Genomic DNA, 88,505 nt, shown 5'->3' on the forward strand with positions numbered 1-88,505 from the left:
GAGCAGCTTGTTGCGCTCATGCCGCGTCTCCCGCAGACTGACGAGCCGCTCCTGGAAGGCCGTGTCCTCGTACGGAACGAAATACCCGAGGACGTGAATATCCTGGCCGCGCCCCACCGAGCTCACTTCCACGCCAGGGATGACCTCGATGCCGAGTGACGCTGCAGCCGCCAATGCAGCCGGCACACCTGCCACCGTATCGTGGTCTGTGATCGCTACGGCAGCTAGTCCCGCTTCCTTGGCGAGGCGTACGTTTTCTGCCGGCTCGCAGGTCCCATCGGATGCTTTCGTATGGGTATGCAAATCTGCACGCTGATTCATGGCCTAACCCACTCCTTCTTTTCTTTTTCTCTACGTCTGAATTTTGAATGCCCTACATAGGATGATACCAAACCAGATTTCTCAAGGGTTGAGCCGAGGAGGATGTCCATGCGGTTAAAAAACAAAACCCTGACCGGTGTCGTGCAGCCGCTCTCCTACGTAGACAAGATGCTAAGACTGCAGGGCTTTCAACGTTCAGGAGGGGATGCGACCCCCACTTATGATGTCGTCATGTATGACTCCGCAAGCAGCAGTACGTACTTTTTGCGTATCCCTACGAATTACGCCCATTCTACCACTGGAAAAGGCGAGCTCACCGTCAAGCTGGGGCATCCCTATCTGGAAGCAAAGTTTTACATGAACACCGCTTCCGAAGAAGTCTTTTTCATTCCCAAAGCCGTCCGCGAAGCAGCCGAGCACAAGCTGGCCGAAATCGCTGACTACCTCTCTGCACCATCCGCTCCATCCTGAACTGCGAATTCACTTTTCCTCCACAGCCATCTATTCTGTTCAAATCGATAAGCGACTCTCTCCTGCTTGTGCAATCCGATGAGATAACCCATGAACGCCGTCCGAAACAGGACATAACTGGAGGCGTTCTCTATGGAAATATGCAAGCGCTCACATAGTCGAGCCAATGTTTCTTCCAAGGTACTCTCTTCCTGCAATAAGTCCTCGATCTGTTCATAAATATGCTGATGCAGATCGATGTTCTTATTCATTGCTCCTTGAGGGGAGGTGGTGTAAGGTCCGTGTCCAGGGATGTAGCCTTTGTAGCTGGACGCCAGTAGTTTCGACAGGCTGTTGATGGTTTCATGAGCATCTACGAGAAACGGTAATTTGTGCTTATCCAATATGTCTTCGCCCAAATAGCTGTCGGCGGCAAAGCAGATGTCGTCACATACGACGCCCACCTGCTGCCAGCTGTGTCCCGGCAGAGAAAGGATGGAAAACGGCACGCCATCAATCTCGATATCATCCTCCAGCGGAAGGAGATGGTCGACCCGAGAAGCATTGGCAAGCAAAAACTTGTTTCGTAAATCTGAAGGAGGCTCAGCACCCATATTGAGGTAGATTGGCTCTAGGATCGGATTACGGATAATCGCTTCTTCCAAAGGTGGCGCGTACACCATTGCCTGCGGCCAACATCCGAGCAGGTAAGCATTGCCACCAAAGTGGTCGGCATGAGCGTGTGTTTGAATAATGGCACACAAGGGCTGGGCGATGGCGTCCAGCCCTTTTTTCAACTTCTTCGCTGTTTGCGTATCGAGGCCGGAATCGATCAAAATGGCTCCCGTGCTCCCGATCACCAGCCCCACATTCACGTGACCGGGAAAATATCCGACCCGCTCCGTAATCATTTGAAATGCATTGGCAGACAAGACAGGTCCCTCATTTCATTCTTTTCCTATTTATTTTCTCCATAAATTCCCGCTTCCCTTCCCCCTCTCTTGCTCCGTCAAGCGAAACTGCTTTTTGGACATGACGATTCGTCGCGTAAACTGGACTGAACGCGACGCGCTCGATGGCGTGGGGTGTGCTTATTTTCCCCAAGATGGTATAGGGCGGCTTTGGACGTCCGAGGCCGCTAAACATATGCGTGGTTGCCGCGACCGCAATAATGGTGAGCAGCGAGAAGACCGTCCGCTCTCCCCCGATTGCTTGGAGCGAACAGGCGACGATCAAGCCGTCAATCAATAGAATCAGCAAAGCGACTCGCAGGTTGAATCGGCGAGCAAGGAATTGGGCCAAGAGATCTGTCCCTCCCGTATTCGTCTCGTAGGCGAGCATGAGCCCGATGCCCATCCCGATCAAAACACCGCCGGTAATGGAGGATGTGGCAGTCGACCAGTGGTTCCAGTCCCGCATCAGCGAAAAGACATCTATAAAAAAGGAAGAGATGAGCATCCCGTGAAAGCTGTGAAAAAATAGCCTCCGATCGAGAAAAAACACCACGATGTAGACGGGAATGCTGACGAGCATCATCACGAGCCCCGGAGGCCATTTCATGTAATAGGTGGCGAGGAGACCGATTCCGATCATACCTCCATCCATCAGCTGATGAGGGACCAGGAATAGATTGACCCCTACTGCCACCAGCATGCTGCCAATCAGTAAGGCGGCTAGTTTTGTCAGCCAGTACATGCCACTCCCCTCCCTTCGGACCATGCTCGTTTATGTTTATGAATCAGATCAGACGGGTATGTCCACCCAGCTCCTCGAATGCGCTGGGCGAGGTCGGAACGTTTTGACTGTTCGGTTGACCTATTGGTATACTATCCTGTAACAAGGAAGATACGAATGTTTGTATGGCTTTCATCGTACATTGGAAGTACCATTCTCATTCAGACGGAGGTGAATTCTCCTCCTTTCGCACAGCGGGAGGCAGGAGGTGTGCTTGGAGAGTCCGATAGGGGAGCTTACGCTGAATCTGCTGCTCGTGCTGTTTTTGGTCTTTTTAAACGGTTTCTTCGTCGCAGCAGAATTCTCGTTAGTCAAAGTCCGCCAAACCCGTTTGACCCAGCTCGTCAGCGAGGGCAATCTGAAAAGCGCCCGCTACGCGCAAAAGGTCACCCAGCAGCTGGACGCCTATCTGTCCGCCTGCCAGCTTGGAATTACGCTGGCATCGCTCGGACTAGGCTGGGTTGGCGAGCCTGCAATCGCCCATTATGTCGAACCCATGATGGCATTTTTCCATTTACCTCACTATTTGGAGGGCCCGATCTCTCTGGCCATCGCCTTTGCGATCATCACGTTCCTCCACATTGTCTTGGGAGAGCTGGCACCCAAGTCGCTGGCCATTCAAAAAGCGGAAGCAACCTCACTATGGACTGCTGGTCCGCTGATGTTTTTTTACAAACTCAGCTACCCGCTCATCTGGCTGCTCAATGGCGCTGCCAATCTCTTCATTCGACGCCTCGGCATCGAGCCCGCCTCGGAAAACGAGTCTGCTCACACGGAAGAAGAGATTCGCCTGCTCGTCACGCAGAGCCACAAGAGCGGCCACATTGATCAGACAGAGCTCGCTCTGGTCGACAACGTATTCGAGTTTTCAGAACGACTTGCCCGTGAAATCATGATTCCACGTATCGATATGATTTGTCTGTACGACGACAACACCTTTGAGGAAAATTTGGTAATCATGAGAGATTCTCGCCATTCCCGCTTTCCAGTCGCGCACGAGGATAAAGACCGGTTGATCGGATTTGTCCATACCACAGACTTTTACCTCTCCGCACTGACTACTGGCAGAGCAGAACTGAAAGACTTTTTGCGCCCGCTGCTGACTGTGCCGGAGTCCATGGAAATCAGCCATGTACTGCGGCTGATGCAGAAGCGGCGTTCCCAACTGGCCATCGTGATCGATGAATACGGGGGAACGGCTGGCATACTGACGATGGAAGACATCCTCGAAGAAATCGTGGGAGACATCAAAGACGAATTTGATGAAAACGAACGACCTGAGATCGAGGAAAGTGCGGGCAACGCGCTCTCTGTTTCCGGAAAAACGCTTTTGACAGAGCTGAACGACTACATTACGATTGAAGTGGTGTCGGATGAAGTCGACACCATCGCTGGCTGGCTCTACAGCCAATTAAACGAGGAAGTCGGGAATGGAAAAGCCGTCATGTATCAGGGCTATCTGTTCACCATCAGCGAGCTGGAGAATCACCGCATCACCCGGGTAGGAATCTCCTACGTGGGCGAAGAGGATCCTGCCTCCCTACCCGAAGATACCGTGCTCTTGCACGCCCAATCCTAACGACACAACAAGTTGGCAAGTGTCCCCTGCGGCCAGGGGGCACTTCTTCTTTCATTCTTACTATCAACCTGAGGTGTCCTGATGAAACATGCCTTTCTCGACAACAAGCCCATCCTGCTGCAACCCGAGACCTACAATCGCATACCGTTTTGGCGAATGGCAGCAAGGCAGGATCAGGTACGCTGTCCAGCCTGCGCATCGCCCTTGCGCCTGATTGCCGGGATCTCCTTTGAACCGTATTTCGCCCATCCAGAGGGAGTAGCTTGTCCGGCGACCGAGCAAGAGGACTCTCTCCCTCCTGAATGGCAGCAAGCTCAGGAAGAAGCGGCGGCAGCGGTGGCTCTCGTTTTGGAGGACAAGCCTACCGCTGAAGACGCGGAAGAAACCGAGATGATCGGTTCCTTTCGTCTGCCTAAAAAACGGTCTATCGGAAGCAATGCTGCAGTACCGCCGCCTGCTCCGAAACCACCCATCTTCCGGAAAAGGCTGACGCCCAAAAAGAGCATTCAGCACCTCGCTGAACAAAAGCGCAATGAAGTCCTGCACCCCGGACAACAGCTCGCCGTCCACACAACAGACGGTCCTCTGCTGATCCTGGCTGGCGCTGGCAGCGGCAAGACGCGCGTGATGACCGCGCGAACCGCTCACTTGATTCAGGATCTCGGCGTGGAGCCGAAAAAGATCATGGTCGTCACCTTTACGACCAAGGCAGCGGAGGAAATTCGCCAGCGCATTGCCCGGCAGCTGCTGCCCAGCCAAGCGCGTGAGCTCGTGGCCGGCACCTTTCACAGCATTTTTTATCGCATGCTCTTGCATCACCAGCCTGCTCAGTGGGACCAACAGCGCCTTCTCAAAAAAGAATGGCAAAAGTGGCGTCTTCTGCGGGAAACAGGCGCTCTGCTCGGCCATGACGATCTGCTCTCCCTGAAAGAGAACGAAGCGCTGGATGCATTCGGCGTCGTCAGCCGCTGGAAAAACGAATACATCCTCCCGCATGATGCCGCGTATCGTGAGCCTGTGAGCGATACCGAACGCCAGGCACAGCAGCTGTACCCGCTCTACGAACAAGCCAAGAAAAAGCATAATTGGTTCGACTTTGACGACATGCTGATCGGCTGCTATGAAATGCTGCGTGATGATCCAAGCCTTCTGGGTCGCTATCAGGAGCGAATCACCCACGTGATGATCGACGAGTTTCAGGATATCAACCGGATTCAATACGAGACAGTCAAGCTGCTCGCTTCTCCCCAGAACAATCTGTGTGTCATCGGTGACGACGATCAGTCGATCTACGGATTTCGCGGCAGTGATCCACAGTACATACTGGGCTTTACCAAAGATTTTCCCAATGCCCAAACGATTACGCTGGAGGTCAATTATCGCTCCCACTCCTCGATCGTCAGTCTTGGCTATTCATTGATCGGCCACAACCGGGAACGCTGGGAAAAAGAATGCCGATCCTTTCACCGGGAAGAAGGCGACACGTACTTGTTCGAAGCGGAGGACGAGGAAGAACAAGCCTCGCGCATCGTCGATGAAATCATGCACCGCCGCGAGCAGGGCGCCGTGCTGGGGGAGTGCGCGATCCTGTATCGCACAAATGAATCGGCGCGGCCTATCCTGGAGCGTCTGAGCGAAGCAGGCATTCCCTTTCACTACACGCAGGAGGAAGACTCCTTTTATCAGCGGCAAACGGTACGCTGGACCCTTGCCTATCTGCGCCTTGCGTTGAATCCGGATGATACCGATTCACTCAAGGAAATCTTGCCCACTCTCTACATTTCTCATGAGATGTGGAACGCCTTGCGCAGCCAAGCGATTTTAGAGGATCTGCCCATCCTGCACGTCCTGCCGCAAATGACGCAGCTCAAGCCCTATCAGCGCAAGCATTTGCAGGCAGTGAAGGACATCCTCGCTTCCTGCCGCGAATGCTCGCCAGCCCAGGCATTGGAGCTGATTTTTGAGGACGGCAAGCTCCGTGAGTATTTAAAAAAGCGGGCAAAGAATCGCGAGGACGGAAAAGATCGCTGGAGCGACGAGCTGCAGCAGATCCTGGCTGCCGCGAAAAGGCATGTGACGGTTACCGACTTCCTCCAGTACATCGAGCAGATGGCAGTACGCGAAAAAGAGTGGCGCACACAGCGGCCACTCCCGGATGAAGCTGTTCATGTTTTAAGCATCCATCGGGCAAAAGGCTTGGAATATGACCACGTCTTTTTGCCGGATTTGGTCGAAGGCGCTCTGCCTCATGAATACACGCTGGACGAGCTGCGAAAAGGGGGCAGTGCCGCTCTCGAAGAAGAACGCAGACTCCTATACGTCGCGATTACCCGGGCCCGCCATAGCTTGTGCATCGGAATTCCCCGCGAGCGTTTCGGCAGAAAGACCAGGGTCTCCCGCTTCGTCGCCGAAATGGGCAGGTAGGTACTGGAAGCCGCCACCCATATAAATCAAAAATTCTTCCATATTCGTAATCAATGGAAACATAAGAAACAGGCTCCCTTCCACACATTTAGGTACAGTGTGCGCGAAAGGCGAGCCTGTTATGCATGTATGAAGGATTAACCGCCCATGATGCTGTAGCCTGCATCCACATGCAGAATTTCACCCGTAATTCCACGGGACAGGTGGCTGAACAGGAACAGTGCCGTATCCCCCACTTCGGATTGATCGATGGTACGGCGCAACGGTGCTTTTTCTTCAATCTCTTTCAGAACAGCGTTAAAATTCCGAATTCCTTTTGCGGCGAGTGTCCGTATCGGTCCTGCTGAGATGGCGTTGACCCGGATATTCTCTTTGCCCAGATCGTTTGCCAGATAGCGTACAGATGCATCCAGTGCAGCTTTCGCTACGCCCATGACGTTGTAATTGGGAACCGCGCGCTCACCGCCCAGATACGTCATCGTTACGATGCTGCCACCCTCTGTCATCAGCGGACGTGCGGCTCTGGCCACGGCTACCAGCGAGTAAGCACTGATGTCCTGCGCCAATGCGTACCCATCCCGGGACGTATTGACGTACTCCCCTTCCAATTCCTCGGTCTTGGCAAAAGCGATGCAGTGAGCCAGTCCATGGATGACGCCGACCTGTTCCCGAATCACGGCAAATGCCGCTTCCACCTCTTCATCTTTCGTGACGTCACAATTGACCAGGAGAGATTCCTTGCCCAGCTTTGCAGACAGCTCGGCGACGTTTTCACGCAGACGCTCTCCCTGGTAGGTAAAGATCAGATTGGCACCTGCCTTGTGAAGTGATTGGGCGATTCCCCAAGCAATGCTGCGATGGTTAGCCACTCCCATGATTACGATGTTTTTGCCTTCCAGCAATGGATTCATAGCATGCATCGGCCCCTTTCCAACATATCCCACATTATAACCGATCTTGTCCTCGGTTACGAGAGAATGAAAAGGGGTTTTTCCGACGCTCTATTCGCCGCCGAGGAAGGATTGTGTCGAAGCCTTCCACCACAACTCCTCCATCGGGTTGAGAGACGTCCCTGTTTCCGGGAATTCAGCCTGACCTTGTACGGATTCTTCCAAATGCTCTTGTCCTTGTGTGTGCTCCATGGTGTCCACGCGCCTTTCTTTGCTTACTCTTTACTCTTGTGGTGTCATCTTGTCTTAGACTGGCAAAAGAAAAGGCAGTTTATGCATGGGAATGAGTGCTGGACAAATAGGCATTCAGCAGCATGTACACCAGGATTGCCCCAAAGAAGTACGCACCGAGCTGCGAGCGTCTCGCATGCTGAATGTACGGGACGAGATGGCTGGCGGACACATACAGAAAAATACCCGTCGTCATCGCGAGCATCACGGGCGACCAAGAAGGCGGGAACATTCGCTCGACTGCCCCCATGCTGCATGCCCCGACAATCGTGGCGATTCCCAGTGACGTAGCGCCCCAGAACGCTTTTCGCCGGGAACGAGTGGCTGCGAGGAGCAAAGAGGCGACTGTCACGCCATCCGGAATCTTGTGGAGCAGCATGGCAAGCAAAACCGACAAGCCTACTTCGGTATCCATGCGAAGGCTTGCAGTCAGGGATACCCCTTCGACAAAGGCGTGCAGCAAAAATCCTGTCAGGACACCGATCACACCTGTCGAACCCAGCTCCCCTCCCGCTTTTCCGATCATCTCAATGGCAAACAGAACCGCGAACCCTACGAGGACAAATGGCATCATCCTATGGTTTTCCTCAGCCAGAACATGCGGCATCAAATCCAGCAGCGTAATCGCCAAAAGCAGTCCTGCCCCCGCGCTGATCATGGCAAACAAGGCTTCCTCCGACCAAGCGCGCAAGCACAGCAGCAGTCCGCCAACGCTGCTGGCTGCCGCGGCGGAAAGCAAGATAATCCAAAAGACTGGAGACATCAAGCGGTCCTCTCCTCATCATGAGTGGATAGGTCCCTTCCATTGTACGCGCCTGTCCCGGTCATTATGAGTGCCTTCCCCGATTTGACAAAATACGCGAAACTGTCCAAAACAGACGAATTCTCACTAGTTTTTAGAACCTTTGTCGATTCTCTCTTTCCCGGTAAAAAATGGTGCTATAATGACTCCACCGGGAATACCGAGGGGAAAAAAGGAGTGATTCGGGATGGATGTACAAGTTTGGATGGCTTCGAAAGAGGTAGCTGATCGCCTTGACGTGCATGTTCGTACTTTGCGCAACTGGCTGGACTTGTTCGTACCCGCAAATGAACGACTGAAAAATCCGCAGGGTCACTATTTGATCAGTGAAAATGGCTTTACCGTATTGAAAGAAGTGAAGGAACGGAAAGATAGCGGGAACAGCTCCCTGCGCGAAATTCAGCGGCAGCTCATCGATGAGGGTCGCATTCCCGAAGAAATGCTCCTGTCGGACGAGCTATCCTCCGTCGAGGAGACGGCCGTAACCCTTGCCTCCGCAAACAAGCTGGATCCTGGAGTGCGCGAAATGGAACGCAGCGTGCAAGATGCCCTCGTTCAGTTTCAAAATGAGCTAACTCAACTGACCAGTCTAGGTAACATGCAATCGACCATTCTGCAAAAGATTACGGACATAGAAGAGATGCAGGAATCCCTGCGTCTGGAAATTCGTCGGGTCACCTTTGAAATGGATCTGATGCAGCAGCGCCTGACTCGTCGCAAGGAACGGTACGCTCGCCACGAGCCGCGCTGGTCCCTGAATCCGTTCCGCTGGTTTACCCGCTCCGATCGTGCAGCCGAACATTAATAGGATAAGCAGTAGTCTCGCTCCTTTTCTTATGCTATATTGGTGCTAACAGAATTACCAGAAAATCAGGACGATTTACATTTCAACGAGAAAAGGACTGGGACTTTCGTCGTGAGAAAATTGCATATTTCCTCGGTTAAGCCGGGCGATGTCATTGCGAAAAGTGTTTTCCTCGAAAACGGGAATGTTCTACTGGGCATGGGTGTAGAACTGTCTTCGCGATATATCGATCGGCTTGTTCAATTGGGTATCGACACCCTGTACATTCAAGACAAGCATACCGAGGATATCATCCCGGAAGACGTGATTCGCGATGAGACTCGAAAGGACGCCGTAGATGCGGTCTACAAGACCATGACGACCTTGATGGACCAACCACAGGTCAAGCGGCGCACTTCCCTGCCTGACTTTGGATCAACCTTTCAAAAGGTATTCCGGGAGATCATCACCGATTTGAGCAGACGGAGGGATGTGCTCGTAAACCTCTCCAATCTGCATGTGCTGGATGGATATTTTTTTCACCACGCTGTGAATGTAGCGGTATTGGCCGGAGTCGTCGGGCTCGCCAAAGGGTACAACCAGCAGCAGCTGATGGAGCTCGGGATCGGCGCTCTCCTGTTTGACATCGGGATGACTCAAGTGCCCAAAGAGCTGTGGAATCGCAAAACGGAGCTAAGCGAAGAGGAGCGCAAGCGAGTTCAGTATCACACGGAGGACGGCTTCAACATTTTACGCAGTCAGCACAACATCTCGGTCGTCTCCGCTCACTGCGCCCTGCAGCACCATGAACGCTATGATGGCTCCGGCTATCCCCGTCAGCTCACAGACAAGAACATCCACGAGTACGCGCGCATCGTAGCGATTGCTGATGTCTACGACGCACTGGTCTCACCCCGTCCTTTTCGCAGCAGCTATTCGCCAAGCGATGCGACCGAGTATTTGTTTGCTACTGGCAATTCCTTCTTTGATCTGGACCTCCTAAAGGTGTTTTTGCAGCATGTGGCAATCTATCCCGTGGCCTCTACCGTTCAGCTCAGCACGGGACATGTGGGAGTCGTGTCCAACGTAAATTCATTGGCGGTCAACCGACCGACTGTACGGATCCTGCAGGAGCCTGATGGATCGGCCGTCGCCTCTCCTTATGAAATAAACTTGTACGAAAAAGAATGGATGAGCATCACCATCGTGAAAACATTGTAATACGATAAACAAAAGAAGCTGGGGCGAGGGGGACTGACCCCGTAATGTGAGACAAATCAAAACACCTTCAAGAGAAAACAACCATGTCGTAAGATATGGGGACAACCTTGGAGGTGTTTTTGCGTTGGCAACAAGAGTTAGTTATCCCGTAGAAATTAAAATGAAAGCAATTGAAATGCGTCTTGCAGGCGTCACCAAAAAGCAGATCATGCAAGAACTAAATATAAAAAATAAGACCCAAATTCAACAGTGGATGCGCTGGTATCGTAGTGGAGACGTTCATCGTCTTCAGCAACCTGTAGGAAAGCAATACAGTTTTGGAAGAGGGCCGATGTACGATTCTGAACTGGAACAGGTCAAAGCAGAGAATCGTTTTCTAAAACAACAACTGGACGTTCTAAAAAAGTTAGAGGAGTGGGAAAGGAGGTGTCACCAGAAGTAATCGTTCCTTGGATGGAGTCCATTCGTGGGCAAGTAAGTGTGAGCCAAGCTTGCGCGTGGCTTGGTATCCCTCGTTCTACCTACTACCGTTGGAAAGCTGCATACGGGAAAAGAAACGAGGATCTCGTTGTGGGAAAGATTCGGCAATTATGTATTCAACATAAGTTCCGTTATGGGTATAGAAAGATTACAGCTCTGATGCGAGCTGAGATGTCTATTAATCATAAACGAGTACAACGTATCATGCAGCGTGAACAACTACAATGCCGAGTGAAGGTGAAGAAACGCAAGACAACAGGTCAACCTTCTTATGTAGCAGATCATCTCCTGCTGCGACAATTTCAAGCAAGTGCCCCAATGCAGAAATTAGTGACCGACATTACTTATTTACCTTACGGAAGTAAACTTTTATATTTATCGAGCATCATGGACTTGTACAACGGTGAGATTGTGGCATACAGTATTTCTGACAAGCAAGACACATCGTTAGTCCTCGATACGCTATATCAACTGCCAGACCAACCTGGAATGATGCTTCATAGCGATCAGGGCAGCGTGTATACGTCTCAGGCGTATCAAGCAGCAGTAAAGGGAAAAGGCATTACCATGAGCATGTCCCGTAAGGGTACGCCCGCTGATAATGCCCCCATCGAGTCGTTTCATTCCACACTAAAGTCTGAAACGTTCTATCTCGATAATTTTATCTGTACGACGACGGCCATCGTTGTACAGATTGTCCAAAACTACATTCATTACTATAACTCAATTCGCATTCAAACGAAACTAAACAACCAGTCACCGATTCAATTTCGGCAACTGGCTACTTAAATGGCTAAGGTGTTTTGATCCCTGTCCTACGGACGGGGGTCAGTCCCAGCGGCGTCCCAGCTTTTCCTGCTCCTTTATCGCATCCTTACTCCGCATGAGCTTGATCGTGACGGCTGCGCTGCCAATAGCCGAGCACGAGCACGAGCGCCACGAGGATAAGCTTGATCACCGTTTCAAGACCTGCCCACTTCAAGAGCCAGTCCGCGATTACCTCTTCATTGGTGATCATATTCGCCGCTGCCCATGCCAGGACAGCAGAGCCCAGATAGACGAGCCAGGTATACCGCTCCATCGCTTTGAGGATCAGCTGGCTCCCAAAAACCATGAGCGGGATACTGATGATGAGACCGAGCACGATCAGCACGATATTGCCGTTCGCTGCCCCTGCGATGGCGAGGACATTGTCCAGCCCCATCATGACGTCCGCCACCACGATCGTTTTGACAGCTTGCACCATGTCATCACTGGATTCGATCTGATTGTCTTCATCCTCTTCCTTCAACAGTTTGTAGCTGATCCAGAGCAATACGAGGCCGCCCACCAGATACAAATACGGGATCTTTAGCAGGTAAACAGCCAGCACGGTCGCGATCACGCGCACAATGACGGCGAGAAAGGTTCCCCAGAGGATCGCTTTTTTCCGCTGTGCAAAAGCCAGCTTCCGGCAGGCGATCGCAATCACTACCGCATTGTCGCCGCTGAGCACGATATTGATCGTAATGATGACCAGCAAGGATGAGAAGAACGCTGAATCGAACATGGAAATCTCCTCCAAAACAAACCCTTCCGCCCCTGCCAAAGGCTTGTTGTCCTTCTCGTAATTCAGTATGATGGTAAGGAGGAGGGTTGTCGAAATGTCGAAACAATTCGTTACCGAGGCGATCATGTTGGCAATCTACGGGGAACTGATGTCCCCATCGCAACCGGTAGAATATCTGATACCCGCATCGACAATCTATGAATTGGACGAGTTCATCCAAAGCCCAGAACCTATCATGCCCTACTCTGGCGACGATCAATACGTGCGCAAGATCATGCAGGAAATGAGTCAGTTCTTCCAGGATCCGTTTAATCGCAAGCGGCTGGAAAAAGGTCTGATCGCACCGTGGTCCAAAGTGCCGTTTACCTTTCCGAATGGCGTTACCTTGACCATCATCAAGGTGGAGGACAACGCTATGTGGGGAGAAATATTCGATCCAGTCGAGACACAGCTGCTGCTCACATCCATGCGATTTGAGGTCCCGCTGATCACAGACCAGCCGGATTATCAGGATCGGATTTTGGAATATATCGTGCCCGTTCAATTTTATGATGTGGATGACTTCGAATTTGCGTTGGAACAAGGGATATCCCTGAGCGAACTGCAGGATCCGTAAAGGACTCCCAAGCAGACTGACACGCTGCGGCTTGTCAGTCTTTTTTGTTCTTTTCTAGTATGGCTTTTTCGTTGAAAACAATCGTGAGGGGAAAATTTCTCACGGGAGAGGTTTGTCCATGGTACAATATGGGTACATGTACTCTATCGAAGCTAGTTTGGGGAGGAACCCATTCATGGAACTGACGAAGCGAAATCACGGGACGGATTGGGAAGCAGAGGGTGCCACTTCGCAATCGATCCTGTTTAAAATGGGAAATGAGTACTACGGGCTCTCCATTTCCTTGGTCCGAGAAATTATCAAGCCACTGCCTGTCACCCGATTCCCGAAATCCCCTCCCTATGTGGAAGGAGTCGTCGATTTGCGCGGGCGCATCCTGCCTATTATCAATCTTCGCAGCATGTTCGGTCTTGAGCCGGTCGCAGAAACAGATGACACGCGGTTCGTTGATCTGCAGCTGGAAGGGCTGAATGTCGGAATCATCGTGGATGCCGTATCGGAAGTCATGAGCATTCCACAGAACCTGATTGAGGCAGCCCCACCAATCATTGCTGGTGTGGAAGGAAAGTACCTGCAGGGGATTGCACGCTTGAATGACAAGCTGATCATGCTGCTGGATGTCGATGAAATTTTCGGGCAATGGAAAAAGAAATAAACGCAGCAAAAACCCAGTACCGATTTGGTCACTGGGTTTTCGTTTTTCTGGGTCGGACATAGGCCGCTGGCAAATCGACCACAATACTGGGCAGGGCAATTACCATTCCCTTTTCAGAAACCCTCTCCCCTTTTCAGCCGTACTATCTAATACGAATGGGGTGTGATCGTTATGGAACATCATCAACGACTGAATCAGGCAAAGTGGATCCCTGCCGCTTTTCTAGCCGGAAAGTACCAAGCCATCTATGAGGCTTGCAGCGGCTCTTTCCGCGAGCAATTAAGCCTGGAGGAGTTCGGTACGTTTTCCGCAGAATTTCATCAAGGAGTAACGGGATACCAGCCCCATCCTGCCTCCATCGTCCCCTGGAACAATACGCTTCGGTTTGTCTGGTTGGATGAAAGTGGACAGAATGGGCTTTCGACGGCCATCGATCGTGACGGGACCATTTTGGGTTTGCGTCTCGCTCATTTGTCTTCCTTTCCCAAGACGGATGAAACTTTCACCAAAGGAACGTATCACTTGCCTTTTCGAGGAGAATGGTTTACCTATTGGGGCGGTACAAACGAGCTGGTCAATTATCACTACGCCTACCCGAGCCAGCGCTATGCGTTTGATTTTCTGGTCATGCGAAACGGGCGGACCTACAGCGGTGACCCCAAGCGCAACGACAGCTACTACGCCTTTGGAATGCCGATCCTCGCTCCCGCTTCCGGGACGGTACTCAAGGTGTCCGGATCCATTTGGGACAATGAACCGGGTAGCTACAATGAAGAGTATGCCGCCGGCAATTTCGTGGAGATCGATCACGGCAATGGGGAATACAGCCTGCTGGCCCACTTGAAGCACGGATCGGTCACGGTGAAGCCAGGCGTGCATGTCGAGCGGGGACAAGTCATCGGTCAATGCGGCAACTCCGGCAATTCCAGGGAGCCTCATCTGCACATGCAGGTATCGGATTCCTCGGATCTTCTGGGGGCGCACTCGATTCGCATCCGCTTTGCAGATCAGGCTCAGATCGTGCAAGGCGATTTTGTCCGCGGGGCTGGAACCTAAACAACGCACACAAAAAAGAGGACGGATATGGGATGAATCCACATAGCCTCCTCTTTTTTCTACTCTCTTCCGCCGCTTGCCAAATAGGCGTAGTTCACCCATACCATTTCCTCAATGCCCAAGATTTCCTTGAACAGATCAACCGAATCGTACAAGAGCGAGGCCCCTGTCTCTTCGTCCACATCGGTCAACAGCTGCAGGTCAAACAGCGAGCGCAGCTGCTGCACTTGCTTTGGACCTGCAATCCGGTTAAAAGACTGGGGCTTGATCCTGGTGATTCCTTTTCCTACCTCTCGCCGATACAGCTCCGAACGCACGACCCGATCCAAAATGTCCTCATATTTTTGCCGTATCTCTTCACTTTCCCCGATTCCTTCCTGCAGGTCGATCTCTGGATAAAGCCGGCTAAATTCCTCTTCCGCCATCTCGACGTCCAGCGAGTAGCTGATCGTCCCTGAAGACACCTCATAGCCAGCATCAAACAACCGAAAGCCCCATCCGTTATCCTCGGCGTCGTGAAACCAGAGCAGCGGCACAAATTGCTTGGACAGCTGCAGCAGAAATTGCAGGGTTTTCGATGTTTCGATCCACTCATCCTGCAAGAAAAAAGCGTTCCAGTCGCCGTTTACGTTCCTGTGGAAGTGCGGCTGTGATGACTTGGACAAGGCAATCAGTACTTTCGGTTCGTATTTGCGTGGATAAAGAATGCCGGTCGTGAACTCACCCATCCGTTTTCCACCGCTTTCTGGAAGGTCTCCCTGTATTCCTCTTTCCAGTCTATTCAAGCACCGCTTGTTTTTTGCTGTGTTCTTTATCAAACGTGCTTGTGTGGATGATGGAATGGACAGCGCCCTCCGGCTTCAGCTCCGATCGATACAGATGGACGTGCTTTGCCTGCCACTGAGGCGGCTCGATCGCTAGGTAGCGTTCGTTCCAATCCAGCAGAGGCAGCCCTCCCGCTTGGCTGTGAGGGCCGCGCGCGAGCGTTATATGAGGCCGGTATTGCTTTCGGTCGTACGCGAGACCGTCATGCAAGTCGAAGCGTTTGCCGAGTAATAGATGAAGCTGCTTGAGCGGATTGACTTGGCCTCGCAGTCCGAGCCAAAGCACGCGCGGGCGCTGTGCGTGGGGAAACGCGCCAAAGCTCCCGACCCGCAAGGAAAACGGCTTGATGATCGCACTGACGATATCCATGTCTTCGCAAATGGCAGGGACCAGCGAATCCTGCACTTCCCCCAGAAAATGCAAGGTCAGATGAAGATTATGTAAAGGTTGCCAACGATCCGCGCTCACGTCCTGCTTTAGTCTTTGCTGGACATCGGCCATGTAAGTAGCAGCGTTTTGTGGAATGTCCAAAGCTACGAATAATCTCATGTCCGAACACATCTCCCTTCCATCATGGAACTGTCGGGCCGACCTGAAATAAAAAAAGCCCTCCTCAACGGAGAGCCTTCCCTTCTTACTCGGTTCTTACGCAGCCAGCATCTTACCCGTTACGATGCCCAGAACACTTCGCACAAAGTCACTCAATCTCCCGGAGCCAGGCTGATAGGAAAAGCGGATGGTCAGTTCGATGTGACCGATATGTCCTGCGGGCGGAATGTTCCAAAACAAATCAACTTCTCCATAGAGAATTTCTTCGATGCGTTGCTTTTTGGCCTCGATATCCATGTTCGGATCGTGGGAAAGGGAAAATTTCATCATGATGGATAAGGAATCCTTGGCAGAAAAGGTTTCATTTCGCATTTGCAGCTTGCCGTGAATCGCTACGACTCCCGATTCTCCCCAAAGCCTATACTCCAGTAACGCCTGAAATTGCGGTTGCACTTGCAGCTCCAGGGCAGGCAATCCGCCCTCTATGGTCAGTGCATGACTCTCGGCCAGTTGCTCGATCTCCCCTTGAAAACGGTGAGCGCAATCGGAAACGTATTGTAGTACATCTGGTTGAACAGCGTACATCGTTGTCACCTCTCCCCAGCAGATTGTCTGTCCTACCTACTTCGGAATCTTCCTTGTCGTATCCTTTGTTGAAAAATGACTTATTTACCCATATTTCATCGAAGTGAAAAAAATTCCTATGAAAATTCGTTTTCACAAGGTTGCAACATTTAACAGTAGGGGTTGATATCACCTGAAAACGCTTCCTGATGCAGCTCGGACAAGTGCTGCTGCATTCGTTCATCCAGCTCCAAGTGATAGAGACGTCCTTTTTCATATCGCAAAAAGGGATAGGCGCCAATCTGCACGGGACTCACATCTGCGGTGTGCAGGAACGAAGGCAAAGTCATCAGAAAGCGGGTAAACGGATTTGCCTCGTCCTCCGACATATGAATCACTTCGAACAGGTGAGAGAATAGCGGCGTCACCACCAGCGACAGACGCTCTCCCTGCTCGGCAGCCCATACCGTGAAGGTCGAATCCCTCACTTCGCTTCGGGAATGGCGCTTCATGACCCAGACTGCTTGCTGCACCGTCCGCATGAGCAGATGCTGGGCTTCCTCCTCGCCCATCGACTCCAGCATGCGACGATAGTCAAGAACATAAGCGATCCCCTCCTCCATCAGGACGGGCTTGGGTAGCGAGAGGGCACTGATCGTCTCCGTCTCCTCTTCCCTCACTTCTGACTCAAGAGGCAGTTCTCCCTGGGTTCCATCGAACAGAGCTTGGATCATCCCATTGGCCCGTTCGATTTCTTCCTTTGAAAACGTGATAGACTCGCTGAAGATATGCGTGAGGCTTCCTTCTTCATAGGCCAAGTAATGCAGGGGGGTACTTGCTTGCCGCAGCATGCTTTGTGCCATCCCCCGCTCTTGTGCTTCTCTGATGTCAAAGCTGAGCGGAAATCCTAACGGCTGCAGCGGATCCGATAACGTCCAGATCACGGCGAGCAGCTTGTTCTGGTACGTCTTGAATTCAATCGAGACTGCATCGCGTGTCTGCTCAGTGAAGGCATCCACCGATTCAAACACGAGGAACAGCTCTGCCACGCCTTGCGCATTCAAGCGGGCGAAATAAGGAAGGCCCTCTTCTCCCGCCAGCTTGTACAGATCATGAAACCGTACGGGGTCGAGGCACTCCCCTTGCGTGCTTTCGTCAGGTGATGCCAGAGTCAAATCAGGATCGATCTGTGGCTCGTACGCTTCCGCCATCTGTTCATCCCTCACGTTTCCTGGATGATTTTACAAAGGACCATTCCTCCATTTGCCCCAGAAGAGTGCGGTCCGTCGCATCAATATGCACGGGGGTGATCGCCATATAGCCGTTTTTCAACAGATCGTAATCGAGTGGTTCCGAGAGCGGCAAGCCTTCCGGATATTCACGCATGAGGAGATAGCCGCCTCCTTCTGGGCTGTATTTATCGATGTAATGGTCCAGGGAAAGCGATGCAGGCGCAACGCCTTTCACCTCGTCCAACGGCAGGTGCGGGATGTTCACGTTCCAGAATACCTGCTGCGGGAGCTGGCCGCTTTTTGCCTTCTCCGTAAATTCTTTGACTAACGGCTGGATCATTTCGACCACCTCGCCGTAATTCTCCTGATCAAACCAGTTATCGTAGGAAAGGGCAATCCCAGGAACGCCGAGAATGACCGCCTCGCGTGCTCCGCTGCAGGTGCCCGAATAATAAATGTCACGTCCCAGATTCGTGCCCACATTGATGCCGGAAAAGACGATATCCGGCTTTTGACCCTCTTCAAAGAGCAAGTGGTACGCCGCCTTCACGCAGTCAGCGGGATTCCCATTGATGGCCCAAGCCTTGACAGGAAGACCGTAGAAATCGTGTTTTTGCGGTTCCAATGCGCTGCGAAAGGTAACCCCGTGCCCGACTCCACTCTTTTCCTCTTGGGGCGCTACGACGTAAATCTCCGCATCCTCCAGATGGAGCAGCGCTTCTGTCAGCCGTTTAATCCCCAACGCATCGATACCGTCGTCATTCGTAATCAAGATTCGCAGCATATCGTGTCCTCCTCATTTGCTAGCATTCTCCTTATTGTACCAAAAAAGGCGAAAGGACCCCAATGTGAATGGGGTCCTTTCTAATCTGCCACGATATCATTCCAGCGCTCGCGCCATCGGATACCGTCGATGATCCACTCTTCCACCTGTGCCTGTTTCTCCTCCGAAATTCCCATCAAGCAGGCGATGCGGGCAATTTCCTGCGATTCCTTGGGAGACAGCTTGCGATCGATCAATGCCATATGGTACAGCTTTCGCATCATGATCAGCTTTTCCGTCTGTGTCATGTCGATCATGTCCTCGACAATGACCTCAGGTCGCTTCGGGTAGTCCATGTCGTCCATCAGGATTTGCCGTTCCTTCAAGGTAAAATGCTCGGAATTCACCATTTCATGAATCCGGTTCACTTCCTTGTTTCCAATATATCCGTCGGCATGTCCGACACATATCATCAATCGAATGGAAGCAAACAAAATATGTTTGTCCTTCTCTGTTTTGGTGAACAACGTACTTCCTCCTCTACCATTTCCTGAACGGGCAAGAAACGCTTCTCTATGAATGCTTGCTCAAGAATGAGCGATCTCGTTTGAACGGATCAATATTCTTTTACATGAAAAATCTCTTTACCTAATTATACGTTGAAAAAGGAAAGCGGTTTCACACTAAAATGTGACAAATTTTCAGCTATGCCCGGACAAACACCCGAGAAAAGTCAACCCACCCGTACGCATCAAGGGAAATGCCGGATAAATGAGGATGGGCTTCGATCTCGATTCGGTTGGAGTACAGAGGGACAAAGGTGCGTCGCTCTTGCAGGCAGGCTAGTATATGGGTCATTGCTTTCTCTCGATCTTTCGGGGCATTCGCCTCTAGCAAGCTGTTCAAATGCTTCTCCACCTCTTTTAATCCCCTCTCATCCAGATGATGCCGGATGCTCAATGCTTCCGCGCAGACAAATTCCTGCAGGGACAATTCCAAGCGCTCATCCACATTCGCACTGTCCACGATCATATCTGCCGCTTGAAGCAGATCCGGCTGCGCCAGCTCTTCCGGCTCGGCATAGACGATTTCCACGGCAATTCCGCAACGGGCGCAGCTCTTTTGAATCCAATGCGCATCTTCCTTATGATCCTCGTCGGGATACGTATACAGCAGCAGCTTTTCCCCTGCATAGCCACTGGAGGTGACCGCTGGCAGAGAGAGCTGCGCCTCTTGCTCAGGCAAAAACGGAACGACCTCGCCCCACGCACAGGCAGGCTGTCTCGGTCCCTTCAGATCCGCGCGCAGCCTCTCACCCGAAAGGATGGATGCGACGGTCGAGCGAAAGGATGGATCCTGCAAGGGCCCTGGCTTGGACCCATTCAGACTGACGTACTGAAAGCTTTGTTCACGACGGAAAAACCCTCTTCTTTCCCGGCCATTTGCGGCTGGTCCCATTCCTGCTCCGGTTACGGACTGCAGCAGCTTCACCTGGTCTGCCTCCGCTTCTTCCTCCCGCATCTCCGGCACACACCACAGCTCGACCCGATCGAGATACGGGCGACCGGCAAAATAGGGCTGAAACGCTTCGAGAACCACCATCGATTCATCATTGCGAGAAAGCTTGAATGGTCCGGTTCCCACCGGCCATTTGGCGAAGTCTTCCCCCATCTCCTCCACATAGTCTCTCGGGACGATGGAAGCGTACTCCTTGCTCAAGGCATGAAGGAACAAGCGGTTAGACGTTTGCAAGGCAATCCGAACAATGTGCTCATCGACAGACTGAACGGATAGGATGGAACGAGCCAGCCAGCGGTGTCTCGAGGGGCTTGCCATCAAGCGGCGCAAGGAATAGCACACATCTTCCGCCGTCAACTGATGTCCGTGATGAAACAGGACACCCTTCCGCAGATACAGGGTCCACTCTTTCCCTTGCTCGTCTGACTCCCAGTAAAACGCAAGCTGGCCGACGATCGTTCTCGTGGCGGGATCAAATCGAACGAGCGTATCAAAAAGCTGCTTGACCAAATGCGTTTGCGAACGCAGCAGCACGCGAATCGGATCGAGGCTTTGAAAGGGATGATCCACAAAAAAACGGAGCGTATCCACTCTCTTCTCATTTCCTTTTTCCCGGGAAACCCTCAAGCCAAACTGACTGCTCATCCAGCGCGAATAGTTCGCTTCCAGCTGCGGCCACGTGAGCTGATAGTGACTGATCAATTGCCTGGAGGCCTGGACGTCTCCTTTTTGTACGAGTTCCTTGGCAACCGTAAAAACCAGCTCCGAAGGATCGAGGAGGCATGTGAGCACAGAACGATTTCCTCTGCCCCGCCCCGGCTTCCAGCGCAGCCAGCTCTGATTTTGCATCTTCTTCAGCGTCAACGTCGCGTTGCGATGCGTGCAATACAAAAGCTCGGCGACTTCTGCCAGTGATATATCAACGGGTGCCCCCTGCGTCATGTCCTGGCACCCCGTATATAAACGCACGTATTGTTCTACCAGCTGCAAAGAAACCACCACCGATTCATCAATCAAAAACATGAAATTCCTGTAGGCATAATCGTACGCTTTTTCTTACCGTCCTGCCAGCGTAAAATTTGACGAAACAACATTCAACCACTCCAAACAGAAAGGAAGCCACCCATGAATCTCATGCCTCATTCCCTTTCCCGACTCGTTGCCGCGTATCCGCCCATCCTGTGGGTCAGGCTGTTCGGCGAAACGCTGACCTCTACATCCAGCGCGATGATTGCTCCGTTTTTAGTCCTGTATCTGAGCGAGCACATTGGCAGCTCCATTACCTGGACCATGCTGATCATCGGACTTGCACCCTTTTCGGAAATTTTGCTGACGCTGTTTGCCGGGGGTGTGACGGATCGATTTCCGCGCAAGACTGTCATGCTCGTCTCTTTGCTCATGCAAGGATTGGCGATGCTCGCAATGGCCTGGGCTGACACCATGGCAGCCTTTGCCCTGCTGTACATGCTGAGCGGGGCAGGTCGATCCCTATTCATCCCTGCCAGTCGTGCCCACCTCGCAGATTCCATCACGGACGGTCAAATGGCGGGCGCATTTGCCCTCCTCAACACCGCGGGAAGCATCGGAGCCGCATTGGGCCCTCTGGCAGGCGTGCTCATTTACCAGTACGATCCGGCACTGGCCTTTCTCTTCACTGCCATCTCCCTGCTTTTGTATGCCGCAGCGGTCTGGTGGAAAGTCCCGCATGCCTCAAGTGCCACTTCCTTGGAGAGCAGCACAGCAGAAACGTATGCAAAAGGCTCCCTTCAGACCTACCGTCCCGCTCTCGCCATCATGCTTCTATCGCTGCCGATCAGTCTGTTTTACGCGCAGACCGAAACGAACCTGCAGCTGCATTTCAAGCAGCAGATTCCTGATTACCTGCAAGCTTTGGCGACACTCGTCTCGATAAAAGGCATCATGCTCATCATCCTGGAATTCTGGCTGGTCAAGTGGACGCAAAAGCTTCCTGCACGCCTGCTCATCAGCGGCTCGTACGGCTGCTTTCTGATCGTTGCGCTCGGGTTTGCCTTTCTCGATTCTCTCCCCGCTCTGATTGCCCTGCAGCTCGTTTGGGTCATTGGTGAAAGCATCGGCATCACACAGCTGTTGACGTTCGTCACCAGGATCGCACCCCCTGCGATGCGCGGACGCTATTTTGCCATCACGGGTACTCACTGGGACATCTCTCGGACGTGCGGGCCATACCTCGGAAGTCTGCTCTTGATTCATTTCGGAGGAGCCACGTTGTTCGCGCTCGTCGCAGGTATTCTGCTCGTTGGCGGCATAGCCATGTACGCTTACCTCTCGAGAAAAGAAAAAGCCTTCCCAGTGGTTCAGGAAGGCTGAATCATTTGCGACTAGGTCAACAAGAAACGGTCTTCGTTAAAGCTTTCTCCACCGCGGGCCGTTTCAAAGGCTCGCAGCAGATCCTGAGGTTTCATCGTGCGTTTCTTTTCGTCCGGAATGTCGAGGATGATGCCACCGTCATGCAGCATCAGCAAACGGTTTCCCATGTTCAATGCCTGCTCCATGTTGTGGGTGACCATGATCGTCGTCAGCGTATGACGCTCCACGATCTTTTCCGTCAGCTCGACAATCAGCTGCGCCCGCTTGGGGTCCAGTGCCGCCGTATGCTCGTCGAGGAGCAGGATCTTCGGCTCGGTAAAGGTCGCCATCAGGAGGCTGAGTGCTTGCCTTTGTCCTCCGGAGAGAAAGCCGACTTTTGTTTTCAGGCGATTTTCGAGCCCTTGGTCCAGCTGCTTCAACTGCTCGCGGAACAGCTCCCGTTTGTGGCTGTTCACTCCAAAGGACAGCTTTCGGCGCTGTCCTCGCGCGAGTGCGATCGCGAGGTTTTCCTCGATCGTCATGTTCGGCGCAGTACCGGCCATCGGGTCCTGGAACACGCGGCCGATCAGAGAGGCACGCTGATGCTCTCCCATGCGGGTCACATCTTTCCCGTCGATCGTGATGCTGCCCTCATCCGGCAGCAGACCTCCGGAAATGATGTTCATCATCGTAGACTTCCCGGCACCGTTACTCCCGATGACCGTGATGAATTCTCCCGGCTTCACATGCAGATTGACATCGCGCAGGGCAATCTTTTCGTTGACCGTCCCAGCATTAAAAACTTTATTTACACCTGAAATCTTAAGCATCGCTGCTTCCCCCCTTCACCGAGCGTACCGCCTGTTTCTTCCAAATTCCCTTGGCGATCGTCGGAACAGTCAGGGCGATAATCACGATCAAGGCTGTGATCAGCTTCATGTCGGACGGGTTGAGACCCGCCTGCAGAGCCAAAGCGATGACGAGACGATAAACAATCGATCCGAGAACGACAGCCAGTGTCACCCGGAAAATGGAGGAGCTTCCGAACAATACTTCCCCGACAATAACAGAAGCAAGACCAATGACAATCATCCCGATCCCCATGCCGACGTCGGCGAAGCCCTGATACTGGGCTACCCAAGCTCCAGAGACTGCGACCAGTCCGTTGGAGAGTGCCAAGCCTACGATCGTAGTCGTGTCTGTATTGACACCAAAGCTGCGGATCATTTTCGGGTTGTCCCCGGTCGCACGCAGATCCAATCCGATGTCGGTATGCAGGAACCAGTCCATCACCAGCTTCAAAACCAGGACGCCTACCAGAAACACGATTGCTACACCCGTCAAAATCGTGACTCCGCCAACAGCAAGGTTCGGAACACTCAGATCCTTGACGTAGGTGAACAGCGTATCCTCCCGCAAGAGAGGCAGGTTGGCTTTGCCCATGATGCGCAGATTAATCGAATACAGGGCGATCATGGTCAAGATCCCTGCCAAAAGGGCGTTGACTTTCCCTTTGGTATGCAGGATACCGGTAAAAGCCCCTGCTGCGCCGCCGACCACAAAGGCCAGCAGTGTAGCCAGATAAGGATTGGTTCCGTCGATGATAAACTTCGCCGCAATCGCACCGCCCAGGGCGAAGCTACCGTCTACGGTCAGATCAGGTACGTTCAGAATGCGAAAGGTCAGATAGACGCCCAGGGCCAATATTCCGAAAAGCAAGCCCTGTTCGATTGCTCCCATTATTGCCAGATTCATAGAAGAAGTCCTCCTGTTACTGCGTGTATTACTCTACCACTTCTCCTGCGCGGTCGAGCATCGCTTGCGGAATGGTCACTCCCATTTTTTCCGCAGCTTTCTTGTTCAATACCAGCTTCATATCGGCTTGCACTTCCACAGCCATGTCGCCTGGTTTCGCTTCGCCTTTCAAGATTTTCACAGCCATATCCGCTGTTTGGGCACCCAATTTGGAGTAATCAATCCCGTAAGTGGCAATCGCACCGCTCTTCACGGAGTTTTCTTCACCCGCGATGACAGGAAGCTTTTGAGACTCTGCTACACCCAGTACCGCTGCGATCGAAGAAACGACCAGGTTGTCAGTTGGGATGTAGTAGGCATCCACTTTCCCTACCATGGATTCAGCCGCTTGCTTCACTTCTGTAGCGCTGGTGATCGCCGCTTCCTGGATCGTCAGACCGAGTTTGTCTGCTACAGCCTTGGCTGCATCCACCTGTACCTTGGAATTTACTTCTCCAGAGCTGTAAATGATTCCTACCGATTTGGCATCGGCTTTCAATTCTTTGATCAGCTTCAGCTGTTCTTCCACTGGATTCATGTCAGAGGTTCCCGTTACGTTGCCTTCAGGTTTTTCCATCGCTTTTACCAGTCCAGCTTCCACTGGATCCGTTACCGCTGTGAACAATACCGGAATCTCTTTGCTTGTTTGCGCTGCCGCTTGGGCCGATGGTGTCGCAATTGCCAGCACCAGGTCTACCTTGTCCGCTTCAAACTTTTGAGCGATGGAAATCGCGGTATCCATGCTGCCTTGCGCAGATTTCACGTCAATTTTCACTTGCTTGTCTTGCTCATATCCTTTTTTTGCCAGCTCGGCGATAAAGCCTTCACGCGCTGCGTCTAAAGCAGGGTGCTCGACGAATTGGGAGATCCCGATGGTCAGTTGCTTGTCAGCTGCTGGTGCTGGCGCATTGTTGGATGCTGGCGCCGGGCTTTGGTTGTTAGCCGGAGTGGCGCTTTGCTGTCCACACGCGGTGACGGACAAAAGCAGCAAAGGAAATAAAATACTCTGAATCATTTTCATAGGTCTCTTTTGTTTGAACATTTTGATCAATAACCCCCCAAAAATTTTTTCTCAATTTTAACACGCGTAAAACATTTTTAAAAGAAGAAAAAAGAGAGCTTGGAGCTCTCTTTTTACTTGATGATTTCTTTCGCCTGCTGTTTGAGCTCATCGGATACTTGGAGTCCAAACTTCTGGGCTGCCGTTTCATTGATGTATAGTTCGGCTTGTTTGGAAATCTCTACAGGCGTATCGGCTACCGCTTGTCCTTTCAGAACCCGCGCTGCCATCTCACCGGTCTGTTTACCCATGCCGTAATAATCAATTCCATAGGTGGCTACCGCGCCGCGTTTTACGGTGTCCGTATCAGAAGCAAAGACTGGAATCTTGCTCTGCTCGGCTGCACCCAAAACAGCTTCAAACGCAGAAACGACGGTGTTGTCGATCGGAATGAACAAGGCTTCGGACTTCGCTGTCAGTCCGCTTGCCGCCAGTTGTACTTCTGACAGCTGCGAAATGCCTGCTTTGACGATTTCGATGCCTTCTTTGCTGGCAGCTGCCTCGAGATCCTTCACTTGCACTTCAGAGTTCACCTCAGAAGTCGTGTAGATCACTCCCAGCTTTTTCAAGTTGGGCAGGAACTTTTTGATCAGCTGCAGTTGTTGTTCCATGGATACTTTATCTGAGGTACCGGTCACATTGCCGTCTGGCTTCTCCAAACTGCTGACCAGCTGTGCCGACAGCGGATCTGTTACGGCACTGAATACGACAGGCTTGTCAGTAATGGCTTTTGCTGCTGCTTGTGCGGATGGAGTGGCGATGGCCACGACCAAATCCTTTTTGTCACCAGCGTATTTTTGCGCAATGGAAACGGTGTTGTTCATGTCTCCGTGGGCATTTTGGAAATCCACTTCCAGATTCTTTCCTTCTTCAAAGCCAGAACCTTTCAATCCATCCAAAATCCCTTGGTGAATGGCATCCAATGCCGGATGCTCCACGAATTGCGTCAAACCCAATTTTACCGTTTGCTGCCCTTCACTTGGCTTTGCTGCGGTTGGCTGGGTTGTTCCACCTGTTTGATTGCCGCATGCTGCCAAAGAAAATGCCAGCAACGCGGTCAGTCCCATACTGACTGCTCGTCTCATCTCAACTTCCTCCTCTAGGCTCTGCTTCGCTACTTTCTACTTACGACTATACTACTAGCTAACTTGGAAACTCTGACTCATTATACTACGCAGAAAAGATTTTTTCATCAATATTTTTAAAAGCATTCCCAAGAAATTAATGCCGATCTTTCTTCCCTTTTTAGTCCAAATTACTCGATTAACTTATTGATATATACCTTTCGTGTATATTGATATGCAAATAAAAGCAGGGATGGATCCGCTCAGGAATCCACCACTGCTTCCTCGACAGGCAGCTTTTTCACAATGACGCGCGTGATCCGATAATGATCCACTTCTTCAACAAAGAATTGGTAATTTCCCTTCTTCACCATATCCCCTACCCGCGGCGAGTGATCAAATTGCATGTAAATCCAGCCTGCGAGCGTGTCTACCTCGTTCGACTCCAGATCGATGTCCAGATAATCGCTCACTTCTTCCAACAGCATGCGTCCATCAAGGGAGAGGATGTTGTCTTTTCGTTCCACCTCTGGCCGCTCGTCATCGAATTCATCCTGGATGTCTCCCACGATTTCTTCCATGATGTCCTCGAGCGTCACCAACCCGGCGGTACCTCCATACTCGTCGATGATGATCGCCAGCTGGCCACGCTGCTTTTGGAGCATCGTGAGCAGACGGCTTATGGATATCGTCTCGGGAACGGTCAGCACCGAACGCATCAGTGACTGCAGATCGCGCTGCTCTCCTTCCAAAAGACCGGTCAGCATGTCTTTGATGTGCAAGCTCCCTACCACATGATCTTTGTCCCCGTCGACGACCGGATAACGGGTAAAGCGTCCATTTTGCACCAGCCTCACGTTTTCCTCGAAAGGATCACGAATATTGAGCACGACCATGTCTGTCCGGGGCACCATGATTTCGCGTGCCATCGTTTCGGAGAAGTCGAAGATATTATCTACCAGCATCATTTCCGTATTGTCGATCAATCCGCTTTTGTGGCTCTCATTCACCAGGATGCGGATTTCCTCCTCGGTATGCGCCTCCTGGTGCGGCTCCATCGAGATATGAAACAACGCGAGAAATCGGGAAGCGGACCAGTTCAAGAGCGCGATGAACGGATACATGATTTTGTGGAACCACATGATCGGCTTCGCCACGGCCAGCACGATCGTTTCTGTCTTTTGAATGGCCAATGTCTTCGGGGCAAGCTCCCCTAGCACGATATGCAAAAAGGTAATGACAGAGAACGCAATAATAAAGGAAATGCTGCTGGTCAGTGTCTCGTTTAGTCCGAAGTAGCGAAAAACAGGGTGCAGCAATTGGGCGACAGCGGGCTCTCCCAACCACCCGAGTCCGAGCGAAGCGAGAGTGATCCCCAGCTGACAGGCAGAGAGATACGCATCCAGATTGTGCAGCACCTTTTCTACATTTACCGCATTGCCATTCCCTTCTGCGACCAGCTGCGATATCCGCGATTCCCTCACCTTGACGACGGCGAATTCGGTCGCCACAAAAAAGCCATTGAGGAGCACGAGGATGATGACCATCCCCAAGTTAAACCAGGTCGAAAGCATCTCATCGCCCTCCCTTCCGTCCTTCCTTTGGGATATTGTTTCCCACCCTGGGACAAATGTTACCTCTTCGTTTTTCTTTCTTTTCCCGATTGTGATACCATGGTTCTGAATGAATATGCAGCTTGCTAGTGAGGTGGCATCACTTGTCTTACCGTCCAGATTTGCCCATGATCGTGCAAAGTGACCGAACGATTCTGCTGGAGACGCAGCATCCATTATTTGCTGAGGCGAGACAAGCCCTCCACGGCTTCGCCGAACTGATCAAAAGTCCGGAATACATGCACACGTATCGGATTACTCCCCTGTCTCTGTGGAATGCCGCTGCAAGCGGACTGACGCACGAGCAGGTATCCGGCGCGCTTGGCACGTATAGTAAATACGGAGTTCCTCCCACAATCGTCAAAGAAATCGAGGAAACGATGTGCCGTTATGGTCGCATCCGTCTGGAAAAGTCAGTGGACGACATGATTCTGAAAAGCGAAGATCCTCTCTTGCTAGCAGAGCTTCTGGCGTATAAATCGATTACCCAATTAATAGAAGAATCACGCGGCGACGGGTATGTCATCAAGCCATACGCTCGCGGGTTGATCAAGCAAGAGCTCATTCACCTCGGCTATCCCGTGCAAGACCTTGCGGGCTACAGCACGGGTGAAAGCTGCCCGATACAATGGAGAGCCATCACATCGAGCGGACGTTCTTTTTCCCTTCGCCCCTATCAGGAGGAAGCGGTACACACGTTTCACTCTGGAGGAGCGGCGACAGGCGGGAGCGGAACCTTGGTGCTGCCGTGCGGAGCAGGGAAAACCGTGATTGGCCTCGGTGCCATCTGTCAATTGCAGACAGCTACCCTGATTTTGACAACAAACACCACATCGGTTCGCCAGTGGATAGCAGAGCTCCTCGACAAAACGGATTTGGATCCTTCGCAGATCGGGGAATACACGGGTGATCGCAAGGAAGTCAAGCCGATCACAGTCGCTACTTATCAAATATTGACCTACCGTCCCAGCGCCGAGGATGAATTTCCTCACATGAAACTCTTTTCAGAGCGCGACTGGGGGCTTATTATTTACGATGAGGTTCATTTGCTGCCAGCGCCGGTTTTTCGGGTCACATCCGGCATTCAGGCCACGCGGCGGCTGGGTTTGACGGCTACGCTTGTTCGTGAGGACGGGCGTGAGGAAGACGTCTTTACCCTGATTGGTCCTAAAAAATATGAAGTTCCTTGGAAAATGATGGAGGAACAGGGATGGATTGCCGAGGCCCGCTGCAAGGAAATCCGCCTGCCGTTTGAATCCAAATGGCGGGAAGCATACGCGCGTGCCAGCGCTCGGCAAAAATTTCGCATCGCTGCCGAGAACCCGAGAAAGCTGGAAGTCGTCCGTTACCTGCTCGAACAGCACCCTAATGACCAGGTGCTGATCATCGGGCAATACGTCGATCAGCTGGATCACATGGCAAATGCCCTTCAGCTTCCTCTGATTACGGGGAAAGTGCCAGAGAGCGAAAGGGAGTTGCTGTACCAGCAATTTAAACAGGGGAAAATCAAGCGCCTCATCGTTTCAAAGGTCGCCAACTTCGCAGTAGACTTGCCAGACGCAAACGTCGCGATCCAAATATCCGGAACGTTCGGCTCCAGACAAGAAGAAGCGCAGCGACTCGGGCGAATTCTGCGCCCAAAGACCGATGAAAACAAGGCGCACTTTTATACGCTTGTGACACGAGATACCCGAGAGCAGGAATTTTCACTCCATCGTCAGCTTTTTCTCGTGGAACAAGGCTATCCATACGATATTATAGAAATGGAAACGCTGGTTTGAAACGTTTTAAAAATACCAGCGTCTCATAGAGGGAAGGGAGGCCGGAGATTCAATGCAATCCGACGCCGAAATCATTCAGCGGATTCTTCAGGGCGACATCGAAGGGTATCGCGACCTCATCCAACGATACCAGCATATGATCTACGTATTCATCTACAAGATGGTGAACAATCGCTCCGATGCGGAGGATCTCACTCAGGAAGTATTTGTTAAAGCGTATGAAAAACTGTCTACCTTTCGCGGGGACAGTCAATTTTCCTCGTGGCTGCACACGCTTGCCCGCAACAAGAGCATCGATTTCTTGCGTCGCCGGAAGTTTCATGATTCGGATGAGCAATTGGCCTATGTGCCATCAAATACACGAGAAGAATCTCCTCAAGAATCGCTCATGAACAAGGAGCAGCGCCGTGAAATCGAAGAGGCATTCGCTTTACTGTCAGATACTTATCGAGAAGTAATCGTGCTACGCTGCACGCATGAATATCCGTTTGAAAAAATTGCGTCACTCCTCGGCATTGCCGAGTCGACTGCCCGCGTCCGATATCTGCGCGCTCGCCAGGAACTAGCAAAATTGTTAACCCGCAAGGAAGGGGGGCTCGTACATGAACTGCCAGGCATTTAGAAAAGCATGGTTAGAAGACACGGATAGTGATGTGATTTCTCATATAGAAACATGTGAGGACTGCATCATATGGATTGAAGAACAGATGACAACTGACGAGGAGGTGCAGTTCTTGAAGGAGGTTCCTTTACCATCGGTGAACCTGGAAGAGAGAATCATGCAGGCCATCTACCAGGACGCCGGAAAAGGCACGCCCCCTCATGCCGCTACTGAATCGCTACAACCGCCGACACCGCTCGCAAGCAGCAAGCGTCGAACCAAAGGCTTCCCTTCACTCGCCTGGGTCAGCGCAGCAGCAGTCTTGCTCATCGTGGGTCTGGCAGGATACCAGCAGCTGCAATCCAATGATTCGCAGATGGCCTCCATGCCGCAAAGCGCGACAAGCGGCTCTCCAAATCAAGGAATTGCGTACAACGCGGAAAGCCAGCCGGAAGCTCCCAAATCGGAAGCCCCGGTGCAAGACTCTCTCGCGACAAGCGATGCTGCTCCGGCTGCAGCGGGCACTTTGGCAAAACAGCAGGCTCCTGCCGCCCAAACGCCGAAGGCAGCGGATACTCCATCGGTTATGTCCGAATCTGCTATAGCCATGAATAAGCAGGCAAAAACAATCAGTCCCCAGTCGCGGGCTGCCACAGAATCACAACCAACCGCTCGCAGCAGCGTTGTGACTCCACCCGTTACTGAGCCTGCCAAGAAAGAAACGACGATCGCCCTTGCTGATCAAGAAAAGGCCAGAAAAAGCGCAGCGAAAGCAACGGAGGAGACCGATCAATCCGTCGCAGCATCTGGCGAGCCCGTTTATTCGCTGACTGCCCAATCCGTCCCTGAAGCAGACGAGAATGCATCTGCCAAAGCCGTGGTGGGGCCGCCAGCACCATCCGTTCAAAAAGCAGCGATCACACTTTCTACCTTCTCTGACATTGAGACAGCTGTACAAGCATCTGACTTGCCTGTTCCCGTGCTGGCATCTTCGGCAAACGGATTCGCGGTCTCGGATATTTCCGTACAGTACGAATCCGAGACAAGTCAAAAGGCTACACGACTCACTGCTGATTACAAGCGCAACAAGAGCTGGATTAAAATTGATGTCGTCCGTAACACGCACGGCAAACGCAGCCTCTCCATTCCGGGTACGTTTACCGCTACCGAGTTGTTTACGGTCGGCCAAGAGCAAGCGATCGGCGTATCGTTTGATCAGCAAGGCGCAAAGCCATCCACCGTGCAGCACGCTGTTCACTTTAATGCGCAAGCAAAAAATCAGTCCTTGTACGTCGTCATGTCTGCCAATGGCATCAGTCTGGATGAATTAATCGAAACTGCAAAACAATTGACTTGGGAATAACAGCAGGACACGTGAGCTTGAATAGCCACGTGTCCTTTTTTCTATGGGATGCTATTTCACTTCGATCGCACCGCAGCCACCGATGATGGGAATCTCTTTGGCAACGTCTCTTTCCGTTGTGGTCAGCTCGATTCGAATACCACTGGGCTCATAGCAGAACAAAGCAACATATCCCCCTTCTTGCCCTTTGACACCGATCCCTCCAAACTGCAGACGAATGTTACGCTGCTTCATGCGTTCTTCGATTTGGCGCAGGACGGCAATGGATTTCACAGACAGGGCCAGGTGATGCAGACCGGCTACGTTCACCGCAGCCCCCTGATCGGCTGTCTGCCACAGTGTAATCATCGTCGCACCGTCTGACACATAGGCATGGTGTCCAGCCTCATACTGCAAGACTTCGAATTCTAAAACGTCCGTGAAAAATTCCTTGCTCTCCTCCAAATTCGTCACGCTCAAACCCACATGTGAAACCCCATTCGTCATCGCCATCGTTTCCCTCTCCCTTTCTTTTTTCACATGCCCACCAATTTCGGAATGCGCGCAGAGCAATTGCGATACACTTCCTCGACCGTTACTCTGACCACTTGAATGCTGCCCGGAAACCACTCGCACAGGCTAGGATCGTCCAGCACTTCTGCCTTGCCATTGATGCGGAGCCGCTGCTGATGAGAGAAATCAATGAACAGCATGCCGATCCTGGGATTTTCCAAGATGTTGCCCAAGCTTTGAAAAGCACCATTCCCCGGATAGTCCGGGAAGAGCAGCGTCTCATCGTCCAGTGCCTTTACCGCTGGCACTCCGCCCCGAAAGCTGCAATCGCAGTTCCCGTTTCGGTCCGCTGTTGCGATGAAAAAGAACTCCATCGCTTCCACGTATCTGCGAAGGAGCGGCGTCAATTTTTGCCCTACACGTATTCCCCCTGTCTGAAATTTGTCCCTCAGCCTTTGCTCACCACTTGGTTCCATCGCTAACCACCCCTTCATAACCACCAAAACAACTTTTAAACAGTTATAGAATACTCAATCTCCCAAACCTTGTAAATGCTTTTTTAGCGGTTATAATAAAATAGAGGTGAATGACGTTGAATCACACACGAAATACATTGGGTGGAGCTATTTGGATCAATCTGGTCAACACGATCAATAAGCGCCGCATAGATATGCTGGATGACCCTGAGAAAGTCATGCTCTGGCTGCAGGAAAATCATTTGCTGCGCGATAGTGATCGGAGCGAGCTGGAAAACGCGGAGCGCTATCACCACATCATTTCCGTGCTTCGTTCGCTCCGAGACGTTTGTTTTGCGGTTCTCTCCGAAATAGAGCGGGACGGCATCTCCTCCATTGTCATCCGGCACATGCAAGCCTTGACAGAACAAATGAACGTACGGCTTACCCTGCTGTCTTCAGAGGGACGTCTGGAGTTGGTAAACGAAGGTGTCCGCACCGACGATCACATCTCGTATCACGTCTTGGCATCGATGGTGCACACGCTGCAAACGGTATCCAAGGAACGGATTCGGACTTGCGAGCATGAAGACTGCATTTTGCACTTCATCGATACCTCCAAATCCGGAAAACGGCGTTGGTGCAGCATGGAGACATGCGGAAACCGCCACAAGGCAGCCGAGTTCTACGCGAGGAAGAAACAAAAGGAATAAAGGGAGTCTGGTCCGTTCATACCATTTCCTTTTTTATCCATTTTTGGTATGATGAGAAAAGCTTCATGCCGGCTGGTAAAGGAGGTGCGTTTTGTGACCGGATTGTCCAAAATATTTTGGGGACTGTTACTGGTCTTTGTGGATATACGTTTGAATCAATTTGATATCATACCGGATTTGATCGGGTATATCATCGCGTACGCAGGATTCTCCCAACTGTCCTCCAGTCATTCGCATTTCGCCAATGCGAAGTTCGCGACCATCCCGCTGCTCTTGTTTTCGATTCTCGAGCTGTTCCAATTCCCTGCGTCGTATCAGGTATCCACGACGGGAGCTGCATCCATGAGCGGTCCGATCATCCTCGTCTCGCTGCTCTCTACCGTATTGAGTTTGTACATGATCTATCATCTATGCAAAGGCCTCGGTTATGTGGCTCGAGAGGCAGGCGCGCCTGAGCTTGCGGAAAAGTCGGAAAATAGATGGAAATACTACCTATGGCTGACTCTCTCCATGTTCGCAATGCCTTTGTTCGCTGTCATCGGGTCGCCCGTCATTCTGTTCTTGATCATTCCGTTTGTCATCATGGGCCTTCTCGTTTATGCCATGCTCCTGATGCTCATCCGCGAGGTCGATCAAATCTGGCGTTCCACTTCTCTTTATGAATAACGAGTCTTCCCCACATTAAAACCCGCTCTTGCCTCTACTAGAAGCAAGAGCGGGTTTCTTTCTATCGACTCATGAAGTCACATCTCGTCTGATGAACACGGTATACGCCACAATCAGCGCGGCGATCGCCCAGATTGTCAACACCGCCAAAGAAAACGGCAAGGTCATTCCTTTGATGGGCGGCAGCGTCCCATTCAAATAATCCGTCAGCTGCAGATTCACCACAAACAAATACTTGGACGATTCCCATGAAGAGGCCATTTGTGTCAAAATCGTACCGCTGATCAAGGCGGCCATCATGATCCCCATTCCCGCAGCGGCGCTTCGCACGAGCACGGAGACCATAAAAGTCACTGTCCCCACTACGACGCACACAAACCAGCCTAACCCGTACTGCAAAAGCAAAAACTGCCACTGGGGAATCATGAAGGCACCAGAAGTCTCCAGCTCCCCTCCCGTCACCTCGAAGCCCGTCAGGATCGGCAGCGTCCACCCTGAATAACCAAAGACGACACCCGACATCACATATGCCAGCAGAAGCGTCGTCAGCACCGTGAGTGAAGTAAACAGCAGCAGCGTGAGGTACTTGCTGGTCAACACCTTCCACCTTCGCACCGGCCTCGTCAGCAGGAGCTTGATCGTCCCTTCACTAAACTCGGCGGATACCAGATCGACCGCCAATACAACGATGATCATGGGCAGAAACATCGACACAGCCTGATCCATAAAACCGCGGGCAAAGGTAGGTCCTCCCGGTGCCATCGGATTGATGTCGTGGTCGAGGTAGTACTGCTGCTGCTGAATCCGTACCTTGATGAAATCACGCCACTCATCGGGCAAACGGCTGGATGCAAGCCTGTTTTGCATGTCCACGATCTGTTGTGTCAGCAGGGGCCGCCAATCGGTAGTCCCCATGCGTTCCTGGGCGGTTAGGACGGAACGGTATTGCGCGTAGGTAAAAATCGGAATCAGGATCGCCAAAATCAGCACCACGACGAGAAAGCGGCGCCTGCGAAGCAGCTTCATCGTCTCATTTTGTACCAGTCCCAGCATGCTCACTTCGATTGCCGCCTCCTTCGGTCAACGTAAGGAACAGGTCCTCCAGCGTAACCGTCTTTGTAGCGATCCCTATGACGGGGATTCCCGCTCGCACCATCGCCTGATTCACTTCGCTGACTCTCTCCACGTCCATGCGGCACTTCAGACGATCTTCACCTGCTTCCCATACCTCTTTTACGGCCGGATGCCCTCTTAATACTTCAATGGTTTTGGGTAAGGACGCCGCTTGTACCGTCCAATCCACTTGATCGGCGAATTGCTCCATCAGTTCCTTGACCAGTCCGACTGAAATCACCTTTCCCTGGCTGATGATCGCCACTCGATCACACATCATTTCAATCTCACTCAGCAGGTGGCTGGAGATGAAAACAGCAAGCCCCTCTTCCTCCGCAAGTCTCCGGATAAACTGGCGCATCTCCCGAATTCCTGCCGGGTCCAGCCCATTCGTCGGTTCATCCAGGATGAGGATTTTGGGTCGGTGCAAAAGTGCCTGGGCGATCCCGAGCCGTTGCCGCATCCCGAGCGAGTACGTCTTGACCTTGTCATCGATCGCACGCTCCAGATCGACAAAGCGCACGATTTCCTCAATTCTCTCAGGGGAGATGCCGCCGCTCATGCGGGCAAATTGCTCCAGATTCTCCCGGCCTGTCATGAATTTGTACAGCTCCGGGTTTTCTACGATGCAGCCAACCTGAGCGATGGCCTGCGGAAACTCTTCCTGCAGGGAAATTCCTCCTATTCGGATCTCTCCCCCATCTGCCGCAGCCAGTCCGACGAGCATGCGGATCGTCGTGGTCTTCCCCGCACCGTTTGGCCCGAGAAAGCCAAAAACCTCGCCTGAAAAGACATCGAAGGTGATATCGTGAATGATCGGTTTTTTGCCGATCTTTTTATGCAATCCTTTTACAGAAAGTACTTCAGCCAAATGTGCACCCTCCTGTTCCATTGCCGCTCCATTGCCTGTCGGAAGCGATCTGATTATGGTACACTGTCAAAAGATGTCCAACCACATTATACCACGATCTTCCACCAACACTTAAATAGGAGGAGTATCCGATGCGCACATCCGGAAGACTGCTCTGGCGAATGGCAGGTCTCTTGTCCTTTGCTTCCTTTTTGCTGTTTGCGACTGGATTTGTTCTTGCCCTCGATCCTCAGCAGTTGGCTCCCGCCCGAGCCACAGCACCATCTCAGACACCGCAGAAAACATCACCCCTGCCAGCTGAAGGAGTGCACAAAATCGTCGCCCTGGGTGACTCTCTCACTCGCGGAGCAGGCGACGCCAACGGTCAGGGCTATGCAGGCCTCGTCCGTCAGGCACTGGAGAAAAAGCTCGGAACGTCCATCACGTTCTCCAATCTCGCCATCAACGGACAGGAATCCACCGATCTGGTCAAGCAGCTGTCACAAGAGCAAGTCAAATCGCTGCTAGGTGAAGCCAACCTCGTCTTGTTCACCATCGGCGGGAATGACATGTTCCGGCAAACGGGTGGTCTCTATACCATTGACAAAGAAAAATTGGCCGCGGCTACCAAGCAGCTCACGACCAATTATGAAGAAGTGATCAAACAAATTCGCACAGTCAATCCCAAAGCGACGATCGTCTACACGACGCTGTACAATCCGTTTGGCGACACGGAAGCCTCGGTCGATACCATCAAACCTGTGATCGACTGGAACTACACCGCATCCCAGATCGCCGCGAAATACTCGAATGTGATCGTCGTTCCTACCTACGATTTGTTTGTCGGCAAAGAGAAATCGTATCTGTACACGGATCATTTCCACCCGAACACCGCAGGTTACGAGCGAATGGCGGCACGTGTGGTGCAGGCGTTAGAGTGAGTTGGTCCGCGCGTAGTTAATCGACTTGCCAGTGCTTGTGATATAGGCACGCTGGCCGGCCCACTGAAAGACGTTGCTGACCATCGAAAAGGCTGCAACGACGAGGAACAAGGTCGTTCCCCCGTAAGCTGCGAGCAAAACGCCACCCATCCATGGTCCGATAAACTGTCCCACGCTGCTGAAGCTTTTCGCTCCATAGTAGCTGCCTCGCATTCCTTCCGGCGCCATCCGGTCAATCAGTACATCCCCGGAGGTAAAGGTGAGAATTTCGCCAAACGTGAAAAAGACCATGGCGATGATGAAGATGACCCACGAATTGGCGAAGGCGTAGCCGATATCGCCGATCGCGTACATGACGTTCCCCACAACGATGGCTGTGAGGGGCGTCTTTTTTTCTGCCCAGGTCGTGAGCGGAAGCTGCATGACTACGACGACGATGGCATTGATGCTCATCAGGATCGCAAACAATTCTGTCCCGTTTGCTACGGCCATCTCCGCGAATTTAGCCAGCGTCGATGACATCTGTGAGTAGCCGATCGCTCCCAGCATCCCGGCGATCATATAGAAGCGGAACGCCTTGTCGTTCACCACGACACTGAAAGCACGTCTAAACGTGATGACTTCTTTCTTTTGCCCCTCGATTTTCTTGATGCCAAACTTGTTCAAGAGCCCCTGCAAGCTGATCACGTATATCAGGTAGATGATGGCGGTAATCAGGAAAGGCAGGGCGACCGATGTCTTGGCGAGCACTGCTCCAGCGATCGGCCCGACCGCTACCCCAACGTTGATCGCAGTGTAGCGAAGACTGAACACGCGAAATCGTTTTTCGGGCTCTGTCACATCCGCCATCAAGGCCTGAGACACCGGCTCGTAGAAGGATCGACAGAGACCGCCTACGATATTGAGCAGCAAAAGCACCATCGGATTCTTGCTGAGCGCAAATCCCAGAAATACGAACGTCCAGACGTAAAGGGCACCCAGCATCACTCGCCTGCGCCCGATTCGATCGGAAAGTGTCCCTGCAATAAATCCTCCCACCGTCCCTGCCAGCGGGCCAGCTCCAATCAGCAGCCCGATCGTCGCCAGATCCATATCCGTATTGTTGGATAAGTACAAAAACAAAAATGGCATGCTCATGGAGCTGGCAGCCCTCACAAACACGGTCCCGATCACCAGTGACCAAACGATCGGATGAAACTCCTTTAACATCGTCGTGACCCTACCCATATTCTCTCTCTCCTCGGCAACTGTTCTGCTCTCTGTGTCTTCCCGAACAGACGCTCTGTGATGTACTCATTGTAGAGAGGAGGAAGGGGTTCGTCAATGAGCATTCAAAATTTTTGGATTATGAAAATTTTCTATGAGGCTTACCAATATTTCGATAATAGCCAATCAAAATAAAAAAAACCGGGCATTCACCCGGCTCTCTTTACAGCTCAATCTCGATATGATCGATGATTTCGCCTTTCTCATTCCATTTTACGACGCGATAGACGGCGTCATGGTAAAACGTAAACCATGCTCCTTGCTCGATCCCGCTCTTGATCCACTGTTCCTTGGCGAAGATGGATGTCATCGGATAATCGTCGTACGCCATCACCCACAGAGGGTTATGGTGAGAATGCGTGGGCATGATGTCGGCGAGATGCAGCACCAGCTCGCCTTCGCTCTCCATCCGCACAATCGCATGTCCCAGGCTATGTCCGCCCGTATGGTGGAGCGTAATCCCTGGCAGCACCTCGTACTGCTCTCCATAGGTCTGTACAAGCTGCTCGATTGGCCGCCAGTTATCCTCCCAGTATGTATTGCGTGAGCGAATGTTGGGCTCCTTCATTTCCGCCCATTCCTGCTCCTGCACGTAAATCACAGCGCGAGGGAAAGTGGGAACGAGCTGCCCATCCTGAACACTCACCAGACCGTTGCAATGGTCGTAGTGCATATGTGTCATCACGACGATATCGATATCTGCCGGGGTCAGCCCCTTTGCAGCTAATGCTTCAATCACTTGCGACTCTTCCTCGAGTCCAAAATTGCGCTTTTGCTTGTCCGTCAGGCGGCCGTTGCCCATCCCCGCCTCGATCAGGATTCGCTTCCCATACGCTTCTACGAGAATGGGGTCCGCTCTCAGCGGAATTTGATTGAGTTCATTGGACGGATATTTTTTGCTCCACAAAGGTTTAGGTACTACACCAAACATCGCACCCCCGTCGAGCTTTGTGAGACCGCCTTTTAACCAAGTAAGCTGAAATGCACCTACACTCCATTCATTCAACTTCATATCCACGCCTCCTACATCTATGCCATCATTATGCCGCGATGAGGCAAAGCAAAAAAGCACTCCGCTCAGAGTGCCTTACTGCTTCACTGCCACACTTACGGTTCGCGTCGCCGGAGCTATTTCCAAAAGGACCTCACTAGAGACTGCTTGCACAGTTACATCGGATTCCGAGCGTCTATGGTGGAGAACAAGTTGGGCTACTTTTTCATTTTCGCGATATACGCTGATCAATGTCTGCAGGGGGTTTGCACTACCGCCTGCGATCATCTTAAAGCCCGGGGCAATGGTAAACGTCCAGCCTTCCACCTCCATTATCGGTGAGAGCGAGTATAAGAAGTGACGTTTTCCAAGCAATATGCCGTTATGATTCATCAAGGCGAGTGCCCCCAATCAAATGAATTTGAACAATATGCTATTATTTTGCAAGAATTTAAGTACGTTGAAAAGTCTTTCGACAAAACTTCTTATAAGGTGACATCTCATTCCATCATACACTACACCGCGTATTTTCGGAATAAAAAAACTTCTGCCACGCGAAAGAATCAGATGGCTCTGCCGACAAGGGCCCCTTCGTAGATCGCCCGCTTGGCATCCAATTCCCCCGCCTCCTTGGCTCCACCGATCACATGGACAGGCAGGCGGCCCTGCAAGGCATGGAACAGACTGTCATTGGGGGTCGCTCCGGCTGCGATGATGACGGTATCCGCCTGTACCAGCTGCTCCTGCTCCTGATTGCGAATGATGACGCCCTCTGCAGTAATTTCCTTGTAGTCGATCTGCGTCACCATTTCCACACCGTGACGCTTCAGATTGGCCAGCACTGCCCAGCGTGTCGTCTTCCCGAGCCCTGTCCCTACATGCTTCCCGCGCCTCAGCATGAACACTTTTCTGCCGCTATGCGATAGCTGGTGCATCGCTTTGGCATCGAGTATCCGATACTCCAGCAAATACTGGGCTGATTGTGGCGAGATGGGTTGATCCTGCACCAGCAGATGAGACAGGTCGCAGGCGATTCCTCCAGCACCCACGATTGCCACGCGGCGTCCGACCTTTGCCTTTTTTTCAAAGACGCGGTCATAGCTCACGACATGCGGCAGATCGACTCCCGGAATATCCGGTCTACGAGGATTGACTCCTGTCGCGACAACCACTTCCTCAAATCCTTCTTCAATCAATGAATCTGCAGTTGCTGCCATCTCCAGTCTGACTTGGACCCCCATTTGATTCAGCTGGGTCTTGTAGTAGCGCAGCGTTTCATTAAATTCCTCTTTGCCCGGCACTTGCCTTGCGTAGTTGAGCTGGCCACCGATCTGGTTTTGCTTTTCGAAAATGACGACCTGATGACCCCGCTCCGCCAGAACGCGTGCCGCTTCCAGTCCGGCTGGTCCCGCACCGACGACCGCCACTCTCTTGCTTACCATTGCAGGCTCCAGCGCCCATTCTTTTTCACGGCCTACGACTGGATTGACCATGCAGGATGCGACCTTGCCATCAAAGATGTGGTCCAGGCAAGCCTGATTGCACGCGATACAGGTGTTTACCTCATCGAACTGACCTGCTCTGCTTTTACGGACGATCTGCGAATCTGCAAGGAATGGACGCGCCATCGACACCATGTCACTGCGCCCCTCGGCGATGATCGCTTCTGCCTGACGAAGATCGTTGATCCGATTGCTGGCAATCACCGGTATCCTGACCGCCTCTTTGATCTGCTGCGCTACCCACACGTACGCACCTCGGGGCACCATCATGGCAATCGTAGGCACTTTCGACTCATGCCAGCCGATCCCCACATTGAGAGCGCTTACACCTGCTTGCTCCAGCATCCGCGCGAATTGCAGCGTCTCCTCCATTGTCGTGCTATCCGGCATCAGATCAAGCCCTGACATGCGGAAGATGACAGGGAAATCTGGCCCCACTGCCGTAATCACTCGCTTCGCCACTTCGATCCCAAAACGTGCCCGCCGAGCAAAATCCCCGCCCCAGTCATCCTCGCGTTTGTTGGTGACCGGAGACAAAAATTGATTGATCAGGTACCCCTCTGATCCCATGATTTCAACTGCGTCAAAGCCTGCCCGTATGGCTCGTGATGCTCCATCTGCGAAATCCTGAATGGTCCTTTCGATTTCCGCAGGATTCATTTCGCGCGGTTTATGGCGATTAATCGGTGCTTGCAGGGCAGATGGTGCTACCGACTCGACTCCTGTAGCCTCTTGGTGGGCATAGCGACCGGCATGAAATAGTTGCAGAGCAATCTTTCCCCCCGCTTCGTGAACAGCTGCTGTGATGAGGCGAAGGGGCTCCACATGCTCATCCAGATACACGTTGCAGTACGCATCCCCCATACCGCCTTCCCGACAGACTGCAGCCCCTCCTGTGACGATCAGACCGACCTCTCCACTGGCCCGTTCCGCATAAAAGGCAGCCAATCGTTCGACTCCATCCTCCAGCTTCTCAAAGCCAACGTGCATCGATCCCATCAGGACCCGGTTGGGCAGCATCATCGGCCCGATTTGAATGGGTTCCCATACTTTCGATACTTCCATCCTCTGTTTCCTCCTTGCCTATTTGCGAGTGAACATTCATTCATTTTTCATTGCTTCTCTTTTCTTCTTCGTTCCTTCAAATTCCTCCCTTTGTTTGAAACATTGCGAAAACGGCTTGTTCTCATGCATCCTTTATGAAAAAAAAGCTCGGGAGGCTATCCCCAAGCTCTTTAAACAAGGATGTTCCAATTTCTCATGCGTCCAATCGAACCAATTTCCCCAGGTCAGCAGCAAAACGTTCCAGCGTATCCGCGAATGCCTCTGCCTCCTCTTTGGTCCCCGGCTCCTGCACCACAAAGTGATAATCGAGCACCTGCACTTCCTGGGCAGGCTTATCGGGTTCGATATATCTGCGTTTTTCCGTGAGCGAGATCTCCGGGATCAGCATTCTCGCATGCTCCCACAGCTGGCTCACATGCGCAGCTGTCCTCGCTCCTGCATATTCGACCTCTACTTCCACTTCGCAGCTGTTTTCTTCCGCCAGCTCAAAGAGATGTATCGTGGCTACGGGCTTGCCCTCTTCTTCCGCTCCCGCAAAGGTGAGAATGATTTCCCGAATTTCTTCTTCCTCCACGAGGGATTGATCCGAGCGCAGGATCACATCGATTAAGGTTCCATGTTGGGATAATTGCTCATTTAGTTGTTCCACCATAAATTGCAGCACGTTGTTCGGCTCCTCCTGTTACTTGGTTGCTCTCTTAGCAGTATACCATGCGGGGGAAAGCCACGAAAAACCCCTTCACGAGGAAGGGGTGGGCGTGTTGTTCATATTTTTTTGATTCATAAATTCAGATAGCCACGCTCTGCGAACTTCCTTGTTTGGACAATACCCTAAAATATAACTTTCTCCGCGCATGTATTTTTCCTTGATCCACTCTTTATGCTTACGGAAAAAGGCGTGTTGGAAATCAATCGGCATCTGCTGATATTCTTCCAGTGCTGAGGGGTTCTGGAGGAAAAAATCTTCGTCATACACAAACTCTTCATTTTGTTGGCGGCTGATCAGGTACACGAAGGCAATCACCAGGAACAGATTCACCAAGAAAATTGTCATCCAAAATCCCTCCAGTCGAGTGCTATAATTATCAGATTAATCTGTCTTATCAGCATATTATTATTGTACCATGTTTTTGGTGTTTTCTAAACCTTTCCTTTTACTATTTTATATAAAAACTTTTTTCGGATAAGTATAGCTGACCAATATAAGATGAAAAAGACACCCGCTTTATCGAAAACGGGTGTCTATCCTTGTCAAGAACTGCTATTCGAATTGTTTGTGTTTGCATCCTGGACTGGAGGCTGGACAATGTCTGGCGGAGGTGTCGTCCCTGCATCAGTCGCGGGTGGTGTGGTTCCTGACGGTACGGTTGTCTCAGGGGGTGTCGTTTGTCCTGGCTGCCCTGGACTGACTACATCAGGCGGAGGTGCATCGCCACCATTTGTCACAGGCGCTTCTGCCACTTCCTCTTGTTCTTTCGGCTCATCAGCCTGAGGCTTCTGCTTGGTCACCGACTGTGCCGCAGACTGTGTGGTTTTCTTTTTCGTCGTTGTCTTGGTGCTGCTGGAAGCCGCTACTGCCGATTCGCTGGACCCCAAAATCGGAGAATTGTTCAGCTGGGCGACCACATTGTCTTTGACGCCCATTTCCGCTTGCAGTGACTCACGCACCACTTCCAGCTTTTCTTTCTCCAAAAACGTGTAGCCGCCTTGCCAGTAGGCACCGTTATCCAGAGCATTGACCATCGATGCACTAAAGCCTTTGAAGTCAAAAGCAAGTCCTTTGATTTGGTCTTTGGACAGGTCCGTATGTATGTTTTTCGCTCCAACATCCATGATGTTAAAGACTTTCGTCAAACCTTCCAGCGAGCCCGCTTTATCTACGACCGCTTTGATGACCTCTTGCTGACGGCGATTGCGGTCAAAGTCACTGGAGTAATATTTGGTTCCGCGGTTGTCATGACGATGGCGGACATACCCCAAGGCTTGTTCTCCATTGAGGGTCTGCAAACCCGGGCTCAAGTTGATGTGCGTATCGTCTGTGGGATCATCGTAGACCAGCTTGCGGTCCACATTCACTTCTACACCGCCCAGCTCGTCGATCACGGCTTTGAATCCATCAAAATCGACAGCTACATAATGCTCAATGGGAATACCCAAAATTTCATTGATGGTCTTCTTGGTCAGTGAAATACCGTCTTCCGTAGGCGTCTGGTTGTTGCGCTCTGCCTGACGACGCTCCGCTTCACCATTGGCATATACGGAATTGATTTTGTGATAGTCGCGGTAGCCTGGGATCTTCACTCGCGTATCCCGGGGAATCGACACCATCGTCACTTTTTTCGTGGATGGGTTGGCTACTGCAACGATCATCACATCGGTGTTCATCGAGCCCGTCTCTGGACGGCTGTCTGATCCGAGGATAATAAATGACATCGGCTTGTCATTGTGATATTCAGGATCTGCATTTTGGGAAATATTCGAAACAAAATTGTCTTTGGGCTGTGTCACCGTATTTAGAGTGTCGTCAATTTTCCAATAAATCGCTCCCGCCACACCCCCGACCAGGATCAGGGCAAATAAGCTCAGGAACACCACGATTCTGCGAAGCCTGCGACTACGTCCCGTCTGCTTCTTGCGGGGAGCGGAGGCGCGTTGTCTCGTAACCTTCTCAGGCATATGTATCAGTCTCCTTGTTCGCGCACGCTTTTTGAAATGGTAAAAAGGAGGCACGATTTTGAACAGTGCCACCAGGCTTGATGCACTAATATTTTCTTCAGATGGTAATACTCTGATTACGGTATTGTAACATACCATTGTCTGCATTTGTAGAAAAATGTTACCTGCACGTAAAAACCCCTATCTTTTTGTCGACAGGGGTCTTCTGTGTGCATGCTATTGCAAACCGCGCGGCGCCTGGCTGAATCCCTGGACAGGACCCTCGGGACGCTTTTGGGTGGAGCGGTGAGAATCTCCTCCCTGACGAACGTGGCTCTCTTGTTTTCCGTTTACATCATTTGACTTCTTTTCCACGGGTGCACTCCTCCTTGTATGTGAAGCTACCCGGTAGTGTTCGTCAAGGCACCCGCTCTCATACCATTAATGCATCTCCCGCGGTGTATTGGTGACCTGCTTGGAAGCGAATACCTCTTTTCTCAACAGGAACTCGTTTATGTCGTACATGCCTTTTTTCTGTACGCTCATTTCCGCCAGAGCAATCCCGTAAGCAGCCTGCTCTTGCAGGAGAGATGTCTTGTCTTGGGCAAAGATGACGCCGGCAGCGAACGCGTCTCCGGACGTCTCTCGAATCGGGAATGGAGGGGCGGGCAGCCACAGCTCTCCTGATTCATTGCACAAGCAAATGCCAGCTTCACCGCAGACCACCATGACCTGGGTAATGCCTCCCGCAACGAAAGACTGGGCACATTTCTCCACGTCTTGATAGGAGTGAAGTGTTTGGCCGCTCATTGCCTCCATCTCGTCGATGCTCCCGACCAGCGCAAATACTCCCTCCAGCTTGCCCCGCCATTTTTTCGCCTTTTTGACGGAAACCGGGTCAGCGATCACTTTTTTCCCTTCGCGCTTTGCTTCGATCAATATCGCTTCCATCACAGGCACGGGAAGGTTGGCATCCAGAAATAGGCCTGTCGCCTCCGGGATCCGTTTGCAGACGTCACGGACCATCGAGTCGGTCCACGCCTCATTGATGGCCATATCCGATACAGCCGTGTACAATTCACCATCCGTATCACGAACAGCCAGATAGCGCCCAGTCGAATTGCCTGGCACTCTCTTCATCCCGTGAGTCGCAACACCGCTGTCTGCAGTCACCTGCCTCAGCCATTCGCCATCCGGATCTTCTCCCACCAACGCGTATAAATGGACCTCTTCTCCCAGCCATCCCAGATATTCCGCCACGTTGCGCGCCACCCCACCTGCCGCTTGATGGACGATACCCGGGTTACTTGTCCCAGGGAGCAATCTGGCTGACGTGACCCCCTGAACATCCACATTGGCGCCACCCACGCATAGCCAGTACTGTTTGATCCCCTCCAGCATACAAGCACCCCTCCCTGACGATTGCACACGGTTATGTTCTTTACTCTCTTTCTCTCTTTTTCGACAACAGCCAAACAATTCCTACTCATTTGCGAAGATCCTTCGTCATTTCTTGTTTATTCCCTACCTCCATATGGCAGTGTTACAGGGATGACGTATTGCGATTTCCGTGCTAAAGTGAGTACGAAACTGTTAACTAGGAAACAGTCCGATCTTTTTAAAGAAGAAAAACGATGTACGTTTTTCGCACAAAAGTAATGGAGATGAACCATATGAGCGCCACATCTACCCCCATTCATGCTTCACCTGGAGCGACGGCAGCTCCTACCGTGTATCGAATGCTGTTTGCAATCAGTGTCGTTCATTTACTGAATGACAGCTTGCAATCCGTGATACCGGCACTCCTGCCAATCCTGGAAAAGAACCTCGCTCTCAGCTTTACGCAAGTCGGCCTTATTTTGTTGGTCATGAATCTAACCTCCTCTGTCCTGCAGCCCGTCGTCGGTTACTTTTCCGATCGAAAATCACGACCATTCCTGCCGCCCATCGCTTTACTGGTATCGGGACTTGGCATGCTTGCCCTCGCGTTCGCCGGTAATTACATGCTTGTGTTGCTCGCCGTCGCCTGCGTCGGGATCGGGTCCGCTGTCTTCCATCCAGAAGCTTCCCGTTTCGCTCATCAGGCTTCCGGTGTTCGCAGAGGCTTGGGTCAGTCAATCTTTCAGGTAGGGGGAAATGCAGGTCAGGCGCTTGCACCTCTGATGACCATTTTGATTTTTGCCAGTCTGGGTCAAAATGGAGCCAAATGGTTTCTCCTTCCTGCAGTCATCGCCAGTGGCGTACTGCTTTACGTCGCACTCTGGTACCGCGGTCAGCAGCGATTGAAAAAGGCCGCATCCGCTGCCGTCTCCTATACGCACCGCAAACAACGAATGATCGCACTTGGTCTGCTCGTCCTCATCGTCAGCGTCCGTTCTTGGATGAATGCCGGTTTCCAAAGCTTTTATCAGTTTTATCTGATGTACGTCAAAGGAGTCGAATACTCCCATGCCCAAATAGTCGTCTTTGGATTTTTGATGGCAGGTGCGATCGGAACGTTTTTGGGAGGACCGCTATCTGACCGGTTCGGGAAACGCAACCTCCTGATCATCTCGACCCTTGGTGCCGTTCCATTGACGATTCTGACGCCGTATGTATCTGGGATCTGGGTTTATCCGGTTCTGTTCTTAAGCGGTTTGATCATGCTCTCCAGCTTTTCCGTTACCGTCGTGTACGCGCAGGAATTGCTGCCAGGTCGCATCGGGACTGTGTCCGGTCTCATTACGGGTCTCGCATTCGGCATGGGCGGCATGGGCAGCCTCGTGTTCGGTTCTCTCGCGGACATGTTCGATTTGACCTTTGTCATCACCCTCTGCTCCCTGCTGCCTCTCGTGGGGATCCTCGGGTTCTTCCTGCCCAAGGATGAAACCGTACGCGAATGGGCTCGCACTTAGCACCATCCACACAAGCAACAAAGGGGCCATCCCACAAAAGGGTGCCCCTTTTTCTTTTTGACGAAAAAAGGGTGTCCCTCCCGCAGCTTGCGCTACAGGGGACACCCTTTCTCATTTACACCAGAACGCTAGTCGGTATGCCCAACAGGAGGGCTACGACGGGCGGATACAGCTCAGGAGTGCCAAAGACCTTCCAGCTGCCGTCTTCTGTCTGTCCGAACAGCCCTGCGATCATCCAATCCGGAGCCAGTGCCTGTCCGGTATCTGCCGAAAGCGATAGTTTGATCGTTTCTCCATTGGAACGCTTGGCAATCCACCCGTTCTTGTCTGGCTCGAGGAGCATGAGAGTCTCTTCTGCCAGCTGGGTGAGGCCATTCGTGTTTCCAAACAAATTTTGGTTCGCTTCCTTTTCCAGCACCCCGTGCAAACGGTAGGCTTCGGGAAGCGTCTCCTTCAGCTCGGCAAACAGCGGCTGCGTCTCGGAATGAAGACCCGCTACCCCCTGCTTGTCCAGCCATTTGAAGAACGCGGTCAAAACAGACAGCAGATTCGCCGCCAACGTCTTGGTCGTGGCATCCGCACGAACGAAAATATCATGGACCAGGAAGTATACGAGATCTTCCTTGCGCATTTGGTCCCACGTAAAGGTCGGGCCAAACGCTCCGCGCACAAAGGAGCGGAAGTTGTTCATGACCTCATCGTACTTTTTGACAGTGGCTTCAGACTTGCCATCTGTCATCTCCTGCACAAAACGGTTCATGTCTGCCAGTCGTTCCGGATGGACGGTATACACACTCTCCGGCAATCCTTCAATCAACGGGCGACGCAGCAAATTGTTCACATGCAGGTCTTTATTTTCGAGTGCCAAACGAGGACGGAGCATATCCATGCGAATGAATCGCGCCAGACCTTGGCCCAGTTTGTTGTCCTGTTCCATTTGTTCCATGAGGCTTTGCAGCTTGTGGTGCAGCTCTTCATTGTCCGATGCCGCAACCAGGATCGGAGCGAGATCGTCCAAAGCTTCATGTGGAGTGACCAGCCATTTTTCAGCAAAGTACGTTTGAACCGCCCATTGCAGCACTTTTGGTGGCAATGTCGGCTGACTGGTGATAAACAGCGTACCTTTGGAGAGCTTGGAGCCCGTCGAGGTCAAGACGTTGATTTCTTCTTCTCCCGCACTTGGGTGAAGCTGCAGCAGATCCGCTACTTCATCCAGCTGAGGCGCGTAGCCTTCCAGCATAACCTTATCATCCTGGATGAGGACTTCTGCCTGCACCTCGTACAATTCGAGCAGAGCACCCTTTAATGCCGGGAACAAATGCTCTTCCTTGCGCGTCGCATACACCCAGATCTCGCCAGCTGCATCTTTTCGCTTCAGCTCAAAGGAACGAGTCGCTTCCATATCCTTGATCAGCTGATCGCGGCTTGCAAGGGAATAGCTGCGGCGGAGCAAAGCTTCCGCTGCTTTGACTTGGTCTGCCCCTTCATCGCCAAACTGGACGATAAAACGGTACAAGTCTGTCGTGTACACACGTTTTGCCGTATCGTTTGCCGCCTCTTGCACCTCTGGATGATCGTGGAGCCATTCCAGCATAGGCTGCTTGACATGTGGCTGCAGAATAATGCTGCCCGAAAACAGCATATCGCGAAGACCCAGGTTCAACAAACGACCTACGATGACCTGGCCAGGCTGCACCTGCAGATTGTTGGATCGCAGCAAGTAATGTGTTTCAAGGCTGATCGGCTGTTGCACGGTCAGTACATCACGATCCACTTCCATGACTTCGTACACGTTCAAGTGAAGATGTGCAAAGGCACGACGAAGATCTGGCTCCATTCTGCGGCCATGCTGCTTCACATAGTTCTCCAAGAGCGTACTGCCGCCTGTTCTCACATCCAGCACACACCAGTTGAAGAAGTGAGCAGCCCATTCCGGACGCATCACACTTTCTTCTGGGAGGCCAACCTCGTCGGCAAAGCGGCTGCGTGCTTCCGTGATTACCTCGCTCGTCACATTTGCACCCACAAAGTGGTTCAAACGTTCAACCCAGCCAGCGTATTCCTTCTGCAGCTTTTGCTCGTGGCGGCTGCGCAGCTCCGTGATCGGAGTGACTACACCGCAGCATTTTTTGTATTTTTTCCCGCTCCCGCAGGGGCACAATTCGTTTCTTCCAACAGACATAGAGGGTTTGGATCTCCTTTCCATCCCACGCGGCATGCGCGGGGAATCCTGCACAATCCCCCTATTTTACCGCATTATTCTTCAAGTGTTCAAGTGTTCTCGTTTTGATTCATGTACGATACCCACATCGCCGTTGTTTTCCCACTGGTTGATAAACTGCTCCAGACGGTTCATCAGCCGGACGATGCGCTGCTTCTCGCCCATGCATGCAGATATAGCAGAGAGCTGATTGGTGGTAAAAAGCCGGACCACTTCCTGCTCCATTTCCTGAAGCCGAATCCGATAACCCGCGATGACTTCGCGCAGCAAGGCAAACCTCTGCTCCAACCGGATCGTAGCCTCAAGCTTACTCATTGTTGTTCACTGGTAGCCAGCACCTGTTGGATGCCGAGTACGATCTGCTCATGCTTATGTTTCTCTTTCATCAGAACTTCTATAGCTTGCATATTGCTTTGTTGAAAATGGCTCACCACTTCCTGAGACATTTCATTTTGGCGAGTTTCCAGACGTTCGATGGCTTGCTGCAACAGCTCCTGAACCTCTTGCAAAACCTGGATATCAGTGACGTTACTCATTGTCTTTTCCTCCTTAGGGTTAAATGATTCATGATGTTCTTCCAAAAGCTGCACGGTTTGTCCCGATTCGGTCAGATCTTCTGCTGTTTCTTCCTCGGTCTTCGCTATCGTTTCGGAAGCGGCGGTGACGGCAATTTCCATTTCCGCCGACTCTTCTTCATTTGGCTCTTCACTGCGAACAATGATGTAAAGGCGTTCTCCGTCAATCCGGAATCGATCATCCAGAACGGGGAGGAAGGCTGCATCGGCAGCAATCCCTACTTCCTGCTCCAAAAAGTGGACCAAGGAGCGCGAAGTCACCTGCGTGATGCCATTGTCACGGCAAAACTCGAATACTTGATCGTTGCCAAGCGTCCATTCAGCCAGGAACCAGCGCGGATCGCCTTGATACTGCACAAAGCGCGGATCCTTATCCAATTGCAAGAGCCGTTGGATTTGATTCCAGCCAAATTGCGTTTGACGACGAAGCTCTGCCACGATCTGGTCCATTTTCTTAGGTGTGAGGGTGTCTCGCAAAAAACGGTACGCCAGATCGAACAACTGGTGCGGTTGGTAGGTCAGTTCCACAATCGCGTCAGAGCTCCCAACCCGAACGGGTGACTGCTCCAGCTCCAGCACTTTATCGAGAAGTGCGGCACTGTCTAGATTCAAAAAAGCATTCAGCTCGCTTACTTCCATCCGGGAGCAGATCTCTGTTCGGGGGAGGGAGCGCTCACCGGACCGAAATACCTTTTTTACAATGCTTGGTAGGGTATAGGTTGGCCGTTTCATGAACTTTCTCCTTCTCGTGACCGGCATTGTTTGCCAATCAAATGGGAATCAAAGAGTTATTCTACAAAAAGAAAAAAAATCCTACCTCGCTCAAAGTGTTTCTCTATTCCGATAATTGTTGGCCGAAAAGACGCAAGAAAAGCCTGGCACAAATCGCCAGACTTCCCCCATTACTCCCTCCACTCCAGCCAATTGTCGACTACTTCTCCCGTTTCGGCATCGATGGCACGCGAAAGACTGCTTTCTCGGGCCATATAAACCAGCTGTGGGTTGTCTGCAGTCTGGTTGCCCGCTCGCGGATACCAGTAGTACAGCCGCAGATTGGCATTCTTCAGGAACGCTTCTTTCGCTTTCTTTTCCCCGATGAGTCCCTGCTTGCTCGGATTGCTTGGCGGACTGTACGATTCTGACACGCGCGCCAGTACGACCTTGCCCTTTTTGGCGTCTACCTCAATCGTATACAGCGGCTTTTTCCCAGGAACACCATCCGTCAGCGGGTAAAACTCGTAGCGATGCGAATACCGGAGGCGTCCCGGTGTCTGATCCACCCAATCCGGCAATTTGTCGGCCAGACTGGTCGTTTTCAATTCAAACGACTGCTCCTTTGCCAGCAAATACTTCTCTACAAAGTCCTGGGCCAATTTCTTGCCCTCGTTTGCTGTGAGCACAGCTGCGAGCTCGGACTCCGCCTGGCCGTCCACTGAAACCTCAATCGGTGTACGCGACTTGCGGTCCAGCGTGATTTTTGCGCTTTCATTCACAACTGCCTTCCATTTGTACACATCCACGTTGCTCTTTTTATCGTTTTCCGTCACGAAATCGTATGTCAGTTTGCTGACTGGCAGCTGGAATCCTTCACCCAGCATTTTTTCCATGTTCTTTCGGTCTTTAAAGGCCTCTTTCGTCGCGGTCCCTTTGAGCTTGACCTCTTCCGTATCGTCGACCTCGATGTCTGGTACGGCTTGACCTGTGATGCCGTCGATAATCGGTTCATTTTCGGGAACGTATGCGAGCTTCCCGCTGTCAGGATCGAACACCAGCTTCATGGAAAGGGCTTCTCCCCACGATTGCTGCGCCTGATTGGCGGCAACAGCTTTCTTTGGATCTGCTATTTCTGTGATGAGTGGCAGCTTTTGTTTTTTCTGAGTGAATTTCACGATCTGTCCGTCAGCGTCAACCATGACCTCGCCCATCTTTTTTCTCACAGGGACATCATTTTGTGTCTGATAAAACGGGACGACCATCAAATTTTTTGTCCCGCTCCCCCTTTGTGTGGACAGCATTCCCGCAGAAGACACGACGATATTTTCGCCCACCTGCTCGCGAATGAAGCTCACGGCTTTTTGATACGGGACCTCTTTGTCAAAATGTTTCGTCTCGTCACGGTCTGGGTCCGACAAGCTAAGGCTCAGAATGTTCCCATTCTCATCCACTGCGAGAGAAAGAGAGATCCCTGCAGTGATTTTGCTCTTTTTGTCCGAGAGTATGAGCCTGTATTCAGAGCCCTCTTTGACAAAGGAGTCGGTATGCAGATTCCCAAGAGCGGGAACATAGTCCTCTTTCAGATCCTTGAGCACCTGTACCAGGTCTGCCGGCAATGGTATGACTTCTGCCTCACCCTTGTCGATCGCATAGGCGTACGATGCAGGTGATGCCCATACGACTGGCGTCGCCAGCAAACTGGCGGCTACCACGAGAAAGGCTGTCTTGTTCCATTTCTTCATGTGTACTCCTCCCTTTTCCTGTACCTCCTCCTAAAGACGGTTACATTTGGCAAAACGTTTCCTTCGAACGAAAAAAAGTCGCCTGCATGATCACAAGCGACTATATCTTTCGGCTTAATAGCCGCGCCATACTTTTCTTCTGAGCACTCCTGCATAGGACCATTCTTCCTCGCCAGCATCAGCCAATGTCTGCCCCAAGGCGTTCATCTTGCTGTCGATCTGGTCGAGGTAATGGAAGAGGACCGCTGTAGGCGTCTTGCCAGATACGGCACTTCCCCATCCATTCTCCACTTCACCATGGTGACTGAGGATACAGTGCTTCAAGTGCAGGACCTCGGCATCACCCAAAGGAATGTCGAGCTTTCGGCATATCCCGCTCACGATCTCAGCCCCCATGACCAAGTGTCCAATCAATTGCCCTGGCGTTGTGTAATCGGGCGCGATCGGATCGGACAGCTCGTACAGCTTTCCGATGTCGTGCATGATGCAGGTGGCATACAGCACATCCCTGTCCACCTGCGGATAGAGCGGCAAAAGCCTCTCCGCTGCAGTCAAAAGCGAGACGATGTGCTCGAGCAGTCCGTGGTAGTAGTTGTGATGCATGCGAACGCCTGCAGGATAGTGGCGCAATCGCTCACTGATCTCTTCATCGGACAATGCGTCCTTGATGATAGCCTGCAGCGTTTTGCACTGCAAACTTTCCACGGTCATCATCAGCTTTTCCCACAGCTCGTTCACAGGTACAGGTGAAATCGGAATCAGCGACTCCATGACCACCTCATCCGAAGGGGACGCGGGTCTGATTCGCTGGATCACCAGCTGCTTCTTCCCTCGATAATTCTGTACGGTAGCATCGATTTTGACGACGGATTTGACCGCGATCCCTTCCTTCAGCTCGCTGCTTACATCCCACAGCTTGGCCATGATCGTGCCGGACCGATCGCCGAGCTCCAGATTGAGATATTCGCTCTGGTTGCTCGCCACTCCGCTTTCCTTTGATTTCACGAGGCAAAACGCGATAACCCGCTCTCCCTCCAGATACTCCATCAGGTATTTCATCTGTTCTCCCATCCCAGCCTATTTTTTTCGGAACAACGTCTCTTCCAGTTTTTTCACAATCTTTTTGCCGACCAGGTCGTCCGCCGATTTGATCACCTTGGTAATCACGCCGAGCAGGTCTTCTTGCCCATTCCAGTGCTCGCGGACGATCGTTTCATCCACATCGACCAGAATGCGCCGCAGCGCGTACACAGCCAAAATGACATCATCGAGCAATCCAAATCCGCCTACGAGGACTTCCGGAATAAAATCGAGCGGGGCAATGAAATAGGCGACAGCCACCCCTGCAATCGCTTTGGACGGAACACTCACACGCTTGTCCAGCATCAGGCGAGCCAGCAGGACGAACAAGTCCGGAGCGAGCAAAATGTAGCTGGCAACCGTATCGTTTACCCCTTTTTCTTTGATAAAGCTCTCGATTTTTTCACGCAGCTTATCGTAGAAGCGCTGATGCTTTTCAGGCAGTACGACAGGTATCAATTCTTCTGTCTGTCTCAGCGCAGGCAGATTGGCAGATGTATGCTCATGGTTATCGTCTTGTTTGCGATCCTCTTCGTTCATTGCGATTCCTCCCTTTTCGGTTTTCTCACCGCGTTTTTCTTGTGACGGACGTACGACCATACGGCGATCACTGCCAGAACAGCAAGGAAAAAGATAGCGAGATTGCGGGAGACCAAATCAAACACATCATCCCAGCGCTCACCAAGCTGCCAGCCAAGCGTCACGAACAATAGACTCCAAAAAAGACCTCCGAAGTACGTGTACAGCATAAATGTAGGGAACGGCAATCGCGTGATTCCGGCAAAATAGGCAGTAAACTGTCGGACTCCCGGAATGAAATAGCCCACTGGCAGCGCCCACTTCCCTACTCGATTAAACCAATCCTCCGTTTTTTTATAGACGGTATACCCTAGCCCTAATCGCTTGCCGTAGCGCTCGATAAAAGAAAATCCGAGCGTTCTGCCAATCCAGTACGCGGCTGTCATGGCCAAGATCGATCCGAAAAAGCAGACGAGCAAGGTAGGCCAATATTCCAGTTTACCCGTAGAGACGAGAAAGCCGGAAAAAACGAGCAAGGTTTCTTCAGGGAGCGGCATTCCCAGAATCCCCAGAAAAAACAAAGCAAAAAGTGCCCCATATCCGTACTGCGAAATGTATCCGCCAAAAGATCCCATCATTTCTTCCAATCACTTCACCACTTTTCCGGCATGTCCGCCTTACACCCATTATGCCAAAAGATTACACCATTCTCAAATCCGCCCGGTTGACTTTATCCCGTTCTCAGTGTACGTTTACCTAGTTCACTAAATTTGTTGGATGGCCATCACGGCCGCGCCTTTTTCGTTAAGTCTGAATAAACTTTTCGGAGATAAATATCGATATCATGGACACGAGCCGTGGCTTTCCGAAAGCCGATTCGCTATAATGAAAGTAGATAAGATAAATAGAAACGGGATAAACGAGGGACAGGCCGGATGTGGAAAAAAATCTACCGCAAGTTAAAGTACGAGTATTACAAGCTGGTTCGAATGAAGGGTGCTCCTTCTTTTGTCGCGCGTGGTTTTTCTGTTGGTATATTCGTTGAGTTCATTACCTTGCCTACTTTCGGTTTGGCGTTCCTATTGCTGTTTCCTCTGATTAAAATTTTTCGAGCGAGTTTACCCGCTGGATTGATCGCTTTTGTAATCGGCAAGCTAGTGCTTCCCATTTTCATGGTGATCAACTACAAGATTGGGTATGCGATCGTGGGTAAACCTATCAATGAGCATTTTGTCACTGGGCATATGCCTCCGTGGGAAAAATGGCTCCTGTGGATGAAAGACAAGGGACTAGCTTACTTTACAGGCAGTGCCGTCGTAGGTTTTATTGTCGCAATCGCCAGCTATTTTCTCGTATACGCAGCCTTGCAGCTGTATCGTCGCAAAAAAATGCGCCGCTCCATCGCACAAGGCCGTTCCACCTCCTGAAAAGGGTGCGAGGCTCCGCCAAGCTTTTGCACCCAAAGGGTACAGGTCTCGCCTTCTCACTATTGTTCGAGGTCTCGCTATGTTGCACTTATACTGGATAAGAATCTTATAAATTCTTATCTGTATAAAAAAGACCGGTTCTGACTGCTTTACATGTCAGACCGGTCTTTTCATTTTGTCATCCTACCATTATGCGAAGTAGCCTTTATCCCGAAGTTGCTCCATGATTTCGGCAACGGTAATGTCTTGCTTCAAGAGCTCCAGGGTTACTTCCACTTGCTCTGGGGACAGGCCGTTCGCACCCAGGCTTTCGCTGACCAACACGTAGTTCGGGCGACGGAAGTACGTTTGCAACGTACGCTTCACACGTCCTTCCAGACTTGTTCTCAGCATCAATTCTGTCGTCGACATCTGTTCCACCTCTTTCTCAGAAAGATCTGTGCATAACCTCTATTATCGTACATTATTGCCCAATAATCAAGGATTGGCTACCTTGCTCATCCATTAAATTTCCGGCATGAGGCTGCGTTTGTGCTCGGAAATGCGGTGCAGGTACTCGATGCGCTCTTTTGCCTCTGGCCGTGTCTCACCTGTAATCAGCAATCGGTCCAGGTCTTCGTAGGTAAAGCCCATTTCCTGTTCATCCGTTTGCCCTTCCCACAGATCAGCAGATGGTGCCTTGGTGATAATGGAAGTGGGAACTCCCAGCTCCGCTGCCAGAATTCGCACCTCGTGCTTGGTCAGACTGGCGACCGGATTGATGTCCGCCAAGCCATCGCCGCCTTTTGTCATGTATCCGACATAGACTTCGCTGCGGTTGCATGTATCGACTACGAGATAGCCTTTTTGGTTGGCGATTGCGTAGAGCACCGTCATGCGCAAGCGAGCCTTTGTATTCCCTTTCGTTTTGGCGTCCAGCGGCAGCACGCCTTCGATCGCCGGAACAATCGCATCGAAAGCCGCTCCCACATCGACCGTCACCAGATTCAGCCCGATCGCATCCGCCAATCGCTGTGCATCTTCTGCATGCACGTCCTGGGAGTACGCAGGCAGCCAAACCCCGATCACTCGTTCTTTGCCCAGTGCCCGTACGCAGAGCGCGGCTGTCACCGCACTGTCGATCCCACCGGAAATCCCTACGACCGCTCCGCCCAACCCCGGTCCGTCAATCTGTTCACGAATAAAGGCAACGCGTTTTTCCGCGTCATCTTTTACATGTATCTGGTAGTTCGCCAGATGTTCCTGAAACTTGTCCATGCTTCCTACCCCCCGGGTTGAATATTTCTTCCTCATCCTACCACGCAGTTTTCACGGTGGCAATTAGCCGAAAATCGGTCTACACTATATAATGTACCGAGTAGATGAGAAAACTTGTCTCCCCCAGCTACCGGGTGGAGGCTTCCATTGCAAGATGCATATCGGAATTCTCGTTCATTCTGATCTGTGAGACCATAGCGAGGACAAGGAGAGAGTCGATGATTATCCTCAAGACACCAGAAGAGATCGAAATGATGCGCAAGGCCGGAGCTATTTTGGCCGCTTGTCATCGAGAAATCAAAAAAATGATTCGTCCAGGCGTTTCTACCTGGGACGTTGATCAATTTGTGGAAGAGTTTTTGGCCAAACATGGTGCAACCCCAGAGCAAAAAGGTTATTCCGGGTATCCGTATGCGACCTGCGGCTCCGTGAACGATGTCATTTGCCACGGTTTTCCCAAGAAAGAGCCGCTGCGCGAGGGTGATATCGTCACGATCGACATGGTCGTGCGAAAAGACGGCTGGCTAGCGGATTCCGCATGGTCATACGAAGTGGGCAAGGTTTCCCCCGAAGCCAAGCGGCTCCTGGAAGTCACCGAAAAGTCGCTGTACTTAGGGATCGAGCAGGCTGTAGTGGGCAATCGGATCGGGGACATTTCCCACGCCATCCAGACCTATGCGCAAGCGAATGGCTACTCCGTCGTGCGCGACTTTACCGGACATGGAATCGGAGTGGATATGCACGAAGAGCCGTACGTTCCCCACTTCGGCCCTCCAGGACGCGGTCAGCGTCTGAAAGAAGGCATGGTCATCACCATCGAGCCTATGCTCAACATCGGCACATACCATGCGAGGATCGACGAGGATGGGTGGACAGCGCGCACCCGTGACGGTAAGCTTTCCGCACAGTATGAGCACACCATCGCGATTACCGCGGATGGACCTGTCATTTTGACCAAACAATAATGCAAGCGACGAAAAAGCCCACGATAGGGCTTTTTCTTTTTGTCCGTTTCATCCGCAGGCGCCGAATGTGCTGGATTGAACATCGGAATCTTGACACCTGCTTGGTGGATTCGTATGATGCAAATACTTGTTACTGCCTAGTAACAAACCTTCAAAGGAGGTTTTCCATACATGTCTGAATCCGTAAATGATCGTCAAGCAACGAAGCGATTGGGCGATATTCCCTTGTCCGTCCTCGATTTATCGCCGATTGTCGAGGGAGGAAGCGCTACCCAGTCCTTCAAGAATAGCCTTGATCTTGCCAAGCAAGTGGAAAAGTGGGGGTATCACCGTTTTTGGCTGGCCGAGCATCACTCCATGCCGAGTGTCGCCAGTTCCGCCACCTCTGTCTTGATCGGTCACATCGCCGGCGGGACGTCCACGATTCGGGTAGGCTCAGGCGGCATCATGCTGCCCAATCACGCTCCTTTGGTCATTGCAGAGCAATTTGGCACGCTGGAATCACTCTATCCGGGACGCATCGATCTCGGTCTGGGACGAGCGCCAGGGGCAGACCAGCGTACAGCACGCGCTTTGCGCCGCGATCTGCGAATCGGCGGGGAAGACTTTCCAGAGCTTTTGCAAGAGCTGCGGGAGTATCTGAACCCGAGCCTCGCAGATTCTCCTGTCGGAGTAAAGGCGATTCCGGGTGAAGGTCTGAACATCCCGATCTGGCTGCTCGGCTCCAGCGATTTCAGCGCTCGTCTGGCAGGCATGCTTGGATTGCCATTTGCTTTTGCCGGCCATTTCTCACCGAACTACACCTTGCCTGCCCTGCAGACGTACCGTCATAGCTTCCGTCCATCCGAGGTGCTGGATGAGCCGTACGCGATGGTAGGCGTCAATGTCATGGCTGCGGATACGGACGAGAGAGCGGAGCGCCTCGCTACCTCTCATTATCAAGCATTTTTGAATATCATTCGCGGCGATCTGAAGCCGATCCAGCCGCCTGTCGACAGCATGGATGACCTGTGGAGCGAGTTTGAAAAGCTGTCCGTTCAATCCCAGCTGCGCTCTTCCATTATCGGAAGCCCAGCGACAGTCAAACGGGAGCTGCAGGAGCTGCTGAATTCTACGCAAGCAGATGAGCTGATGATCACCACTTCCATGTTTGATCACGCAGACCGTCTTCACTCCTATGAAATTGTCGCAGATGTCTGGAGATCATAACGGGATGACAGCTGGCAAGCGTACGAGGATCCCCCGCGCAGAGGCTCAGGAAATCATTCTGAACGCAGCCGAAGAGCTCTTTTATCAGGAAGGGATTCATGCAGTCAGTGTGGACGCAGTGGTCGAGAGGGCCGGCATCAACAAAATGAGCGTATACCGCCAATTCTCCTCCAAGACCGACCTGATCCTCGCCTACATCACCCGAAAGCAGCAGGCTTTTTGGTCGGAGTGGACGGCCAGTATATCCAAGCATCCGGATCAGCCTCGGGAGCAGTTCATTCAGTTCTTTCGGGATTTGGCTGCGAAGGCGTCGTGTACGGATTTTCGCGGCTGCTGCTTTATCAACGTGGCGGTTGAATTCGCCGATACCTCCCATCCTGTGCGGGAGCTCGTCACCGCTCATCAAAAGCGGGTGCACGACACGTTCCTGGAGATGGCGACCTCACTGAGGGCTGAGCATCCCCATGAGCTCGCCTACACGCTCCGCCTTTTGATGGAGGGGACCTATGCGGATAGTCAGACTTATGGGACAGACAGCGCAGCCATCCAGATGCTTCCCGTCATCGTGGAAAAAGTGATAGACGCCGCCGTCTCCTCGTCATTGCAGCTTTAAACAAAAAAGTGGCTCGCCGCATTCAACATGCAGCAGCCACTTTTTTACATCGAACTTCCCGCTTCGCGTTTGTCATAGCGGGTGACTTAGCCTTTTACGCTTGTTGCCAATGTCTTGTTGTTGGTCATTGCTTCGAGATCTTGAATATCTTTTTCCAGATCGCGAATGTCTTCCTCGATCAGCTTCTTCAGATGTTGCTTTTCACGAAGAACTTTTCGAGTCTGCTCCAAACGCTGGTTCAAATCGAACACGCCGAGATACACTGCCTTTCCCTCCCTATGTACATTTTCCACCTTACATGTTATGCGGAAGGAACCAATTGTTTCCATGACCCCAGTAGGGAGACAGGCCTTTTTTTCACGACGAGGACTTTTGCCATAAGTCCGCTTTGAAATGAGAAAAAGACTCCCCCATCAGAGGAAGTCCCGCAGCCGTGTTTAGATGTTTTTGTACTTGCCCAGTTCGGCACGCAGACGTTGTACCTCTTGTACCAGTGCCCGTTTTTCCAGACGGTCAATCTCGGAATCGAGGTCGTTCATGCGGGCTTGGGAATATCCCTGGGCATATGGCCGCTCGTACACATCAAATCCATCCCCCGCGTAAGAGAAGCGAGGCTCTTTTGGCATGATCATCGCCAGCAGCAAATAAATCAGAATCGGAATCCCTGTACACACTGTCAAAATGACGACCCCGACACGTACCAGCGTCGAATCGATATTCAGAAATTGAGCAATCCCTCCGCAAATCCCAAACAGCCTTTTATCTTGCCCGGAACGGTATAAACGTCTTTCCATGTCGCATTCCTTCCTCTCTACTTGTATCCGCTTGCTTTGTATCTACAGGATACCCCACGGCCGCTTTCGGCAAAATGGCCCACAGAGGGATTTGTCCTCCGACCTCGGACGGAGATCGGTCAAGCTCTGCATGAAATAGCCCCATCACGTCTACGCTACAGGGGAGGTGATCTGTCATGCCGCTCATTTGGCTAGTGGCTGTCTGCATGCTAGCGGGCTGCTCTGCAAATCCGACGAAAGATCGCAGCTTCATCCAGAGTGATCGCCATTATTACTATCAGCAAAACATCGTTCACCCACAGGGGATGGAGCCCAATGTCACTCCCTACGGACCTCCTGTGAACGCCAGCACCTCCGGAGAATACGACCGCTGGATCAGACCCGATTCGGTGTCACAGTACCCGGGGCTCGTGCCAAAGTGATGGACGGCAGGACATGCCAAAAGACCGCCTCGATTCGTCGGGCGGCCTTTTTCCTGTTCCTCTCCTCATTTACGTACGGAATCCGACTCCGTATAAACCGGTCGCGGGCGGTCGAAGATGTCACCCAACGTCGCATAGCTGTGTCCAGCCAGCCGGCTGACTGGCGCAAAAGCTTCGGCATCAATCCGCCCCTGATGATACAAGGCATCATCTACATGGACGTGGAGAACCTCCCCGATGATGAGGTCGGAGGTCACTGGGCTGCCCAGCTCCACGATCTGGTGGAGCTTGCACTCAAAATGAATGCGGGACACCGCAAGCCGCGGCACCTTGACGGTTGAGGATGGCTGCAGCGCAAGTCCGAGCGCGGTTACCTCACTCACGTCCGGAGGATAATCCGCAGACGTCTGATTCATGACATCCACGTTGTGCACGTCCACCATATTCACGACAAATTCGCCGGTTTCCCGGATGTTGCGGGCCGTGTCTTTGCTGATCCCTCCCGGCTTGCGCATGACGGCTACCGAGATCAGCATGGGCTCAATGCTGGCGACGTTAAAGTAACTGAACGGAGCCGCATTGAGGAGGCCATCACCACCCATCGATGTGACCCAAGCGATCGGCCGGGGGATGATGCCCCCGATGAGCAGCTTGTATTTTTCTTGCCGTTCCAAATCAGCCATCGTTAATTCCATGAAGCATTCCTCCTTCTTACTCGCTTGGCGGCAGCCAGCTGGCCATATACGCTCCATCCTCGATATCCAGCGCTTCCCTCGTCACCTGCAGCGGGTGAAACGTATCCAGCATGACGGCGAGCTCGCTCGTTTCCTTTTTGCCGATGCTGCCCTCAATCTTGCCTGGGTGCGGGCCGTGCGGGATGCCCATCGGATGCAAGGTAATGGAGCCCTCGTATATCCCTTTCCGGCTCATGAAGTTGCCTTTTACGTAGTATAGCACCTCATCGCTTTCGACATTGCTGTGGAAATAAGGCGCGGGTATCGATTGCGGATGGTAATCGTACAGGCGCGGAACAAAGGAGCAGATCACGAAATTGTGCCCCGCAAATGTCTGATGCACGGGAGGCGGCTGATGGATGCGCCCTGTGATCGGTTCAAAATCGTGAATGCTGAGAGCGTACGGATACAGGTATCCATCCCACCCCACCACATCAAACGGATGGAAGTCGAAGAAATAGCTGTAGACAACCGATTGCCTTTTGACCCGCACCTCAAATTCTCCGCGCTCTACATGGGTTTCCAGCCGCTCTGGCAATCGGATATCCCGCTCGCAGAACGGGGAGTGCTCAAGCAATTGGCCGTGTTCATTCCGATAGCGTTTGGGCGGCACGATCTCGTTTTGCGACTCGATCACGAGAAAGCGGCTCTGTGCGGTGGGAACGATACGGTAGGTTGTGCCGATCGGGATGACCAAATAATCGCCAGGCTGATAGGTCAGGGTCCCAAAGATTGTCTGAAGCTCGCCTTCCCCCTCATGGACGAAGATGACCTCATCTCCATCGGCATTGCGGTAAAAATAGTCCATCGGCTCTGTCGGCGCGCATACCCCCATCAGTACGTCGTTGTTTCCGAGCAGGTAACGGCGCCCCGTAATCGGGTCTTTGCCAGGCTGGACATCGAACGTCTTGAAATGCTGATGCTTCAAGTCATCCTGCTGGACAAACCGGGGCGTGACATCCGCAAACTTGCGAGTCGCTTTTACCTGTGTAGGCGGATTGTGGTGGTACAGAATCGATTGAATGCCGGAAAATCCTTTGGTCCCCATCACCTGCTCGCGATAGAGCTCCCCGTTCGGTTTGAAAAATGTCGTATGCCGCTTTTTCGGCACTTCCCCCATCCGATGATAAAAGGCCATCGTTCTTCCCCCTTCTCCCATTTCCTTTTATTCGCTGATCCGATTCCGCAAGATCCCGAGCCGTTCGACTTCCAGCTCGACTACATCACCGGGAGCCAGCCAGCCGTAGCGGTCTGCCCCCAGCTCCAGAATGCATCCGGTCCCCACTGTGCCGGAGCCGATGACATCGCCTGGGTACAGCGGACAATCGGCGGAAGCCCGGGCGATCATCTCTGCAAAGGTGAAGTGGAGGTCTCGAAGGTTGCCTCGGGAGTACTCCACGCCGTTCACTCTCGCCACCATGGTGAGGTCGTAGCCGTCCCCGCGCTCTCCTGTGATCCTCGCGCTTTCCAGCTCATCCGGCGTCACCAGCCACGGCCCCATCGAGGTGGCGAAATCCTTCCCCTTCGCGGGACCGAGCCCTACCTTGACCTCTTCGCGCTGTATGTCACGTGCACTCCAGTCATTGAGGATGCAATACCCTGCGATATGGGCAGCTGCCTCCTCCACCGAAATATTCACGCCGGCTTTTCCGATCACACAGGCCACTTCCAGCTCGTAATCCAGCCATTGGGTCGCTTTGGGCCTGCGAATCGCGGCTTCCGGACCGGTAAAGGCAGATGCATTCGAAAAGTAAAAAACCGGGAAATCATACCACTCTGGAACCATGTCCAATCCACGCTGTGCCCGAGCGGTCTTGACGTGAGCCTCAAACGCGTAAAAGTCGCGAAAGCTGCCAGGACGAGGGAGCGGGGAACCAAGCTGGACTTCATCCATCGGCAGTCCCAGACCTCTCACGCTCCCTCTTGCCACTTCTGCCTGCAGTCTTGGCTCCCAGACCTCCCATTGCCCCAGCAGTTCCGGCACGGTGACAGGTGCATCCGGAAAAATTTGAGCCGCATCCACAATCAGGCCTTCCTCATAAATTCCCGCCCGCCAAGCTTCTCCAGCGTTTTTTCGATAGGACACCAGCTTCATTGGATCACTCCCTTTGCTCCCCAGACGGTTTCACTCATCAGAAGACGCCAAAGGGCCCAGCTCACCCCCAAGCCGATTCGGTTGCATGACAAAGATGGGGGATCCCCGTTGTCAAACGTTCCGAAACATGCGTCAGGCGCAAACTGGGCCCTATCTGCTACATGAGAAAAAGTCTTGTGGACTTCTCCCCGCAGACAACCAGCTGTCGTCCAAGTGTTACCACTGTCTGAAAAATCATTGATTACAGTCATCATAACGAAAACGCTTTCGCTTTTCCAGAGGAAAATGCCAAAAACAGGTGCCTACTTCGCAAAAAAAGCAGCGGCAAGTTGGCTCATATCCGCCGGCAAAGGCTCCGTCCATTCCATGCAAAGACCCGTCCGCGGATGGACGAAAGAGAGTCGGAAGGCATGCAAAGCTTGTCTGCCGATATGCTCCCGGCTGCCTCCATACAAATCGTCTCCGGCCAATGGATGCCCGAGATGGCTCATATGAACGCGAATCTGATGGGTACGCCCCGTATCAAGCGCAAGCTCCAGATGCGTCATGCCATCCCCGCGGGCAAGCACACGAAAATGGGTGACAGCCGTCTGACCATCGGGGCGTACCTGCCGAGTGATGAACGAGTCCTCTGCGAGACCGATCGGTGCGTCGATCGCTCCTTCCTCTCGCTCTACCACCCCTTCCGCAATCGCCTGATAAATGCGCTGAATCGTGCGCTCCTGCTGCATCCGGCTGAATTGCTCGTGGGCCCACTGATTTTTGGCGACGATCAAAAGTCCCGATGTATCCTTATCCAGACGGTTCACGGCGCGAAATCTTCTGTGCTCACCACGTTTTTGCCAGTAAGCGATCACCCCGTTGGCCAGCGTCCCGCCCGCATGATTTCCCGTTGGGTGGACGACCAGTCCCGCAGGCTTGGCAATCACCATCAAGTCATCGTCCTCGTAACGGATGGCAAGCGGCATTTCTTCCGGTGCGACCGTCTCTTCTTCATCCTCCGTGACCATCACCGCGATTTCATCCCCTGCCTGCAGCTTTTCGTTCACAAATACATGCTCTCCGTTGCGTGTAATCAATCCCTTGAATTTTGCCCGAATCAGCAGGCGGCGGGACACTCCGTAGCGCTTTTGCAGCACATCCCGGACTGTGTGGCCTGTATCCGCTTCGTCTGCCGTAAATCGTATCAGCTCTTCTAGCATGTTGTCTCTCCTTTGGGTCATACCTGATGCCAGTATACCAAAAAGATCGGCCAATCGTCCGCAGACAACGCTGCCAGCTACAATCTCGGTTGTCGTACTTCAATCACAAAGGCGTGCCCGGCGTCTCCTTGTTCCCATTGCCCACGAACGTCGAACAAGTACCAGCCAGGCTGCTCAGGCGCCTTCCACTCGTTTCCGTTTTCCAGCGATTGATCCATCTGTTTGGTTCCGAGCCATTGGGTGACGCGCAGCGTTTTATCGATGGGGGGCTGTGGAAAGGTCACCGTAAGTGTCGCTCCAGGCTGGACAGATAGCGGCTTGGGCTTTTTTTCACCGATGACTTCAGGAGGAGCTGCCATGTCTATACACACGCCTTGTCCCTCGTACTCCCAACAAGACGAAGTGGGGACCGTGGACGCTGATTTCCCTTGCCAGCTTATCAGTGGTTCCGGTGGATGGGGCAGCTGCTTGGCGGTGGAAACACTCGTCTGCCATGGCTGACAGCCTGTCAACAGCACAGAGGCCGTTAGGCACAATCGAGCGATGATTCCGGCTTTTTTCATGCAATCACCTCAGTCATAAGACGCAAAAAAAGCCGGGATGTTACACCCGACTTGCAGACTGTGTCACTGCCACACGCTTTCCGGAATCGCATGCGCTCTTGCGGTTGTCTGCAAATACTCATCCAGATGTTCAGCCGGCCTCTTCACAGGCTTACCATGGCATACCTCCAGATGAGCCGGCTGCAGCTCCCGCAGAATCAGGCTGCTTTTGAGCGCTTCAGCCATATCTGCCGTAAACATCGGCATCGGCCTGTTCAGCTTCCCTGCCTTTGATGTGAACAAATCTCCGGCCAAAAGCACCCCGTCCGCTTCATGGTAGTAAACGACGTGGCCGGGAGAATGACCAGGTGTGTGATATGGCGTGAGCCCTGCGGTGGTCTCCAGTTCTCCCTCCGCCGTTTTCCGAAGCGGCTGCACGACCCCCGGTGTCACCGTCATTTCTGCCTTTTTCCGGCGAGGGTATGGCTCCTTCCCCTCCAAATAAGGAATTTCGATTTCATGCGCGAATACGGGAGTCTTTCTGGCTTCCACGATGCGTTTTACCGCTCCCACGTGATCGGAATGGCCATGTGTGAGCACGATCTGCTTGAGGGGACCTGCTCCCAGCTGATCGATGAAAGAAAGGATGCCTTTTGTCAGGAATGGGATGCCCGCATCCACCAGCGTGACCCCATCAGGCTCGACGACGACCCAGACGCGCAAGGGAATGACCAGCCAGGTACTGAGGCTCCATACATGCTCTGATATTTGTTCTGCTTTCATTTTCGACCCGCTCCTTTTTCCATCTGTTGTTTGCATCCCTCGAGGACGACTTCCACCGACAGTTCAAACGTAGGAGCCAGCCTTTCCATCAGCTGCTCACTCGTTTCCTCGGAGTGGGTATACGTCCCAATGATTCCATGCAAGGCATAAAAGTAGATGCGTGCAAAAGCGAGCGCCCGAGCTTCGTTCTTTTCCTCAGGCAGACTCTGCAGCAGCGCAGATTTCATAAGGTCAAACAGCTTCGTTCGCAGGATTTGCAGCTCTTCAGCAGGCTCCGCCTCTACATCAATACGTGATGCCTTGACCATAAAGAACAGCGTGTACATGGTGCGGTGCGACAGGCAAAACTCGATGAACAGGACACTGACCTTCTTCAACCGGTCATCCTGTGAAAGGGTGCTGTCAGCGATCACGTTCTCCATTTGCTTCTGAAGTGCTTGGAGTGGACCGACAGACAATTCGTGCAGCAAGGCTTCCTTATCTTTAAAGTAAATGTATAGAGTCGTATGCGAGCATCCTGCCTCCTTGGCAATTTCCCGGATCGACACGGCATCAAAGCCTTTTTGGGAAAAGAGCTCCGCTGCCGCTGTCAAAATCGCTTTTTTGGTTTCTTCTGAACGCATTTCCTGTCTGCTTGCCATCGATTGAACTCCCCTTGTCGGACCTTTTACTAACCATCGGTAACTAACCGTTGGTAATAATATAACCACTGGTTACACATTCGTCAATACACTTTTTTCCATTCATCAGGAAATGGGCGGATCCAAACGAAAAACGCTCCTCCCACTTTGGGGCTGAGCGTTTTCGCTTGTTCCTATTTATTTGTCGTTTTGCCGCTGCATGATGTAGAACGCATAACCGTAATAGGCTCCGTATTTTTTGTACAGGTCGATTTCCCTCTGCGTCTCATCCAGCGCTTGCTGCATTTCCACCTGTCCGTCGTACCTCTCCCGCAGCAAGGCGACTCGCTCCTGCAGCGGTCTGTAGTACTCCCACCAGCCTGCCTCTGGCAACGTAAAATGATGGAGAAGATGATAGCCTGCTTCCTCAATGATTCCCTCGTTTGCCTCTGCCTGCTTGATTGCGGGGTAATTCTCCATCCAAAAGGCTTCAATCTCATCCGGGCGTTCTTGGGTCAGCCATGTCAACTCCGAGACGACCAGGTAGCCATTTGGCGCAAGCAGCTTCCTCCACTCGCGCAGACCGCGCTCAAACCCGATGATATAGATAGCGCCCTCCGACCAGATCAGATCCATGCTCTCTTGCGGAAAAGGCATGTCGAACATGTCACCTTGGACCGTCTTGATCTGCTGCGTCAGTCCGTGCTCGGCCGTCCACTTTTCCAGCTCTCGCAGAAACGGCTCGTGACGGTCCAGGGCTGTGATCGTCCCTTCCGTCAATGTGGCCAGCTCCTTTGTCTGCATACCTGGACCGCAGCCAACATCGAGAATGTTCGGATGTGCCGGCAGCCCATTCAGCAGGCGAAATGCTTTTCTCGTGCTCTCGTTATTTCCTGGCCCTTCCCGCGGGATGTCTTTATGAATTTCAAAAAACGGATGGTTACTCATCGTTTCGAATCTCCCCTCTCGTGATGGGCGCCAGGAAAAATGTCTACCCCCAACCACTCTTCATCCATAGAATTACCTCCAGCTTAGCATCTGTCATCGGCCCCCAGCAAATGAAAAAGCCCTCATTCGTCCCATAGACGAAGAGGGCCTGGCTCATTTTCTTCAGCGCTTGCAGCTTACTTCGCAGCTTGTGCAGCAGCGATAGCAGCTTCGTAGTTTGGATGCTCGCCAGCAGCCGCAACGTACTCAGCGTGTACGACTTTGTCGTTCGCGTCGATGACGAATACAGCGCGGGACAAGAGGCGGAATTCTTTGATTGCTACGCCATACGCAGTACCAAAGGACAGGTCTTTGTGGTCAGACACGGTTTTCACCTTGTCGATGCCAGCAGCACCGCACCAACGGTTTTGTGCGAAAGGCAGGTCAACGGAAACAGTCAGGACAGTCACGCCATCCAATTTTGCTGCTTCTTCGTTGAAACGGCGAGTTTGCGCATCGCAAACGCCTGTGTCAATGGAAGGGATTACGGAGATGATGCGAACGGTTCCTTTGGAATCAGCCAAAGTCACTGGGTTCAGGTCTCCGCCTACTACTGTGAAATCAGGAGCAGTATCGCCCACTTTGATTTCCGGACCCACCAAAGTTACAGGGCCACCTTTGAATACGAATGCGCCTTGGCGCTCTACAGCTGTTGCCATGATTTCTTCCTCCTCACCAATCATTCATATGTACTTACTCATCATACCCTATCATTCGCTTTTTTTCACTATGCCAATAGTAGAAATTACAGATTCGATTGCACTTTTGTGGTCGAACTGGATTCTATTTTCTCAATTCGCTTCACTTCGTGCTCGTACTCCCAATCTGTTTTTGCATTCAGCTCATGGCAGCGCATCAGTGCATGATAGAGCGCGAAGACAAAGTGGACATTTTTCAATTCGTATCGATTGGCATGCACCTTGGGCAGAGCCGTATTGATGATCTCGATCTGGAACGTCGCCCTCTTTCCCTTCTGCCTGACCGGAACGATGTAACCCATCCGCTTCAGGACGAAGCCGTAGTCAAATTCCCCCTCGTCGTCAAAATCAACGGTACAATCTGATGTTGCCAGATACTCCAGCAGTGTGCCCAAATCCAACAGATCGTAGCAAGCGGGCTTTGGCATGGACAGAACTGAGCCGTCATTATTTACAAAGTAAATATCGTCCCGGTAATGAAAAATCAGTTCGTCTTCCGGTACTTCATCAGGGAACATCCATTGACCTTGTGGAATGAGCAGACGCCATATCTGTGCTGGTTCCGCATGTAACAGTTCCATGGCAGGGATCCCTCCTTTTCCCTACCAGTTTTGGCAAAAGCCTCATTCGCTATTCAGCACCCCGCGCCAGCAAATATCCCCGCCAATCGCCGTCCTGCACCCGAATGCCCTCTCGTCTGACATACTCCTCATCCAAATAGCGATACACGTACGCGGTCACCGCTTCATTCGACTCCGCTATCCATGCGGTCACCTCCATGCGTTCGTACTCATTTCTCGGATCGTCTGGGCCGAAATACGTCTCCAGCTCATCCAGGCCGGATAGCGCTGCCTCGTACTCATGCTGCGCAAAGAATAGTAGGGCGCCAACCACGTCCTCTGTCCCTTCCACTAGGCCCGGATAGCCTTGTGGCAGGTGATAGATTGCCCCTCTGATGGTGGCGGCAATCGCCTTATGCTGATAGGGTCTCACATAGCAATCGTGGTTTTGAAAGCCTTCCAATAATGTACCGTATACGAACACGGGTATCGTCTTGTTCACCGTATCCCACTCCCTCTCTATCAGAATCCTCTCTGGGAAAAAAGGCTGTTTTGTATAGTGAAGATTTTGTATATTGTAATTATATATACTTTTTTCAATTGTTTCTTACAAGCGATAAAAGGGGAGAGAAACCATGCAAAAGAGAAAGATCAATCGATTACTGGTTGCCAACCGCGGCGAGATCGCCATTCGCATCTTCCGTGCCGCAACCGAGCTGGGAATCCGGACTGTAGCCATTTACTCTGAGCAGGATAACGTCTCGATTCATCGTTTCAAAGCGGACGAGTCCTATTTGGTGGGCGCCGGAAAAGGTCCCATCGAAGCTTACCTGGACATCGAAAGCATCATCGAAATCGCCAAGCGCAACGACATCGATGCCATTCACCCGGGCTATGGCTTCCTCGCAGAGAACGCCGATTTTGCAAAACGCTGCCAGGATGAAGGAATCATTTTTATCGGCCCATCCTCTGAGCTGATCGACAAGTTTGGCGATAAGGTCGAAGCGAGACGTCTTGCTGTCGAAGCGAACATACCCGTCATCCCTGGGACCCCAGAACCAATCGAAACGTTGCAGGAAGCTCTCCTCTTTGCCAAAGAATACGGGTATCCGATCATCATCAAAGGCGTATCCGGCGGTGGCGGTCGCGGCATGCGCATCGTCCGCAGCCAGGATGAGCTCCAGGACTCCCTGGATCGCGCCCGCTCAGAAGCACGCTCGTCGTTTGGAAATGCGAAAGTATACCTGGAGCGCTATCTGGAGCAGCCAAAGCATATTGAAGTCCAAATTCTTGGGGACAATCACGGCAACATCGTCCATCTCTTCGAACGAGATTGCTCCGTGCAGCGCCGCCATCAAAAGGTAGTGGAAGTCGCCCCCAGCCTGTCCCTCGATGACGAGCTGCGAAATGACATTTGCCAGGCTGCCTTGACATTGATGCAAAAGGCTGGATATTCCAATGCAGGTACGGTCGAGTTCTTGCTCACCCCTGACAAGCGTTTTTACTTCATCGAGGTAAATCCGCGCATTCAGGTCGAGCATACCATCACCGAGCTGATCACGGGAATCGATATCGTGCAGGCACAGATCCGCGTTGCCGAAGGACATCTTCTCTCCGATGCGGAAATTGGCATCGATTCGCAGGATGCCATCACGATGAACGGATACGCCATCCAGTGCCGCGTGACAACCGAGGACGCGGAAAACAATTTCCTGCCGGATGCGGGACGTCTCCTCGCTTGGCGCTCAGGCGGCGGCTTTGGCGTACGTCTCGATGGCGGTAACGGTTATCCGGGCGCCATCATTACGCCGTTCTACGATTCGCTGCTGGTCAAAATTTCGACCTACGGAACAAGCTTTGATCAAGCCGCTCGCAAAATGCTGCGGACCCTTCGCGAATTCCGCATTCGCGGCGTGAAGACCAACCTGCCTTTCCTGGAAAACGTCGTGACCCACCCTGATTTCCTGAGTGGCAGCTACGACACATCCTTCATCGATACAAAACCGGAGCTTTTCGTTTTCCCTGGTCGCCAGGACAGGGGGACAAAATTACTTTCCTACATCGGGAATACCATTGTCAACGGGTATCCTGGTATCGGCAAGCCCGAGAAAAAACCGCATTTTGATTCACCGCGGATTCCACGCACGCCATTCAGCCAGCCCTATCCGGACGGAACCAAACAAATCCTCGATCGCGATGGCGCTGACGGGCTTGTGAAGTGGATTCAAGAGCAGAAACAGGTACTGATTACCGACACGACTTTCCGCGACGCTCACCAATCTCTGTTTGCGACGCGTGTGCGCACGTACGATCTCGCTTCTGTCGCTGAGGCTACAGGCAAGCTGGGCGCGGGACTTTTCTCTCTGGAAATGTGGGGCGGCGCTACTTTTGACACCAGCATGCGCTTCTTGCAGGAGTCACCGTGGGAACGACTGCAAATCTTGCGCGAGCGGATTCCCAACATCTTGTTCCAGATGCTCCTGCGGGGGGCAAATGCTGTCGGCTACACCAACTACCCGGATAATGTCATCCAATCCTTCGTCAAAGCATCTGCGGAAAATGGCATCGACGTCTTCCGCATCTTCGACAGCCTGAACTGGCTGCCGGGCATGCAGACCGCCATCGAGGCCGTTCGCAATACCGGCAAAATCGCCGAAGCATCCATCTGCTACACCGGCGACATTCTCGATCCATCCAAAACCAAATACACGCTCGCCTACTACGTCGATCTGGCGAAGCAGCTGGAACAAGCCGGCGCTCACATTCTCGCGATCAAAGACATGGCTGGCCTCCTGAAGCCGTACGCTGCCTACGAGCTGGTACGTGCCCTGAAGCAGGAGATTGGTATTCCGATTCACCTGCACACGCACGACACCTCTGGAAATGGCGGTGCGATGCTGCTAAAGGCAATCGAAGCCGGCGTGGATATCGTAGATGCTTGCGTGAGCTCGATGTCTGGCCTGACTTCCCAGCCTAGTCTGAATGGTCTGATTGCCAGCCTGACACACACCGATCGAGACAGCAAGCTCTCTCTCGAAACCTTCAACAAGCTCTCGGACTACTGGGAGGATGTTCGCCCGTACTACCAGGGCTTTGAAAGCGGCATGAAAGCGAGCAACACCGAGGTATACGTGCATGAAATGCCAGGCGGTCAATACACGAATCTCGAACAGCAAGCCAAAGCGGTCGGTTTGGAAGGACGCTGGGAAGAAGTCAAGCACATGTACGCCGTCGTCAACCAAATGTGCGGGGATATCGTAAAAGTGACCCCTTCTTCCAAGGTCGTGGGAGATCTGGCGCTGTTTATGGTGCAGAACAACCTCACGGAGGAGAACATCTGGGAAAAAGGCACACGTCTCGACTTCCCGGATTCCGTCATCCAATTCTTCCAAGGCTATCTGGGTCAGCCCCCGGGCGGCTTCCCGAAAAACCTGCAAGAGCTCGTCTTGAAGGGCCGCGATGCCTTCACTGCGCGTCCCGGCGAGCTGCTCGCACCCATCGATTTTGCACAGGTCACCACTGAGCTGGAAGAGAAAATCGGGCGCGAACCGAGCGAGCTGGATGTCCTCTCCTACATCATGTATCCGCAGGTTTACCTGCAATTCGATCAACGGATGAAAGAGTACGGTGACCTCTCCGTCCTGAATACCTCCACTTTCTTCTATGGACTGCGTCCAGGGGAAGAGACGGCGATCACCATCGAACGAGGCAAAACGCTCATCATCAAGCTCGTTGCAGTCGGCGAGCTGCATCCGGATGGCCGACGCATCATTTACTTCGAGTTGAATGGTCAGCCTCGCGAAATCTTCGTACGCGATCAGTCCGCGATCGTCAGCGAGCAGATCCGGCGCAAGGCTGACGCACAAAACCAGGCGCATCTGGGCGCATCCATGCCGGGTAAAGTGTTGAAGGTTCTGGTCTCTGAAGGAGACAAGGTCCGCAAAGGGGAGCATCTATTGGTCAGCGAAGCCATGAAGATGGAAACGACCATCCAAGCACCTATGGACGGAAAAATCAAGTCCGTCTACGTTAAAGCCGGCGAAGCGATCGAGACTGGAGATCTCCTCATTGAAATGGAATAAAGATCCTCTATAATGGGTGTAGGACTTTTGTGAACGGAGGAGGTACCGAAATGAAAGTGAACAGAATCAGCCATATCCCGTACAGCCAGCGGGTCGGCCGGTATCATTTTCAGATGGTTCAGGCGAAGCTGCACGCCCCAGTCAATCCGATCAGCAGCTACAACCTTCAACCGTTCTACACCCGAGAGCAGCAATGGAGGACTGAGCTGTCCGATTCTTTATCACGCCTCTACCGCTATTCGGCTGATTTGGATAAGGCGGCTCGCGAGTTCGACCCTGAGCGGAAAGGCAGCACCATCAATGAACGGCAGGCGATCAGCTCAGATCCGGAGGCAGCCACAGCAAAGGCATATGCCAGCGCGCAATCTAAGACGTATCAGCTCGATATCTTGCGCTTGGCAAGCACACAGACCAACAGAGGAAAATGGGAAGAAGGCAGTACCCCAACTTCTGTATCCCAAGGTCATCAGCAATTTGCCGTGGTTTCAGGGGAACGAGAGGAATCGTACTCGTTTTACTCCCATCCCGCTGATTCTCACGCTCAAAGCATGAAGCGAATGGAACAAGCGATCGTCACCCAAGGCCCATCCGTCGTACTGCCGCGCGTAGAGGAAAATGGGAGCATGCAGGCTCTTGTCCTGGAGAGCAGCGAGACAGGAGCGGACCACGGCTTTACCTTGCACGATCAAAAAGGCAACAGTGTACGAGCGTCTGGAATCCAGCGCGTAGAGAAGCGTGCAGGCGATGCCGAATTCATCCTGGACGGACAGCGCGGCTTCTCTTCCCACAACCGAATCAGCATCGGAGGTGGCGAGGTACAGGTATCGATGCTGCAGGCCGGAAACGGTACCGTATCGATCACAGTCTCACCTGATACGGAACGCTTGCTCCAGCAAACCCGTCGTTTGGTGGGAGCATACAACCGTCTCCAGCTTTTTCTCCAAGAGCAACAGGAAACACTGGCCACGCAAAAGCTTGAGAATTTTGAACGAGCGGCTCAAGCTGCGAACGGTGTCCTCAGCCAGTTTGGCATCAGACTTTTGCCGAACGGACTGCTGGAGCAGGATGACCATACATGGCTGGAAGCGGTTCAAGTCCGTTATGAAGATTTTGCGGAAGCCATGAAAGGATTGACCAAGCAGTTTCGCGAGGAAGTCATGCATGTTCAGTCTTCGCCGCTCGGCTCCTTTTCCCGATCCTTTGAAGAAATTGGCGGCTGTATTCCGTACGCCTCTCCATCGCCATCCAGCATGCGTTACATGCAGGCCGGATTGTTCATCAACCTGTTGTTTTAGAAATCAAAAACAGGTGCGCCCATGACAAGCGTACCTGTTTTTGTTTTTCCGCCATCTTCAGCTTCGCTCCATTAAATCTTCCAGATCATTGTCCTCCACCACTACCGTAGTGGAGTGCAGCGTAGTTTCGTCCTTTTTGAACATCGCTTGCATCTTGTCGACGAACTGTGGAACAGAGTCCAAAATTCGGTCGTACAGATGCGTCGAGTTTTCAAGAGGAATGGAACGAATCCCCTGCTTGCCTACCACTAAAAAGGCAACTGGGGTGATGGACACCCCACCGCCACTCCCACCGCCAAAGGGATAGCTCAGCGCACCCGGGTGATCACGGTCGTACTGAAACTCACTTCCCCCTGCTGCAAAACCAAAACCCACTTTAGAGATAGGCAAGATGACGCTTCCATCCGGCGTCTCTACCGGGTCCCCGATAATGGTGTTCACATCGACCATTTGCTTGATATTTTCCATTGCCGTTCGCATTAAGCCTTGAATCGGGTGGTCTGCCAAGTCGCTTCCTCCTTTCGATCTTTCCGCATTCGTTAGCATGCCCTTAAAAACGGGAAGCATGTACATTCAGCTTGTCTGCTACTCGATACTACGCTTCGGACGGTGCAGTCCCCCATTTGCTCACGCGCCTTTTTCGCAAACGGAGATACATTTTGACTGTAACGACAATGACATGTCCCAGCATGAAATGGAGCACGCAATCGAAATTCGTGCGAATCATGGCTTGATTCCATATCGGCTGCACACTCATGCGAGGGATGGCCCGCAAGGAAACCGCATGGGAAATCACCCCGATCAATATGCTTTTGACGCCCCAAACAACACCAGTCAATGCTCCTGTCTCTGAAGCTTGTCCGGTTCCCATAACCGTATGCCACTCCAGCTTCGTACAGCGGAAATGTTTGAACAGTTCTTTGAACATCGGTTGGAAATCATGAATTTTATCTAGATATTCACGGTAATTGTGATACCATTTGTGCGCCTGCTTGCGCGTCAAATCCTGTATTTTTTCTTTCGTTTTGCTCTTTTGCTGGACAGTCTCTACTTTTGCCACCAGCTCTGGACCGGCTTCTGACTGCTTCAGAAATACCATGGGAATTTCGTACTTCCTGCGAATCAGACGGAACCATGCCGCCACCTCGATGACGACATGATCGTTTTCGCCGATCCTTCCATAGAAAAGCGAGATTTGTACGGGAGTAAGGAATGCCAAGATGACGAGAACGATGACGGACACAATCAGCCAGCTCACCAAAAAAACCCACCCTTCCCTCCTAGTATGGGTGGAAAGAGTGGGATTTATGTCCATTGATCGCGATCAGTCCAAAACGTAAACGTTCACACCTTGCTTCATTCCGTACCTCTGTGCATCACTGAGCGTGGGAAGGTACAAGTCAACATGACGCTGTTTGACTGCTCCGCCGATATCAGCCGCTACTGCGTAGCCATATCCGTCGATGTACAAGTGTGTCCCGAGTGGAATCACATTCGGATCGACTGCGACTACCCCTTTGCGCAATGGATACTCGAGATAAGACAGAACTGACGAATTACTCGGATAACTGTAAGCGGTCGTCTTTACGGTCAGCTTTTCGCGATAGGCTGTCCCGTTGGCCAAGGCTCCTTGATCCGCTGCTTTGGACGTCAGCAGATGCAATGCAGCGTAGGTCGCCGCTTCTGCACGTGTGATCGTCGTTTGTGGTTTGAGGGTACCGTCTGTGTAAGGACTGACCAAACGGTTCTGCAGCGCATATACGAGCGGCCGCTGGAAATCCTCTTTCACATCATTTCCATCTTCATACTTGGCCAAGGATTGCATCGTCGTTGACCATTTCAGCTGATTGACCGCTCCGCTCTGTCCCATGGCACGGATAAGAATGGAGACCATCGCTTCTCTTTGCACGGTCTGATTTGGGTTCAAGTAGACCCGGTTGCCTTGCTTTTGCCCATGAACCATTCCCAGTCGATACGCTATCTCCGCATAAGGGGACAACCAGCTGCCCGCAGGAACGTCAGCGAAAGAAGATTGCGTCGATTGGACGGGCTCAACCCCCTTTGCCTTGACGAACAAGGTAATTAATTCTCCGAGAGTCACAGGGTCATCCGGTCGAAATGCATCCGTCTGCCCAACCGCTCCCGCTATGTATAATTGTTCAATTTGTTTCTCTGCCCAGTGACCTGCAACGTCTGCGTACGGGATGGTGGAATTCTCTGTGTCATTCGTCATTGCCTCTGCGGCTGGCACTCCCATGAACATCATGGCAGCCAGAGAGGCCAGGATCATCGTTTTCCTCATCATCAACCTCCGATATAGCGGTATGTATAACTTTCCTATCATTTTAGTGGACCTGAGACGAAAAACAACGCACAATTGTTACCAGTACTCTGGAAAAACCGAAAAGGACGCCCTTGATTCAGGCTGTTTCCTGACCCAAGGGCATCCGCAGATCCATTAACTCGCGAAAATGTGTTTGCCGATTTTTTTAATTTGCGGACGCGACCAGATCCAGCTGGAAGTAGCGGTGTCTGGATTGAAATAGTAGAGTGCACCGCCCGATGGATCCCATCCTCTCACAGCGTCCCAGGCAGCTCGGTAGGCAGTCACATCCGGAGTAAGCCAGAACTGACCATCATCCACTGCCGTGAAGGCATACGGTTCAAAGATGACCTCTCGGATGGTGTTGGGGAAATTGGCGGATTGCATCCGATTCATGGCAACGGCAGCGACTGCTACCTGGCCTACATATGATTCTCCGCGCGCTTCCGAGTACACTAATTGAGCGAGCAGCTGCATCTCTGTTCGATTCACAGATACTTTCTTCATTACACGCCATGTGTCGTCACCTACCACACCATCTGCAGTAAGTCCGTAATTTCGCTGAAACGCTCTGACAGCATTGGCTGTATTGCTGCCATAGATGCCATCCAGGTTGTCATTGTAGTAACCGAGCATTTGCAAACGGTATTGCACATCCCAGACGTCTCCGTTTACGCTCCCTCGTTGCAGCTGTGTAGCGGCAAACGACTCCGTAGGCATAACAATAGCCACTGCCAAAATTGCGAGCAGCAAGGTAGTCAGCGTCTTTTTGTTCAACCACATAAAAACGTCCCTCCTTACGCACTCATTCTACAAGCTGGCGAAAGTAGGTTCAATTCAAGCATTTTACAAAGGGCGCCAATGGATTCCTGCCTTGCATGGAAATTCCCCGATTCTCAGTGCTTGTACCGCGGCTGAATTTGTTTCAATATTTCTTCGAGCTTTCCTGCGTTATCCTTGTATTTCTGCTGCAGCTTCGAGTCTTGCTCCGCATTCGCCTGCTGCTCCAGATCCTTCAGGCATTGCTTCAAAGTCTCATAAGTTTCCTCTATTTGCGTTTTCTTCTTGTTACTGCCTGCATCGCTCATATAATCAAGGTATAGATTCCCGCTCTCATCGACTTGCCCGAGGAAAACATCTTCCACCGACTTGTTGCGCCTTTTCAATTGCGTTTCCAACCACACCTGGTTTTTTCCAATGGCAGCCAATGGAATCGGCATGATTTTGCCATCCATGATGATGGTTTGGGGGGCTTTGGCCTTTGGAACGTGTAAGCCCAGCTGACTAGGTGTTACGGGTGCTTGCTCCGTTTTTAGCATCACGGTTAACTCTCCGCTTGTCTCCATCAAAGCAAATTCGACATCCGCTACACGAAAGACGTTTTTGACGCGCAGCTGCTCTAGCAAATCTTCGGAAGTCAGCTTCTCCTTGGCGAGATTGTTCTCTAATATCTTGCCGTCTTGAATCACGATTGTCGATTTTCCTTCCATGATGTCACGGTACCATTTGCTCTTGAGCGAGATCCATTCGCTCAGAGCAGGGAAGACCGCAAATATCGTAAGGGAGATCAGGCTGTGAAAAATGGGCCCATCCATCTCCGTAGCCATGAAAGCGGCGATGGAACCGATCGTGATTCCGACTATGTATTCAATATAAGTGAGTTGCTTTATCTGTCTTTTGCCGATTAATTTGGTGAGAAGAAACAAATAGACCAGTGCTCCAATTGACCGAAGTGCTATGTTTAGCCAGTCTGGCATCCTTCTTTCCTCCTTTTCAGCGTTTTCAAGCGTTCAAAAAGGAAAGACACCCGCAGGTGCCTTTCCCCATCCAGCTTATTCAATTAGCCACGACCAGCCAATTGTTGTTCAGCGAAGGAGACAAGACGTTTTGTAATCTCTCCCCCAACTGAACCGTTTTGACGGGAAGTGGTGTCAGGTCCAAGCTGAACGCCGAACTCGGATGCGATTTCGTACTTCAGCTGGTCCAAAGCTTGGTTCGCTTGTGGTACGAGCAGATTGTTACTGTTTCCACCGTTGTTGTTAGCCATCTTATTTCACCTCCTCGTCGTTGGTAGCTTTAATATGTGTGAACGGCTAGAAGTTCATTCGTTTCAAAACAATTTTTTTCACTTCCAATTTATAGCTTTATAACCCCAGCAGATATTCTGCGGTTCGTTGGGCTGAATCGGGACGGCGCACGACTTCCATCCTCATGATCGCGTCTTCCCACTGCTTTTTGTTTCTCCAACGCCCGATGACCGTACGAATATCCTCGGGGCACATGGCGACAATGGCTGCTTCATTCCTCATGAAGAACCCGCTGTTTCGTCTCTCTTGTCCAGGCAAGGGTTGATATAAGATAAGCGGGGTTTTCATTGCCAGCGCCTCGGCACAGCTGATCCCTCCCGGCTTTGTGATATAGGCATCTGCAGCTCCAATCCATTGCCACATTTGCTGTTCATAGCCTCTGATCCATACGATGTGCTGCAGGCTTTCTTCCTGTCGCAGCCATGCTTCGAGCTGCTGGTGAAGTCGGGCATTTTTCCCCGCAATCACGATAATCTGCATCGGCTCTTGGACGTGGAGCAACTCCTGCAGTACCCGCTTTATCCCACCGTGCCCTCCTTCGCCTCCGCTTATCAGCACGGTGAATTTCTCTGGTTCTAGGCCTAATTGGACTCTCCAGTTGGGCTTGTCCCTTATGTCCGCTCGTGAAAAATCAGGACGTACCGGAATGCCATGAACGTGAATTTTTTCGGGACTCACCTGATAATCGGTGGCCAAAACGTCAGCCAGCTGCTCATGAGCCACGATATACGTATCAATCAGGGGATGAACCCAAAATCCATTAATGTGGAAATCCGTCGGGATGCTGACAAGATGAAATGGCTTGTCCATTTTTTGCTTGGCATGAGCCAGTGCAGACAAGCAATACGCATGAGTGGCTACGACGACGTCGGGCTCCTCCTTCAGCAGAAGCTCTTGAATCAGCCTTTTAGAAAGCCACCACCCCAACGGCTTTTTCAATGCCGCGTTCCACAGGCTCTCCTGTTCATACAGGCGTTGCCAGAGGGGAGGTGCATAGCGCAGCATCCCCAGATAAAAAAAACGGGACAGCCCCCGCAATGCGGGACTGGCCGTCTCCAACCCTCCAACAATTCTTGTCGACTCTACGCCAGATCGTAAGCGTAATTCCTCTGCAAGCGCCTGGGCGGCCATCCTGTGGCCACTTCCCGCCCATTCCTCCATGACGAATAAAAATCGCTTACCCATCAGTCGACCTCTCCTGTGGATGCGTGCATCGTTCCATAGCGCTTCAGCAATGCTTCCTTGGACATGTAGACCCTCTTTAAGGGCATCTCGTGGTTCCAGGTTTGCACCCGCTTTTTGCCATCAGGATGAACGATACGCAGCAGCAGCCGCAAATACCACCGCTTGTATCGGAAAAACCAATTCATGGGAACATCTGAAATGGAAAAGCCCAAAGGCTGGACCCCTTTATGCAGCATCGTAGTCCCGACAATCCCTTTAATTCTTTCTCTCTCCGGCATGGACTCTAGATAAGCAGCCAATTTCGGCAAAGATACCATGATTTGCCGCCGGAGAAGCAGGGCTACCCGCAAGTCGTCTTTGACCCCTTTGCAGAGCGTTGCGAAGTAGTAATTATGAATATGTATTTTGACGATGAGATCACCGTTGAAAATGGTTTGATTGTCTGATGTGACCAGAGTCTCACCTCGGTAACGAAGTGGCACCACACGAAAAATATTGGCCCCCTTCTCTATGTATTTGAGTCGCGTGCAGCGCTGATACACATCGTCCCACAGCCCCCAGAGCACCAAGAGACTCGAATTCATCTGCATCCGGATCCTTTCTGGACTATTTTTTCGTAGTATGCCCCAGAATGCAGTACCCTCATTACCTGATTACGCCCTTTTTATTCGCCCCCACAGCATGACGAGAGCCGCGACGATGACCGGCAGCCACATATGATTAAGCATGAGAGGATTGATCCATTTCCATATGTATGGATCCTCCAGGCACATTTCAACAGCCGTAAATGCGAGCACGCCACCTCCTGCGATGACGAGCCAGCTAAAACGGTTCATGAGCCGCGCTATGAAGGCACTGCCCCACATCAAGAGAGGGATGCTCATCAATAGCCCCAACAAGACAAGCCATATATCGCCATGTGCAGCACCGCCAACCGCCAATACGTTGTCCAGACTCATTACAAAATCTGCCAAAATAATGGTGCGAACCGCTTGCCCCACGGTCTGATTGCGGGAAACTTCTGCCAGTTCCTCGTTTTCTCCCAACATCAGCTTGCATGCGATCCATAGCAGCAAAAACCCGCCTATCGCTTTGACCAGCGGGATATCTAACATCCAGGTTGTCAGGCTTGTCAGTAAAATTCGCAAAAGGATCGCACCTAGTGTCCCGTACAGGACGGCTCGTGTTCTTTCTTCCCGTGGAAGCCCCCGGCAAGCCATCCCGATCACAACCGCATTGTCGCTGCTCAGGACAAGATCGATCATAAAAATATGCACCAGTCCCAGCCAAAAATGCTCTTCCATCCCTGCCTCCCTGGTCCACCAAAGTCTGTCCATTCTACTTTATGCGACTAAAATCGGACTCATGCTTAAATTTTTTTCCGAATAAAGGAACTTTTTAGCGGATTTTGTAGATAAGAACTTCCATAAAAAAACATTTTATTGCGAATTTAGGAGAATTATACCTTGTCTTTCCTAGCCCTTTTCCATTACGATTTTAGTGGGGTGGATAAGAGATGGTGGAGACCGTGACGCTTAATCTTTTTAATGTTTCTAGGAAAATTTTAGATATGGCACCAAGCATTACCACATTGTGGATGCAAGAAATCGTTCGCAGTATGGAAATCCCTGTAACAATCCCTCGCGATTTCGCGGAAAAGCGTACGGTGCTATTAGCTCGCTATCTGGTGGAAAATGTGGATCAAGATATGCAGACGTGGTCCCTGGATATGGGAGAGTGGCTGCGCTCGCAGGAATTCCCCTTCTCCTCCATTTTGCGTACGTATCAATTGTATCGGAATGTATTCTGGCGGGTTCTTCAACCAGAGCTGCATAAATGGTCGTTGTCCTCTACCGATATGCTTTATCTGGAGACACAGCTCGGTAAAGCGATGGATGAGAGTGTCTTCTGGGCGGTCTACCATTTTGAGCAAATGATGAATGAAGAGCTGGTCCAAAAAGAAGAGACCATTTCCTACTTACACAACGACAAATTGACGATGCTCGGTAAAATAGCAGCAAACATGGCCCATGAGCTCCGAAATCCGCTCTGTGCGATCGAAGGATTCCTGAAGCTGATCGGAGAGTCTACCAAGGAACAGGCCAAATTGCAGTCTTACATTCAGGTTGTCATGCATGAGTTTGAAAATTTGCATCGACAGCTTACCGGTTTCTTGAGTTTCTCGAAAAAACCGATCTTGGATGAAATTTTCAAGACCGTTCAAGTAGAAAGCTTATTTGAAGAAGTGGAATTGCTCATCACTCCCCGTTTGCTGGGAGAAAACATACGCTTTGAAAAACAAATCCACCCCTGCTCTCTCGCTTGTTATGAAGAAGGCCTAAAGCAAGTCATTGTGAACTTACTGAACAATGCCATTGACGCGGTCCAGCATCGTCCTGAAAAAAGTATCAGTGTCATCGCCACATCCTCTGACGGATGGCTGTATTTGAGTGTAGAGAACAATGGAGAGATGATACCGCCGGAGATCGTCGAGAGTTTGTTTCAGCCGTTTTTTACAACCAAACAAAATGGGACAGGCATCGGATTGTCCATCTGTAAAAACATCATCGAGAAGCACCAAGGCAGCATTCATTGCGATTCCAATGAGAAGCGCACCCGATTTGTCGTATCCCTCCCGATTGAGACTGAGGTGGATCAGCCTGCCCCCACTCTGTGATTGGGCACAAAAAATGCCCCCTGATGCTCAGGAGGCGAGGCAAGAGATCCGTTACCGTTTGGTTGGTAAGCGACCTAAGGCTAACTCTACACGAAAACATATGTTTCTACCACTCAAAAGATTAGACAGACTTCGACACGTGCCAGGATCTATGCAGACTGTAGGGAAGCATGCATGGATCCTTTTTTGTCATGGTGCCAATACTTCGCACACTGCCCGGTTCGCTATGGCATGAATCGCCTGTTCTGCTGTACTGATCCATTTTGCTTAGCTGTTTCGGCACAAACAATGCCTCAATCTCAAATACCAATGCCGAGCGGATTATATAGAACTACATGAAAGGGGTCAGCCACGTTTGACTTCACACATTAGGATCTTGTACCTAGCAAAGCAGTGATGATATCACTTCGTTATAGCCAGCCCGAGTGCCTGATGATCCCATAGAATATCTTCGACAACAGAAACGTTATTCTCCTCGCATGTCACGATTAAGATGACCTCCCCCGTTTTTCCCTTCTTCAGTTCTCGTTCATTCTTGTGTCGCTTGAGCAGATAAATAATCCAATTCAGCAGAACGCCTGTAATAAATCCGGCAGCTGCTCCGATTAACCCCCAGATGACGGGTCCCCAGTCCCAGACAAAACCTTTGGTTGCCCCGATGGTAGCGAACATGAAGGCCAGTACCATCCCTTTATCCACTAAAGACAAACCATCACTACGGTGAATGCTATCCAGCAGCCTGGGGTGTTTTTTACGTGGATCAAGCGGAACGGCGTAGATCTCCGTTATCCCTTTTTCCTCCAATTCGGTTATAGCGATTTCCAGTAAAGTAGAGTATTCAAACGTGACGAATATTTGCATCACTCTACCATGCCCCCAACTGTTATTTGGGTGCCTGAAGGCTGGTATTTCCGCAATAGGTGATTTTTTAGTGCGTCTTCAAAAAGTTTATTATTCTCTACTGTATTCATGTAAGCATCGTAGATCGAAAAGAAATAAAACGAGGGTAAATACAAGAGCCATTGCTTTTCCAAAACAAGTGTGGAAAATCGTATGTTACCTAGGATCAGGTAGTGAATGGCGAGGATCAGATTAGATTTCCATACGAGAATAATGGAACATACAAAAATAAACCCTGCTAAAACAATACGATGGAGATACAATTGCCCAAGGCTGGGTATTCCCAGAGACCATACTACTGCTATCCAAGGCTTGCGTTTGTCAAGGTAGTTTACTTCTATTGCTCCAATGCGAAAAACGTCATAAAACCCATTCTCTCTTTGTGCGAGTAGATAAATCTTATTCATATCAACAGTGGATCGATAACTGTCCCATATCGCAAACAAATAAACAGGTATGTAAAGCATCGTGAATCTGGGTTCCAATATATCTTTTGCCGCTTGAAACTGACCGTTAAAGGAATACACCATTGCTTCATTCAGATGAATCAATTGATTAATGAACACTTCCCATATAATCAATGCGTAGCCTCGGAGATATTTGCTCAGTAGAAGGTGCCCAAAACCGGGGAAAGCCAAGGACCACGCAGCAATAATATAAGGATTTCTTTTATGAAGTTGTGTGGTTCCCAGCAAACTGACATATGCCTTGTTGCGCATATTTCGAACTGTTCCCTGACTTTCCATAATTGACCACCTTTGAAGCTATTTGGTTGTAATTTGCCCAAATGCTTGAGGAACCATTCAAACGAGACATGGTCTATCCCGTGTTGAATGACATTAACATTACTGAATAAACACAAAAAAACAGAGGCCAAATTGGCTCTCTGTTCTCCTCTATTCATATGGAGCGGGTGATGGGAATCGAACCCACGCGACCAGCTTGGAAGGCTGGGGTTCTACCATTGAACTACACCCGCATGTAATTGAGATGGTGCCGAGGACCGGACTTGAACCGGTACGGGAGAAACTCCCGACAGATTTTAAGTCTGTTGCGTCTGCCCATTCCGCCACCCCGGCAAAGCAAGAAAATGATGGGCAAATCATGGTCGGGAAGACAGGATTCGAACCTGCGACCCCTTGGTCCCAAGCCAAGTACTCTACCAAGCTGAGCTACTTCCCGACTGTATCCTTTTCACTCTAGATGAAAAGTGGCGTGCCCTGAGAGATTCGAACTCCCGACCTTTTGATTCGTAGTCAAACGCTCTATCCAGCTGAGCTAAGGGCACATATGGAGCGGACGAAGGGTCTCGAACCCTCGACCTTCGCCTTGGCAAGGCGACGCTCTACCAATTGAGCTACGTCCGCATGTAATTTTGCAGTTGTTTGGTGCGGTCGAGAGGACTTGAACCTCCACGGTGTTGCCACCACTAGAACCTGAATCTAGCGCGTCTGCCAATTCCGCCACGACCGCATGTAAAGTTTAAAAACTGGTGAGCCATGAAGGACTCGAACCTTCGACCCTCTGATTAAAAGTCAGATGCTCTACCAACTGAGCTAATGGCTCTCATTAAGAAAACTGGTGGGGAGAGACGGATTCGAACCGCCGAACCCAGAGGGAGCAGATTTACAGTCTGCCGCGTTTAGCCACTTCGCTATCTCCCCAGTGATGGTGCCGGCAATAGGACTTGAACCCACAACCCCCTGATTACAAGTCAGGTGCTCTACCAATTGAGCTATACCGGCGAACGTATTTATTTTACCAAATCATTCATAGATAATCAACATTTTTTCACTAATTGTAAACGTCTTTCATCTTCATGAATGTTGCCATTCTTGAAAAGAATGGCGGAGCTGACGGGACTCGAACCCGCGACCTCCGGTGTGACAGACCGGCGTGAACTCCAACTTCACCACAGCTCCATATTATTTTCCTTGAACTCGACGCTTATTCAAGGTCGTACAAGGAGAAAATTTGGTTGCACCCTACGGGTACTCCCATCTCACTTGAGCAAGATGTACATTCGACGTAGTTCAAGTGAATAATTTGGTTGCGGGAGCAGGATTTGAACCTGCGACCTTCGGGTTATGAGCCCGACGAGCTACCGAGCTGCTCCATCCCGCGACAGGGACCTATTCGGTCAGTAGTAATAGTGGTGGAGGCTGACGGGATCGAACCGCCGACCCTCTGCTTGTAAGGCAGATGCTCTCCCAGCTGAGCTAAGCCTCCACATTCTCTTAATGGGATATTTTATGGTGACCCGTAGGGGATTCGAACCCCTGTATGACAGCGTGAAAGGCTGCTGTGTTAAACCGCTTCACCAACGGGCCATAGCATGGTTGGGTAATAATCATGGTGCTCCCGACAGGAATCGAACCTGCGACCTCTTCCTTACCATGGAAACGCTCTACCGACTGAGCTACAGGAGCATGAATATGGCTCCTCGGGACGGACTCGAACCGCCGACCGATCGGTTAACAGCCGATTGCTCTACCAACTGAGCTACCGAGGAACATTGAAGGTCATTCCTTCAAAACTGAATACGCATGTTTGCTAAAGAATGTGTGGATAAGTCCTCGACCGATTAGTATTCGTCAGCTCCACGTGTTACCACGCTTCCACACCGAACCTATCAACCTCATCGTCTATGAGGGGTCTTACCAGCTTGCGCTGTGGGAAGTCTCATCTTGGAGGGGGCTTCACGCTTAGATGCTTTCAGCGCTTATCCCGTCCGCACATAGCTACCCAGCTGTGCCACTGGCGTGACAACTGGTGCACCAGCGGTGCGTCCATCCCGGTCCTCTCGTACTAAGGACAGCTCTCCTCAAACTTCCTACGCCCGCGACAGATAGGGACCGAACTGTCTCACGACGTTCTGAACCCAGCTCGCGTACCGCTTTAATGGGCGAACAGCCCAACCCTTGGGACCTACTTCAGCCCCAGGATGCGATGAGCCGACATCGAGGTGCCAAACCTCCCCGTCGATGTGGACTCTTGGGGAGATAAGCCTGTTATCCCCAGGGTAGCTTTTATCCGTTGAGCGATGGCCCTTCCATGCGGAACCACCGGATCACTAAGCCCGACTTTCGTCCCTGCTCGACTTGTAGGTCTCGCAGTCAAGCTCCCTTCTGCCTTTACACTCTACGAATGATTTCCGACCATTCTGAGGGAACCTTTGGGCGCCTCCGTTACCTTTTGGGAGGCGACCGCCCCAGTCAAACTGCCCACCTGGCATGGTCCTCTCGCCCGATAAGGGCGACGAGTTAGAAACTCCGTACATCAAGGGTGGTATCCCACCGACAGCTCCACAGAGGCTGGCGCCCCTGCTTCTCAGCTTCCCACCTATCCTGTACATGATGCACAAAGTTCCAATACCAGGCTACAGTAAAGCTCCATGGGGTCTTTCCGTCTTGTCGCGGGTAACCTGCATCTTCACAGGTATTATGATTTCACCGGGTCTCTTGCCGAGACAGCGCCCAAGTCGTTACGCCTTTCGTGCGGGTCGGAACTTACCCGACAAGGAATTTCGCTACCTTAGGACCGTTATAGTTACGGCCGCCGTTTACTGGGGCTTCGGTTCAAAGCTTCGCTTGCGCTAACCCATCCCCTTAACCTTCCAGCACCGGGCAGGCGTCAGCCCCTATACTTCGCCTTGCGGCTTCGCAGAGACCTGTGTTTTTGCTAAACAGTCGCTTGGGCCTTTTCACTGCGGCCCCCTCGGGCTATAAACCCTACCGGGGCGCCCCTTCTCCCGAAGTTACGGGGCCATTTTGCCGAGTTCCTTAGCAAGAGTTATCCCGCGCACCTTAGGATTCTCTCCTCGCCTACCTGTGTCGGTTTGCGGTACGGGCACCTTATTCCTCGCTAGACGCTTTTCTTGGCAGTGTGAAATCAGGGACTTCGGTACTTAAATTTCCCTCGCCATCACAGCTTGCCCTTACGGTGTGCGGATTTGCCTACACACCAGGCTTACTGCTTGGACGGCCATCCAGTAGGCCGCTCACCCTATCCTCCTGCGTCACGCCATTGCTCAAGCGGAACAGAGGTGGTACAGGAATATCAACCTGTTGTCCATCGCCTACGCCTTTCGGCCTCAGCTTAGGTCCCGACTAACCCTGGGAGGACGAGCCTTCCCCAGGAACCCTTAGGCTTTCGGTGGACAAGATTCTCACTTGTCTTTTCGCTACTTACACCGGCATTCTCACTTCCAAGCGCTCCACCGCTCTTTCCAGTACGGCTTCACTGCTGCTTGGAACGCTCCCCTACCCAGTCCATAAGGACTGCCATAGCTTCGGTGATACGTTTAGCCCCGTTACATTTTCCGCGCAGAGTCACTCGACCAGTGAGCTATTACGCACTCTTTAAATGGTGGCTGCTTCTAAGCCAACATCCTGGTTGTCTGGGCAACTCCACATCGTTTCCCACTTAACGTATACTTGGGGACCTTAGCTGATGGTCTGGGCTGTTTCCCTTTTGACGATGGATCTTAGCACTCACCGTCTGACTCCCGGACATAAGTCATTGGCATTCGGAGTTTGACTGAGTTCGGTAACCCGATGAGGGCCCCTAGCCCAATCAGTGCTCTACCTCCAAGACTCTAAATTCCGAGGCTAGCCCTAAAGCTATTTCGGGGAGAACCAGCTATCTCCGAGTTCGATTGGAATTTCACCGCTAGCCACACCTCATC

The 88,505-nt window shown here is 51.8% G+C and carries 89 protein-coding genes, 15 tRNA genes and 1 rRNA gene (2 of these 105 running past the window's edge); 25 read left to right on the top strand and 80 right to left on the bottom strand.

What is annotated here, in order from left to right; translation table 11 throughout:
* Window positions 1-321, bottom strand: the 5' portion of a protein-coding gene (locus JNE38_RS20895) for a PHP domain-containing protein (RefSeq protein WP_203353085.1). It extends 531 nt beyond the left edge of the window; the window shows 321 of its 852 coding nt (coding positions 1-321); the start codon lies at window positions 319-321; its stop codon lies beyond the left edge, outside the window.
* Between the two features lie 108 nt (window positions 322-429).
* Here JNE38_RS20895 and JNE38_RS20900 point away from each other — a divergent pair, with 108 nt between their 5' ends.
* Entirely contained in the window at window positions 430-792 is a 363-nt protein-coding gene (locus tag JNE38_RS20900; protein WP_203353086.1) for a hypothetical protein, read from the top strand.
* Here JNE38_RS20900 and JNE38_RS20905 read toward each other — a convergent pair.
* Window positions 762-1,703: an MBL fold metallo-hydrolase gene (locus JNE38_RS20905; RefSeq protein ID WP_203353087.1), complete on the bottom strand. Its 942-nt coding sequence runs from the start codon at window positions 1,701-1,703 to the stop codon at window positions 762-764. The genes JNE38_RS20900 and JNE38_RS20905 overlap by 31 nt on opposite strands.
* A gap of 10 nt (window positions 1,704-1,713) precedes the next feature.
* Window positions 1,714-2,466: a YitT family protein gene (locus tag JNE38_RS20910; protein ID WP_203353088.1), complete on the bottom strand. Its 753-nt coding sequence runs from the start codon at window positions 2,464-2,466 to the stop codon at window positions 1,714-1,716.
* 247 nt (window positions 2,467-2,713) lie between these two features.
* Here JNE38_RS20910 and JNE38_RS20915 point away from each other — a divergent pair, with 247 nt between their 5' ends.
* Window positions 2,714-4,084 carry a hemolysin family protein gene (locus JNE38_RS20915; RefSeq protein ID WP_203353089.1) on the top strand — a complete coding sequence of 457 codons (1,371 nt, stop codon included), beginning with the start codon at window positions 2,714-2,716 and terminating at the stop codon, window positions 4,082-4,084.
* Window positions 4,085-4,165: 81 nt separating this feature from the next.
* Window positions 4,166-6,508 carry a UvrD-helicase domain-containing protein gene (locus JNE38_RS20920; RefSeq protein WP_203353090.1) on the top strand — a complete coding sequence of 781 codons (2,343 nt, stop codon included), beginning with the start codon at window positions 4,166-4,168 and terminating at the stop codon, window positions 6,506-6,508.
* 137 nt (window positions 6,509-6,645) lie between these two features.
* Here JNE38_RS20920 and fabI read toward each other — a convergent pair whose 3' ends face one another.
* The 3 genes from fabI to JNE38_RS20935 form a co-directional block, all read right to left on the bottom strand.
* On the bottom strand, window positions 6,646-7,419 hold the full coding sequence (gene fabI, locus JNE38_RS20925) for an enoyl-ACP reductase FabI (protein WP_203353091.1): 774 nt from the start codon (window positions 7,417-7,419) through the stop codon (window positions 6,646-6,648).
* 90 nt (window positions 7,420-7,509) lie between these two features.
* Window positions 7,510-7,650, bottom strand: coding sequence for a hypothetical protein (locus JNE38_RS20930; protein ID WP_203353092.1), 141 nt, complete (start codon window positions 7,648-7,650; stop codon window positions 7,510-7,512).
* 79 nt (window positions 7,651-7,729) lie between these two features.
* Window positions 7,730-8,452 carry a ZIP family metal transporter gene (locus JNE38_RS20935; protein WP_238933400.1) on the bottom strand — a complete coding sequence of 241 codons (723 nt, stop codon included), beginning with the start codon at window positions 8,450-8,452 and terminating at the stop codon, window positions 7,730-7,732.
* A gap of 226 nt (window positions 8,453-8,678) precedes the next feature.
* Here JNE38_RS20935 and JNE38_RS20940 point away from each other — a divergent pair, with 226 nt between their 5' ends.
* The 3 genes from JNE38_RS20940 to JNE38_RS20950 all read left to right on the top strand — a co-directional run bounded on the left by JNE38_RS20940 (window position 8,679) and on the right by JNE38_RS20950 (window position 11,765).
* The gene (locus JNE38_RS20940; RefSeq protein ID WP_203353094.1) at window positions 8,679-9,296 is read left to right on the top strand and encodes a MerR family transcriptional regulator; all 618 of its coding nucleotides are present in this window, start codon (window positions 8,679-8,681) and stop codon (window positions 9,294-9,296) included.
* A 111-nt stretch (window positions 9,297-9,407) separates the two neighbouring features.
* The gene (locus JNE38_RS20945; protein WP_203353095.1) at window positions 9,408-10,496 is read left to right on the top strand and encodes an HD-GYP domain-containing protein; all 1,089 of its coding nucleotides are present in this window, start codon (window positions 9,408-9,410) and stop codon (window positions 10,494-10,496) included.
* A gap of 124 nt (window positions 10,497-10,620) precedes the next feature.
* Window positions 10,621-11,765 (top strand): IS3 family transposase gene (locus JNE38_RS20950; RefSeq protein ID WP_203357668.1). Its coding sequence is split into 2 segments (ribosomal slippage): window positions 10,621-10,909 and window positions 10,909-11,765, totalling 1,146 coding nucleotides; the frame shifts between segments, so codons are not numbered across the junction.
* A gap of 85 nt (window positions 11,766-11,850) precedes the next feature.
* Here the strand turns inward: JNE38_RS20950 and JNE38_RS20955 are convergent.
* The gene (locus tag JNE38_RS20955; protein WP_203353096.1) at window positions 11,851-12,525 is read right to left on the bottom strand and encodes a TerC family protein; all 675 of its coding nucleotides are present in this window, start codon (window positions 12,523-12,525) and stop codon (window positions 11,851-11,853) included.
* Between the two features lie 94 nt (window positions 12,526-12,619).
* On the opposite strand from JNE38_RS20955, the gene JNE38_RS20960 reads away from it, so the two are divergent.
* The 3 genes from JNE38_RS20960 to JNE38_RS20970 all read left to right on the top strand — a co-directional run bounded on the left by JNE38_RS20960 (window position 12,620) and on the right by JNE38_RS20970 (window position 14,852).
* Window positions 12,620-13,141, top strand: coding sequence for an ADP-heptose synthase (locus JNE38_RS20960; RefSeq protein WP_203353097.1), 522 nt, complete (start codon window positions 12,620-12,622; stop codon window positions 13,139-13,141).
* Between the two features lie 175 nt (window positions 13,142-13,316).
* Window positions 13,317-13,796 (top strand): chemotaxis protein CheW, encoded by a 480-nt coding sequence (locus JNE38_RS20965; protein WP_203353098.1) that lies wholly within the window; start codon window positions 13,317-13,319, stop codon window positions 13,794-13,796.
* A 171-nt stretch (window positions 13,797-13,967) separates the two neighbouring features.
* Window positions 13,968-14,852 carry a M23 family metallopeptidase gene (locus JNE38_RS20970; RefSeq protein ID WP_203353099.1) on the top strand — a complete coding sequence of 295 codons (885 nt, stop codon included), beginning with the start codon at window positions 13,968-13,970 and terminating at the stop codon, window positions 14,850-14,852.
* A 59-nt stretch (window positions 14,853-14,911) separates the two neighbouring features.
* Here the strand turns inward: JNE38_RS20970 and JNE38_RS20975 are convergent, their stop codons facing one another.
* The 7 genes from JNE38_RS20975 to JNE38_RS21005 form a co-directional block, all read right to left on the bottom strand.
* Window positions 14,912-15,580, bottom strand: a complete 669-nt coding sequence (locus JNE38_RS20975) for a hypothetical protein (RefSeq protein WP_203353100.1) — start codon at window positions 15,578-15,580, stop codon at window positions 14,912-14,914.
* A gap of 49 nt (window positions 15,581-15,629) precedes the next feature.
* Window positions 15,630-16,226, bottom strand: coding sequence for an RNA 2',3'-cyclic phosphodiesterase (thpR, locus tag JNE38_RS20980; protein WP_203353101.1), 597 nt, complete (start codon window positions 16,224-16,226; stop codon window positions 15,630-15,632).
* Window positions 16,227-16,322: 96 nt separating this feature from the next.
* Window positions 16,323-16,811, bottom strand: a complete 489-nt coding sequence (locus tag JNE38_RS20985) for a hypothetical protein (protein WP_203353102.1) — start codon at window positions 16,809-16,811, stop codon at window positions 16,323-16,325.
* Window positions 16,812-16,960: 149 nt separating this feature from the next.
* The gene (locus tag JNE38_RS20990) at window positions 16,961-18,001 is read right to left on the bottom strand and encodes a hypothetical protein (RefSeq protein WP_203353103.1); all 1,041 of its coding nucleotides are present in this window, start codon (window positions 17,999-18,001) and stop codon (window positions 16,961-16,963) included.
* A 4-nt stretch (window positions 18,002-18,005) separates the two neighbouring features.
* A complete protein-coding gene (gene surE, locus JNE38_RS20995; RefSeq protein WP_203353104.1) occupies window positions 18,006-18,806 on the bottom strand; it encodes a 5'/3'-nucleotidase SurE in 801 nt (266 codons plus the stop codon).
* Between the two features lie 80 nt (window positions 18,807-18,886).
* Window positions 18,887-19,312 carry a tellurite resistance TerB family protein gene (locus JNE38_RS21000; RefSeq protein ID WP_203353105.1) on the bottom strand — a complete coding sequence of 142 codons (426 nt, stop codon included), beginning with the start codon at window positions 19,310-19,312 and terminating at the stop codon, window positions 18,887-18,889.
* A 178-nt stretch (window positions 19,313-19,490) separates the two neighbouring features.
* The gene (locus tag JNE38_RS21005; protein ID WP_238933401.1) at window positions 19,491-21,320 is read right to left on the bottom strand and encodes an SgrR family transcriptional regulator; all 1,830 of its coding nucleotides are present in this window, start codon (window positions 21,318-21,320) and stop codon (window positions 19,491-19,493) included.
* 108 nt (window positions 21,321-21,428) lie between these two features.
* Here JNE38_RS21005 and JNE38_RS21010 point away from each other — a divergent pair, with 108 nt between their 5' ends.
* Window positions 21,429-22,652, top strand: coding sequence for an MDR family MFS transporter (locus JNE38_RS21010; protein ID WP_203353106.1), 1,224 nt, complete (start codon window positions 21,429-21,431; stop codon window positions 22,650-22,652).
* 11 nt (window positions 22,653-22,663) lie between these two features.
* Here the strand turns inward: JNE38_RS21010 and JNE38_RS21015 are convergent, their stop codons facing one another.
* The 5 genes from JNE38_RS21015 to JNE38_RS21035 form a co-directional block, all read right to left on the bottom strand.
* Window positions 22,664-23,461 carry an ABC transporter ATP-binding protein gene (locus tag JNE38_RS21015; RefSeq protein ID WP_203353107.1) on the bottom strand — a complete coding sequence of 266 codons (798 nt, stop codon included), beginning with the start codon at window positions 23,459-23,461 and terminating at the stop codon, window positions 22,664-22,666.
* Complete coding sequence (locus JNE38_RS21020) at window positions 23,454-24,386, bottom strand: ABC transporter permease (protein ID WP_203353108.1); 933 nt, start codon at window positions 24,384-24,386, stop codon at window positions 23,454-23,456. The genes JNE38_RS21015 and JNE38_RS21020 overlap by 8 nt, the downstream gene beginning before the upstream one ends.
* Window positions 24,387-24,414: 28 nt before the next feature.
* On the bottom strand, window positions 24,415-25,467 hold the full coding sequence (locus JNE38_RS21025; RefSeq protein WP_203353109.1) for an ABC transporter substrate-binding protein: 1,053 nt from the start codon (window positions 25,465-25,467) through the stop codon (window positions 24,415-24,417).
* Between the two features lie 92 nt (window positions 25,468-25,559).
* Window positions 25,560-26,570 carry an ABC transporter substrate-binding protein gene (locus JNE38_RS21030; RefSeq protein ID WP_203353110.1) on the bottom strand — a complete coding sequence of 337 codons (1,011 nt, stop codon included), beginning with the start codon at window positions 26,568-26,570 and terminating at the stop codon, window positions 25,560-25,562.
* A gap of 242 nt (window positions 26,571-26,812) precedes the next feature.
* Window positions 26,813-28,123 (bottom strand): hemolysin family protein, encoded by a 1,311-nt coding sequence (locus JNE38_RS21035; protein WP_203353111.1) that lies wholly within the window; start codon window positions 28,121-28,123, stop codon window positions 26,813-26,815.
* Window positions 28,124-28,266: 143 nt separating this feature from the next.
* On the opposite strand from JNE38_RS21035, the gene JNE38_RS21040 reads away from it, so the two are divergent.
* The 3 genes from JNE38_RS21040 (at window position 28,267) to JNE38_RS21050 (ending at window position 31,907) form a co-directional block, all read left to right on the top strand.
* The gene (locus JNE38_RS21040) at window positions 28,267-29,943 is read left to right on the top strand and encodes a DNA repair helicase XPB (protein ID WP_238933402.1); all 1,677 of its coding nucleotides are present in this window, start codon (window positions 28,267-28,269) and stop codon (window positions 29,941-29,943) included.
* A 52-nt stretch (window positions 29,944-29,995) separates the two neighbouring features.
* Window positions 29,996-30,565, top strand: coding sequence for an RNA polymerase sigma factor (locus tag JNE38_RS21045; RefSeq protein WP_203353112.1), 570 nt, complete (start codon window positions 29,996-29,998; stop codon window positions 30,563-30,565).
* 103 nt (window positions 30,566-30,668) lie between these two features.
* Window positions 30,669-31,907 carry a hypothetical protein gene (locus JNE38_RS21050; RefSeq protein WP_343071711.1) on the top strand — a complete coding sequence of 413 codons (1,239 nt, stop codon included), beginning with the start codon at window positions 30,669-30,671 and terminating at the stop codon, window positions 31,905-31,907.
* 51 nt (window positions 31,908-31,958) lie between these two features.
* Here JNE38_RS21050 and JNE38_RS21055 read toward each other — a convergent pair whose 3' ends face one another.
* Window positions 31,959-32,399, bottom strand: a complete 441-nt coding sequence (locus JNE38_RS21055) for a VOC family protein (RefSeq protein WP_203353114.1) — start codon at window positions 32,397-32,399, stop codon at window positions 31,959-31,961.
* 23 nt (window positions 32,400-32,422) lie between these two features.
* Window positions 32,423-32,875, bottom strand: a complete 453-nt coding sequence (locus JNE38_RS21060; RefSeq protein WP_203353115.1) for a pyridoxamine 5'-phosphate oxidase family protein — start codon at window positions 32,873-32,875, stop codon at window positions 32,423-32,425.
* A 116-nt stretch (window positions 32,876-32,991) separates the two neighbouring features.
* Here JNE38_RS21060 and JNE38_RS21065 point away from each other — a divergent pair, with 116 nt between their 5' ends.
* Both JNE38_RS21065 and JNE38_RS21070 read left to right on the top strand, forming a co-directional pair.
* Entirely contained in the window at window positions 32,992-33,567 is a 576-nt protein-coding gene (locus tag JNE38_RS21065; protein ID WP_238933404.1) for a CGNR zinc finger domain-containing protein, read from the top strand.
* A 93-nt stretch (window positions 33,568-33,660) separates the two neighbouring features.
* Entirely contained in the window at window positions 33,661-34,233 is a 573-nt protein-coding gene (locus JNE38_RS21070) for a hypothetical protein (RefSeq protein WP_203353117.1), read from the top strand.
* Window positions 34,234-34,302: 69 nt separating this feature from the next.
* Here the strand turns inward: JNE38_RS21070 and JNE38_RS21075 are convergent, their stop codons facing one another.
* Both JNE38_RS21075 and JNE38_RS21080 read right to left on the bottom strand, forming a co-directional pair.
* Window positions 34,303-35,286 (bottom strand): ABC transporter permease, encoded by a 984-nt coding sequence (locus tag JNE38_RS21075; protein WP_203357671.1) that lies wholly within the window; start codon window positions 35,284-35,286, stop codon window positions 34,303-34,305.
* Window positions 35,264-36,217, bottom strand: a complete 954-nt coding sequence (locus tag JNE38_RS21080; protein WP_203353118.1) for an ABC transporter ATP-binding protein — start codon at window positions 36,215-36,217, stop codon at window positions 35,264-35,266. The genes JNE38_RS21075 and JNE38_RS21080 overlap by 23 nt, the downstream gene beginning before the upstream one ends.
* Window positions 36,218-36,348: 131 nt before the next feature.
* Between JNE38_RS21080 and JNE38_RS21085 the strand changes: the two genes are divergently transcribed.
* Window positions 36,349-37,137, top strand: coding sequence for a GDSL-type esterase/lipase family protein (locus JNE38_RS21085; protein ID WP_203353119.1), 789 nt, complete (start codon window positions 36,349-36,351; stop codon window positions 37,135-37,137).
* Here JNE38_RS21085 and JNE38_RS21090 read toward each other — a convergent pair.
* The 8 genes from JNE38_RS21090 to JNE38_RS21125 form a co-directional block, all read right to left on the bottom strand.
* On the bottom strand, window positions 37,129-38,364 hold the full coding sequence (locus tag JNE38_RS21090; RefSeq protein WP_238933405.1) for an MDR family MFS transporter: 1,236 nt from the start codon (window positions 38,362-38,364) through the stop codon (window positions 37,129-37,131). The genes JNE38_RS21085 and JNE38_RS21090 overlap by 9 nt on opposite strands.
* Window positions 38,365-38,566: 202 nt before the next feature.
* On the bottom strand, window positions 38,567-39,415 hold the full coding sequence (locus JNE38_RS21095; RefSeq protein ID WP_203353120.1) for a YtnP family quorum-quenching lactonase: 849 nt from the start codon (window positions 39,413-39,415) through the stop codon (window positions 38,567-38,569).
* Window positions 39,416-39,957: 542 nt separating this feature from the next.
* Window positions 39,958-41,961, bottom strand: a complete 2,004-nt coding sequence (locus tag JNE38_RS21100) for an FAD-dependent oxidoreductase (RefSeq protein WP_203353121.1) — start codon at window positions 41,959-41,961, stop codon at window positions 39,958-39,960.
* 193 nt (window positions 41,962-42,154) lie between these two features.
* A complete protein-coding gene (locus tag JNE38_RS21105) occupies window positions 42,155-42,625 on the bottom strand; it encodes a hypothetical protein (RefSeq protein WP_203353122.1) in 471 nt (156 codons plus the stop codon).
* 75 nt (window positions 42,626-42,700) lie between these two features.
* Window positions 42,701-43,015: a hypothetical protein gene (locus JNE38_RS21110; RefSeq protein ID WP_007717017.1), complete on the bottom strand. Its 315-nt coding sequence runs from the start codon at window positions 43,013-43,015 to the stop codon at window positions 42,701-42,703.
* Window positions 43,016-43,212: 197 nt separating this feature from the next.
* Entirely contained in the window at window positions 43,213-44,637 is a 1,425-nt protein-coding gene (locus JNE38_RS21115) for an LCP family protein (RefSeq protein ID WP_203353123.1), read from the bottom strand.
* Window positions 44,638-44,853: 216 nt separating this feature from the next.
* Window positions 44,854-44,991, bottom strand: a complete 138-nt coding sequence (locus tag JNE38_RS21120) for a hypothetical protein (protein ID WP_169791936.1) — start codon at window positions 44,989-44,991, stop codon at window positions 44,854-44,856.
* Between the two features lie 66 nt (window positions 44,992-45,057).
* Window positions 45,058-46,017 (bottom strand): carbohydrate kinase family protein, encoded by a 960-nt coding sequence (locus JNE38_RS21125; RefSeq protein ID WP_203353124.1) that lies wholly within the window; start codon window positions 46,015-46,017, stop codon window positions 45,058-45,060.
* A gap of 272 nt (window positions 46,018-46,289) precedes the next feature.
* Between JNE38_RS21125 and JNE38_RS21130 the strand changes: the two genes are divergently transcribed.
* Window positions 46,290-47,510, top strand: a complete 1,221-nt coding sequence (locus JNE38_RS21130) for an MFS transporter (RefSeq protein WP_203353125.1) — start codon at window positions 46,290-46,292, stop codon at window positions 47,508-47,510.
* 115 nt (window positions 47,511-47,625) lie between these two features.
* Here the strand turns inward: JNE38_RS21130 and JNE38_RS21135 are convergent, their stop codons facing one another.
* The 7 genes from JNE38_RS21135 to JNE38_RS21165 form a co-directional block, all read right to left on the bottom strand.
* Window positions 47,626-49,692 (bottom strand): YecA family protein, encoded by a 2,067-nt coding sequence (locus JNE38_RS21135; protein WP_203353126.1) that lies wholly within the window; start codon window positions 49,690-49,692, stop codon window positions 47,626-47,628.
* An 81-nt stretch (window positions 49,693-49,773) separates the two neighbouring features.
* On the bottom strand, window positions 49,774-50,046 hold the full coding sequence (locus JNE38_RS21140; protein ID WP_203353127.1) for a hypothetical protein: 273 nt from the start codon (window positions 50,044-50,046) through the stop codon (window positions 49,774-49,776).
* Complete coding sequence (locus JNE38_RS21145) at window positions 50,043-51,038, bottom strand: hypothetical protein (RefSeq protein ID WP_203353128.1); 996 nt, start codon at window positions 51,036-51,038, stop codon at window positions 50,043-50,045. Before JNE38_RS21145 ends, JNE38_RS21140 begins: the two co-directional genes overlap by 4 nt.
* 170 nt (window positions 51,039-51,208) lie before the next feature.
* Window positions 51,209-52,762: a hypothetical protein gene (locus JNE38_RS21150; RefSeq protein ID WP_203353129.1), complete on the bottom strand. Its 1,554-nt coding sequence runs from the start codon at window positions 52,760-52,762 to the stop codon at window positions 51,209-51,211.
* 114 nt (window positions 52,763-52,876) lie between these two features.
* A complete protein-coding gene (locus tag JNE38_RS21155) occupies window positions 52,877-53,821 on the bottom strand; it encodes a 3'-5' exoribonuclease YhaM family protein (protein ID WP_203353130.1) in 945 nt (314 codons plus the stop codon).
* An 18-nt stretch (window positions 53,822-53,839) separates the two neighbouring features.
* On the bottom strand, window positions 53,840-54,382 hold the full coding sequence (locus JNE38_RS21160; protein WP_203353131.1) for a YkvA family protein: 543 nt from the start codon (window positions 54,380-54,382) through the stop codon (window positions 53,840-53,842).
* Window positions 54,379-55,008: a DedA family protein gene (locus tag JNE38_RS21165; RefSeq protein ID WP_203353132.1), complete on the bottom strand. Its 630-nt coding sequence runs from the start codon at window positions 55,006-55,008 to the stop codon at window positions 54,379-54,381. Before JNE38_RS21165 ends, JNE38_RS21160 begins: the two co-directional genes overlap by 4 nt.
* Window positions 55,009-55,296: 288 nt before the next feature.
* Between JNE38_RS21165 and JNE38_RS21170 the strand changes: the two genes are divergently transcribed.
* Window positions 55,297-55,788, top strand: a complete 492-nt coding sequence (locus tag JNE38_RS21170) for a DUF2062 domain-containing protein (protein WP_203353133.1) — start codon at window positions 55,297-55,299, stop codon at window positions 55,786-55,788.
* 189 nt (window positions 55,789-55,977) lie between these two features.
* On the opposite strand, the gene JNE38_RS21175 is transcribed toward JNE38_RS21170, so the two are convergent.
* Together JNE38_RS21175 and nadE are read right to left on the bottom strand one after the other, a co-directional pair.
* Window positions 55,978-56,199: a hypothetical protein gene (locus tag JNE38_RS21175; protein WP_203353134.1), complete on the bottom strand. Its 222-nt coding sequence runs from the start codon at window positions 56,197-56,199 to the stop codon at window positions 55,978-55,980.
* 93 nt (window positions 56,200-56,292) lie between these two features.
* Complete coding sequence (gene nadE / locus JNE38_RS21180; protein ID WP_203353135.1) at window positions 56,293-57,045, bottom strand: NAD(+) synthase; 753 nt, start codon at window positions 57,043-57,045, stop codon at window positions 56,293-56,295.
* Between the two features lie 218 nt (window positions 57,046-57,263).
* On the opposite strand from nadE, the gene map reads away from it, so the two are divergent.
* The 3 genes from map to JNE38_RS21195 all read left to right on the top strand — a co-directional run bounded on the left by map (window position 57,264) and on the right by JNE38_RS21195 (window position 59,832).
* On the top strand, window positions 57,264-58,010 hold the full coding sequence (gene map / locus JNE38_RS21185; protein ID WP_203353136.1) for a type I methionyl aminopeptidase: 747 nt from the start codon (window positions 57,264-57,266) through the stop codon (window positions 58,008-58,010).
* Between the two features lie 171 nt (window positions 58,011-58,181).
* Window positions 58,182-59,219 (top strand): LLM class flavin-dependent oxidoreductase, encoded by a 1,038-nt coding sequence (locus JNE38_RS21190; RefSeq protein WP_203353137.1) that lies wholly within the window; start codon window positions 58,182-58,184, stop codon window positions 59,217-59,219.
* Between the two features lie 4 nt (window positions 59,220-59,223).
* Window positions 59,224-59,832 (top strand): TetR/AcrR family transcriptional regulator, encoded by a 609-nt coding sequence (locus JNE38_RS21195; protein WP_203353138.1) that lies wholly within the window; start codon window positions 59,224-59,226, stop codon window positions 59,830-59,832.
* Between the two features lie 86 nt (window positions 59,833-59,918).
* On the opposite strand, the gene JNE38_RS21200 is transcribed toward JNE38_RS21195, so the two are convergent.
* Together JNE38_RS21200 and JNE38_RS21205 are read right to left on the bottom strand one after the other, a co-directional pair.
* The gene (locus tag JNE38_RS21200) at window positions 59,919-60,095 is read right to left on the bottom strand and encodes a hypothetical protein (protein WP_203353139.1); all 177 of its coding nucleotides are present in this window, start codon (window positions 60,093-60,095) and stop codon (window positions 59,919-59,921) included.
* 174 nt (window positions 60,096-60,269) lie between these two features.
* Complete coding sequence (locus tag JNE38_RS21205; RefSeq protein ID WP_203353140.1) at window positions 60,270-60,626, bottom strand: PspC domain-containing protein; 357 nt, start codon at window positions 60,624-60,626, stop codon at window positions 60,270-60,272.
* Between the two features lie 176 nt (window positions 60,627-60,802).
* Between JNE38_RS21205 and JNE38_RS21210 the strand changes: the two genes are divergently transcribed.
* Window positions 60,803-61,048, top strand: coding sequence for a hypothetical protein (locus JNE38_RS21210; RefSeq protein WP_203353141.1), 246 nt, complete (start codon window positions 60,803-60,805; stop codon window positions 61,046-61,048).
* 65 nt (window positions 61,049-61,113) lie between these two features.
* Here the strand turns inward: JNE38_RS21210 and JNE38_RS21215 are convergent, their stop codons facing one another.
* The 11 genes from JNE38_RS21215 to JNE38_RS21265 all read right to left on the bottom strand — a co-directional run bounded on the left by JNE38_RS21215 (window position 61,114) and on the right by JNE38_RS21265 (window position 69,771).
* Entirely contained in the window at window positions 61,114-61,743 is a 630-nt protein-coding gene (locus JNE38_RS21215; RefSeq protein ID WP_203353142.1) for a flavin reductase family protein, read from the bottom strand.
* A gap of 16 nt (window positions 61,744-61,759) precedes the next feature.
* Entirely contained in the window at window positions 61,760-62,920 is a 1,161-nt protein-coding gene (locus JNE38_RS21220) for a homogentisate 1,2-dioxygenase (protein WP_203353143.1), read from the bottom strand.
* A 27-nt stretch (window positions 62,921-62,947) separates the two neighbouring features.
* A complete protein-coding gene (locus JNE38_RS21225) occupies window positions 62,948-63,877 on the bottom strand; it encodes a fumarylacetoacetate hydrolase family protein (protein WP_203353144.1) in 930 nt (309 codons plus the stop codon).
* A gap of 302 nt (window positions 63,878-64,179) precedes the next feature.
* A complete protein-coding gene (locus JNE38_RS21230) occupies window positions 64,180-65,079 on the bottom strand; it encodes an RluA family pseudouridine synthase (RefSeq protein ID WP_203353145.1) in 900 nt (299 codons plus the stop codon).
* A gap of 77 nt (window positions 65,080-65,156) precedes the next feature.
* A complete protein-coding gene (locus tag JNE38_RS21235; RefSeq protein ID WP_203353146.1) occupies window positions 65,157-65,642 on the bottom strand; it encodes a hypothetical protein in 486 nt (161 codons plus the stop codon).
* Between the two features lie 63 nt (window positions 65,643-65,705).
* On the bottom strand, window positions 65,706-66,404 hold the full coding sequence (locus tag JNE38_RS21240; RefSeq protein WP_203353147.1) for an MBL fold metallo-hydrolase: 699 nt from the start codon (window positions 66,402-66,404) through the stop codon (window positions 65,706-65,708).
* Entirely contained in the window at window positions 66,401-67,045 is a 645-nt protein-coding gene (locus JNE38_RS21245) for a TetR/AcrR family transcriptional regulator (RefSeq protein ID WP_203353148.1), read from the bottom strand. Before JNE38_RS21245 ends, JNE38_RS21240 begins: the two co-directional genes overlap by 4 nt.
* A gap of 177 nt (window positions 67,046-67,222) precedes the next feature.
* A complete protein-coding gene (locus JNE38_RS21250; protein WP_203353149.1) occupies window positions 67,223-67,972 on the bottom strand; it encodes a class I SAM-dependent methyltransferase in 750 nt (249 codons plus the stop codon).
* Window positions 67,973-68,148: 176 nt separating this feature from the next.
* Window positions 68,149-68,670 (bottom strand): thiol peroxidase, encoded by a 522-nt coding sequence (gene tpx, locus JNE38_RS21255; protein ID WP_203353150.1) that lies wholly within the window; start codon window positions 68,668-68,670, stop codon window positions 68,149-68,151.
* 86 nt (window positions 68,671-68,756) lie between these two features.
* Window positions 68,757-69,290 carry a hypothetical protein gene (locus JNE38_RS21260; protein ID WP_203353151.1) on the bottom strand — a complete coding sequence of 178 codons (534 nt, stop codon included), beginning with the start codon at window positions 69,288-69,290 and terminating at the stop codon, window positions 68,757-68,759.
* A 49-nt stretch (window positions 69,291-69,339) separates the two neighbouring features.
* The gene (locus JNE38_RS21265) at window positions 69,340-69,771 is read right to left on the bottom strand and encodes a gamma-glutamylcyclotransferase family protein (protein ID WP_203353152.1); all 432 of its coding nucleotides are present in this window, start codon (window positions 69,769-69,771) and stop codon (window positions 69,340-69,342) included.
* A gap of 133 nt (window positions 69,772-69,904) precedes the next feature.
* Here JNE38_RS21265 and pyc point away from each other — a divergent pair, with 133 nt between their 5' ends.
* Entirely contained in the window at window positions 69,905-73,351 is a 3,447-nt protein-coding gene (gene pyc / locus JNE38_RS21270; protein WP_203353153.1) for a pyruvate carboxylase, read from the top strand.
* A 50-nt stretch (window positions 73,352-73,401) separates the two neighbouring features.
* Window positions 73,402-74,646, top strand: a complete 1,245-nt coding sequence (gene fliD, locus JNE38_RS21275; RefSeq protein ID WP_203353154.1) for a flagellar filament capping protein FliD — start codon at window positions 73,402-73,404, stop codon at window positions 74,644-74,646.
* A gap of 57 nt (window positions 74,647-74,703) precedes the next feature.
* On the opposite strand, the gene ytfJ is transcribed toward fliD, so the two are convergent.
* The 9 genes from ytfJ to JNE38_RS21320 form a co-directional block, all read right to left on the bottom strand.
* Entirely contained in the window at window positions 74,704-75,153 is a 450-nt protein-coding gene (ytfJ, locus tag JNE38_RS21280) for a GerW family sporulation protein (RefSeq protein ID WP_203353155.1), read from the bottom strand.
* Between the two features lie 88 nt (window positions 75,154-75,241).
* Window positions 75,242-75,904: a DUF2953 domain-containing protein gene (locus JNE38_RS21285; RefSeq protein ID WP_203353156.1), complete on the bottom strand. Its 663-nt coding sequence runs from the start codon at window positions 75,902-75,904 to the stop codon at window positions 75,242-75,244.
* A gap of 66 nt (window positions 75,905-75,970) precedes the next feature.
* Window positions 75,971-76,936, bottom strand: coding sequence for a 3D domain-containing protein (locus JNE38_RS21290; RefSeq protein ID WP_238933406.1), 966 nt, complete (start codon window positions 76,934-76,936; stop codon window positions 75,971-75,973).
* Between the two features lie 168 nt (window positions 76,937-77,104).
* Window positions 77,105-77,752, bottom strand: coding sequence for a spore cortex-lytic enzyme (gene sleB / locus JNE38_RS21295; RefSeq protein WP_203353158.1), 648 nt, complete (start codon window positions 77,750-77,752; stop codon window positions 77,105-77,107).
* A 113-nt stretch (window positions 77,753-77,865) separates the two neighbouring features.
* Window positions 77,866-78,726, bottom strand: a complete 861-nt coding sequence (locus tag JNE38_RS21300) for a DUF421 domain-containing protein (protein WP_203353159.1) — start codon at window positions 78,724-78,726, stop codon at window positions 77,866-77,868.
* Between the two features lie 83 nt (window positions 78,727-78,809).
* Complete coding sequence (locus JNE38_RS21305) at window positions 78,810-79,016, bottom strand: alpha/beta-type small acid-soluble spore protein (protein WP_203353160.1); 207 nt, start codon at window positions 79,014-79,016, stop codon at window positions 78,810-78,812.
* Window positions 79,017-79,113: 97 nt separating this feature from the next.
* A complete protein-coding gene (locus tag JNE38_RS21310) occupies window positions 79,114-80,241 on the bottom strand; it encodes an MGDG synthase family glycosyltransferase (protein WP_203353161.1) in 1,128 nt (375 codons plus the stop codon).
* Window positions 80,241-80,825, bottom strand: a complete 585-nt coding sequence (locus JNE38_RS21315) for a YkoP family protein (protein WP_203353162.1) — start codon at window positions 80,823-80,825, stop codon at window positions 80,241-80,243. The genes JNE38_RS21310 and JNE38_RS21315 overlap by 1 nt, the downstream gene beginning before the upstream one ends.
* 69 nt (window positions 80,826-80,894) lie before the next feature.
* A complete protein-coding gene (locus tag JNE38_RS21320) occupies window positions 80,895-81,545 on the bottom strand; it encodes a TerC family protein (protein WP_203353163.1) in 651 nt (216 codons plus the stop codon).
* Window positions 81,546-81,757: 212 nt separating this feature from the next.
* Between JNE38_RS21320 and JNE38_RS21325 the strand changes: the two genes are divergently transcribed.
* On the top strand, window positions 81,758-82,918 hold the full coding sequence (locus tag JNE38_RS21325) for a sensor histidine kinase (RefSeq protein ID WP_203353164.1): 1,161 nt from the start codon (window positions 81,758-81,760) through the stop codon (window positions 82,916-82,918).
* Window positions 82,919-83,320: 402 nt separating this feature from the next.
* Here JNE38_RS21325 and JNE38_RS21330 read toward each other — a convergent pair whose 3' ends face one another.
* From JNE38_RS21330 to JNE38_RS21415, 18 genes are all read right to left on the bottom strand, one after another.
* Entirely contained in the window at window positions 83,321-83,779 is a 459-nt protein-coding gene (locus tag JNE38_RS21330) for a hypothetical protein (RefSeq protein ID WP_203357673.1), read from the bottom strand.
* Complete coding sequence (locus JNE38_RS21335; protein ID WP_203353165.1) at window positions 83,779-84,564, bottom strand: hypothetical protein; 786 nt, start codon at window positions 84,562-84,564, stop codon at window positions 83,779-83,781. The genes JNE38_RS21330 and JNE38_RS21335 overlap by 1 nt, the downstream gene beginning before the upstream one ends.
* A gap of 159 nt (window positions 84,565-84,723) precedes the next feature.
* A tRNA-Gly gene (locus JNE38_RS21340) sits at window positions 84,724-84,797 on the bottom strand.
* Window positions 84,798-84,809: 12 nt separating this feature from the next.
* A tRNA-Leu gene (locus tag JNE38_RS21345) sits at window positions 84,810-84,897 on the bottom strand.
* 26 nt (window positions 84,898-84,923) lie between these two features.
* Window positions 84,924-85,000 (bottom strand) — tRNA-Pro (locus JNE38_RS21350).
* A gap of 29 nt (window positions 85,001-85,029) precedes the next feature.
* Window positions 85,030-85,106: transfer RNA gene (locus JNE38_RS21355), tRNA-Arg, on the bottom strand.
* Between the two features lie 3 nt (window positions 85,107-85,109).
* A tRNA-Gly gene (locus JNE38_RS21360) sits at window positions 85,110-85,185 on the bottom strand.
* Window positions 85,186-85,204: 19 nt separating this feature from the next.
* A tRNA-Leu gene (locus JNE38_RS21365) sits at window positions 85,205-85,291 on the bottom strand.
* A gap of 17 nt (window positions 85,292-85,308) precedes the next feature.
* Window positions 85,309-85,384: transfer RNA gene (locus tag JNE38_RS21370), tRNA-Lys, on the bottom strand.
* A gap of 13 nt (window positions 85,385-85,397) precedes the next feature.
* A tRNA-Tyr gene (locus JNE38_RS21375) sits at window positions 85,398-85,482 on the bottom strand.
* Window positions 85,483-85,487: 5 nt separating this feature from the next.
* Window positions 85,488-85,563: transfer RNA gene (locus JNE38_RS21380), tRNA-Thr, on the bottom strand.
* Window positions 85,564-85,663: 100 nt separating this feature from the next.
* A tRNA-Asp gene (locus JNE38_RS21385) sits at window positions 85,664-85,740 on the bottom strand.
* Window positions 85,741-85,865: 125 nt separating this feature from the next.
* Window positions 85,866-85,942, bottom strand: a tRNA-Met gene (locus JNE38_RS21390).
* A gap of 29 nt (window positions 85,943-85,971) precedes the next feature.
* Window positions 85,972-86,047: transfer RNA gene (locus JNE38_RS21395), tRNA-Val, on the bottom strand.
* 24 nt (window positions 86,048-86,071) lie between these two features.
* Window positions 86,072-86,148 (bottom strand) — tRNA-Glu (locus JNE38_RS21400).
* A 23-nt stretch (window positions 86,149-86,171) separates the two neighbouring features.
* A tRNA-Thr gene (locus tag JNE38_RS21405) sits at window positions 86,172-86,247 on the bottom strand.
* Window positions 86,248-86,254: 7 nt separating this feature from the next.
* A tRNA-Asn gene (locus tag JNE38_RS21410) sits at window positions 86,255-86,330 on the bottom strand.
* A gap of 52 nt (window positions 86,331-86,382) precedes the next feature.
* A 23S ribosomal RNA gene (locus JNE38_RS21415) occupies window positions 86,383-88,505 on the bottom strand (it continues 804 nt past the right edge of the window).

The sequence above is a fragment of the Brevibacillus choshinensis genome (assembly GCF_016811915.1).
In the GTDB taxonomy this organism is placed as follows: domain Bacteria; phylum Bacillota; class Bacilli; order Brevibacillales; family Brevibacillaceae; genus Brevibacillus; species Brevibacillus choshinensis_A.

Excerpts from the sequence above, each read along its gene's own strand:
- JNE38_RS20900 (WP_203353086.1), top strand. The coding sequence starts at position 430 with ATGCGGTTAAAAAACAAAACCCTGACCGGTGTCGTGCAGCCGCTCTCC.
- JNE38_RS20910 (WP_203353088.1), bottom strand. The coding sequence starts at position 2,466 with ATGTACTGGCTGACAAAACTAGCCGCCTTACTGATTGGCAGCATGCTG.
- JNE38_RS20920 (WP_203353090.1), top strand. The coding sequence starts at position 4,166 with ATGAAACATGCCTTTCTCGACAACAAGCCCATCCTGCTGCAACCCGAG.
- fabI (WP_203353091.1), bottom strand. The coding sequence starts at position 7,419 with ATGAATCCATTGCTGGAAGGCAAAAACATCGTAATCATGGGAGTGGCT.
- JNE38_RS20930 (WP_203353092.1), bottom strand. The coding sequence starts at position 7,650 with ATGGAGCACACACAAGGACAAGAGCATTTGGAAGAATCCGTACAAGGT.
- JNE38_RS20935 (WP_238933400.1), bottom strand. The coding sequence starts at position 8,452 with ATGTCTCCAGTCTTTTGGATTATCTTGCTTTCCGCCGCGGCAGCCAGC.
- JNE38_RS20940 (WP_203353094.1), top strand. The coding sequence starts at position 8,679 with ATGGATGTACAAGTTTGGATGGCTTCGAAAGAGGTAGCTGATCGCCTT.
- JNE38_RS20955 (WP_203353096.1), bottom strand. The coding sequence starts at position 12,525 with ATGTTCGATTCAGCGTTCTTCTCATCCTTGCTGGTCATCATTACGATC.
- JNE38_RS20960 (WP_203353097.1), top strand. The coding sequence starts at position 12,620 with ATGTCGAAACAATTCGTTACCGAGGCGATCATGTTGGCAATCTACGGG.
- JNE38_RS20965 (WP_203353098.1), top strand. The coding sequence starts at position 13,317 with ATGGAACTGACGAAGCGAAATCACGGGACGGATTGGGAAGCAGAGGGT.
- JNE38_RS20970 (WP_203353099.1), top strand. The coding sequence starts at position 13,968 with ATGGAACATCATCAACGACTGAATCAGGCAAAGTGGATCCCTGCCGCT.
- JNE38_RS20975 (WP_203353100.1), bottom strand. The coding sequence starts at position 15,580 with ATGGGTGAGTTCACGACCGGCATTCTTTATCCACGCAAATACGAACCG.
- thpR (WP_203353101.1), bottom strand. The coding sequence starts at position 16,226 with ATGAGATTATTCGTAGCTTTGGACATTCCACAAAACGCTGCTACTTAC.
- JNE38_RS20985 (WP_203353102.1), bottom strand. The coding sequence starts at position 16,811 with ATGTACGCTGTTCAACCAGATGTACTACAATACGTTTCCGATTGCGCT.
- JNE38_RS20990 (WP_203353103.1), bottom strand. The coding sequence starts at position 18,001 with ATGGCGGAAGCGTACGAGCCACAGATCGATCCTGATTTGACTCTGGCA.
- surE (WP_203353104.1), bottom strand. The coding sequence starts at position 18,806 with ATGCTGCGAATCTTGATTACGAATGACGACGGTATCGATGCGTTGGGG.
- JNE38_RS21010 (WP_203353106.1), top strand. The coding sequence starts at position 21,429 with ATGAATCTCATGCCTCATTCCCTTTCCCGACTCGTTGCCGCGTATCCG.
- JNE38_RS21015 (WP_203353107.1), bottom strand. The coding sequence starts at position 23,461 with ATGCTTAAGATTTCAGGTGTAAATAAAGTTTTTAATGCTGGGACGGTC.
- JNE38_RS21020 (WP_203353108.1), bottom strand. The coding sequence starts at position 24,386 with ATGAATCTGGCAATAATGGGAGCAATCGAACAGGGCTTGCTTTTCGGA.
- JNE38_RS21025 (WP_203353109.1), bottom strand. The coding sequence starts at position 25,467 with ATGTTCAAACAAAAGAGACCTATGAAAATGATTCAGAGTATTTTATTT.
- JNE38_RS21030 (WP_203353110.1), bottom strand. The coding sequence starts at position 26,570 with ATGAGACGAGCAGTCAGTATGGGACTGACCGCGTTGCTGGCATTTTCT.
- JNE38_RS21035 (WP_203353111.1), bottom strand. The coding sequence starts at position 28,123 with ATGCTTTCGACCTGGTTTAACTTGGGGATGGTCATCATCCTCGTGCTC.
- JNE38_RS21045 (WP_203353112.1), top strand. The coding sequence starts at position 29,996 with ATGCAATCCGACGCCGAAATCATTCAGCGGATTCTTCAGGGCGACATC.
- JNE38_RS21055 (WP_203353114.1), bottom strand. The coding sequence starts at position 32,399 with ATGGCGATGACGAATGGGGTTTCACATGTGGGTTTGAGCGTGACGAAT.
- JNE38_RS21060 (WP_203353115.1), bottom strand. The coding sequence starts at position 32,875 with ATGGAACCAAGTGGTGAGCAAAGGCTGAGGGACAAATTTCAGACAGGG.
- JNE38_RS21075 (WP_203357671.1), bottom strand. The coding sequence starts at position 35,286 with ATGCTGGGACTGGTACAAAATGAGACGATGAAGCTGCTTCGCAGGCGC.
- JNE38_RS21085 (WP_203353119.1), top strand. The coding sequence starts at position 36,349 with ATGCGCACATCCGGAAGACTGCTCTGGCGAATGGCAGGTCTCTTGTCC.
- JNE38_RS21090 (WP_238933405.1), bottom strand. The coding sequence starts at position 38,364 with ATGGGTAGGGTCACGACGATGTTAAAGGAGTTTCATCCGATCGTTTGG.
- JNE38_RS21095 (WP_203353120.1), bottom strand. The coding sequence starts at position 39,415 with ATGAAGTTGAATGAATGGAGTGTAGGTGCATTTCAGCTTACTTGGTTA.
- JNE38_RS21100 (WP_203353121.1), bottom strand. The coding sequence starts at position 41,961 with ATGGAAGTATCGAAAGTATGGGAACCCATTCAAATCGGGCCGATGATG.
- JNE38_RS21110 (WP_007717017.1), bottom strand. The coding sequence starts at position 43,015 with ATGACAATTTTCTTGGTGAATCTGTTCCTGGTGATTGCCTTCGTGTAC.
- JNE38_RS21115 (WP_203353123.1), bottom strand. The coding sequence starts at position 44,637 with ATGCCTGAGAAGGTTACGAGACAACGCGCCTCCGCTCCCCGCAAGAAG.
- JNE38_RS21125 (WP_203353124.1), bottom strand. The coding sequence starts at position 46,017 with ATGCTGGAGGGGATCAAACAGTACTGGCTATGCGTGGGTGGCGCCAAT.
- JNE38_RS21130 (WP_203353125.1), top strand. The coding sequence starts at position 46,290 with ATGAGCGCCACATCTACCCCCATTCATGCTTCACCTGGAGCGACGGCA.
- JNE38_RS21135 (WP_203353126.1), bottom strand. The coding sequence starts at position 49,692 with ATGTCTGTTGGAAGAAACGAATTGTGCCCCTGCGGGAGCGGGAAAAAA.
- JNE38_RS21140 (WP_203353127.1), bottom strand. The coding sequence starts at position 50,046 with ATGAGTAAGCTTGAGGCTACGATCCGGTTGGAGCAGAGGTTTGCCTTG.
- JNE38_RS21145 (WP_203353128.1), bottom strand. The coding sequence starts at position 51,038 with ATGAAACGGCCAACCTATACCCTACCAAGCATTGTAAAAAAGGTATTT.
- JNE38_RS21150 (WP_203353129.1), bottom strand. The coding sequence starts at position 52,762 with ATGAAGAAATGGAACAAGACAGCCTTTCTCGTGGTAGCCGCCAGTTTG.
- JNE38_RS21155 (WP_203353130.1), bottom strand. The coding sequence starts at position 53,821 with ATGAAATACCTGATGGAGTATCTGGAGGGAGAGCGGGTTATCGCGTTT.
- JNE38_RS21160 (WP_203353131.1), bottom strand. The coding sequence starts at position 54,382 with ATGAACGAAGAGGATCGCAAACAAGACGATAACCATGAGCATACATCT.
- JNE38_RS21170 (WP_203353133.1), top strand. The coding sequence starts at position 55,297 with ATGTGGAAAAAAATCTACCGCAAGTTAAAGTACGAGTATTACAAGCTG.
- JNE38_RS21175 (WP_203353134.1), bottom strand. The coding sequence starts at position 56,199 with ATGTCGACGACAGAATTGATGCTGAGAACAAGTCTGGAAGGACGTGTG.
- nadE (WP_203353135.1), bottom strand. The coding sequence starts at position 57,045 with ATGGACAAGTTTCAGGAACATCTGGCGAACTACCAGATACATGTAAAA.
- map (WP_203353136.1), top strand. The coding sequence starts at position 57,264 with ATGATTATCCTCAAGACACCAGAAGAGATCGAAATGATGCGCAAGGCC.
- JNE38_RS21190 (WP_203353137.1), top strand. The coding sequence starts at position 58,182 with ATGTCTGAATCCGTAAATGATCGTCAAGCAACGAAGCGATTGGGCGAT.
- JNE38_RS21195 (WP_203353138.1), top strand. The coding sequence starts at position 59,224 with ATGACAGCTGGCAAGCGTACGAGGATCCCCCGCGCAGAGGCTCAGGAA.
- JNE38_RS21205 (WP_203353140.1), bottom strand. The coding sequence starts at position 60,626 with ATGGAAAGACGTTTATACCGTTCCGGGCAAGATAAAAGGCTGTTTGGG.
- JNE38_RS21210 (WP_203353141.1), top strand. The coding sequence starts at position 60,803 with ATGCCGCTCATTTGGCTAGTGGCTGTCTGCATGCTAGCGGGCTGCTCT.
- JNE38_RS21215 (WP_203353142.1), bottom strand. The coding sequence starts at position 61,743 with ATGGAATTAACGATGGCTGATTTGGAACGGCAAGAAAAATACAAGCTG.
- JNE38_RS21220 (WP_203353143.1), bottom strand. The coding sequence starts at position 62,920 with ATGGCCTTTTATCATCGGATGGGGGAAGTGCCGAAAAAGCGGCATACG.
- JNE38_RS21225 (WP_203353144.1), bottom strand. The coding sequence starts at position 63,877 with ATGAAGCTGGTGTCCTATCGAAAAAACGCTGGAGAAGCTTGGCGGGCG.
- JNE38_RS21230 (WP_203353145.1), bottom strand. The coding sequence starts at position 65,079 with ATGCTAGAAGAGCTGATACGATTTACGGCAGACGAAGCGGATACAGGC.
- JNE38_RS21235 (WP_203353146.1), bottom strand. The coding sequence starts at position 65,642 with ATGAAAAAAGCCGGAATCATCGCTCGATTGTGCCTAACGGCCTCTGTG.
- JNE38_RS21240 (WP_203353147.1), bottom strand. The coding sequence starts at position 66,404 with ATGAAAGCAGAACAAATATCAGAGCATGTATGGAGCCTCAGTACCTGG.
- JNE38_RS21245 (WP_203353148.1), bottom strand. The coding sequence starts at position 67,045 with ATGGCAAGCAGACAGGAAATGCGTTCAGAAGAAACCAAAAAAGCGATT.
- JNE38_RS21250 (WP_203353149.1), bottom strand. The coding sequence starts at position 67,972 with ATGAGTAACCATCCGTTTTTTGAAATTCATAAAGACATCCCGCGGGAA.
- tpx (WP_203353150.1), bottom strand. The coding sequence starts at position 68,670 with ATGGCAACAGCTGTAGAGCGCCAAGGCGCATTCGTATTCAAAGGTGGC.
- JNE38_RS21260 (WP_203353151.1), bottom strand. The coding sequence starts at position 69,290 with ATGGAACTGTTACATGCGGAACCAGCACAGATATGGCGTCTGCTCATT.
- pyc (WP_203353153.1), top strand. The coding sequence starts at position 69,905 with ATGCAAAAGAGAAAGATCAATCGATTACTGGTTGCCAACCGCGGCGAG.
- fliD (WP_203353154.1), top strand. The coding sequence starts at position 73,402 with ATGAAAGTGAACAGAATCAGCCATATCCCGTACAGCCAGCGGGTCGGC.
- JNE38_RS21290 (WP_238933406.1), bottom strand. The coding sequence starts at position 76,936 with ATGATCCTGGCCTCTCTGGCTGCCATGATGTTCATGGGAGTGCCAGCC.
- sleB (WP_203353158.1), bottom strand. The coding sequence starts at position 77,752 with ATGTGGTTGAACAAAAAGACGCTGACTACCTTGCTGCTCGCAATTTTG.
- JNE38_RS21300 (WP_203353159.1), bottom strand. The coding sequence starts at position 78,726 with ATGCCAGACTGGCTAAACATAGCACTTCGGTCAATTGGAGCACTGGTC.
- JNE38_RS21305 (WP_203353160.1), bottom strand. The coding sequence starts at position 79,016 with ATGGCTAACAACAACGGTGGAAACAGTAACAATCTGCTCGTACCACAA.
- JNE38_RS21310 (WP_203353161.1), bottom strand. The coding sequence starts at position 80,241 with ATGGGTAAGCGATTTTTATTCGTCATGGAGGAATGGGCGGGAAGTGGC.
- JNE38_RS21315 (WP_203353162.1), bottom strand. The coding sequence starts at position 80,825 with ATGAATTCGAGTCTCTTGGTGCTCTGGGGGCTGTGGGACGATGTGTAT.
- JNE38_RS21320 (WP_203353163.1), bottom strand. The coding sequence starts at position 81,545 with ATGGAAGAGCATTTTTGGCTGGGACTGGTGCATATTTTTATGATCGAT.
- JNE38_RS21325 (WP_203353164.1), top strand. The coding sequence starts at position 81,758 with ATGGTGGAGACCGTGACGCTTAATCTTTTTAATGTTTCTAGGAAAATT.
- JNE38_RS21330 (WP_203357673.1), bottom strand. The coding sequence starts at position 83,779 with ATGCAAATATTCGTCACGTTTGAATACTCTACTTTACTGGAAATCGCT.
- JNE38_RS21335 (WP_203353165.1), bottom strand. The coding sequence starts at position 84,564 with ATGGAAAGTCAGGGAACAGTTCGAAATATGCGCAACAAGGCATATGTC.